The sequence below is a fragment of the Paenibacillus borealis genome (genome assembly GCF_000758665.1).
Classification (GTDB): Bacteria; Bacillota; Bacilli; order Paenibacillales; family Paenibacillaceae; genus Paenibacillus_AQ; species Paenibacillus_AQ borealis.
Genome location: NZ_CP009285.1, coordinates 7,260,181 through 7,375,523, shown reverse-complemented (window position 1 = coordinate 7,375,523; position 115,343 = coordinate 7,260,181). Strand labels below are relative to the sequence as shown.

113 protein-coding genes, 14 tRNA genes, 4 rRNA genes and 1 other annotated feature (1 of these 132 running past the window's edge) are annotated in these 115,343 nt (G+C 51.2%); of the genes, 110 read left to right on the top strand and 21 right to left on the bottom strand.

Translation table 11 applies throughout. From position 1 onward, the window contains the following. The 16 genes from PBOR_RS31315 to PBOR_RS31245 all read left to right on the top strand — a co-directional run. Positions 1–265 carry the 3' portion of a phage baseplate assembly protein V gene (locus PBOR_RS31315; RefSeq protein ID WP_425415510.1) on the top strand. It extends 164 nt beyond the left edge of the window, so the window shows 265 of its 429 coding nt (coding positions 165–429); its start codon lies beyond the left edge, outside the window; it ends in the stop codon at positions 263–265. Positions 266–290: 25 nt separating this feature from the next. After that, entirely contained in the window at positions 291–689 is a 399-nt protein-coding gene (locus PBOR_RS31310) for a phage tail protein (protein ID WP_042220130.1), read from the top strand. Continuing rightward, positions 686–1,015 (top strand): GPW/gp25 family protein, encoded by a 330-nt coding sequence (locus PBOR_RS31305; protein ID WP_042217874.1) that lies wholly within the window; start codon positions 686–688, stop codon positions 1,013–1,015. The genes PBOR_RS31310 and PBOR_RS31305 overlap by 4 nt, the downstream gene beginning before the upstream one ends. Before the next feature lie 3 nt (positions 1,016–1,018). After that, positions 1,019–2,146, top strand: a complete 1,128-nt coding sequence (locus tag PBOR_RS31300; protein ID WP_042217872.1) for a baseplate assembly protein — start codon at positions 1,019–1,021, stop codon at positions 2,144–2,146. Then, a complete protein-coding gene (locus PBOR_RS31295) occupies positions 2,139–2,690 on the top strand; it encodes a phage tail protein I (RefSeq protein ID WP_042217870.1) in 552 nt (183 codons plus the stop codon). Before PBOR_RS31300 ends, PBOR_RS31295 begins: the two co-directional genes overlap by 8 nt. A 12-nt stretch (positions 2,691–2,702) precedes the next feature. Continuing rightward, on the top strand, positions 2,703–5,492 hold the full coding sequence (locus tag PBOR_RS35845; RefSeq protein ID WP_052429718.1) for a hypothetical protein: 2,790 nt from the start codon (positions 2,703–2,705) through the stop codon (positions 5,490–5,492). A gap of 22 nt (positions 5,493–5,514) precedes the next feature. Next, positions 5,515–6,027 (top strand): XkdW family protein, encoded by a 513-nt coding sequence (locus PBOR_RS31285; protein WP_042217868.1) that lies wholly within the window; start codon positions 5,515–5,517, stop codon positions 6,025–6,027. Next, a complete protein-coding gene (locus PBOR_RS37865; protein ID WP_216626823.1) occupies positions 6,027–6,134 on the top strand; it encodes a CD1375 family protein in 108 nt (35 codons plus the stop codon). Before PBOR_RS31285 ends, PBOR_RS37865 begins: the two co-directional genes overlap by 1 nt. A gap of 147 nt (positions 6,135–6,281) precedes the next feature. After that, the gene (locus PBOR_RS31280; protein WP_042217866.1) at positions 6,282–6,587 is read left to right on the top strand and encodes a hypothetical protein; all 306 of its coding nucleotides are present in this window, start codon (positions 6,282–6,284) and stop codon (positions 6,585–6,587) included. Between the two features lie 312 nt (positions 6,588–6,899). Next, entirely contained in the window at positions 6,900–7,151 is a 252-nt protein-coding gene (locus PBOR_RS31270) for a hypothetical protein (protein WP_157764178.1), read from the top strand. Beyond that, positions 7,138–7,269, top strand: a complete 132-nt coding sequence (locus PBOR_RS38415; protein ID WP_281192013.1) for a hypothetical protein — start codon at positions 7,138–7,140, stop codon at positions 7,267–7,269. The genes PBOR_RS31270 and PBOR_RS38415 overlap by 14 nt, the downstream gene beginning before the upstream one ends. Positions 7,270–7,399: 130 nt before the next feature. Continuing rightward, the gene (locus tag PBOR_RS31265) at positions 7,400–7,924 is read left to right on the top strand and encodes a hypothetical protein (RefSeq protein ID WP_042217861.1); all 525 of its coding nucleotides are present in this window, start codon (positions 7,400–7,402) and stop codon (positions 7,922–7,924) included. A 230-nt stretch (positions 7,925–8,154) separates the two neighbouring features. Next, positions 8,155–8,847, top strand: a complete 693-nt coding sequence (locus tag PBOR_RS31260; protein WP_042217860.1) for a phosphoadenylyl-sulfate reductase — start codon at positions 8,155–8,157, stop codon at positions 8,845–8,847. Positions 8,848–8,882: 35 nt separating this feature from the next. Continuing rightward, complete coding sequence (sat, locus tag PBOR_RS31255; RefSeq protein ID WP_042217858.1) at positions 8,883–10,058, top strand: sulfate adenylyltransferase; 1,176 nt, start codon at positions 8,883–8,885, stop codon at positions 10,056–10,058. Positions 10,059–10,130: 72 nt separating this feature from the next. After that, positions 10,131–10,877: an N-acetylmuramoyl-L-alanine amidase CwlD gene (gene cwlD / locus PBOR_RS31250; RefSeq protein WP_042217856.1), complete on the top strand. Its 747-nt coding sequence runs from the start codon at positions 10,131–10,133 to the stop codon at positions 10,875–10,877. A gap of 89 nt (positions 10,878–10,966) precedes the next feature. Beyond that, a complete protein-coding gene (locus PBOR_RS31245) occupies positions 10,967–12,076 on the top strand; it encodes an Mrp/NBP35 family ATP-binding protein (RefSeq protein WP_042217854.1) in 1,110 nt (369 codons plus the stop codon). Positions 12,077–12,155: 79 nt separating this feature from the next. On the opposite strand, the gene gerD is transcribed toward PBOR_RS31245, so the two are convergent. Beyond that, positions 12,156–12,848 (bottom strand): spore germination lipoprotein GerD, encoded by a 693-nt coding sequence (gene gerD, locus PBOR_RS31240; RefSeq protein WP_042217853.1) that lies wholly within the window; start codon positions 12,846–12,848, stop codon positions 12,156–12,158. A 127-nt stretch (positions 12,849–12,975) separates the two neighbouring features. Here gerD and PBOR_RS31235 point away from each other — a divergent pair, with 127 nt between their 5' ends. After that, a complete protein-coding gene (locus PBOR_RS31235) occupies positions 12,976–13,566 on the top strand; it encodes a KinB-signaling pathway activation protein (RefSeq protein ID WP_042220127.1) in 591 nt (196 codons plus the stop codon). A 131-nt stretch (positions 13,567–13,697) separates the two neighbouring features. Further along, positions 13,698–14,519, top strand: a complete 822-nt coding sequence (locus PBOR_RS31230; protein WP_042217852.1) for a PPK2 family polyphosphate kinase — start codon at positions 13,698–13,700, stop codon at positions 14,517–14,519. A 48-nt stretch (positions 14,520–14,567) separates the two neighbouring features. Here the strand turns inward: PBOR_RS31230 and pdaB are convergent, their stop codons facing one another. Continuing rightward, positions 14,568–15,371: a polysaccharide deacetylase family sporulation protein PdaB gene (gene pdaB / locus PBOR_RS31225; RefSeq protein WP_042140121.1), complete on the bottom strand. Its 804-nt coding sequence runs from the start codon at positions 15,369–15,371 to the stop codon at positions 14,568–14,570. 131 nt (positions 15,372–15,502) lie between these two features. Between pdaB and PBOR_RS31220 the strand changes: the two genes are divergently transcribed. From PBOR_RS31220 to PBOR_RS31125, 20 genes are all read left to right on the top strand, one after another. After that, complete coding sequence (locus tag PBOR_RS31220; protein WP_042217851.1) at positions 15,503–16,114, top strand: stage II sporulation protein M; 612 nt, start codon at positions 15,503–15,505, stop codon at positions 16,112–16,114. Between the two features lie 242 nt (positions 16,115–16,356). Beyond that, a complete protein-coding gene (locus PBOR_RS31215; RefSeq protein WP_025336637.1) occupies positions 16,357–16,587 on the top strand; it encodes a hypothetical protein in 231 nt (76 codons plus the stop codon). A gap of 345 nt (positions 16,588–16,932) precedes the next feature. Beyond that, a 16S ribosomal RNA gene (locus tag PBOR_RS31210) occupies positions 16,933–18,490 on the top strand. 125 nt (positions 18,491–18,615) lie between these two features. Beyond that, positions 18,616–18,732: ribosomal RNA gene (gene rrf / locus PBOR_RS31205) — 5S ribosomal RNA — on the top strand. Between the two features lie 44 nt (positions 18,733–18,776). Then, a tRNA-Ile gene (locus PBOR_RS31200) sits at positions 18,777–18,853 on the top strand. Between the two features lie 32 nt (positions 18,854–18,885). Beyond that, positions 18,886–18,961, top strand: a tRNA-Ala gene (locus PBOR_RS31195). Positions 18,962–19,200: 239 nt separating this feature from the next. Beyond that, positions 19,201–22,127: ribosomal RNA gene (locus tag PBOR_RS31190) — 23S ribosomal RNA — on the top strand. Between the two features lie 135 nt (positions 22,128–22,262). Next, a 5S ribosomal RNA gene (rrf, locus tag PBOR_RS31185) occupies positions 22,263–22,379 on the top strand. Together the 16S, 23S and 5S rRNA genes with 14 tRNA genes alongside form the textbook arrangement of a ribosomal RNA operon. A gap of 9 nt (positions 22,380–22,388) precedes the next feature. Continuing rightward, a tRNA-Asn gene (locus PBOR_RS31180) sits at positions 22,389–22,464 on the top strand. 1 nt (position 22,465) lies between these two features. Continuing rightward, positions 22,466–22,541: transfer RNA gene (locus PBOR_RS31175), tRNA-Thr, on the top strand. A 12-nt stretch (positions 22,542–22,553) separates the two neighbouring features. After that, positions 22,554–22,628: transfer RNA gene (locus tag PBOR_RS31170), tRNA-Glu, on the top strand. 32 nt (positions 22,629–22,660) lie between these two features. After that, positions 22,661–22,736, top strand: a tRNA-Val gene (locus PBOR_RS31165). A gap of 53 nt (positions 22,737–22,789) precedes the next feature. Beyond that, a tRNA-Gln gene (locus PBOR_RS31160) sits at positions 22,790–22,863 on the top strand. 5 nt (positions 22,864–22,868) lie between these two features. Continuing rightward, positions 22,869–22,941: transfer RNA gene (locus tag PBOR_RS31155), tRNA-Lys, on the top strand. Between the two features lie 16 nt (positions 22,942–22,957). After that, a tRNA-Leu gene (locus PBOR_RS31150) sits at positions 22,958–23,041 on the top strand. A 7-nt stretch (positions 23,042–23,048) separates the two neighbouring features. Continuing rightward, positions 23,049–23,123, top strand: a tRNA-Gly gene (locus PBOR_RS31145). An 8-nt stretch (positions 23,124–23,131) separates the two neighbouring features. Beyond that, positions 23,132–23,208, top strand: a tRNA-Arg gene (locus PBOR_RS31140). A 200-nt stretch (positions 23,209–23,408) separates the two neighbouring features. Further along, positions 23,409–23,482: transfer RNA gene (locus PBOR_RS31135), tRNA-Pro, on the top strand. 12 nt (positions 23,483–23,494) lie between these two features. Beyond that, a tRNA-Gly gene (locus tag PBOR_RS31130) sits at positions 23,495–23,568 on the top strand. A gap of 18 nt (positions 23,569–23,586) precedes the next feature. Further along, positions 23,587–23,660, top strand: a tRNA-Pro gene (locus PBOR_RS31125). Between the two features lie 79 nt (positions 23,661–23,739). On the opposite strand, the gene PBOR_RS31120 is transcribed toward PBOR_RS31125, so the two are convergent. Both PBOR_RS31120 and PBOR_RS31115 read right to left on the bottom strand, forming a co-directional pair. After that, entirely contained in the window at positions 23,740–24,153 is a 414-nt protein-coding gene (locus PBOR_RS31120; RefSeq protein WP_042220125.1) for an ImmA/IrrE family metallo-endopeptidase, read from the bottom strand. Positions 24,154–24,195: 42 nt separating this feature from the next. Next, on the bottom strand, positions 24,196–24,642 hold the full coding sequence (locus tag PBOR_RS31115) for a helix-turn-helix domain-containing protein (protein WP_425415509.1): 447 nt from the start codon (positions 24,640–24,642) through the stop codon (positions 24,196–24,198). A gap of 288 nt (positions 24,643–24,930) precedes the next feature. Here PBOR_RS31115 and PBOR_RS31110 point away from each other — a divergent pair, with 288 nt between their 5' ends. The 34 genes from PBOR_RS31110 (at position 24,931) to PBOR_RS30945 (ending at position 55,027) form a co-directional block, all read left to right on the top strand. Continuing rightward, positions 24,931–25,413, top strand: a complete 483-nt coding sequence (locus PBOR_RS31110) for an ArpU family phage packaging/lysis transcriptional regulator (protein ID WP_042220124.1) — start codon at positions 24,931–24,933, stop codon at positions 25,411–25,413. Between the two features lie 426 nt (positions 25,414–25,839). Beyond that, on the top strand, positions 25,840–26,262 hold the full coding sequence (locus tag PBOR_RS31105) for a phage tail terminator family protein (protein WP_042217846.1): 423 nt from the start codon (positions 25,840–25,842) through the stop codon (positions 26,260–26,262). Then, a complete protein-coding gene (locus tag PBOR_RS31100; RefSeq protein WP_052429717.1) occupies positions 26,259–26,465 on the top strand; it encodes a hypothetical protein in 207 nt (68 codons plus the stop codon). Before PBOR_RS31105 ends, PBOR_RS31100 begins: the two co-directional genes overlap by 4 nt. Then, positions 26,465–27,787, top strand: a complete 1,323-nt coding sequence (locus tag PBOR_RS31095) for a phage tail sheath family protein (RefSeq protein ID WP_042217845.1) — start codon at positions 26,465–26,467, stop codon at positions 27,785–27,787. Before PBOR_RS31100 ends, PBOR_RS31095 begins: the two co-directional genes overlap by 1 nt. 1 nt (position 27,788) lies before the next feature. Next, entirely contained in the window at positions 27,789–28,259 is a 471-nt protein-coding gene (locus tag PBOR_RS31090) for a phage tail tube protein (RefSeq protein WP_039294168.1), read from the top strand. A gap of 107 nt (positions 28,260–28,366) precedes the next feature. Beyond that, on the top strand, positions 28,367–28,789 hold the full coding sequence (locus PBOR_RS31085; RefSeq protein ID WP_042217843.1) for a phage tail assembly chaperone: 423 nt from the start codon (positions 28,367–28,369) through the stop codon (positions 28,787–28,789). A gap of 192 nt (positions 28,790–28,981) precedes the next feature. Then, complete coding sequence (locus PBOR_RS31080) at positions 28,982–30,814, top strand: phage tail tape measure protein (protein WP_042217841.1); 1,833 nt, start codon at positions 28,982–28,984, stop codon at positions 30,812–30,814. A 1-nt stretch (position 30,815) separates the two neighbouring features. Further along, positions 30,816–31,562 (top strand): LysM peptidoglycan-binding domain-containing protein, encoded by a 747-nt coding sequence (locus tag PBOR_RS31075; RefSeq protein ID WP_042217839.1) that lies wholly within the window; start codon positions 30,816–30,818, stop codon positions 31,560–31,562. 12 nt (positions 31,563–31,574) lie between these two features. After that, the gene (locus PBOR_RS31070; protein ID WP_042217837.1) at positions 31,575–32,537 is read left to right on the top strand and encodes an XkdQ/YqbQ family protein; all 963 of its coding nucleotides are present in this window, start codon (positions 31,575–31,577) and stop codon (positions 32,535–32,537) included. Between the two features lie 6 nt (positions 32,538–32,543). Continuing rightward, a complete protein-coding gene (locus tag PBOR_RS31065; protein WP_042217834.1) occupies positions 32,544–32,837 on the top strand; it encodes a DUF2577 domain-containing protein in 294 nt (97 codons plus the stop codon). Next, a complete protein-coding gene (locus tag PBOR_RS31060) occupies positions 32,834–33,262 on the top strand; it encodes a DUF2634 domain-containing protein (protein ID WP_042217833.1) in 429 nt (142 codons plus the stop codon). Before PBOR_RS31065 ends, PBOR_RS31060 begins: the two co-directional genes overlap by 4 nt. After that, positions 33,255–34,313, top strand: coding sequence for a baseplate J/gp47 family protein (locus PBOR_RS31055; RefSeq protein WP_042217832.1), 1,059 nt, complete (start codon positions 33,255–33,257; stop codon positions 34,311–34,313). The genes PBOR_RS31060 and PBOR_RS31055 overlap by 8 nt, the downstream gene beginning before the upstream one ends. A gap of 2 nt (positions 34,314–34,315) precedes the next feature. Beyond that, positions 34,316–34,729, top strand: coding sequence for a hypothetical protein (locus PBOR_RS31050; protein WP_042217830.1), 414 nt, complete (start codon positions 34,316–34,318; stop codon positions 34,727–34,729). Between the two features lies 1 nt (position 34,730). Further along, entirely contained in the window at positions 34,731–35,753 is a 1,023-nt protein-coding gene (locus PBOR_RS31045; protein WP_042217828.1) for a DUF2793 domain-containing protein, read from the top strand. A 12-nt stretch (positions 35,754–35,765) separates the two neighbouring features. Continuing rightward, on the top strand, positions 35,766–36,101 hold the full coding sequence (locus PBOR_RS31040; protein WP_081970300.1) for a hyaluronate lyase N-terminal domain-containing protein: 336 nt from the start codon (positions 35,766–35,768) through the stop codon (positions 36,099–36,101). 2 nt (positions 36,102–36,103) lie between these two features. Further along, entirely contained in the window at positions 36,104–36,715 is a 612-nt protein-coding gene (locus tag PBOR_RS31035; protein ID WP_042217827.1) for a putative phage tail protein, read from the top strand. Between the two features lie 11 nt (positions 36,716–36,726). Continuing rightward, positions 36,727–38,592 (top strand): hypothetical protein, encoded by a 1,866-nt coding sequence (locus PBOR_RS31030; RefSeq protein ID WP_042217825.1) that lies wholly within the window; start codon positions 36,727–36,729, stop codon positions 38,590–38,592. 12 nt (positions 38,593–38,604) lie between these two features. Next, positions 38,605–39,042, top strand: coding sequence for a hypothetical protein (locus tag PBOR_RS31025; protein WP_042217823.1), 438 nt, complete (start codon positions 38,605–38,607; stop codon positions 39,040–39,042). Continuing rightward, positions 39,035–39,136, top strand: a complete 102-nt coding sequence (locus PBOR_RS37860; protein WP_218918869.1) for a CD1375 family protein — start codon at positions 39,035–39,037, stop codon at positions 39,134–39,136. Before PBOR_RS31025 ends, PBOR_RS37860 begins: the two co-directional genes overlap by 8 nt. 61 nt (positions 39,137–39,197) lie before the next feature. After that, on the top strand, positions 39,198–39,539 hold the full coding sequence (locus tag PBOR_RS31020; protein WP_157764177.1) for a hypothetical protein: 342 nt from the start codon (positions 39,198–39,200) through the stop codon (positions 39,537–39,539). Continuing rightward, entirely contained in the window at positions 39,517–39,738 is a 222-nt protein-coding gene (locus PBOR_RS31015; RefSeq protein ID WP_216626581.1) for a hypothetical protein, read from the top strand. Before PBOR_RS31020 ends, PBOR_RS31015 begins: the two co-directional genes overlap by 23 nt. After that, positions 39,725–40,114 carry a hypothetical protein gene (locus PBOR_RS31010; RefSeq protein ID WP_042217820.1) on the top strand — a complete coding sequence of 130 codons (390 nt, stop codon included), beginning with the start codon at positions 39,725–39,727 and terminating at the stop codon, positions 40,112–40,114. The genes PBOR_RS31015 and PBOR_RS31010 overlap by 14 nt, the downstream gene beginning before the upstream one ends. Then, positions 40,086–40,796 carry a M15 family metallopeptidase gene (locus PBOR_RS31005; RefSeq protein ID WP_042217818.1) on the top strand — a complete coding sequence of 237 codons (711 nt, stop codon included), beginning with the start codon at positions 40,086–40,088 and terminating at the stop codon, positions 40,794–40,796. Before PBOR_RS31010 ends, PBOR_RS31005 begins: the two co-directional genes overlap by 29 nt. Further along, a complete protein-coding gene (locus tag PBOR_RS31000) occupies positions 40,793–41,056 on the top strand; it encodes a holin (protein ID WP_042217817.1) in 264 nt (87 codons plus the stop codon). Before PBOR_RS31005 ends, PBOR_RS31000 begins: the two co-directional genes overlap by 4 nt. Before the next feature lie 307 nt (positions 41,057–41,363). Then, the gene (gene ppc / locus PBOR_RS30995; RefSeq protein ID WP_042217816.1) at positions 41,364–44,156 is read left to right on the top strand and encodes a phosphoenolpyruvate carboxylase; all 2,793 of its coding nucleotides are present in this window, start codon (positions 41,364–41,366) and stop codon (positions 44,154–44,156) included. Between the two features lie 644 nt (positions 44,157–44,800). After that, a complete protein-coding gene (gene sigW / locus PBOR_RS30990; protein ID WP_042217815.1) occupies positions 44,801–45,367 on the top strand; it encodes an RNA polymerase sigma factor SigW in 567 nt (188 codons plus the stop codon). Between the two features lie 123 nt (positions 45,368–45,490). After that, on the top strand, positions 45,491–46,105 hold the full coding sequence (locus tag PBOR_RS30985) for a zf-HC2 domain-containing protein (protein ID WP_042217813.1): 615 nt from the start codon (positions 45,491–45,493) through the stop codon (positions 46,103–46,105). 211 nt (positions 46,106–46,316) lie between these two features. Beyond that, a complete protein-coding gene (gene cdaA / locus PBOR_RS30980; protein WP_039294234.1) occupies positions 46,317–47,147 on the top strand; it encodes a diadenylate cyclase CdaA in 831 nt (276 codons plus the stop codon). Continuing rightward, complete coding sequence (locus PBOR_RS30975; protein WP_042217811.1) at positions 47,140–48,588, top strand: CdaR family protein; 1,449 nt, start codon at positions 47,140–47,142, stop codon at positions 48,586–48,588. The genes cdaA and PBOR_RS30975 overlap by 8 nt, the downstream gene beginning before the upstream one ends. A 111-nt stretch (positions 48,589–48,699) precedes the next feature. Further along, on the top strand, positions 48,700–50,040 hold the full coding sequence (gene glmM, locus PBOR_RS30970) for a phosphoglucosamine mutase (RefSeq protein WP_039294242.1): 1,341 nt from the start codon (positions 48,700–48,702) through the stop codon (positions 50,038–50,040). A gap of 654 nt (positions 50,041–50,694) precedes the next feature. Next, entirely contained in the window at positions 50,695–52,527 is a 1,833-nt protein-coding gene (gene glmS / locus PBOR_RS30960) for a glutamine--fructose-6-phosphate transaminase (isomerizing) (protein WP_042217808.1), read from the top strand. Positions 52,528–52,966: 439 nt separating this feature from the next. Beyond that, positions 52,967–53,512 (top strand): hypothetical protein, encoded by a 546-nt coding sequence (locus PBOR_RS30955; RefSeq protein WP_245647953.1) that lies wholly within the window; start codon positions 52,967–52,969, stop codon positions 53,510–53,512. A gap of 200 nt (positions 53,513–53,712) precedes the next feature. Continuing rightward, on the top strand, positions 53,713–54,255 hold the full coding sequence (locus tag PBOR_RS30950) for an O-acetyl-ADP-ribose deacetylase (RefSeq protein ID WP_167549586.1): 543 nt from the start codon (positions 53,713–53,715) through the stop codon (positions 54,253–54,255). A 31-nt stretch (positions 54,256–54,286) separates the two neighbouring features. After that, positions 54,287–55,027 (top strand): DUF5071 domain-containing protein, encoded by a 741-nt coding sequence (locus tag PBOR_RS30945; RefSeq protein WP_042217805.1) that lies wholly within the window; start codon positions 54,287–54,289, stop codon positions 55,025–55,027. Between the two features lie 100 nt (positions 55,028–55,127). On the opposite strand, the gene PBOR_RS30940 is transcribed toward PBOR_RS30945, so the two are convergent. Next, the gene (locus PBOR_RS30940) at positions 55,128–55,949 is read right to left on the bottom strand and encodes a DUF2785 domain-containing protein (RefSeq protein WP_042217803.1); all 822 of its coding nucleotides are present in this window, start codon (positions 55,947–55,949) and stop codon (positions 55,128–55,130) included. 307 nt (positions 55,950–56,256) lie between these two features. On the opposite strand from PBOR_RS30940, the gene PBOR_RS30935 reads away from it, so the two are divergent. After that, entirely contained in the window at positions 56,257–58,083 is a 1,827-nt protein-coding gene (locus tag PBOR_RS30935; protein ID WP_042217801.1) for an APC family permease, read from the top strand. Positions 58,084–58,175: 92 nt separating this feature from the next. On the opposite strand, the gene PBOR_RS30930 is transcribed toward PBOR_RS30935, so the two are convergent. Continuing rightward, on the bottom strand, positions 58,176–60,830 hold the full coding sequence (locus tag PBOR_RS30930) for a cation-translocating P-type ATPase (RefSeq protein ID WP_042217799.1): 2,655 nt from the start codon (positions 60,828–60,830) through the stop codon (positions 58,176–58,178). Positions 60,831–61,115: 285 nt separating this feature from the next. On the opposite strand from PBOR_RS30930, the gene PBOR_RS30925 reads away from it, so the two are divergent. From PBOR_RS30925 to PBOR_RS30880, 10 genes are all read left to right on the top strand, one after another. Beyond that, positions 61,116–61,988, top strand: coding sequence for a DMT family transporter (locus PBOR_RS30925; protein WP_042217797.1), 873 nt, complete (start codon positions 61,116–61,118; stop codon positions 61,986–61,988). A 107-nt stretch (positions 61,989–62,095) separates the two neighbouring features. Next, entirely contained in the window at positions 62,096–62,938 is an 843-nt protein-coding gene (locus PBOR_RS30920) for a GNAT family N-acetyltransferase (protein WP_245647951.1), read from the top strand. 252 nt (positions 62,939–63,190) lie between these two features. After that, positions 63,191–63,466: a hypothetical protein gene (locus tag PBOR_RS30915; RefSeq protein WP_042217794.1), complete on the top strand. Its 276-nt coding sequence runs from the start codon at positions 63,191–63,193 to the stop codon at positions 63,464–63,466. A gap of 216 nt (positions 63,467–63,682) precedes the next feature. Then, the gene (locus tag PBOR_RS30910; RefSeq protein WP_081972261.1) at positions 63,683–65,101 is read left to right on the top strand and encodes an ABC transporter substrate-binding protein; all 1,419 of its coding nucleotides are present in this window, start codon (positions 63,683–63,685) and stop codon (positions 65,099–65,101) included. 62 nt (positions 65,102–65,163) lie between these two features. Further along, positions 65,164–66,144: a carbohydrate ABC transporter permease gene (locus PBOR_RS30905; protein WP_042217792.1), complete on the top strand. Its 981-nt coding sequence runs from the start codon at positions 65,164–65,166 to the stop codon at positions 66,142–66,144. Continuing rightward, positions 66,134–66,988, top strand: coding sequence for a carbohydrate ABC transporter permease (locus PBOR_RS30900; protein ID WP_042217790.1), 855 nt, complete (start codon positions 66,134–66,136; stop codon positions 66,986–66,988). The genes PBOR_RS30905 and PBOR_RS30900 overlap by 11 nt, the downstream gene beginning before the upstream one ends. Positions 66,989–67,217: 229 nt before the next feature. Beyond that, entirely contained in the window at positions 67,218–68,180 is a 963-nt protein-coding gene (locus PBOR_RS30895; protein ID WP_342671097.1) for an AraC family transcriptional regulator, read from the top strand. A gap of 223 nt (positions 68,181–68,403) precedes the next feature. Then, complete coding sequence (locus PBOR_RS30890) at positions 68,404–69,303, top strand: SDR family oxidoreductase (protein WP_042217789.1); 900 nt, start codon at positions 68,404–68,406, stop codon at positions 69,301–69,303. A gap of 424 nt (positions 69,304–69,727) precedes the next feature. After that, positions 69,728–70,213 carry a cysteine hydrolase family protein gene (locus PBOR_RS30885; protein ID WP_042217787.1) on the top strand — a complete coding sequence of 162 codons (486 nt, stop codon included), beginning with the start codon at positions 69,728–69,730 and terminating at the stop codon, positions 70,211–70,213. A 29-nt stretch (positions 70,214–70,242) separates the two neighbouring features. Beyond that, positions 70,243–71,028, top strand: coding sequence for an alpha/beta fold hydrolase (locus tag PBOR_RS30880; protein ID WP_042217785.1), 786 nt, complete (start codon positions 70,243–70,245; stop codon positions 71,026–71,028). Positions 71,029–71,117: 89 nt separating this feature from the next. Here the strand turns inward: PBOR_RS30880 and PBOR_RS30875 are convergent, their stop codons facing one another. After that, positions 71,118–72,167, bottom strand: coding sequence for an LLM class flavin-dependent oxidoreductase (locus tag PBOR_RS30875; RefSeq protein WP_081972428.1), 1,050 nt, complete (start codon positions 72,165–72,167; stop codon positions 71,118–71,120). 192 nt (positions 72,168–72,359) lie between these two features. Between PBOR_RS30875 and PBOR_RS30870 the strand changes: the two genes are divergently transcribed. Further along, a complete protein-coding gene (locus PBOR_RS30870; protein WP_052429716.1) occupies positions 72,360–74,063 on the top strand; it encodes a peptidase G2 autoproteolytic cleavage domain-containing protein in 1,704 nt (567 codons plus the stop codon). A gap of 79 nt (positions 74,064–74,142) precedes the next feature. Here the strand turns inward: PBOR_RS30870 and PBOR_RS37855 are convergent, their stop codons facing one another. The 4 genes from PBOR_RS37855 to PBOR_RS30855 are packed head-to-tail and all read right to left on the bottom strand — an operon-like array spanning position 74,143 to position 76,204. Beyond that, positions 74,143–74,304: a hypothetical protein gene (locus PBOR_RS37855; protein WP_218918868.1), complete on the bottom strand. Its 162-nt coding sequence runs from the start codon at positions 74,302–74,304 to the stop codon at positions 74,143–74,145. A gap of 55 nt (positions 74,305–74,359) precedes the next feature. Continuing rightward, entirely contained in the window at positions 74,360–74,860 is a 501-nt protein-coding gene (locus PBOR_RS30865) for an arsinothricin resistance N-acetyltransferase ArsN1 family A (RefSeq protein WP_042217783.1), read from the bottom strand. Positions 74,861–74,889: 29 nt separating this feature from the next. Then, entirely contained in the window at positions 74,890–75,702 is an 813-nt protein-coding gene (locus PBOR_RS30860; protein WP_174479836.1) for an arsenite methyltransferase, read from the bottom strand. 52 nt (positions 75,703–75,754) lie between these two features. Further along, positions 75,755–76,204 (bottom strand): MarR family winged helix-turn-helix transcriptional regulator, encoded by a 450-nt coding sequence (locus PBOR_RS30855; RefSeq protein ID WP_042217780.1) that lies wholly within the window; start codon positions 76,202–76,204, stop codon positions 75,755–75,757. Positions 76,205–76,344: 140 nt separating this feature from the next. Between PBOR_RS30855 and PBOR_RS30850 the strand changes: the two genes are divergently transcribed. The 3 genes from PBOR_RS30850 to arsC all read left to right on the top strand — a co-directional run bounded on the left by PBOR_RS30850 (position 76,345) and on the right by arsC (position 78,526). Next, on the top strand, positions 76,345–76,671 hold the full coding sequence (locus PBOR_RS30850; protein ID WP_042217779.1) for an ArsR/SmtB family transcription factor: 327 nt from the start codon (positions 76,345–76,347) through the stop codon (positions 76,669–76,671). A 120-nt stretch (positions 76,672–76,791) separates the two neighbouring features. Beyond that, on the top strand, positions 76,792–78,081 hold the full coding sequence (locus PBOR_RS30845; protein WP_042217777.1) for an arsenic transporter: 1,290 nt from the start codon (positions 76,792–76,794) through the stop codon (positions 78,079–78,081). A gap of 25 nt (positions 78,082–78,106) precedes the next feature. Further along, the gene (arsC, locus tag PBOR_RS30840; RefSeq protein WP_042217776.1) at positions 78,107–78,526 is read left to right on the top strand and encodes an arsenate reductase (thioredoxin); all 420 of its coding nucleotides are present in this window, start codon (positions 78,107–78,109) and stop codon (positions 78,524–78,526) included. Between the two features lie 444 nt (positions 78,527–78,970). Here the strand turns inward: arsC and PBOR_RS30835 are convergent, their stop codons facing one another. After that, positions 78,971–80,218 (bottom strand): oxalate decarboxylase family bicupin, encoded by a 1,248-nt coding sequence (locus tag PBOR_RS30835; protein ID WP_042217774.1) that lies wholly within the window; start codon positions 80,216–80,218, stop codon positions 78,971–78,973. 150 nt (positions 80,219–80,368) lie between these two features. On the opposite strand from PBOR_RS30835, the gene PBOR_RS30830 reads away from it, so the two are divergent. The 5 genes from PBOR_RS30830 (at position 80,369) to PBOR_RS37255 (ending at position 86,304) form a co-directional block, all read left to right on the top strand. Further along, positions 80,369–81,925: a class I SAM-dependent methyltransferase gene (locus PBOR_RS30830; RefSeq protein WP_042217772.1), complete on the top strand. Its 1,557-nt coding sequence runs from the start codon at positions 80,369–80,371 to the stop codon at positions 81,923–81,925. An 82-nt stretch (positions 81,926–82,007) separates the two neighbouring features. Continuing rightward, positions 82,008–82,270: a binding site (T-box leader), on the top strand. A gap of 158 nt (positions 82,271–82,428) precedes the next feature. Next, entirely contained in the window at positions 82,429–84,081 is a 1,653-nt protein-coding gene (locus tag PBOR_RS30825) for a glutamine--tRNA ligase/YqeY domain fusion protein (protein ID WP_042220118.1), read from the top strand. Between the two features lie 75 nt (positions 84,082–84,156). Continuing rightward, entirely contained in the window at positions 84,157–84,360 is a 204-nt protein-coding gene (locus PBOR_RS30820) for a DUF2933 domain-containing protein (protein WP_042217771.1), read from the top strand. 325 nt (positions 84,361–84,685) lie between these two features. Continuing rightward, positions 84,686–85,981: an Nramp family divalent metal transporter gene (locus tag PBOR_RS30815; protein ID WP_042220117.1), complete on the top strand. Its 1,296-nt coding sequence runs from the start codon at positions 84,686–84,688 to the stop codon at positions 85,979–85,981. 185 nt (positions 85,982–86,166) lie between these two features. Continuing rightward, positions 86,167–86,304, top strand: a complete 138-nt coding sequence (locus PBOR_RS37255) for a hypothetical protein (RefSeq protein WP_157764176.1) — start codon at positions 86,167–86,169, stop codon at positions 86,302–86,304. A 639-nt stretch (positions 86,305–86,943) separates the two neighbouring features. Here the strand turns inward: PBOR_RS37255 and PBOR_RS30810 are convergent. The 3 genes from PBOR_RS30810 to PBOR_RS30800 all read right to left on the bottom strand — a co-directional run bounded on the left by PBOR_RS30810 (position 86,944) and on the right by PBOR_RS30800 (position 90,102). After that, positions 86,944–88,260 carry an ABC transporter substrate-binding protein gene (locus PBOR_RS30810; protein WP_042217769.1) on the bottom strand — a complete coding sequence of 439 codons (1,317 nt, stop codon included), beginning with the start codon at positions 88,258–88,260 and terminating at the stop codon, positions 86,944–86,946. A gap of 115 nt (positions 88,261–88,375) precedes the next feature. Then, on the bottom strand, positions 88,376–89,212 hold the full coding sequence (locus tag PBOR_RS30805; protein WP_039300683.1) for a carbohydrate ABC transporter permease: 837 nt from the start codon (positions 89,210–89,212) through the stop codon (positions 88,376–88,378). Further along, a complete protein-coding gene (locus PBOR_RS30800) occupies positions 89,212–90,102 on the bottom strand; it encodes a carbohydrate ABC transporter permease (RefSeq protein ID WP_042217767.1) in 891 nt (296 codons plus the stop codon). Before PBOR_RS30800 ends, PBOR_RS30805 begins: the two co-directional genes overlap by 1 nt. 230 nt (positions 90,103–90,332) lie before the next feature. On the opposite strand from PBOR_RS30800, the gene PBOR_RS30795 reads away from it, so the two are divergent. The 3 genes from PBOR_RS30795 (at position 90,333) to PBOR_RS30785 (ending at position 94,954) form a co-directional block, all read left to right on the top strand. After that, complete coding sequence (locus tag PBOR_RS30795) at positions 90,333–92,156, top strand: sensor histidine kinase (protein ID WP_042217765.1); 1,824 nt, start codon at positions 90,333–90,335, stop codon at positions 92,154–92,156. A 113-nt stretch (positions 92,157–92,269) separates the two neighbouring features. Further along, positions 92,270–93,847, top strand: coding sequence for a response regulator (locus PBOR_RS30790; RefSeq protein ID WP_042217764.1), 1,578 nt, complete (start codon positions 92,270–92,272; stop codon positions 93,845–93,847). A 105-nt stretch (positions 93,848–93,952) separates the two neighbouring features. Further along, a complete protein-coding gene (locus PBOR_RS30785) occupies positions 93,953–94,954 on the top strand; it encodes an HD-GYP domain-containing protein (RefSeq protein WP_042217762.1) in 1,002 nt (333 codons plus the stop codon). Between the two features lie 17 nt (positions 94,955–94,971). Here the strand turns inward: PBOR_RS30785 and PBOR_RS30780 are convergent, their stop codons facing one another. Beyond that, positions 94,972–96,111 carry an N-acetylmuramoyl-L-alanine amidase family protein gene (locus tag PBOR_RS30780; protein WP_042217759.1) on the bottom strand — a complete coding sequence of 380 codons (1,140 nt, stop codon included), beginning with the start codon at positions 96,109–96,111 and terminating at the stop codon, positions 94,972–94,974. 224 nt (positions 96,112–96,335) lie between these two features. Here PBOR_RS30780 and PBOR_RS30775 point away from each other — a divergent pair, with 224 nt between their 5' ends. Further along, on the top strand, positions 96,336–97,337 hold the full coding sequence (locus tag PBOR_RS30775; RefSeq protein ID WP_042217758.1) for a TIR domain-containing protein: 1,002 nt from the start codon (positions 96,336–96,338) through the stop codon (positions 97,335–97,337). A 4-nt stretch (positions 97,338–97,341) separates the two neighbouring features. Then, entirely contained in the window at positions 97,342–97,569 is a 228-nt protein-coding gene (locus PBOR_RS30770; protein ID WP_039300702.1) for a hypothetical protein, read from the top strand. A 360-nt stretch (positions 97,570–97,929) separates the two neighbouring features. On the opposite strand, the gene PBOR_RS30760 is transcribed toward PBOR_RS30770, so the two are convergent. Then, positions 97,930–98,787 carry an IS3 family transposase gene (locus PBOR_RS30760; RefSeq protein WP_245648220.1) on the bottom strand — a complete coding sequence of 286 codons (858 nt, stop codon included), beginning with the start codon at positions 98,785–98,787 and terminating at the stop codon, positions 97,930–97,932. An 11-nt stretch (positions 98,788–98,798) separates the two neighbouring features. Beyond that, positions 98,799–99,095: a transposase gene (locus PBOR_RS30755; RefSeq protein ID WP_042210202.1), complete on the bottom strand. Its 297-nt coding sequence runs from the start codon at positions 99,093–99,095 to the stop codon at positions 98,799–98,801. 546 nt (positions 99,096–99,641) lie between these two features. Between PBOR_RS30755 and PBOR_RS30750 the strand changes: the two genes are divergently transcribed. After that, positions 99,642–100,277 (top strand): hypothetical protein, encoded by a 636-nt coding sequence (locus PBOR_RS30750; protein ID WP_157764174.1) that lies wholly within the window; start codon positions 99,642–99,644, stop codon positions 100,275–100,277. Here the strand turns inward: PBOR_RS30750 and PBOR_RS30745 are convergent. Next, the gene (locus PBOR_RS30745; RefSeq protein ID WP_157764173.1) at positions 100,262–101,503 is read right to left on the bottom strand and encodes an MFS transporter; all 1,242 of its coding nucleotides are present in this window, start codon (positions 101,501–101,503) and stop codon (positions 100,262–100,264) included. The genes PBOR_RS30750 and PBOR_RS30745 overlap by 16 nt on opposite strands. A 128-nt stretch (positions 101,504–101,631) precedes the next feature. On the opposite strand from PBOR_RS30745, the gene PBOR_RS30740 reads away from it, so the two are divergent. Further along, positions 101,632–102,498 (top strand): helix-turn-helix domain-containing protein, encoded by an 867-nt coding sequence (locus PBOR_RS30740; protein ID WP_042217746.1) that lies wholly within the window; start codon positions 101,632–101,634, stop codon positions 102,496–102,498. Positions 102,499–102,568: 70 nt separating this feature from the next. On the opposite strand, the gene PBOR_RS30735 is transcribed toward PBOR_RS30740, so the two are convergent. Continuing rightward, positions 102,569–103,708, bottom strand: a complete 1,140-nt coding sequence (locus PBOR_RS30735; RefSeq protein ID WP_081972258.1) for an LLM class flavin-dependent oxidoreductase — start codon at positions 103,706–103,708, stop codon at positions 102,569–102,571. A 436-nt stretch (positions 103,709–104,144) separates the two neighbouring features. On the opposite strand from PBOR_RS30735, the gene PBOR_RS30730 reads away from it, so the two are divergent. The 9 genes from PBOR_RS30730 (at position 104,145) to PBOR_RS30690 (ending at position 113,049) form a co-directional block, all read left to right on the top strand. Continuing rightward, positions 104,145–104,921, top strand: coding sequence for an ABC transporter ATP-binding protein (locus PBOR_RS30730; RefSeq protein ID WP_042217743.1), 777 nt, complete (start codon positions 104,145–104,147; stop codon positions 104,919–104,921). Positions 104,922–105,329: 408 nt separating this feature from the next. Further along, positions 105,330–106,151 (top strand): ABC transporter permease, encoded by an 822-nt coding sequence (locus tag PBOR_RS30725; RefSeq protein ID WP_042217742.1) that lies wholly within the window; start codon positions 105,330–105,332, stop codon positions 106,149–106,151. Positions 106,152–106,166: 15 nt separating this feature from the next. Then, on the top strand, positions 106,167–107,054 hold the full coding sequence (locus PBOR_RS30720; RefSeq protein ID WP_052429715.1) for an ABC transporter permease: 888 nt from the start codon (positions 106,167–106,169) through the stop codon (positions 107,052–107,054). A 54-nt stretch (positions 107,055–107,108) separates the two neighbouring features. Next, on the top strand, positions 107,109–108,716 hold the full coding sequence (locus PBOR_RS30715; protein ID WP_042217740.1) for an FAD-dependent oxidoreductase: 1,608 nt from the start codon (positions 107,109–107,111) through the stop codon (positions 108,714–108,716). Further along, a complete protein-coding gene (locus PBOR_RS30710) occupies positions 108,713–109,045 on the top strand; it encodes a 4Fe-4S dicluster domain-containing protein (RefSeq protein WP_042217738.1) in 333 nt (110 codons plus the stop codon). Before PBOR_RS30715 ends, PBOR_RS30710 begins: the two co-directional genes overlap by 4 nt. 101 nt (positions 109,046–109,146) lie before the next feature. Continuing rightward, positions 109,147–110,217, top strand: coding sequence for an ABC transporter substrate-binding protein (locus PBOR_RS30705; protein ID WP_042217736.1), 1,071 nt, complete (start codon positions 109,147–109,149; stop codon positions 110,215–110,217). Between the two features lie 35 nt (positions 110,218–110,252). After that, positions 110,253–111,053, top strand: a complete 801-nt coding sequence (locus tag PBOR_RS30700; RefSeq protein ID WP_052429714.1) for an alpha/beta hydrolase family protein — start codon at positions 110,253–110,255, stop codon at positions 111,051–111,053. 44 nt (positions 111,054–111,097) lie between these two features. After that, positions 111,098–112,708 (top strand): FAD-binding protein, encoded by a 1,611-nt coding sequence (locus tag PBOR_RS30695; RefSeq protein WP_042217734.1) that lies wholly within the window; start codon positions 111,098–111,100, stop codon positions 112,706–112,708. Next, positions 112,705–113,049 carry a 4Fe-4S dicluster domain-containing protein gene (locus tag PBOR_RS30690; RefSeq protein ID WP_042217732.1) on the top strand — a complete coding sequence of 115 codons (345 nt, stop codon included), beginning with the start codon at positions 112,705–112,707 and terminating at the stop codon, positions 113,047–113,049. The genes PBOR_RS30695 and PBOR_RS30690 overlap by 4 nt, the downstream gene beginning before the upstream one ends. Before the next feature lie 112 nt (positions 113,050–113,161). Here PBOR_RS30690 and PBOR_RS30685 read toward each other — a convergent pair whose 3' ends face one another. Next, the gene (locus PBOR_RS30685; protein ID WP_042217730.1) at positions 113,162–113,707 is read right to left on the bottom strand and encodes a glutathione peroxidase; all 546 of its coding nucleotides are present in this window, start codon (positions 113,705–113,707) and stop codon (positions 113,162–113,164) included. 290 nt (positions 113,708–113,997) lie between these two features. Between PBOR_RS30685 and PBOR_RS30680 the strand changes: the two genes are divergently transcribed. Together PBOR_RS30680 and PBOR_RS30675 are read left to right on the top strand one after the other, a co-directional pair. Further along, positions 113,998–114,672, top strand: a complete 675-nt coding sequence (locus tag PBOR_RS30680) for a Na-translocating system protein MpsC family protein (protein WP_042217728.1) — start codon at positions 113,998–114,000, stop codon at positions 114,670–114,672. 149 nt (positions 114,673–114,821) lie between these two features. Further along, positions 114,822–115,211 (top strand): response regulator, encoded by a 390-nt coding sequence (locus tag PBOR_RS30675; protein ID WP_042217726.1) that lies wholly within the window; start codon positions 114,822–114,824, stop codon positions 115,209–115,211. Positions 115,212–115,343 lie beyond the last annotated feature (132 nt).

The following is a 115,343-nucleotide window of genomic DNA, read 5'->3' as shown; positions in this document are numbered from 1 at the left end:
CGTTTTTCTGGATAACGGGCGTTCGGCAGGTTTTTGCTTGGGAACGTACTTTGCAGAAGACGATCAGCCTTCAGGCAGCAAGGATCAGCGGGGGGTATGGTTTGAGGATGGCAGTTATGTCTATTATGACCGTACGGCCAAAAGACTGAATGTTAAAGGTAGCGGCGGGGTGAGGATCGAGGGAGATTTAACAGTAACAGGCAAGGTGTCGGCCAGCGTATTTAATGATGGTGGGGTGGTGGAACAGGATGAGCAGTATAGCTAAGTCAGACCAAACACAAGAATATAAAATGAACAAGATTGGCAGTTTAGGGCCGGTCGTTTTTGTCGTTGCGGAAGGTGCAATTCGCACTATAGATGAATTCAAGCGGAGCAGCTCCAGCCGGTGGGCACAGCACGACATTATCGGTCAAAAGCCCAAAAAGGAATTTGTGGGACCCGGGGCAGATTCTGTTTCGTTTGCGGTCCATTTCTCCGCTGCGCTTGGCCTTAATCCGCGTAAAGAACTCGATAGGCTCACAGAACTCGATCGTGCCGGTAAAGCGATGCCGCTTGTCATAGGACGTAAGAATGTGGGAGTCGGACTGTGGGTGATCAGCGGGTTGTCCCAGGATTGGAGCAGGCTGGATAGCATCGGCAATGTTTTGGACGCACAGGTCACAATCTCACTTGAGGAGTATGTGAAATGATGTATACCGTGGATATGACACAGCCCACCCTGATCAATTTCAGTCCGTTAACGGTTGAGGAAGAAGTCTCTCAGAATATTCGGATGATCCTAGCTACTCCGTGGGGAAGCGCTCCGTTGGTCCGGGAGGTTGGCCTGGATTACACGATTATTGATGAGCCTGCATTCATTGCCGAAACCCGCCTGACCGCAGAAATCATCACAGCCATTACAGAACAGGAACCGCGCGCCTCGGTAGCCGATGTTTCTTTTCACAAAGATAAAGAAAACTCGCTTAACGGCCGTTTGGCAGTTGTAGTGAAATATACTCTGGCAGAGGAGGAATAGACGTTGGAATATGCTGAATTACCGGAAATTCTCTTCGTCGAAGAGGACGCAGCAGCCATACAGCAGAATGTGATCACTATATATGAAGGCCTTGCTGGACGCACTTTGCAGCCCGCCGATCCGGTGCGGCTTTTTTTGTCCTCGCTGGCAGCGGTCATTGTACAGCAGAAGGTGCTTATTAATCAGACGTCAAAAGCAAATCTGCTGCGCTACGCCTCCGGGACGCTCCTGGATCATATGGGCGTTTTTCAGGGTTCGAAGCGCTTGAAGGCGTCGGCGGCAATCGTCACTCTTCAGTTTGTTTTATCCATTCCGCTGGCTTCAGTGACTTCGATTCCTGCAGGAACCCGCGTTGGGGCGCAGGGCGGCAATGGTTCAATCTATTTTACAACTACGGAGTATTTGGAAATTCCGGCGGGAGAGACGGCGGGTATTGCAACGGCACAATGCTCCGACTCCGGAACGATAGGGAACGGATTCTTACCCGGGCAGATTAACGTTCAGATGGACCCGTTGCCCTTTGTCCAATCTGTAACCAATCTGACAACCAGCTCCGGTGGAGCCGCTGCAGAAACGGATGAAGCTTTCAAAGAACGTATCCGCAACGCACCGGAATCCTATTCGACGGCTGGTCCACAGGGAGCTTACGAATTCTGGGCCAAGTCCACATCCTCTGCGATCCTGGATGTTCATGCGTACTCTCCGGCAGCAGGCCGTGTTACGGTCGTCCCTTTACTTGCCGAGGGGCAGATACCCGGTGAAGATGTGCTGAGTTCCATTGCCGAGACCTTGGAAGACCGGGGGATCCGGCCACTGACAGACCTGGTAACCGTGAGTGCGCCACAACCAGTCAGCTTTAACACAGCAGTTACCTATTATATCAGCCGCAGCCGGGCTGCTGAGGTACCTGGTATCCAGGCAGCCGTATCGGCGGCAGTTGCTGCTTATCAGCTCTGGCAGCGTTCCAAGCTGGGACGGGATATTAACCCCTCGGAGTTGATAGCCCGAATCATGGCCGCCGGGGCGCTACGGGTGGTCGCGGCAGCGCCCGGGTACACGGTTTTGTCAGCAACCCAGATCGCTCAGACTGGCACAACGACAATTACTTATGGAGGGCTGGCAGATGATTAATATTCAGACCGTAAGTCTGTTTGATCTGCTGCCGCTTCCCATCCGTAATGATCCTGCTATGGCTGCGGCTGCTGTTGCACTGGATATACAGCTGCAAGAGACAAGCAGAATGATTGCTGGCCTGGAGCTGTTCGGGCGGTCAGCAGAGTGGACTAATGCAGAAGCAGATGAACTGGCCTGGCAGTTCAAGCCGCCCTATTATGATCCCGATCTGCCTTTGGATCAAAAGCGGCTGCTGATCCAAAATGCAATCCCATTTCACAGGCATAAAGGTACAGCCGGAGCGGTAGAGGACCTGATTGCGATCTTGTTTGGCCAAGGTGCAGTGGAAGAATGGTGGCAGTATGGCGGGGATCCGCATCATTTCCGGGTAGTCACCAACAATGCCGATGTGACTGCGGAGCGGGCACAGGAGTTCATTGCCGCTGTCGATGCAGTCAAACGTTTATCAGCTGTGCTGGACAGCGTCACAATTTCACAAGCTGAGCAGCTGCCCTTTTACTTCGGCGGCTTTTTACATTTCGGGGAACACATTACGATTTAGGGAGGGAAACATGTGGCAGTATTTGGAGGCATGACATTAACCAATAAAGGATTGGCACTGCAAGGAAAAGCACAGGCGGGAGCACAGCTCAACTATACCAGGATCGCCATTGGCGACGGATCGCTTAGCGGACAATCCGTACCAGCGCTAAATGCGCTGATATCCCTCAAGAAAAGTTTGCCTATTGCCCGTCTTCAGATGCAACCGCCTAACAAAGTGATTATCGGCACGACTCTGTCCAACGCCGATATCACCACAGGCTTTTATTTCCGGGAGGTTGGGGTATTTGCTCAAGATCCGGATGGCGGAGAGATCCTGTACGCCTATGCCAATGCCGGAGTGACAGCGGATTATATCGCGCCCGGCGGCGGAACGGATATCATTGAGAAGGCATTTGACTGCGTTGTTGTCGTTGGGACGGCGGCGAATATTAAGGCGGTGATTGATGAATCACTAGTATTCGCGAAAAAGTCCGAGTTGGACGCTGTTGACGCTGCTAAGGTAGATAAGGTATCTGGCAAGGGGCTGTCCGCCAATGACTACACCACGACCGAGAAGAACAAACTCTCGGGAATTACGGCGGGGGCTGGCGGAGCCGCGTCTGCATCAGACGCGGTTATAGGCAACCGGACAATATCAGATGCCACAGCCCCGACAGGAGATTCTGGCACTATTACAACCCTGCTGGGCTGGCTGGCCAATATGATCAAATCTATCACAGGCAAGTCTTCTTGGCGGACTGCGCCGGCCACAACGCTGGAAGCGGCTAAGGCGCATGCGGATGATGCCACGCGGCATCTTACGGCGGCGGAGCGGACGGCATGGAACGCTAAGGAGACACCGGCGGGAGCACAGGACAAGGCGGATGCTGCCAAGACCGCAGCGGCAGCTGACGCAACCACAAAAGCGGCCGCTGCTCAGGCAGCGGCTGCGACGGATGCTACGGCTAAGGCTAATGCCGTCCAGGCTAATTTAACCTCTCATATTGGTTCTGGAGGCGCGGCGCACGCAGTGGCTACAACAACAGTAGCCGGATTTCAATCGGCTGCCGATAAGGCGAAACTGGATGGAGTAGCAGCAGGAGCCAATAACTATACTCACCCAGCCACACATCCACCAGGCATCATTGTGCAAGATGCTTCGAATAGATTCGTCACCGATACTGAAAAATCAACCTGGAATGCTAAAGCCTCAACCGCTGTAGCAACTACGACAACTGCCGGACTGGAGTCGGCCGCAGATAAAGCCAAGCTGGACGGCATTGCAGCCGGGGCTACTGTTGTAGCCAATTCGGCCTCAAACGGAGTAATCACCATCAATGGCACGAATGCCACGGTATACACCCACCCTAATCATACAGGTGATGTAACCAGTACAGGGGACGGTGTGACTGCGATTGCAGCCGGTGTAATTGTGGATGCGGATGTAAATGCCGCTGCAGCCATTGCCTGGAGCAAGCTCAGCAAAACAGGGGCATCCTTGGCGGACTTGCCTACACGATCCGCTGCGGACTTGTCGAGCGGAACGCTTGCCGCCGCGCGTCTCCCGGCTATCTCCGGAGATATCACGATGGCTGCAGGAGCGGGGACGGCTACAATCACCGCAGGGGCGATTGTTAATGCTGACGTTAATACCGCAGCAGCTATTGATGCTACCAAGATCGGGACAGGTGTTGTGTCCAATGCAGAGTTTGGTTACCTGGACGGCGTGACAGCGGGGATTCAAGGGCAGCTGAATACTAAGGCCAATCTAACCGCTACACCGCAGCAGACCACGGCGGATATTACTTACTATGTGCGGACGGATGGTAATGATGGGAATACAGGGCTGGCTAATACTGCGGGTGGGGCGTTCAAGACGATCGGCAAAGCGATTAGCATGATTCCGCAGGTGGTTAATCACACGGTTGCTGTCAACGTTGCGGCTGGGACTTATGCAGAAGATGTGATTATATCCGGGACTAATGGTGCGGGTTATGTTGCGTTTAATGGCACTTCGGCGTCTATTCGATCATTCACCGCCGCGAGATGTATTCGTGTTGTAGTTAATGGTTTTACAGCAACCTCTACCACTCAGTCGCCATTTTATGCGTATGATGGTGGGAAGTGCGATTTTACTAGCTGTATAGTGAATGCTTCTAGCGCTAACACAGGAATTACCTTCTTTAATCAATGTGGATTAGTCGAAGGGTGTACAATATCTAATCGCAGTGTTGCAATTCATGTGGAGAAGGGGCAAGTAACCGTTATAAATTGCGCAGGAACCGGAAACACCACGGCTATTCTTCCAAGTGGCGGGGCGCTCGTTAACACTTCGGGAACTATAATGAGTGGTGCCCTTGATGGGGCAAATGGTGGAGTTATTAACCCATGGGGAGATAATACATGGTCGGCACGATCATTTATCTACGGCACTCATAATGCTCAACAAACCATAGCCACGAACGTTTGGACAAAGGTTATTTATGGATCGGAAGGTAACGACAATCTAGGAGAGTATGATCCGACAACGGGCGTCTTTACCGCTAAAATGGCGGGTGTGTACGCGATTACAGCCTCAATTCAGTTCACTAATGCCACGGGCGGGGCTGAATTGAAACTAGCAGTAGGTTCAAGCTCCGGGGTTACATCAGTTATTTCTCATACACGGCCCGGAAGTTCTGGCTATACTGCCGCTAGTGGAGCATTGATGTTGGGGGTGGCTGCAGGTGGCACGCTGGCTATTTGGATGACTAGCACTGCAGGTGCAACAACTAACCCGGATGGTGCTTACTCTTATGTCATGATTACGAGAATTGCCTAGAACATAGAAGGAGGTTTGAAAAATGAACATAGCACTGGCAATCATGTATCTATACCCGAACGCTGACCCAATGCGAGATTTTAGGGTGCAGAATAACGGCCCGGAACCCGTTCTGCGACCCGGTGCCGAAGAAAAAGGCCGGGTCCGCTATGAGATTAAGCCGCCTGAAGAGGGCGAGGAACCCATTGAGGGCATACATTACCGTTACGGCATCGACTATAACCTGCTGACCGAGGGCGAAGATTACGACCTGGTAGAGCGTGGCCCATATATCGCGCTCTGGAATTTAGACGAACCACAACCTACAAAAGCTGAGCTGCAAGCAGCCTGGGAAGCCTACCAGGAGGCCGAAGCCAATAAGCCACCGGAGCTAACGGAAATTGAGCAGGTACGCGAAGAGTTGGCACAAACTCGGATAGCATTGACGAAGACGTATGAGCAATTACAGTCTGCTCAAGATGAGGCCACAGGCGCACAGCTTGCCCTGGTTGAACTGTACGAGCTAGTATTACCGCTGATCGGGGGTGACGTATAATGCCGCAAGTATATGCAAGCCTGATCCGTAAGGGACTCAAAACAATTGAGCAGGTCCCCCTCGTGATCCGAGATGAGGTTCAGGCACTCCTGGCCGACAATGCTTAACTAGTGTTTAGCTGGGCCGCTTCTGAACTGGATGAGATCGGAACCCATTGCCTGTTGAATAGATATCGCTAGCGCCCATAATGGCGTTTTTATTTTGCCTCCGAAGCCCCTTCGGGGGCTTTTTATATCAGAGAGAGGAGCGGGGGAATGGATAACAACAATGTATTGAACTTGGAAAAGCTGCTGCCGCTCGCAGATAAATATGGACTTGCTTACATTTTGGCACTTGTATTGGTCTTCGTAGTATTTGGCTTTGTGAGAGACATCCGGCGCGGAAAATGGGTGCCGCGTGAGCTGCTGGATCGTGCCGAGGAGGACCGGGACCGGCTGCAAAGTATCCTCGACAAGGAGCGGTCAGACTTTATGGCACCGACACTCCAAGTACTTCAGGGGCTCAAAATAGATCATGCCGCAAGCAATAATGCCGGCAATGATGAGGACAGGGGAGGATAACCGTGTTTAGTCGATGGATAAAACGTTTATCGCCCCAGCATAAAGAGAGAGAGCAGGAGCTGGCGCGGGCATCCCGCAGGGTATCATTTGCGATTGCCAGGTACAAGGATACATCAAAGGACATACAAGAGGAGATCCGGAACAACGGTTTTGCTGAATTTCTAATATACGATCGGGGTGTTAATCATGGGGGGCATTGATATTTTGCTGTTGATTGCTTATTTTATATCATTTATCTGTGCGCTGCTGCTTATGGCCGCGCTTTTTTTGTACTTCCGGAAGAGATTCCGCGCCCGGGTGGTGAGCTTGTTCATGTTGGCTGCGTTCTTCTTCCTGGGGGCATATACGGTCAAGATGGCCGTGGCATTCTGGATTCGTTTCTCAATCACATCTGGGGATTCCGCTGTTTATGCCGCACTGAAATCACAAGGCTGGGCTATTGCGCAGACCGGTACCACGCTGGGGCTGGTAATCCTGACTGTCCTCATGTATACCCGGCGGCAGGATCTGTTTATGATCTTTCCGGCCGTTAAAGAGGAGGCGAAGCGCGATGCTGACGCTTGATCAGGTACAGCTTAAATCCTTGTCCCGGCTTAATGGGCTGCATCCGGTACTTGCAACAGCTACGGTGGCACTGATTGAGCGCAGCTATGCCCTGCCTGAACGTAAGAAACATGCCTAAGAGCGCTCGTCGTGCTCCACAGTTCTCGAAATGTTAAGAGTCATCTTACACTTTGTAAATAATGTAAAATAGTGGTATGTTATTGATATCTCACCTAAGGTCCTGCTATCTAATTAATGAAGGAGGAACCATGAAAACCGGAAAATTAATGCTGGTTATTTTATTACTGATTACGATCATAGGGTGTTCTTCAGATCAACAAAATTTCACCAAAACTAATGACACTATAAAAGAATATATAGATACTGCAAAAGTACCAGCCATTCCTGGATTGGAAGTAGAATCAATCTTTGTCAATCTTGATAAAGAGACGAAAGAAGGTCTCCGGAATACTGTCGTGATTACGTATACTGACGAGAAAGGAAAACTTATTAAAAATGTAAATACCGAATCTAATGTTTCAGTAATTTATGGTCCCTATGAGGGAAAGAAAGTTTTAACTTTATCTATAAGCAAAGCTGAAGTTGAATACGGTAATGAGATGCAGACAAAAAGCATATATAACCTTGAATTATTTTATACAAAGGTTCAAGATAACTTGTTGATATATACACGTCATGATGGACTTTCCTTTACCTCAGAGGGCCGCATAACAAATGAGTACACTGAAGAACAACATTTTGAAATGTTTACACAAGCAGTAACTAACAATTAAATAATATCTATTCCCTTGTTCTAAAGGAATTCATGCTCTCAGCCTTATGGCCGGGAGCTTTTTATATGTTTTTTATCACCCAAATATTAATTCCCCGCATACTTTATTCCAAAATGAACAAAACCCATTGACTTCGCCACTGAAACGGATATACTATACCATATAGAATTAGTCGGGATTAATCTCTCAGAGGATTCGATCTTGGCTATATCCGGATGGAGGAAGATTAGATGAATCTGCTCGAGAAAGAGGATTTAATCAAAGTTAAAGCTGAAGAATTGGAGAATGCCACTCCCCAAGAGATTATCCGCTGGGCGGTAGAGACTTTTCCTAATATAACGTTTGCCTGCAGTTTTGGTGCTGAGGATGTAGTACTGGTAGATATGATCCAGAAGGTCAGCCCATCGACAGATGTGTTCTATCTCGACACCGATTATCATTTCAAGGAAACCTATGAGACAAGAGATGTTATGGCTGGCAAGTACGGAATGGAATTCGTCCGTGTATCGCCGCAGATTACAGTGGAAGAGCAGGCACTGCAGTATGGTGAGGCACTATGGAACACTGACCCGAATCAATGCTGCGCCATCCGTAAGGTTGAGCCGCTCACGCGTATTCTTTCACAATACGACGCTTGGATTACCGGGATCCGCCGTGATCAGGCGCCTACCCGGGCTAACGCCAAGAAGGTAGAGTATGATAATAAATTCGGACTCGTGAAGTTTAATCCGATTGCTAACTGGACGACAGAGGATGTATGGAATTATATCCGCGAGAATGATGTGGTATATAATCCGCTTCATGACCGTAACTTCCCTAGTATCGGCTGTGAACAATGCACCCGGGCGGTTATGCCTGGTGAAGATCCGCGTGCCGGAAGATGGGCTGGATCAGACAAAACAGAATGCGGACTGCATAAATAACACACTAGCATTGCACACAGGAGGAGAGAACAGGAATGACTTCAATACTTCCTCATGGAGGAACACTGATCCAGCGCTACGCCGCCGGAGAACAGAGAGAAGAACTGCTGCAGCAGGCCTCAGCCAATAAATCAATTGCTCTTAATACATGGACATTATCTGATTTGGATTTGATTGGTGTTGGGGCATTTTCGCCGCTCACTGGTTTCTTGAATGAAGCGGACTACCAATCTGTGGTCACAAGCATGCGTCTGGCAGATGGAACCGTATGGAGCATTCCTATCACACTTGCTGTAGATGACAAGCAGGCGGCATCCCTTGCAGTAGGTGATAGAGTGTCGCTGATTGGTGAAGATGACGGCATTGTCTACGGACTGCTTGATATTGAAAGCATCTACGAAGTGGATCAGCAGCTTGAAGCGCAGAATGTCTTTAAGACAACCGATCCTGAGCATCCTGGCGTAAGTAAACTGCTCGGCCGTCCGGCAACTTATGTAGGCGGTCCTATAACTGTATTGAACCGGCCGCAGCCTGAGAAATTCGCTGAGTTCTATTTCGATCCTGCCGAGACCCGTCAGATCTTCGCGGATAAAGGCTGGAGAACCGTCGTGGGCTTCCAGACACGCAATCCGGTACACCGTGCTCATGAGTACATCCAGAAGTGCGCTATGGAGGTTGTAGACGCTCTGTTCCTGAATCCGCTTGTGGGTGAAACCAAGTCTGACGATGTGCCGGCCAATGTGCGGATGAAGAGTTATCTTGCGCTGCTGGAGAATTATTATCCGGAGAACCGCACGTTCCTTGGTGTATTCCCGGCGGCAATGCGTTATGCCGGACCACGTGAGGCGATATTCCATGCGATGGTGCGCAAGAATTACGGCTGTACACATTTCATTGTCGGCCGTGATCATGCCGGTGTGGGTGACTACTACGGCACTTACGAAGCGCAGGAGATCTTCGCGAACTTTACCGCCGAGGAGCTTGGCATTACGCCATTATTCTTCGAGCACAGCTTCTTCTGTGTGAAATGCGGCAATATGGCCTCGAGCAAAACCTGCCCGCATCCGGGCGATCAGCATTTGACGCTCTCCGGTACCAAGGTACGGGCACTTCTTCGCGACGGACAATGTCCTCCTCCTGAATTCACGCGTCCTGAAGTGGCGCAGATTCTAATCGAGGGAATGTCTCCGGAAGTCTCTGTAAAGTCCTAAACAGCCAGTACTATTTGGCCCTCTTGTCCCATATAGATGAGTAGAATCTATCGGGACGAGGGGGTCTTTGTTATGTCTGGCCGACAGCAGCATAAAGTCTCGGTCTGGATCTCTTGGAACAGCATCAAAAAAAGCATCCTGGGCGCTGTACTACTCGCTGTGATGATCGGTATCATTGCTTATGATATGCCGACTGCCAAGACGATCAATTATTGGAGTCTGCCGCTTTCAGGCAAGGTTATTGCCATTGATGCGGGCCACGGGGGGCCCGATGGCGGTGCAGTCAGCCGTGAGGGCCTGATTGAGAAGGATATTAACCTCTCGGTGTCCCTTTATTTGCGCGACTATCTGCAGCAGGCGGGAGCGATCGTAGTGATGACCCGGGAAGGCGACTATGATCTGGCCCAGGACAGCACCAAAGGGTATGCCAAGCGCAAGACGGAGGATCTGAAGCAGCGGGTCAGAAGCATCGAGGAGAAGGGCGCCGATCTGTTTATCAGCGTACATATGAACAGTATTCCTTCGAACCGCTGGAGCGGAGCACAAACCTTCTATTATCCAAGCAATGAGGGCAACAAGGCGTTGGCCGGATTGGTACAGGATGAGCTGAGGGCTACACTTGAGAATACAGACCGTGTGGCCAAGACCGTGAATACCGTATATTTGCTAAAAGCATTAAAAATGCCGGCGGCGTTGGTTGAAGTAGGTTTCTTATCCCATCCTGAAGAATCAGCCCTGCTCGGAGATGATGTGTATCAGCGGAAGGTGGCTACCAGTATCTACCGGGGGATCCTGCGGTATACCTCTGAGCAGCCATAGGGTGGGACTACTCTTCCGCCGGAGGGTAATGCTATAATAGACGAAAATACCGGAGCTTACCCGCCGGAGAGGAAACAGAGGTGCTTTCCATGCTGACTAGGGAACAAATTCAGGAACTTTTGCAGCCGCTCACAGACCCGGAATCCGGAAAAAGCCTTGTCGAATTACAGTTAATCCGCGATATCATGATTAAAGAGGACCGGATATCACTATCCATCGTATGTCTCGATACCGATGAGAAGAAGCGCATGGAGCTGGAGCAGCAGGTCCGTGATTTGCTTGCAGCGGCTCATGCAGGGAATGTGCATATCCGTCTGCGTGATGCCACCGATTATGAACGGGCTATACTCCGCGGAGAGAGTGCAGAGGACGAGCAGGAACCAGAACAAGGCGAGAAGCTGAAAGGTCATGCAGCGGGCCTTGAGGGGCATGAGCTGATCAATGAGAACTCAGGAGTGAACTTCATCGCTATCGCCAGCGGCAAGGGCGGAGTGGGGAAGTCAACGGTGACGGTGAACCTGGCCGTAGCACTAGCCAGAAAGGGCAAAAAGGTCGGTCTGATCGATGCTGACATCTACGGTTTCAGTATCCCGGATATGATGGGCATTGAAGAAGGGCCAATTGTGGAAGAAGGCGTCATTATTCCGGTGGAGCGATTCGGAGTGAAAGTCATGTCGATGGGCTTCTTCATCCGGGAGAATAGTCCGGTGATCTGGAGAGGGCCGATGCTTGGCAAAATGCTGCGCCAGTTCTTCAGCGATGTAGGCTGGGGTGAGCTGGATTATCTGCTGCTGGACCTGCCTCCGGGAACGGGCGATGTGGCGCTTGACGTGCATCAGATGCTGCCGCACAGCAAGGAGATCATTGTAACTACCCCTCATGCTACGGCGGCCTTTGTGGCAGCAAGAGCGGGCTCTATGGCTCTGCAGACTGAGCATGAGATTCTTGGGGTTATCGAGAATATGGCCTATTACGAATGTTCCTCCTGCGGGAAGAAGGATTATATCTTCGGACGCGGCGGAGGGGCCCGTCTGGCCGAAACGCTGCATACGGAGCTGCTGGCCCAGGTGCCGCTTGGAGCACCGGACAACCATATTTCTGAGCCTGATTTCTCACCGTCGGTGTATAAGGCGGATACGCCAACCGGAGGGTTGTTTGCAGAAATTGCAGACAAGTTAATCGCCAAGTACGAACAGTAAGTAATGCCGGCGTGTCTCATACAAAAAGGCCTGTCCCATATGGGGCAAGGCCTTTTTTGAAAAGAATATATATGTTATTTTAAGAGCCGGAATCATCTCCGCCTTCCTGCTTCTGACTGTCGCCTCCGCTTCCCTGTCCCTCTCCGCCGCTTTTCTCCGCATCCTTTTTCTGTACCTTAGGCTGCAGCTCTTCCTGGACTACAGATTTGAGCAGGTCGAGCACCTCCATCCGGAAGAGCGGATTCTGCATGGCCTCCTGCATAATGGTCATGGACTGTTTGCGGTAATCGGAAGTCTTAGTAAGGTCGAGGAACATCTTCATCATTTCAGGCGACTTCATGATTTCTTCGACGGACTTTTGATAAGTGGGATCCTTGATTAATTGAAGATGCAATTCCTTGCTCTGCGTATTAATCGCTTTGGCGAACTCCCCGGCAAATTGCGGGTCCGTCATGATCTTTTCGATTTCCTTCTGGTACTCCGGAGCTGTGATCGTATCCTTAACCGCGATCCGGATCTGCTCGGTGGTTTGCATGGGCATCATTTTCATGCTCAGCCCGCTTGTGCTGCTTTCACCCGAGCTGGGGGTAGAAAGGGCTTCTTCAACCGCCTTTTTTCCCTCATCACTTTTCAATATATCTACAACCATCGTCTTCATTTCCTTATATCCGCCCTGTCCGGAAGAAGAACTGCTCTGTTCGCCTCCGCAGGCCGTTAAGGCCATAACCAAGCCGAGTGCCAAGCCTCCAGACCACAAAGTCCTCCATTTCATTGGCGCTGCCCTCCTTTATAGAGTTACTGACTGTAGTATGCCGCGGGGACACACATTTATGTTGGAGTGTAATGGTTTTTTGACGGTAACCTTGGTAAAATAAATCTGACACGGGGAGGTGAAAGCGCTGAACTTAAGAAAATGGTTTTATTTATTCTGGACCACGCTTTTGATCGGAGCAGGAGGGGCTGTAATTGCCGGTCTTGCCCTGCAGACAGTGAATGGCGGAATCGATTTCAAGAGCACCGCCGACCTTTTACTTTACGCCCTGATCCTTTTTGGCTATGGAGTGCTCGTCAGTGTATATGCCCAGCTTGGGTTCTTCGCTTATCTGATTCTTAACTACATGGGCATTGGCGTATTCCCGCGCAAGGCCTGGCGGTACATACAACTGGTGCTGGCCGTGCTCGCGCTGCTTGAACTGGTTTTCTTGCGTACCTTTGTAAGCGGAGACCGCAGTGTTGCATCTGATTTGATTCTGGGAGTGGGAATTCTGCTTACAGCAATTGTTGTTTCCGGGTTCAAAATGCGGGGGACTAACGCTTCGGCCTGGATTCCAACTTTTTTCTTTATGACCGCCATCACCATTGTGGAAATTATCGGCGTCCTCCGGATCGGTGTAGACAGCGCCACCATTTTTATTCTTGTTCCGCTGGTCGCTTGCAATGCGTTCCAAATTTTGATGCTGCACCGTGTTTTGAAACCGGCCTCAATTTAAAATATCCATAAACCAAAACCCCGTCCCTCTGAATACAATCAGAGAGGCGGGGTTTTGGCATTGCTTGAGCGGAACGGTTAAAATCAACTTCAAGAGGTTAATCTTAAAGAACAGAGTGGAGGAGGGAATATATGAACATCAAGCGTTATATGATAAAAGACACAAGTGAAACACGCCTGAAGGACCTCGATCCAAATGAACGCGGTGAATTCAAATCCAAGGAAGAAGCGGAAGCCAAAATGGAGAAGCTGAAGAAACGGCTGGCTGAGCTTCAGGATATCCTTTTTGCACAGAAGAAGCATTCCCTGCTGGTTATTCTTCAAGGAATGGATTCGAGCGGGAAGGATGGAACCGTTAAGCATATTTTCTCCGGCATTAATCCGCAGGGGTTCATCGTCACCAGCTTCAAGAAGCCCTCTCTTGAGGAGGAGGCTCACGATTTCCTGTGGAGAGTCCATATGAAGACACCACCCAAAGGCTATATCGCTGCATTCAACCGTTCGCATTATGAAGATGTACTGGTACCGCGTGTGCATGGCAGTCTGAAGAAAGAGGATGCCAAGCGGCGTTTCCGCTACATCCGCCAGTTTGAGGAAATGCTGGCGGAAGAGGGGACAACGGTCATCAAGCTCTTTCTGCATATCTCCAAGGAGAAACAGCTGGAGAAGATTCAGGAGCGGCTTCATGATCCGGCGAAGCATTGGAAGTTCGATGCCAGTGATCTGCAGGAGCGCGAATACTGGGACGATTATCAAAAGGCCTATGAAGATGTTTTTGAGCAAAGCAGCATAGAGAAAGCCCCTTGGTACTGGATTCCCGCGAATCACCGATGGTACCGCAATTATCTGGCGCTGGCCATTGTGGTGAAGACGCTGGAGGGGCTTGACCTGAGTTACCCGAAACTAAATACACCTACTCCGGATATTTCCGAGCTTATTTCTCCGCGCCACTAATTCATTGCATCATACACTATAACGGCGCGATATAGAACTGGCCTAAGCTTACATCCCGGCAGCGTCTTCTAACCCATTATCCAGCCAAGCGGAGTCGCGGACTTCCTTGCCGTCGGCGCTGCTTTGGCTGATTAGTTCAGAGACAGTAACGAATTCATATCCCTGGCTGCGCAGCTTATCAATGATTTGCGGCAATGCCTCATGAGTCTGCTTACAGGAGTCGCTGGCATGCAGCAGAACGATATCTCCGGGATGGGCCTTGCTCGTCACACGGTTCACGATATTATCCACACCGATGTTCTTCCAGTCCAGCGAATCCGTATCCCATTGAATGACCTTATAACCAAGATCAGAGGCAACCTGAAGCACTCTTTTGTCAAAATCGCCATTGGGCATTCTAATCAGATTAGGCTGTGTTCCCGTCAGTTCGGTCAATACCGTATGGGCAGTAGTAATTTGCGTACGGATTTCTTCATTGCTCAGCGTGCTGTAGTTCACATGCTTGTGGCCGTGGCTGCCAATCTCATATCCGGCGTCTTTGATGCTGGTGACGATCTCAGGATGGGTCTTGCTCCAAGGGGAGGACAGGAAGAAGGTAGCCTTATCCACCTTTTTATCTTCCAGCACCTTCAGAATTGGTTCGGGTCTCTTTTCCCCCCAGCTAATATCAAAGGTTAAGGCGATCAGCTTCTTTTCCGTCGGCACACTGTAAATGGCGGAAGGGGCTGCTTCCGAGAAAACAGTAATATTACCCCTCTCGACATAGACGACGCCGGCGGTAAGAAGCGCAGCAGCAAAGATGTAAATGAACCGTTTTATCTTTTTGCCGCTGAATACATAAAAAGAATTCATAATGTCAGCGCTCCTCTCCCATGCGAAATGCTTGTTTGTTCTAAATGTATGCTCGTACAGGGCGCTTATGACCGCAGATATGAAACCGCAGTAAATGCTTTTGAAGCGCGATATCATTTCAGGAGGTACACATGTTATCCTTTAATACTTTTATCAGAGACTTGGGGACGATCCGCAAAGCATTGCTGACCGCAGCCCTGTTATTCATAGCCGGCGGTGTAATAGGCTGGATCGGTACAGGAAGTCTGCAGCAGCTGCTGAACGAGCAATTGAAAGGAATCAGCGAAATCAGCGGGGACCTTAGAGAGTCCTCCAATCCGCAGTGGAGCTTTTTTGTATTCATATTCTTGAACAATAGCATCAAAAGCGTGGTCATTATATTTCTTGGGGCGCTGTTTGGAATATTGCCGGTGCTCTTCCTGCTGATTAATGGTGCGGTCATTGGTTATCTGATTCATTTGTCCGCAATACAGGGACAGGACCTGTTCACCCTGATTGTAAAAGGATTGCTGCCGCACGGGATTATCGAGATTCCGGCAATCATTATTGCCTGTGCCTTTGGTCTGAGATTCGGAGGCAAAGCGTTATCTGCCCTGCTTCGGGCGGGAAAGAGGAATGAGAGGGAAGCAGACCATTGGCAGGCGTTCATGCGGCAGACTTTTACCGCTTCGGTATGGATTGTTATTCTGCTGTTCATCGCGGCAATCATTGAGAGTACAATTACATTTTCACTTTTATCATAAAATTTATGGGAATTGAGCATAACATTAAAAGCCAAATAGATTGGCCCCATAGTCGGAATTTGGATATAACGAAACCATAATGGAATTTTATATAATTATGGTTATAGATCCTATGCTCCGGTTAATCTAGTGTAAGCAGTACAATAGGAGCTTCCCACATCGAATGGTCTATTTTCTACAGTAGAGGACATGGCATTTGATGGTTGTTGATAGCTATGAATTTCATGAAGGAGGCCAAGCATATGCTCGGGATGTTGTTCAATGAGAAGGAATGCAAAGAGCTGGACTATGTTTTGCGCAAAGAGCTGGATGAAATGCTTCTGGATTTGAGCGATCAGCGTTTAGATCAGAATATCAGACACGCTATTGCCAATCGATATAAAACCGTATTCCGTATGTATGCACGTTTTGCACCACAGAAGGAGTTGTCAAAGTACGCATGGGGAGGACGTTCTTCTCAATTCAAACATTGAATTCTAAAGTGGTATAAGATCAGAGTAAATAAAATTAACCTAATAGCTTGACTAAAAGGGAGCCGGCATGATACATTATATCTCGCGCTCCTTTTGAATGTTTAAAGGGATGCTGCAGGCAGGGAATAATGAAAAATAACTTTTTCAAAAAAAGCTTGCCAAACAACGAAACACTATGATATATTATAAAGGTCGCCGCTGAGATGCGGTGAAGAGCTAAAATGAGACATTGATCTTTGAAAACTGAACAACGAGTGAGTGGGAAATCGCTTCGGCGAGATCCAAAATAGAGAATGTAAGTTCTCGTCAGATGTTTCAAAATGAGCAATCGCTCTTTCTAAATACAATTTGGAGAGTTTGATCCTGGCTCAGGACGAACGCTGGCGGCGTGCCTAATACATGCAAGTCGAGCGGAGTTTGAATGGAAGCTTGCTTCCATTCTTGCTTAGCGGCGGACGGGTGAGTAACACGTAGGCAACCTGCCCTCAAGACTGGGATAACTACCGGAAACGGTAGCTAATACCGGATAATTTCTTTCCTCTCCTGAAGAGAGAATGAAAGGCGGAGCAATCTGCCACTTGGGGATGGGCCTGCGGCGCATTAGCTAGTTGGTGGGGTAACGGCTCACCAAGGCGACGATGCGTAGCCGACCTGAGAGGGTGAACGGCCACACTGGGACTGAGACACGGCCCAGACTCCTACGGGAGGCAGCAGTAGGGAATCTTCCGCAATGGGCGAAAGCCTGACGGAGCAACGCCGCGTGAGTGATGAAGGTTTTCGGATCGTAAAGCTCTGTTGCCAGGGAAGAACGTCCGGTAGAGTAACTGCTACCGGAGTGACGGTACCTGAGAAGAAAGCCCCGGCTAACTACGTGCCAGCAGCCGCGGTAATACGTAGGGGGCAAGCGTTGTCCGGAATTATTGGGCGTAAAGCGCGCGCAGGCGGTCATTTAAGTCTGGTGTTTAAACCTTGGGCTCAACCTGAGGTCGCACTGGAAACTGGGTGACTTGAGTACAGAAGAGGAAAGTGGAATTCCACGTGTAGCGGTGAAATGCGTAGATATGTGGAGGAACACCAGTGGCGAAGGCGACTTTCTGGGCTGTAACTGACGCTGAGGCGCGAAAGCGTGGGGAGCAAACAGGATTAGATACCCTGGTAGTCCACGCCGTAAACGATGAGTGCTAGGTGTTAGGGGTTTCGATACCCTTGGTGCCGAAGTTAACACAGTAAGCACTCCGCCTGGGGAGTACGGTCGCAAGACTGAAACTCAAAGGAATTGACGGGGACCCGCACAAGCAGTGGAGTATGTGGTTTAATTCGAAGCAACGCGAAGAACCTTACCAGGTCTTGACATCCCTCTGAATCCGCTAGAGATAGCGGCGGCCTTCGGGACAGAGGAGACAGGTGGTGCATGGTTGTCGTCAGCTCGTGTCGTGAGATGTTGGGTTAAGTCCCGCAACGAGCGCAACCCTTGACTTTAGTTGCCAGCAGGTAAGGCTGGGCACTCTAGAGTGACTGCCGGTGACAAACCGGAGGAAGGTGGGGATGACGTCAAATCATCATGCCCCTTATGACCTGGGCTACACACGTACTACAATGGCCGGTACAACGGGAAGCGAAGCCGCGAGGCGGAGCCAATCCCAGCAAAGCCGGTCTCAGTTCGGATTGCAGGCTGCAACTCGCCTGCATGAAGTCGGAATTGCTAGTAATCGCGGATCAGCATGCCGCGGTGAATACGTTCCCGGGTCTTGTACACACCGCCCGTCACACCACGAGAGTTTACAACACCCGAAGTCGGTGGGGTAACCCGCAAGGGAGCCAGCCGCCGAAGGTGGGGTAGATGATTGGGGTGAAGTCGTAACAAGGTAGCCGTATCGGAAGGTGCGGCTGGATCACCTCCTTTCTATGGAGAATCGTCACCTGCAACGGTGACATTCAAATCGGAAGCTAAAGCTTCCACAATAGAACCTTCGGGTTCGGACACTCACTCGTGTTCAGTTTTGAAAGAGCAAGTCTCTTTCGTATGCGTTTGGTGGCGATAGCGGAGGGGTTCCACACGTACCCATCCCGAACACGACCGTTAAGCCCTCCAGCGCCGATGGTACTTGGACCGAAGGGTCCTGGGAGAGTAGGACGCCGCCAAGCGAACAATCAATTTATTGGTTGCTTCAACATGTTATTTGTTATATGGGCTTTTAGCTCAGTTGGTTAGAGCGCACCTCTGATAAGGGTGAGGTCGGTGGTTCGAGTCCACCAAGGCCCACCATATAACATTTTAGATTTGAATAACACCTTTATGGGGCCATAGCTCAGCTGGGAGAGCGCCTGCCTTGCAAGCAGGAGGTCAGCGGTTCGATCCCGCTTGGCTCCACCAATTATCTTTACAAGAGTATATGCAAGAACTTGATCCTTGAAAACTGGATACCGAAACGAATTTGCGTTTTAGAACATCTTTTAGCTGAAACTTGTGAAAGCAAGTTGGAATAGTTATTAGTGCAGAACGAAGGTTTTCGATTGTGCAGCGACCTTTGGCTTTGAATGTGTTGGTGAATGGAGCAATCCATGAGCAGCATTCAAAACAAGATGAGCAAACAAGCGAAACACCGGAGTGACGGTTAAGCTAATAAGAGCACACGGAGGATGCCTAGGCGCCAGGAGCCGACGAAGGACGTGGCGAACAACGAAACTGCCTCGGGGAGCTGTAAGCAAGCTTTGATCCGGGGGTGTCCGAATGGGGAAACCCAGCTGTGGTAATTCGCAGTTACTCGTATCTGAATACATAGGATACGCAGAGGCAGACCAGGGGAACTGAAACATCTAAGTACCCTGAGGAAGAGAAAACAATAGTGATTCCGTCAGTAGCGGCGAGCGAACGCGGAACAGCCTAAACCAAGGGGCTTGCCCCTTGGGGTTGTGGGACGTCTCACATGGAGTTACAAAGGAATATGGTAGGCGAAGAGGTCTGGAAAGGCCCGCGATAGAGGTAAAAGCCCTGTAGCCTAAACTGTGTTCTCTCCGAGACGGATCCCGAGTAGTGCGGGGCACGTGAAACCCCGTATGAATCCAGCAGGACCATCTGCTAAGGCTAAATACTACCTGGCGACCGATAGTGAAACAGTACCGTGAGGGAAAGGTGAAAAGCACCCCGGAAGGGGAGTGAAATAGAACCTGAAACCGTGTGCTTACAAAAAGTCAGAGCCCTCTTTATGGGTGATGGCGTGCCTTTTGTAGAATGAACCGGCGAGTTACGTTTAACATGCAAGGTTAAGGTGAGAAGCCGGAGCCGCAGCGAAAGCGAGTCTGAATAGGGCGACTGAGTATGTGGACGTAGACCCGAAACCGTGTGATCTACCCCTGTCCAGGGTGAAGGTGCGGTAACACGCACTGGAGGCCCGAACCCACGCATGTTGAAAAATGCGGGGATGAGGTGGGGGTAGCGGAGAAATTCCAATCGAACTCGGAGATAGCTGGTTCTCCCCGAAATAGCTTTAGGGCTAGCCTCGGTGAATGGAGTGGTGGAGGTAGAGCACTGATTGGGTGCGGGGCCCGCAAGGGTTACCAAGCTCAGTCAAACTCCGAATGCCATTAACTTCTTGCCGGGAGTCAGACAGTGAGTGCTAAGATCCATTGTCAAAAGGGAAACAGCCCAGACCATCAGCTAAGGTCCCCAAGTGTGTGTTAAGTGGGAAAGGATGTGGAGTTGCACAGACAACCAGGATGTTGGCTTAGAAGCAGCCACCATTGAAAGAGTGCGTAATAGCTCACTGGTCGAGTGACTCTGCGCCGAAAATGTAACGGGGCTAAACACACCACCGAAGCTATGGCTAGATGCTTTGCATCTGGGGTAGGGGAGCGTTGTATGTGGGTTGAAGGTGTACCGTAAGGAGCGCTGGACAGCATACAAGTGAGAATGCCGGTATGAGTAACGAAAAGATCAGTGAGAATCTGATCCGCCGAAAGCCCAAGGTTTCCTGAGGAAGGCTCGTCCGCTCAGGGTAAGTCGGGACCTAAGGCGAGGCCGAAAGGCGTAGTCGAAGGACAACAGTTTGAAATTACTGTACCACCGTAATCCGCTATGAGCGATGGGGTGACGCAGGAGGGTAGTGACGCGGACTGATGGATGTCCGTCTAAGCAGTGAGGCTGGTGTGTAGGCAAATCCGCACACCGTTAAGGCTGGGCTGTGATGGGGAGCGAAAATTGTAGTAGCGAAGGTCATGATCTCACACTGCCAAGAAAAGCCTCTAGCCAGGAGAAGGTGCCCGTACCGCAAACCGACACAGGTAGGCGAGAAGAGAATTCTAAGGCGCGCGGAAGAACTCTCGTTAAGGAACTCGGCAAAATGACCTCGTAACTTCGGGAGAAGAGGTGCCTCGGTAGGGTGAATAGCCCGAGGGGGCCGCAGTGAAAAGGCCCAAGCGACTGTTTAGCAAAAACACAGGTCTGTGCGAAGCCGCAAGGCGAAGTATACGGGCTGACGCCTGCCCGGTGCTGGAAGGTTAAGGGGAGTGGTTAGGAGCAATCCGAAGCTGTGAACCGAAGCCCCAGTAAACGGCGGCCGTAACTATAACGGTCCTAAGGTAGCGAAATTCCTTGTCAGGTAAATTCTGACCCGCACGAATGGCGTAACGACTTGGGCGCTGTCTCAACGAGAGATCCGGTGAAATTTTAATACCTGTGAAGATGCAGGTTACCCGCGACAAGACGGAAAGACCCCATGGAGCTTTACTGCAGCTTGATATTGAATTTGGGTACGATCTGTACAGGATAGGTGGGAGCCGGTGAGAGCGGAGCGCAAGCTTCGCTGGAGGCGCCGTTGGGATACCACCCTGATCGTATCTAGGTTCTAACCTAGTGCCCTAATCGGGTACGGGGACCGTGTCAGGCGGGCAGTTTGACTGGGGCGGTCGCCTCCTAAAGAGTAACGGAGGCGTTCAAAGGTTCCCTCAGAATGGTTGGAAATCATTCGCAGAGTGCAAAGGCATAAGGGAGCTTGACTGCGAGACCTACAAGTCGAGCAGGGACGAAAGTCGGACTTAGTGATCCGGTGGTACCGCATGGAAGGGCCATCGCTCAACGGATAAAAGCTACCCTGGGGATAACAGGCTTATCTCCCCCAAGAGTCCACATCGACGGGGAGGTTTGGCACCTCGATGTCGGCTCATCGCATCCTGGGGCTGAAGTAGGTCCCAAGGGTTGGGCTGTTCGCCCATTAAAGCGGTACGCGAGCTGGGTTCAGAACGTCGTGAGACAGTTCGGTCCCTATCTGTCGTGGGCGCAGGAAATTTGAGAGGAGCTGTCCTTAGTACGAGAGGACCGGGATGGACGTACCGCTGGTGCATCAGTTGTTCCGCCAGGAGCATGGCTGAGTAGCTACGTACGGACGGGATAAGCGCTGAAAGCATCTAAGCGTGAAGCCCCCCTCAAGATGAGATTTCCCAATTAGTAAGACCCCTTGAAGACGACGAGGTAGATAGGTTGGAGGTGGAAGTGCAGCAATGCATGGAGCTGACCAATACTAATCGGTCGAGGGCTTATCCAAAAATCTACAACGCAGATTCGTTTCGGATTCAGTTTTCAGGCGATCAAGCCTGGTACACCTTAAGCTGCATGTCCTTTCTGGGGACTGATCTTTTCTTGCAGCGATTTCGAGAAGCGGAAGCTTCGAAAAATCATGTTTGGTGGCGATAGCGGAGGGGTTCCACGCGTACCCATCCCGAACACGACCGTTAAGCCCTCCAGCGCCGATGGTACTTGGACCGAAGGGTCCTGGGAGAGTAGGACGCCGCCAAGCGGATAATATTCCCTGATAGCTCAGTTGGTAGAGCACTCGACTGTTAATCGAGTTGTCACAGGTTCGAGTCCTGTTCGGGGAGCCATGCTCTCATAGCTCAGCAGGTAGAGTGCTTCCATGGTAAGGAAGAGGTCACCGGTTCGAATCCGGTTGAGAGCTCCACAGATTTACTAAGGCCCGTTGGTCAAGGGGTTAAGACACCTCCCTTTCACGGAGGTAACATGGGTTCGAATCCCATACGGGTCACCAATTTTTATGCCCCTTTGGAGCGCCATACATATGGAGGCTTAGCTCAGCTGGGAGAGCATCTGCCTTACAAGCAGAGGGTCGGGGGTTCGAACCCCTCAGCCTCCACCATAATTTTCTTGATATTTGTGGGAGATTGTGGGCATTATATAGGTATCTATTGTAGGGGATTCGCCAAGCGGTAAGGCAACGGACTCTGACTCCGTCATCATAGGTTCGAATCCTATATCCCCTGCCAATTGCGAGCCATTAGCTCAGTTGGTAGAGCACCTGACTTTTAATCAGGGTGTCGAAGGTTCGAGTCCTTCATGGCTCACTTTTATCAGTTTTATGCGCGTGTGGCGGAATGGCAGACGCACCAGACTTAGGATCTGGCGTCGTAAGACGTGGGGGTTCAAGTCCCTTCACGCGCACCACTTATTTGCGGACGTGGCTCAGCGGTAGAGCATCGCCTTGCCAAGGCGAGGGTCGCGGGTTCGATTCCCGTCGTCCGCTCCATAATTTTTGCGCCCTTAGCTCAGCTGGATAGAGCGTTTGACTACGAATCAAAAGGTCGGGAGTTCGAATCTCTCAGGGCGCGCCATTTATAACTTCATTGAATTATCAAAGTGTCCTCAAGATTCGAACGAGTTCGTTGGAGCATAAGCTTCGATAGCATCTTCTTCGCAATCGGATGCGCAGCATCCGTATCTCTCAGGGCGCGCCATTTATAACTTCATTGAATCATCAAAGTGTCCTCTCAGGATGCGCCATTATTATTTTGTATTATAGCCCTAATATTAACGGGATGTAGCTCAGCTTGGTAGAGCACCTGGTTTGGGACCAGGGGGTCGCATGTTCAAATCGTGTCATCCCGATATTTCACCTTTGCGGGTGTAGTTCAATGGTAGAACTTCAGCCTTCCAAGCTGATAGCGTGGGTTCGATTCCCATCACCCGCTCCATATTAAATTTCATAGTTTCGGGATGTAGCTCAGCTTGGTAGAGCACCTGGTTTGGGACCAGGGGGTCGCATGTTCAAATCGTGTCATCCCGATAATTCAGCTTATAGCTGGCAATGAACTCTTACTTCGGTAAGAGTTTTTTGTTGCGTTATTAAAGGAACGTATGTTCCTTTAATCATCTAAAAAAAAGACAACCTCTGCCGGGATGCCAATCCTTGCATAATAGCTCTGTAAAGATTCCTCCTGCTCGATAGAAGTGCCGGCGGATAGCAGCTTCACTGCGAATAAGTTTGCCTGACGCTCCAGCTTCCCCGAAGAGAAATAAGAATTTTCCTCCAGAAAAAACCGGTTGACCCCTTTATGCAGACGGTCATGAGCCAATTCATGCGCACATACAAACCGCTGCCACTCCAGAGGCAGCTCATTATGAATGACAATAAACCTTCTTTTTAGCTTACGGTAATACAAGCCCTTGGTGCCTTCGCCCAGATTCATGAACCTGATGTGAATGCCGAGGGCCCCAGCCAGCTCGAAGGGGCTGTTGGTTTTATATTTTTTGACCAGACGCTTAATTAGCTCATCCATATTCTTCACCCGCAGCATGTTAATAGTTGTATGATTGCCTGGCTATTCCTTCGTACCTGAATCGTGCTTGGGCTTGGTTCTTTTGTTCATCTGCTTGGCCTCCCAGAATAGACCTGTTAATACATCCTTGATCCGCTGCTTATCTTCCTTGTTCAGAGGGATTCCGTCAAACATCAGCTCACCGTCATCCTCGAGCATTTGGCGGAAATCCCGTTTATCCTTACTCGTAGCCCATGCGGGCACTGCACCTTCTGTACTGCTCTCAGATTCCGTTAAATGACCGGCATGGCCCATAAGCTCCTCATAAGAGACATCGGTCGCATCAGCAATCTTACGCAATGTGGCCGGCTTAGGGACACCCCGTAATCCATTCTCTATCCGCGAAATTTGTGCTCCGCTGATTCCGGCAAGGGATGCCAACTGATTGATTGTCAGCCCCTTGTCTTCCCGAAGCTGTTTCAGATAGTTCCCAAATTCCTCTGCCATCATTAACCACTCCTTATCACCTAATAAGCTGTTGCTATTAATATAAGCTATTTTTGCCAATAGGTAAACAATAAAGCAGCCATTGTTGCCAAAAGGTAAGAGAAGTGATGAATATAGCTTGTTTATGCACTAAAACGGGCTTAAATGGGATTTTACGGAATTGGCAGATAAGTGGTATATTATTGAAAAAGGCGAACAATATACGAACAAGTAAAATTCTACCACATTTCGCTGCAAAGGTCCGCAATAAAGTTCTCAAATCTGTTCAACATCAAAGGAGTGGTTCACATGATGATTCTAGCTTCGCTGCCCGAGCTTGACCGCCGTCTTACTCAGGTCACTATAGAGAATATGCTGGAGAAATACCGTATTTTTAAGACTGTAACTTTCGAGGCTAAAGAGGCCGGGATTACGTACTCTTATATGGAGAGATTCCATGGCGCGACAAATTCGGTTACGGATCAGACGGCGGCCATAGCAACTCATAACGTGGATGTGCCTGCTGCAAGAAGAGCATATTGTGCAATGATAGATTCCGTAGTAGAGAGGCTTACACTTAGAGAACAGCAGCTTGTACGGGAGCGCTATATGCGCAGAGAGGAGAGCTATGACTACACGATCTATAATCATGTGTTCGATCCCCCGGTGAGTAAGGACACTTATGTGAAAATAAGGTCGAAGGCGTTCTATAAGATGGCGCTCGCGCTCGCAGATCTGCAGCTGTTATCATTAGCTACGCTAGAGAAAACAACAGGGGCCAGCAGGGAGAAATAGCAGACAGCCTTCTGTAGCTTAACCGTTCCACAGTAATAGCCTGGAGATTCGGTTATTTTAGATAATAAGAAATACAGCAAGCCGTGTTGCCCAATGGGTGATGCGGCTTTTTTGCGGGATCGCAGGTACATCCTTTTGTCATCCCAAGGGTCTCCGGAAGTTAGTCCTTTCTCCTCTGTAATAGCGTCTGCGCAAGGATTCAAAGGGTCTATATTTATAACATGGCAAATGGAGCAGAAGGACACCGCAGGAGCATGAATGCTCTACAAGATACAGCCCCTTGGAGGGCTAGGCACAAGCGTGGTGAAAGTTCCTTCAGCAGTTGCCTAATACAAGGCGGATATTATTCTTGTCAGGATTCTATCCGTTTGTGATTTCCAGAAGGGGGGAGGGATTATCACAACTAATCTTGAGAGGAATGAAATTATGGCTGTACAACAATTGCGGGAGAACATCACAGATGCGCTGGCACAGTTTTATCCGGATATTCCTGTCTATGTGGAAGGGGACAAGCCGCAGTCAGCCTACTTCAAACCGGGGCTAATCTCGGCAACGTACGACCGGCAGCGGGAAGGCCGATATATGGCGGTGTACCGTTTCGGTATCCGCTATGAGCAGGGAAGCCTGCTGGAAGCAGAGAGTATGGCGGACGGTTTGTGTGAAGCGTTGGCGGTCAGGGAAAGCGGGAATTCTTCTTTTCGGGTGATTCGCCAGTCGTGGGAGGCAGGAACAGAGGGACATGGGCCGCTGTTCACAGTGGACTATATGCTCTATCTCCAGAAGCAGAAACAACCGCAGGATGAGGCAGAACTGATGGGTCACTTCACAGAAGGAGCATGGCTGAAATGAGTTCAAATGAAATGAAGGCAAGCGAGCTGAAGCGGAGCGGAGAAGGCCGGAATGCTTTTGGTAAAAAGCAGATTATGGGTTCTGTCGTATTCACGCCGAAGGAAAAAGATGTACTGGAAGTAGTTCTGCAAGAGAGCGGGAGCTACACCCTGGAAGAGGCTAAGCAATTAATCGAGCTTTATCTAACTAAGGAGGTTATCTAATGGCTGGAGGAACATGGACAACACAAAACAAGGTGCGTCCGGGAGTATACGTAAATGTGGCTTCAAACGGAAGCGTCGCAGGTAAAATGGGGGAACGCGGTACGGCGGCCTTGGCGCTTACGCTGCCTTGGGGACAAGCTGGAGTCATTCTTAAGCTTACTGCCCAGGAAGATTTCAAGCAGAAGCTAGGGTTTGATCTGACGGATGCGCAGCTGCTGCCGGTAAGAGAGGTGCTGAAACGGGCAGGTACGCTGCTGCTCTACCGCTTGAATCAGGGAGTTAAGGCTGCTGTCACTAATAACGGGGTGCAGGCTACGGCGCTGTATGGCGGAGAACGCGGTAATGCACTCAAGATTGTTATCGAAAAAAATATCGACGACAACGCTCAGTTCGATGTGCGGACTTTGCTTGAGAATACAGAGGTGGACAAGCAGACAGTAGCCACGGCTGCCGGACTGGCTGCAAACGACTATGTAGAATTTAAACCGAATGGACCTGGTGCGCTGACGGTAACGGCTGGGATGCCGCTTGTAAGCGGTGCGAATGGTACGGTAACCAATACGGAACACAGCGACTTCCTGTCGGCGCTGGAGGTTCAGGACTTCCAGACTGTGGGTCTGGTATCCGAGGATAACACGCTCAAGGCACTATATAGTGCTTATGTGAAGCGTCTGCGCAATACGGAAGGCAAGAAGGTGCAGGCGGTATTGTCCGATTATGCTACAGCTGATCATGAGGGCATTATCAGCGTGGCAAACGGTGTGGTGCTGAGTGACGGGACTGTGGTGGATAAAGCGCATGCCGTGACTTGGGTAGCCGGTGCTACTGCCGCCGCTGCAGTGAACGAATCCCTGACTTATCAGGCCTACGATGACGCTGTTGATGCGGATGTGCGCTTCAGCCATTCCGAGACCGTAGCCGCGCTTACAGACGGTGAACTGCTCTTTACGTATAATGGCGGCCGTGCTGTGGTAGAGCAGGATATCAACACCTTTACTTCATTTTCACCAGATAAGGGTAAGGCATTCTCCAAAAACCGTGTGCTGCGCGTGCTGGATGGAATCGCCGGGGATTTGAAGCGTATTTTTGAGAATTACTTCATTGGCAAATTGCCAAATAATGAAGACGGGCGTGCGCTGTTCTGGTCGCAGTGCGTTACCTATATGAATGATCTGCAGAACCTAGGGGCAATTGAGAACTTCAACGCACAGAGCGATATTGTAGTTACCCCCGGAGCGGACAGTGACAGTGTTGTGCTGGATGTGGCTGTGAAGCCGGTGGATTCCGTAGAAAAAGTATATATGAAAGTGAAGGTGGTTTAAGATGACATTCTTGAAAGCCAGCGATACGCTATCCGGCCAGGAGGGCCGGGCCTATGCCACAATTAACGGACAGACGGAAGAAATGTTCTATGTAAAAACGCTGGAAGCCACGGTGGAGAAGCAGAAGGCGGAAGTGAAAACGCTTGGTCGCCGCGGGGTGCAGCATAAGGCAACCGGATGGTCAGGCAGCGGTACGATGACGATTTTCTACATGACGAGCCGTTTCCGTCAGATGATGCTGGAATATATGAAGACAGGGATTGACCAGTATTTCAGTATTATTGTTACGAATGAAGACCCGTCTTCTACAGTTGGCGCGCAGCGCATTATGCTGAAGGATGTCAATCTGGACAGTGTCATTATGGCCTCGCTGGATACGGAGTCGGATGCGCTAGAGGAAGAGGTCAGCTTTACATTTGAGGATGTGGAATTGGTACAGCCCTTCAGTGCCCCGGCAAATTCCGGCCAATAAAGATTAAGCAGGCATATCCATAGACAAGAGCTGGAAAGACCCGGGCGTATTATATGGCGGCGGGTCTCTTCTTTTGTCAATACAAATAAGAATCCGGGAGGAACAACATGAGTGAATTAAGTTTGTTTTTTGCACAAAATGCGGCATGCGATACAACAGAGGAGTTTGTGGTCTCGCTTCGTTTCAAGGATAAGGAAGGTAAAGCTGCCGTGTGGAAGCTGCGCAGCATGAATGAGGATGAGAACCAGGAATGCCGCAAAGCTGCTACCCGCAAGGTCAAAGGAAAGAACGGTACCTACTCTACAGAGATTGATCCCAATGAGTATATGGCGAAGCTGATGACGGCTAGCGTAGTGCATCCGGATCTTAAGAACACCGAGCTGCAGCGTTCTTATGGGGTGATGGGGGCCGAATCACTGCTGCGCAAAATGCTGCTGCCCGGTGAATTTGCGGCGCTTGGTGAGCGGGTACAGGCACTTAACGGCTTCGCCACAGATATGAACGAGCTGGTAGATGACGTAAAAAACTAATCAACGAGGGTGATGGTGAGGCCAATCTGGCCTACTACGCCCTCCACGAGCTGCACATTCTGCCGCATGAGCTGATGAAGCTCTCCGTCCGCGAACGTGCGGCGATCTATGCCATGATTGCTGTGCGCGTGGACAAGGAGAAGCGGGAGCGTGCCCGGAGCAAGGGGAAGAAGAGATGAAGGGGGTGAATGAATGGAAATTACGAGTACAGCATTGGTTCCCGTAACAGCATTAACCGTCTGGCAAAATGTGAATTCACAGTGGGACCGGCTGAACCAGAATTTTAACCGGGCCAGCCACTCGCTGGGTGATCTGCAGCAGATACTGGAGCGGATATACGAGGAGAAAAATAAGTCTTTTATGGAAGGGTTCATGCAGTCTCAGGAAGCAGCCAGACGGCTGGCGGATGAAGGGGACTCTTCCAGATCCCAACGCTCCGCGGGCAGTTCTAACGATGACGATCCGGATAATAACGATGTCCGGAATGCCAAGAGCGGATTTATGGGTGAGGTCCAAAAAATAATGAAGGCACTGGACGTAGGCGGATTCGAACTAATCACTTACGTTGGGGAAAAAGCCATAGGATATATGCAGAACAAGAAGAAAGAAGCTGCAGCAGAAAAGGAACAAAAAGCAGCAGAAAAGGCGCGGAAAGCAGCAGAGCCGGGATTCCTCTCCAAGACGAAGGATTCCTTGGGTTCACTGGACCTTGGCGGTGTGTTCGATAAGGTTAAGTCACTGGGTACGAAAGCGATAGCTGCGAACGCAACGGAAGAAGATAAGGGGAAATGGAACAAGCTGCAGGGCAACATGGATAGCGCAGTTGAAATGATGGGTCAAAAAGCCATCGTTGCGTTGCGTCCGATTCTGGATACCTTGAATAATGCATTTCAATCTGAAGGAATGTCTACTGCACTAAATCTGATCGCGAATGCATTCTTGGTAATAGCTACTGTGATTGGAGAAGTTGTAAATGGCATCTTGTATATGTTTACAGCGTTCCAGGAGAACTGGGATGTTGTAGGGCCGATACTTGCGGCCATTGCCATTGTCTTCATAGCTGCAATGATTGTGCAGTTATATAATCTTGCTGCCGCGTGGCTTGTAGGCATGTGGCCGATCCTTTTAATTGTTGCGGCTGTAGCGCTGCTTATCTACATTCTTCAACAAGCAGGTGTGTCCGTAAACGAGGTAGTGGCTTTTATCGGGGGAGCTTTTGGCTGGCTACGGGCAACGATAGAAAATTTTGTTATCGGTCTGTATAATAACTTCGTTTCATTTGCAGACTTCTTCCGTAACTTGTTCATTGATCCGACATATGCTGTGCAAAAGCTATTTTATGACCTGGCCACGAACTTCCTGGGCTTCATTTACCAAATGGCGTTAGGTGTTGAAAGCTTTGCAGGCGGGTTCGTAAAGGCTATAGCAGAAGGCATCAATTTTGTACTTAAGGGAATTCAAGTTATGGCAGGGTGGTTAAGCAAATTTCCCGGTTTTGAATTTCTGGCCGATTTCAAACCCAACTTTCTTGAAGCAGAGAATCCGCATGTCTTCAGTGATATGGTTAAGAATGCTCAAGGTACCCTGGTAGAGCCTACATCAACTAAGGATGTGTACAATACCAAAAAGAAAGAATTTGTGGATACCGCCAAAACAGTAAAGGAGTATGGGGACAAGGCATCAGCTCTCCCCGCAAAATTCAATACCAAGCTGGATCGGGTCAAGCCAAAAGATGATAAATCCCAGAATCCTGCTCAAGCCGCTGCAGCGAACATCAACAGCGTCAACAAAGTGGGCGAAGTAGGTTCCATTAATGAAAAGGTGGATATCTCCAGCGATGATCTGGATATGCTGCGGGAGCTAGCGGAGATTCAGTCGATACAGAATTTTGTCGAGCTGACGCCAACTGTGCAGGTAACAACCGGTAATATTAATAACTCCGGCGATATTGACTCCATCATTACAAAGATCGGGCAAAAGCTGAAAGAGGAATTTGTCTCTACGGCCCAGGGGGTGTATACGTAACGTGGAAGAGTATGGGTTCTATCTTAGCTTCAACAACTATGAAGAGGTGATCCGGCTTCCGGTTAACCCTGAGACCCTTGAGATCAAAGAGAACGGTGACAGCAAGAGCTATACGGTCGTTGATTTTGGCGAGATCAATGCTATTGCTTATCCGAAGCTGACGGAGATCACCATTGAGAGTATTTTTCCGGCACAGTATTATCCGTTCGTGGTGTATTCCGGCGAGAATGCCGGCAAGCTGCTGAAGCCTTATGAATATGTGGAGCTGATCCGCAAATGGATGCTGAGCCGCCGGCCGGTCCGGTTTGTTTTCTCAGGGCTGAAGGCAGTGAACGTACAGGACACGCAGACTCCGGACTGGCTGAAGCAGGCAAGTACGCAGGCGCAGCAGACTTTTACCGGGGACATTGGCATCAATATGGCTGTTAGTATTGAAAGCTTCTCATGGAAGCTTAGTGCGGGCTCTTCCGGAGATATCGAGTATACGATCGGCTTGAAAAAATATGTGTTCTATCAGGCCTTAGCCATGAAGGTCGACAGCAAGGGTGAAGTGAAGACGCAGCAGAAGCGGGCAAGCGAGAAGACAGCCCCCTCCACTTATACCATCAAAGCCGGGGATACCCTCTGGTCCATTGCTCAAAAGCACCTGGGTGACGGCAGCAAAAGCAAAACTCTGCAAAAGCTTAACAGTATCCCGGACAGTGAACTGAAGAAGCTCAAACCCGGCAGAGTGATTAAGCTGTCGTAGGAGGCCATGGCGATGGAATTAATAGTAATCAATAAAGAAGGCACGATCTGGGATGTTTCCGGGATTGCCACTGATATCTCATGGAAAACCACACGTACCGGAAAGCCTGCCACACTCGAGCTTACGCTGGCGGACAGCGGGATTTATCAGCATGCGAAGTTCGGCATCAGTAACGGGGATATTGTGCAGTTCAGGAAAGACGGGATTGATGTGTTCTACGGATTCGTCTTCAGCATCGATACGGGAGCGAATCAGGAAATTAAGCTGACGGCTTATGACCAGATCCGTTATCTGCTGGGCAACGGCAGCTATGTGCTGCAGAATATTACTGCAAGTGAACTGATCCGCAAAGTCGCCGCAGACTATGGCCTTCGGCTCGGAGTGCTGGACCCGGCGAAGTATACGATCCCCTCCCTGATCGAGGACAATAAAAAATTGCTCGATATTATTATGGGCGCAGTCGGCAGCGAACTGCAGTATATGGGCCAGCTGATGGCTTTTTATGATGATTTCGGAAAGCTGACCCTGCGTGCGCCTCAGGCAATGCTGCTGAATGTGATCCTTGGTGCCGGTCATTATCTGTATGATTATTCGCTTAAAAGAAGCATTGACGATGATACGTACAATACGATCCTGCTCTATCAAGACAATGAGGAAACCGGCAAACGTGAGTTTTTCCCGGCAACGGATAAGGAAAATGTGGAACGCTGGGGAATTCTTCATCTGTACCAGAAGGCGGACGACAAGGCGAATGCTGCGCAAATCCAGGAGAAGGCAGGCAATCTGCTGAAGCTGCATAACCGCGAGAAGCTTAGTCTCTCTGTACAGGCGATTGGTGATATGCGGGTCCGGGCCGGGAATTTCATCTATGTCTTACTTGATGAGTTTGAGACCCAGCTGTTTCTGGTGGACCAATGCAGCCATAAGATTTCAGGAGGGGAGCATACGATGTCCCTAGACATTAAGGTGGTGTAGACAAACATGCTTGATATTATTAAACAAGCAAGCCTCGGAGCCGTATCGAATACGAATCCGGTGGCTTTTTCTTATGGAACGGTAGTCGGGGCACAGCCGTTGCAGATCCAGGTAGAGCAGCGGTTTATTCTGACCGGACCGGCGCTGGTTGTTCCAGAGTCCATGATGGAGAGCAGGACATTGTTTGAGGGCAGAGAGATCTTGCTCCGCCGGGGCTTGGCAGCGGGAGACCGCGTGCTGCTCGTGCGTATGCAGGGCGGACAGAGCTACATTGTCCTGGATCGGCTGGTGGACCTATGATCCCGGCAATTGGCAGATCGGGTCCGGTTACGGCAGCTCTTGAAGGGAGTACAGCAGCTTCGGGTACCAGCCCCAGCTTAACGTACCGGATGGACTTTGAGCATAAGCGGATAGCCGGACGTATTGATGGGCTCGAGGCAGTGAAACAGGCAGCGGTCAAAGTGCTGCAGACTGCCCGCTTCGAGCATTTGATCTATAGTCCAAACTACGGAACGGAATGGAGTCTCGTACTGGGACAGGACAGGCTGCTGGCCCGGCCGGAGCTGCGCAGAATTGTAAGTGAGGCGCTGCTCCAGGATGAGCGGATTCAGCAGCTTGAGGATGTGGATATTCTTTTTAATGGTGATACGGTGAGCTTCAGCTGCACAGCTGTCACGTATTACGGCAATTTTGAACTGAGAAAGGAGGAGATTGCCGGTGTATGAAGATCAGACCTATGAGGCCCTGCTTGAACGTATGCTGGACCGGGTTCCGGAAGGGATGGATAAGCGCGAGGGAAGCATTATTTATGATGCGCTCGCTCCGGCGGCGGCCGAAATGGCCCAGATGTATATTGAGCTTGAGGTCAGCAATAATCTGTATTTCCCCGATACAGCGGGTGGTGAGTATCTGGAACGCAGCATTGCCTGGACGGGGATTACCCGCCATCCCGCAGGGAAAGCGCAGCTGAGCGGCAAGTTCTATACCAGCGGAGGGGAACTGCTGGATATTCCTCTTGGCAGCCGGTTTTCCCTGGGCTTGCTCCACTATAGCGCAGCGGAGAAGCTGTCACCCGGAATGTATCGTCTCGAAAGTGAGACCGCCGGCTCAGAGGGAAATCAGTACTCGGGTACGCTGCTGCCCATCGATTATATCCCGGGGCTGGCCCGGGGGGAGATTACGGCACTGCTCGTTCCCGGTACGGATGCGGAGTCAGATGGAGCGCTGCGCCAGCGGTACTTCGATTCGGCTAGACGGCCTTCGACGAGCGGCAATAAATATCATTATATGGAATGGGCACAGGACATCCAGGGCGTAGGGGGAGCGCGGGTTTTTCCGCTGTGGGCCGGGCCGAAGACGGTAAAAGTGGTCATTGTGAACGCGGAGCACAAGCCTGCTTCCGCGCTTCTGGTCTCTCAAGTGCAGCAGTATATCGATCCTGCTCCGGGTCTTGGCGAAGGACAAGCTCCGGTCGGAGCCGTAGTGACGGTAGAATCCGCCACAGGCAAAACCATTAACGTCACAGCCAAGGTTACACTGGCAGCGGGTTATGCGCTGCAGCCGGTTATTAATGCTTTTACAGCGATTCTGGAGAAATACCGCAAAGAGAAAGCTTTTGCCGCCACCTATATCAGTCAATCTGTAGTTGGATCGCTGCTGCTGGATACCGACGGCGTTGTGGATTATAGCGGACTCAAGCTGAACGGCGGGACGGGAAATGTGACTCTAACCGAAACTGAAGTGCCGCTATTCGGCAGTGTCGTACTGGAGGTGTAGCGATGGGATATCCGGAGCAGATTGACGTCTTTCAGGATAGGCTGAACAAAAAAGCAAACGGCAGCAGCTATGTCGTCGAGGAGAAGCTTCTTCTTGCAGGCGGTGTGTACAGCGGGCTTCTTGCCCACGATAACATTAATAATCAGACCCTATCCGTCTATACAGGTTCACGCTATAGCGGGACTGAGGTGCGGAATTACTCAGTGTCTTTTCCTGATGAGGCGCCTTGGCGGCGGATGATTAAGATCTATGCCGATGTGCCCGAAGTGTACGTGACCTACGAAACGCCGGGAGATACGGTAGAAGCGGATGATGTGAATCAGCTGCAGTCGGGGCTGACCGCTACACAAAGCGAGCTTGAACGTTACAAAAAAGCCGGGCTGATTGACGGCGGATCTTTCAAAAGAGAGGTGTAAAATGGCACAAACAATTCAGGTGAAACGCGGTACGCGGGCGGAGCTGTCCACTTACGGGACGCTGAAGGCCGGTGAAATGGGCTTTTGTACAGACACGAAGGAGATTTACATCGGAGACGGTACCTCCAATTCCATGGTCGGGCGGGCGTTGTCCGGTCCGGAAGCTTCCCGTCCTGCGGCAGCGTCTGTGGGCCGGCTGTATTATGTGAGCAGCGGAAGTAACAGCGGTTATTTGTACTTCGATGACGGGGCGGCCTGGCGCCGGGTGAATGCGCAGAAATTAACAGATCTGACCGGAACCGTGGATGATATCGCAGATGGCACTACCTATGCCAAAGTGCTCAAGGCGGATATCACGGCGGGGCATCCCAATAAGGTGTCGGACGGCACCAATACGAAGACCGCAGCAGAGATCAAAACCCATATCGACGATGCCACTAAGCACCGGTTGATCAATGATACGGGGACGGCAATTACGGATCTGTGGTCTGCGCAAAAAATCAAAAATGAGATTGAGCTGGCCAAGCATAATATCGAGCCTCAGGCCTCGGTCAAGGATCAGAATCTGACCGCTCCGCCGGCCAGCCCGGTTGAAGGTGAAAGGTACATCATCCCGGCCGGAGCTACGGGTGTATGGGCAGGGAAAACCAATCAGGTTGCCGAGTACCAGTCTGCTGTCTGGGTGTATTATGTTCCGGTTGTTGGCTGGACGGCATATGTGGATGATGAACAGAAAATATACAGCTGGAACGGGACCGCCTGGGTGCGGACGGGTGGAGCACTGCAGACCATTACAGCGGGTAACGGGCTCACCGGCGGCGGACAGGCCGATGCGGTAACGCTGAATGTCGGAGCAGGCAACGGCATTACGGTAAGTGCAGATGCGATTGCCGTAACCGCCGGCAAAGGCATTACTGTAGATGCGGCAGGGGTTGCGGCCAATGTGGATGGCAGCAGTATTGTGTATGATGCGGGCAACGGCAACCGGCTGACGGTGGGCAGTATAGATGGCGGAACATTCTAGGGGGCGGTGACCATGGCACTGAAGACATTGATTCAAATCCGCCGCGGCCTGGAAAGTGCACTGGGTACGCTTGCCGCAGGCGAATTGGGCTACTGCACCGATACAGGCAAGCTCTACATTGGGAATGGCAGCAGCAATTTGCTGCTGGTTGCCGCCCAAAGCACCGGCGACATGCTGAAGAGCATCTATGATACCAATAACAACGGTAAGGTCGATTACGCGCAGGCTGCGGATAGTGTGCCTTGGTCCGGTGTGGACGGCAAGCCATCCGTATTCCCGCCGGCGGCGCACACGCATGAGTATATGCCCAAAGGTCCGCTAACCTGGAATCAGCTTAAGGGGGTGTAGCCGTGGCCTATGGAGACAGTATATATGGCCTTCTGGAATATTCAACAGATGGTGTGACGGGGGAGGGGCCGGAGGTTATTGTCCCGGATCTGATGAAGTACCTGCCGGAGTATTACCAGGGCGTGCCTGAGATGGAGCAGCTGCAGGCGAGTGCCGGTGCGCAGTGCGGTGAGCTTGCCTATGCGATGGCTGACAGCGATGCGCAGAAGACTCTGGAGTCTGCAACCTGGAGTCTGTCCCGCTGGGAGCGGATGCTGGCACTGACTTCGGATACGGACAAGTCTTATGCTACCCGCCGGGAGATGATCAAGGCCAAGCTGCGGGGAAGCGGAACGACCACTCCGGAGATGATCCGGCGGACGGCATCCGCTTTTTCCGGCGGGGATGTTGAGGTGGTGGAGGTGCCCGGAGCGTACAGCTTCGAGGTGCGTTTCGTGGGCACGCTGGGTATTCCGGCCAATATGGCGGGTCTAATCCAGATCTTGGAGGAGATTAAACCGGCACATCTGGATTATAGCTTCGTGTACAGCTACACCTGGTGGGACTCTGTTAAGACGCTTACCTGGAATAGTGCGCATGCCAGAACCTGGAACGAATTAAGAGTATACGAATAGGAGTGTGAGCGATGAAAACAACGGGGAATTTGGGGCTGAAAAAGCCGGATGGTACAGACATTGTAGATATAACCGATTTGAACGGCAATATGGATATTCTGGACACAGCCGTCAAGGCTGTGCAGGATCATGCCGCAGATGCAGTTAAGCATATCACGGCTGCTGAACGCACCGGCTGGAATGCCAAGGCATCCACCGCCGCCGCCACAGCGTCCGCAGCAGGTCTGATGGCTGCAGCGGATAAGGCAAAGCTGGATGGCGTGGCTGCCGGGGCGAATAATTATGTGCATCCCAATCATACCGGGGATGTAACCAGCACGGGGGATGGCGTAACGGCGATTGCTCCAGGGGTAATTGTGAATGCGGACGTTAATGCAACTGCAGCGATTGATGCTACGAAGATCGGGACGGGGATTGTGTCTAATGCGGAGTTCGGGTATTTGGATGGGGTGACCTCGGGGATTCAGGGGCAGTTAAATGGGAAGTCCCCTACTGTGGACTATGTGCGGCAGCCTGCTTATTCAGTAACGGCAGGTACTGGTGCAGCTTATACTGTAAATTTGACCCCTGCACCAGCGAGTTTGCCAGAAGGATTCGGTATTACAATTGTGCCGAATCTAGTGAATACAGCAGGCGCGACACTCAATGTGAACGGTCTTGGAGCTATTCCATTAAAAGATCAAAAAGGTATCGCATACGCCGCCGGGAAGCTGCTTGCAGGCAAACCCTATATGTTCCGCAAGGTAGGAACGGATTTTTTGGCAGATAGCGCGGGTGGCTCCGGTAACGCAGTGGCCGGGGATATTCGCGCGGGAAAAACAGCGGCAACGGATGCGGGTGATGTAACCGGTACGCTGGCGGTGCAAACGGGAGGGACAGTGACGCCGGGAGCTTCGGCTGTTGTGAAGCCTGCAGGAATTTATGATACAGCGATTACTGTTGCCGGTGTTTCGGTTCCAGCTGCATCTGTACTAACTGGAACAACTATCGCGGGTACAGCAGGAATGATGCCGAACAGAGCAAATGACCAAGTGGCAGCAAGAGTTAATTATGAACGAGTAGGGCGCGTGGCGGTTGGTTTCCCCACCGGTGGTTACCTAACGAACAGTGGTTTTGGTGCTGGTATTGCTTCAGTGGCAGTCGAAGATTCCGGGCTTAATCCTGCTTATGTTAGATCCGATGTTTCTATTCTAGGTATGCAGGGATCTATGCCGGTAATCTCCACAGGCGCGGACGTAGCTCTTTCCGTAGGTAAGTGGGGAGACGGAGCGCTTGCTGTATACCCACGAGAAGGATACCGGAAAGGTGGAGCCGGGGCCGGGGAGATCAAGGTTAGCGTTGATCAGCTTAAAAGTGTGAATGCACATTTACAGCCATGGTACATTGCACAAGGTGCTGAGATCTTCGGTGTATATGGAACCGTGGCTCCAGCGCTATCCGGCCGTATTGATATCAGCTTTAGTTCCGGCTGGGTGGCGGGGGATGGCCGTGCTTATTTGATATGTTCGATGCCAGCGGGAACGAAACGGTTTACCTGGTCTGGTTCATCGACAGTTTACTATGACTATGGACGCTTTTCCTTATTTGTGCAGGATGGTTGGACGGGTGCTGAAGTTGGTTGGATAAACATGGAACGGGGAGGAAACCTTTATCTTTACCCAACTGGAATGATGTATGACGCTGCAAAACGAACGCTTACGATATGGAGCGCGTCAACATATAACGGCGGGAATATGATAAGCACTGCGCCCTCAACCTATAACCTCCCCGCTAATTTTAACACTGACGCCCCTTTGAACCTATATTTCAGAGCGGATTGGGCGTATAGTTACAGCCCAACAATGAGTTTGTCCGGAAGCATCACCTATTCTAATTAAGGAGGGAAATACATGTCTTATTTTTGTGCATATGATATAAGGGACGGAGTGGGGTACGTTTATGCTACGTACCACGATACGGAATCCCTGGAAGGTGTGGATGGGGTTACAGTCGATGTGTTGCCTGAGCCTATAGATAACGGGAAAGATCCGGTGCTGAAGGTGAATCTAACGGATGCCCGTCTCTATTATGATTATGAAGAACCGAAGACAGCCGATCCTTACACACCGAAAGTCATAGAGCTGGAACAACGAATAACAAATACCGAATTGGATCTGGCGATGACTCAGCTCGCGCTCACTGAAACTTTCGAAGAATTGCAGGTAACTCGGCAAGAAGCAGCTGACTCCCAATTAGCCCTCACAGAGCTGTACGAGCTTATGCTAGCCGGACAAACTGGCCTGGAGGCAGAACAGACCACTAAAGGAGGTGACGAAGACAATGGCTGAAGTATATGCAAGCTTGATTCGTAAGGGCCTCAAGACGTTAAAGCAGGTACCGGAGATTATCCGCGCCGATGTGTCTAAACTGCTAGAAGAATAGATAACCAGAGGCGCCGACCAAGGCGTTTTTATTTTGCCCCCGGACCCATCCGGGGGCATCAATGACCAACATAGAAGGGAGTGAAGCAATGGACAGCAATGATGTTGCGAATTTGGAGAAGCTGCTGCCTCTGGCGGATAAGTATGGACTAGCCTATATTGTTGCCTTGATTCTGCTGATGATTTTTCTTGTGCTTTTGCGGTCGATTGTGAAGGGGAATCTGGTGCCGCGTGAACTGCTGGAGCGTGCCGAGGAAGACAGGGACAGGCTGCAGAACATCCTCGATAAAGAGAGGTCTGACTTCATGGCACCGACACTTGAAGTACTGCAGCGATTGAAGATTGATCATTCAGCGGGCGACAAGAATTCAGGCAGTATTAATGAAGAAGACAGGAGGGGATAACGTGCTGAGTGAGTGGATCAAACGGTTATCCCCCCTGCACCGGGACAGAGAGCGGAAGCTGACGCAAGCGGGAATGAGAGTATCGCTCTCTATCCGAAGGTACAAGAATGTCTCCAAAGAAATTCAGGAGGAAATCAGGAACAACGGGTTCGCCGAGTTCTTAATCTATGATCGGGGGGCAGAAGATGAGCATCATTGATATTGTGTTATTAATAGCTTATTCCATATCCTTTATCTGTGCGCTGCTGCTGATAGCTGCGCTTTTTTTGTATTTCCGCAAAAGGCTCCGGGCGCGCGTGGTCAGTCTGTTTATGCTGGCAGCATTCTTTTTTCTGGGGGCATACACGGTTAAGATGGCAGTTGCCTTCTGGATCAGATTCAGCACTTCCGGCTCGGACGCTGTGCTGAGCTCACTGCAATCGGAAGCCTGGGCCATCGCCCAGACGGGTACCACATTAGGGCTGGTCATCCTCACCCTGTTAATGTATACCAAACGGCAGGATCTGTTCGTGGTGCTGTCCGGGATCAGGAAAGGGAGGAATCCGCATGCTGACTCTAATTCAGGTTCTAAATAAATCCGCTGCCCGTCTCTCCGGGCTTCATCCCGCAGTACTCGCCGCAGCCACAACGCTGATTGAACGCTGTTATGCTTGCGGTGTTCCCATCCTGATTACTCAAGGACTGCGGACGATCGCCGAACAGGATGCACTCTACGCTCAGGGGCGAACCAAGCCGGGAGCGATTGTCACTAATGCACGCGGCGGATACAGCTATCACAATTATGGACTGGCGGTGGATTTTGCGCTGCTGCTTCCGAATGGTTCAAGTGTTTCCTGGGATATGAACAGGGATGGGGACAGTGACTGTACCGCTGATTGGCTGGAAGTGGTGCAGCAGGCCAAGGCGATCGGATTCGAATGGGGCGGGGACTGGACCAGCTTCAAGGATTACCCGCATTTTCAGCTGAGCTTCGGATTGACGCTGGCTGCACTCCGGACAGGGAAGAAGCCTGCTGCTGCGGCAGTAGAGGCGGTATATGAACGTATCAAGCTTAAGGAGGAACAAACTGTGAAAAGTGAAATTACAGCAGCGGTAAAAGTGAACGGTGTGAAGATTGCAGAAGGAATGATGGTAAATGGCATTACTTATGCTCCCGTTCGCGTTATTGCCGAAGCATTGGGGGCACAGGTCGGCTATAATTCGGCAACAAAAACAGTGGATATCATAAGCAGCGGGCTGAAGGGGGCGGGCTCATGATTAACAGTGAACTGTTTGATAATGTGTTAGCCTTTGCCTCAATTCTGGCCGTAGTAATTTTGGCGTTGGTGCAGCTTATCAAAAATAACACCCGTCTTTCGCGCAACGTTATCCCGTTTGTAGGACTAGGAATTGGACTGCTGGTTGGAGCTGCAGCGTATCCTTTTACTGACCTCGATATTACCCTACGTCTCTGGGCAGGTGGACTTGCCGGATTGTCTGCTACAGGATTATTTGAATTGGCTTTCAACAACCGATGAAGAAACATCATGAAATAAAACGTGACTTCTAATAGACAGCTGGCTCTGCGGAGCCGGCTTTTTTTGTGTTTTGCGTCATATAATATTACATATCTACTACATAAAACAGACAATATAAAATAGGAAGAGATACAAAAATAATTCGGACTTTATAAATAGCCCGATTGGTGTATAATCTTAATTGCTGTATCGCTTTACCGCGCAATAAAGTTGAAGATTTCCGGGCGGTTTTATTGTATGATATGAGGAAAGCTTTCAAATAGACAATGTTAAGAGCATTGATCCGGAAGAGGATGGGGGGAGCAGCATGACCGAACTTACGACTACCGTTAGCAAAAGCAACTCCAACAATCTGCTGCGGCGGGACGTACGGTTCCTGGGGAATATTCTGGGCGAAGTCTTGGTACACCAAGGCGGCAACGAACTGCTGGATATCGTGGAGAAGATCCGTGAAACCAGTAAATCGCTGCGCTCATTGTTTTTGCCTGAACTGCACAATGAATTTAAAGAGCTGATTAGTTCACTGGATCCGGAGAACCGCCATCAGGTGATACGGGCCTTCGCCATTTATTTTCAACTGGTGAATATAGCCGAGCAGAATCACCGCATTCGCCGTAAGCGCGATTATGAACGTTCTGCCGGGGAGACGGTACAGCCGGGATCGATCGAAAGTGCGATTCAGGAGCTCCGCGAGCGGGATTTCTCTCACGAGGATGTTCATGAGATCATGAACGGCCTGTCTCTGGAACTAGTTATGACCGCCCATCCTACGGAAGCCATGCGCCGTGCGATCCTCGATATTCACAAACGGATCTCCGACGATGTCATGGGGCTGGATAATCCGACTCTGACTTTCCGCGAACGTGAACAGCTCCGTGAGAAGCTGCTGAATGAAGTAATTACCCTGTGGCAGACGGATGAGTTACGTGACCGCAAACCTACTGTGCTTGATGAAGTGCGCAATGGTATGTACTATTTCCATGAGACGATTTTTGAAGTGCTGCCGGATGTATACCAAGAACTTGAGCGATGTCTAAGCAAATATTACCCGGGCCAGAACTGGCATGTGCCAACCTATCTGCGTTTCGGTTCTTGGATTGGCGGAGACCGTGACGGTAACCCTTCGGTGACTGCGGCCGTAACTTTGCAGACGCTGCGTCTGCAGCGCAAGCTGGCTATTCGTGAATATCAGCGGATTATGCGCGAATTGATGCAATACCTGAGCTTTAGTACAAGCATCGTCAATGTGACGCCGGAGCTGCTGGAGTCCATTGAGCAGGACCGTAACATTATCAATCTTAACCGGGTCGATGCCTGGCGCAATGATAATGAACCTTACCGGATTAAGCTCAGCTATATGATCTCTAAGACACAGAATGTTCTGGACGATGAGAAAAAAGGCACGCCTGTGCGCTACGCTTCACCAGAGCAATTTATAGATGATTTGAATGTGATTGACCGCAGCTTGCGGCATCACTATGCCGACTATGTAGCAGACACCTACATTAAGAAGCTGATCCGCCAAGTGGAGCTGTTCGGCTTCCATACGTCCACACTGGACGTCCGCCAGCACAGCCAGGAGCATGAGAATGCAATGACGGAGATTCTGGCCAAGATGAATGTTACGCCGGACTACTCCAAGCTTGAGGAGAAAGAGAAGATTGAGCTGCTCGAGAAGCTGCTGAATGATCCGCGCCCGCTGACATCCCCATACCAGTCTTATAGTGAAGGTACGGAGGAATGCCTTGCGGTATACCGGACGATCTTCCAGGCACAAGAGGAGTACGGCAAGCAGTGTATCACCAGCTATCTGATCAGTATGGCGGAAGCGGCAAGTGATATTCTTGAGGTGATGGTTTTCTCCAAAGAAGTAGGCTTGTTCCGCAAAGATAACGACGGTACAGTTGTTTGTACTTTGCAGGCGGTGCCGCTGTTTGAAACGATCGACGACCTTCACGATGCGCCGCAGATTATGCGTACACTGCTCAGCATGCCGATCTACCGTGACGGGGTTAGAGCAATGAATGATCTGCAGGAGATCATGCTGGGTTATTCGGACAGCAATAAAGACGGCGGTGTGGTTACTGCGAACTGGGAGCTGCGTGTTGCCCTGAAGCAGATTACAGCGACTGCCGATGAATTCGGCATTAGGCTGAAGTTCTTCCACGGACGCGGCGGAGCACTCGGACGCGGCGGTATGCCGCTGAACCGGAGTATTCTGGCCCAGCCGGCTTCCACTATTGGCGGCGGCATCAAGATTACCGAGCAGGGTGAGGTGATCTCTTCCCGGTATTCGATGAAGGGGATTGCTTACCGCAGTCTGGAGCAGGCGACATCCGCTTTGGTTACGGCAGCGATTCACGCCAGATCGCCACAGGCGGATCTGTATGAAGCCAAGTGGGATGAGATTATTGCCCGCATCTCTGAAGTCTCCCTGAACAAATATCAGGATCTGATCTTCCGTGATCCGGATTTCCTGACGTACTTCAAAGAATCAACCCCGCTGCCGGAGGTAGGGGAACTGAATATCGGTTCACGTCCTTCGAAGCGCAAGAACAGTGAACGCTTCGAGGATCTGCGTGCCATCCCTTGGGTATTCGCCTGGACGCAGAGCCGTTATTTGCTGCCTGCATGGTATGCGGCCGGAACAGGACTGCAGAGCTTCTATGAGGATAAAGAAGAAAATCTGAAGATCATGCAGCATATGTATGCCAACTTCTCTTTCTTCACTACTTTGATCGATACCCTGCAGATGGCTATTGCCAAGGCGGATCTTGTAATCGCCAAGGAATACGCCAGTATGGGCAAAAATGAGGAGGCACGTGTGCGGATCTTCGGCCAGATTGAAGCCGAGTTCAAGCTGACCTCCGAGCTGATCCTGAAGATCACTGGCCAGCAGGACATTCTGGATAATGTTCCAGTTATTCAGGAGTCGATCCGCCTGCGCAACCCGTATGTTGACCCGCTCAGCTACCTGCAGGTTCAGCTCCTTGCTGAGCTTCGTGCCCTGCGTGATGCCGAGGGCGATGACGCCGAGCTGCTGCGTGAGGTGCTGCTTACGATCAACGGTATAGCCGCCGGTCTCCGGAATACCGGCTGATGCCCTTGCTCTCCGATCTTGATCTTCAAAGTCGGCGAAGCCGCTTTGCTCTAAAGGGTTTGATCTTTTGATCTTGATCGATCTTTCGATCTTGCTCTTTCGATGATCTTGCTATTGATCTTCAAAGTCGGCGAAGCCGCTTTAAAAGGTTTTGATGCGAAGCTGGCCCAGCCGCTTCAGGAAACCCCGTCCGCCTCTTACCCAGAGGATGGGCGGGGTTTTTGTCTTTCTGAGTGAGGCCGGGGGTCATAGATCCAGCCGAACCCATGCCCCACCCCATTGTTGCCTGAGATATACTTTGGGCAACAAAAAGAGGTTCAGCCTGGCTGATGGAGACGGCGGAGCGGAAATTTGGAACTGGAGGAGCGGCAGCGTTCGCCTTTATTGGCAGATTTCGACCGAAGACTGCGGTTCCAATCAGGAAATCTGCCAATAACAGCGGCCGGAAGTCCAAATGTTTCGCGCAGTCCGCGACTAATCAGCCGCCCAGCCCTCTTTTCCAATAGCAAAAAAGCCCAATATATATAGAAGGTAACAATACAAACCTTGATTTTTGCAAGAACTTGAATTACGATTTAAATGCTTGTACCGTGGATGATCAAGAGCTGATAGACCAAGGGCGGCAAGTCTGGGGGAGTTAACAGGTGGAGAATCTGGAAGGCAGATTGACAAAGCTCGCCTTGAAGGGCGACCAAAGGGCATTTGCCGAGCTTGTAGAACTATATAAAGACAAAATATATCATTTGGCTTATCGTATGCTGAATAACCGCCATGAGGCGGAGGATGTTGTTCAGGAAACTTTTTTGCGCGTGTACCGGAATTTGGACCGTTATGATGATAAACAGAAGTTCTCAACGTGGATCTACCGTATTGGCACGAACCTGTGCATTGACCGTCTGCGCAAGCGGCGCCCGACGTATTCACTGGATGCCGAGATGAATGATCAAGAGGGAATTGACGGGTATTCGATGATTCCGAGCGACAATGTGACACCGGAGACGGAGCTGCTGCTCTCGGAGACACAGAGCCTCATCTATGAAGCCATCGACAGCCTGCCCGTGAAATACAGGTCGGTGATGATACTGCGCTATCTGCAGGATTTATCGCTTCAGGAGATCAGTGATGTGCTGGATATGCCCGTAACGACGATCAAGACCCGTGTGCATCGCGGACGTGAGTTTTTACGTAAGAAATTAGGCCCTAAATTGTAAAAATAGATTATTTTTTATGAAACTCCTGCATGGCAGTGACGTATGTAAGTTAAGCAAGTCTTATGCGTCCTGCTCCTATGTCTTGAAATAATTAAATAAGCACTCATGAAAGGATTGGCTCCTATGGAATGCAAACTGGCCGTCTCTATGATGCACGACTACCTGGATGACGACTTGCCCGAACTGCAGCAGAGGGAATTGAAGGAGCATCTTCTATCCTGTACGGGTTGCCGTGCGAAGTTCAAGGAACTGGAACAGACCGATATGCTGATGTTTTCCCTGATGCACCAGACCCCTGTTGCCTCGGAGGATCTTGTAGGCCGGATTATGAATTCATTACCGAAACCCAAGAAGGAAAGAGCTTTTATCACCTGGATCAAACGACATCCGGCGCTTACTGCAGCCTCTGTGTTTATCTTCGTGATGCTGATGAGTTCTGTAACTTTTTGGAATCAGGATAGACAGCTTGTAGTCAGAGGAACTGACCTTGATCAGGTTGTTATCAAAGGGGATACGGTTATCGTACCCTCCGGCAAAATCATTTCCGGGGATCTGACGGTGGAGAACGGTAAAACTCAAGTATACGGGGAAGTCAACGGCAATGTAACGGTGATCGACGGCTCGCTGTACCAGGCTTCAACCGCCCATATTTCCGGGCAAGTCAAAAGCATAGACCAAGCGGTAAGTTGGCTCTGGTATAAAGTGACGAACATGTTCTCTGAAGTTGCCTACCGATAGCAATTGTTGGTCGCTTATAGCAGAAAACTCATTTGCGCCTCTTTTTCCGGAAAGATGGCGCTTTTTTGTTGCCTGAAAACACCAGTTTTGCAATTTGCTTCAGCCCTAAACTTGCAACCGGAGGCTGAACGTTATAACCTAGATATGATAAAGTGCTAACAGACAATTTACATAAACCCAGCTAATTTTGAAATGACGGGGGTTTTCGGCAATGAGCTATTTTACCGACCTTACATGGAAAGAGTCCATTAAAGATATAATCGATATTCTGATTGTCAGCTACATCATCTACAAGGTACTGAATATGGTGCGCGGTACGCGGGCCGTTCAGCTGCTGAAGGGGATTCTGGTCCTGGTCGTAATCTGGGGGGGCAGTACCCTGCTGGATTTATACACGCTCAAATGGCTGATGAACCAAATGTTTACGTTTGGGGTATTTGCGATCTTTATTATTTTTCAGCCGGAACTGCGCAGGGGGCTGGAACAGCTTGGCCGGGGGAAATTCTTCGGGCGGACTGCGGAGAATGATGAAGAGATCAGTAAATTAATCGGTGAAGTTATTAAAGCGGTGAATTATTTAGCCGTGCGCAAAATCGGGGCGTTAATCGTCTTCGAACGGTCTACGGGACTCAACGAATATACCGAATCCGGTATAGCGATGCGCTCTGAGGTCAGCTCTGAGCTGCTGATTAATATCTTTATACCGAATACACCGCTGCACGACGGGGCGCTGATTATGCAGGGGAGCCAGATTGCTGCGGCTGCCTGTTACCTGCCGTTGTCAGAGAATCCCTTCATCAGCAAAGAGCTTGGCACAAGGCACCGCGCCGCAATCGGCATCAGTGAAGTGGCAGACTCCGTATCTGTAGTCGTCTCCGAGGAGACCGGACAGATCTCTCTGGCCATTAACGGACAAATTGTCCGGGATATCAAGGAAGAGTCGCTGATCTCAAAGCTGCATCAAGAACTGAGTGCAAGCTCACTCCTGAAGGATAAAAGTTCCGCTTTCTGGAAATGGAGGGGGACTAAGAACAATGGATAAATGGATGAAGAATAATAACTTCAACAAAATTCTTGCGCTTGCCCTCAGTATTATTCTCTGGACCATTGTGCATGTAGATACTGCACCGGCGAATCAGACTACGGTTAATACCGAATCGAAGACGATCGAGAATGTCAAAGTGGAGATTGAAGGCTTCGATAGTGACACCTATGTGCTGACGAAGGATGTTGATAGCGTCAGGATGGAGGTAAGGGGCAAGAAGTCCGATCTTACCTACAAGTTCTCCGATGCCTACCGGGTATGGCTGGATCTTAGTGATGTGAAACCCGGCGATAACACGCTTCCCTTAATGTATTCGACGCCGAGCGGTGTAACCTTGGATGATATGGTGCCGAATCAGGTGAATGTGCATATTGAGCTGCGGACGACCAAGTCTTTTCCGGTTACCGTGAATATCACGGGAGAGCCGGCAGCAGGCTATAAAGTGGGGACTCCGGTGGTTGATCCGGTATCCGCAGAGGTAACCCTTCCGGCCAGTGATCTTGGACGAGTTGCTAAGGTGCAGGGGAATATTGAGCTGGATGGCGAGAATGAACCTTTCAGTGAGAAGAAGCTGAAGCTCTATGCCTATGACAGTGAAGGGAACGAGCTGAAGGATGCTGTGATTGAACCTTCAACAGTGGGTGTAGAGCTGCCTATTACGCTTCCGTCCAAAACACTGCCGCTGGATATCAGCTTTACCGGCAGTCTGCCCGGTTCACTGGTCCTGTCCAGGGTTACGCCTGAACAGGATATGGTGACCGTATATGGTAGTACGGAGACGTTGCAGAACCTATCCTCCTATGAGGCGGTGCTTAATCTAAGCTCCATAACTGCTGCCGGTACAGAACAGCTGAAGCTGGAGCTGAAGCCGCCGGAGGGGGCCGGGAAGATCGAACCTGCGGCCATGAATGTATCGGTCTCGACAGCGGAGATCGCCCAGAGGACGATCTCCGCTGTGCCTATTAAGCTGGAAGGTATAGGCAGCGGGCTGACAGCTCTTATAATAGATCCTGTGAGCACTTCCATGGATCTGACGGTATCGGGAGCTCCAACCCTGCTGGATCAGCTGGATCAGGATAATATCAGCGTGGTTGCTGATGTGGGCGGACTTACGGCTGGAATTCATGATATTCCGCTGCAGGTTTCACTTCCCCGGTTCATAACGCTGCAGAATGACAGTCCGCAGCTTACTGTAAAGGTGGAACTGCTGGCTCCAGTTACACCGGAACCTTCAGCGGAAGCTGATAACAGCACCGCTGTTCCTACTACGGAGCCCAGTGCTGAGCCTGCTTCCGGTGAGGAGACGCCCTTAGAGCCTTCTCCTACCCATGCTGGCGAGTCAATAGAGCCCACCCCGACTCCGACACACATTCCTGCTGAGAACGCCCCTACACCGGCAGCAGGCGGGAATAACGCCGGCAGTACGGGTGGAACGTAACTTTTCGATCAGGAACACGTCTATTTATTAGGCATCTCACATACACGGAATAAAGAATCAATCATACTATAATTTATTAAGCTGAAGCAGCGTATTAAAAGGAGAAAAAAGATGGGTAAGTATTTCGGAACAGATGGCGTACGCGGAGTCGCAAACCGTGAGTTAACAGCAGAAATGGCCTACAGCATTGGACGCTGCGGGGGATATGTACTGGCAGGAAATGTGGAAAAGCCTAAAGTCGTAATTGGAATGGATACACGGATTTCCGGTCCGCTCCTGGAATCGGCACTGATTGCCGGCTTGTTGTCCATTGGCGCGGATGTGATCCGTCTGGGTGTGGTATCTACACCTGCTGTTGCTTATATTACAAGATTGCTCAAGGCGGATGCAGGCGTCATGATTTCAGCTTCGCATAATCCGGTTGAGGATAACGGGATTAAGTTTTTTGGCGGAGACGGCTTCAAATTGACAGATGAAACAGAGCTGCGGATTGAAGAGCTGATGGATGCCGAGCAGGATGAGCTGCCGCGTCCGGTTGGGTCGGGTCTCGGTACGCTACGGGTAGATAATGATGCGAAATATCTCTATCTGGAATATCTGAAGACGACGATCGACCAGAACTTCAAGGGCATTAAGGTAGTACTGGATTGCGCGCACGGCGCGGCCTATGAGCTGGCACCACGGCTGTTCAGAGAGCTGGGAGCAGAAGTAATCTCCATCGGTGCAGAGCCGGACGGGCTTAATATTAATGACGGATTCGGTTCAACACATCCGGAGACACTGCGTGCGGAAGTACTGCGGCACGGGGCGGATTTGGGACTTGCTTTTGACGGGGATGCTGACCGCCTGATTGCTATCGATGAGAACGGCGATGAGGTTGACGGCGACTTTATCCTCTGTATCTGCGGGGATGCCATGAACCGTGCGGGTAAGCTGAAAGACGGTACGATTGTATCCACTGTTATGAGCAATATCGGATTCTACAAAGCTACAGAGAAATTATCGCTGAATACAGCGAAGACTGCAGTCGGCGACCGTTATGTCATGGAAGAAATGCGCCGTGGCGGCTATAATCTGGGCGGAGAACAATCCGGTCATGTAATCTTCCTGGACTACAATACGACAGGTGACGGTATTCTGACAGCGATTCAACTGGTCAATACGATGAAGACCTCCGGCAAGAAGCTTAGCACGCTGAAGTCCATGATGACCAAATATCCGCAGGTGCTGGTAAATGTGCGTGTGCAGGACAAAACCAATTACCCGAACAATCCGGCGATTGAAGCCGCAATCATAGAAGTTGAAGGCAAGCTGGGCGACAACGGGCGTGTACTGGTGCGTCCTTCGGGAACCGAGCCGCTGATCCGTGTAATGGCGGAAGGCCCGGATAAGGCCGAGCTTGATCTTTTTGTAGGACAGATTGTTGAAGTGGTTCAGCGCGAGCTGGTGTAATTCTTTACAGTGCTTGAAATGGGCAGCCGGTGGACGGATCAGGACGATTCGTTCACCGGCTGAATGATTATAGTAGGCGCGATTATTGTGAGGACATTTTGAAATGGATGAAAAAGGTTTTCTTTGCCGCATCATTGCCAAAACGATGTAAGGTGCATATAATAGACTAAGTGTCATTCCAGAAGGAAAGCGGGGATAGTAAGGTTGAAGCAATGCAAGCGCCAGAGCTTGATCTTGCGCGGGGGAGAAGGGAAGACCGGAAGCTGCCATTAAGGCAGAACGGCCTGAACGGATCACGGCAGATGTAAGCTGACGAGGTGGAGGTGTTCGAAATGTTCGGCGGGGACCTCCCGGTGATGCACCAGAGCCGTAAATGGAAGCGGAAAATGCGAGGGCGACCTCTCACACAACGCTCCTGTGGGTGCCAATTGAAATGTACAAATCATGGGTATGCGCATATGCAGGAAACGCAGATGGTTCTGCCACGGCAGAGGAGAAGACTGTGCATTTTCATGAATATAATGCAAGTGACAGGTTATTTTGTTGAGCTGTAACGGACAACAACATATTTGCTTTTCTTCAAAACATGCCGCACGGCACGTTTCTTTCCTCATGGCCGCCCTTACTACGAAAAATTGGACGGAGGAAAATATAATGTGTGGTATTGTAGGATATATTGGTAATCAGAATTCGCAGGGGATCTTGGTCGAGGGTTTGAAGAAGCTGGAGTATCGCGGGTATGATTCCGCAGGTATTGCTGTATTCACCAAGGAAGGTCTGCAGGTTGTAAAAGCACAGGGCCGTATGGCGAACCTGGAATCCCGTCTCGAAGCAACTCCGCTGACAGGCAGCGCAGGAATTGGCCACACCCGCTGGGCTACACACGGCAAACCATCCGATGAGAACTCTCATCCGCACACAGATAACACCCACAAATTCTCAGTAGTTCATAACGGGATTGTTGAGAACTATCTGGATCTCAAGGAAGAACTGATTGCCGGAGGAGCTAATTTCTCTTCCGAAACAGATACCGAAGTTATCTCTCATCTGATTGCGCGTGAATACAATGGGGATATCGTGAAGGCTGTGCAAAAAGCGATCACTTACATGCGCGGAGCGTTCGCACTGGGTGTTCTGACTGAATATGAACCGGATAAACTGGTAGCTGTACGTCAAGCCAGCCCGCTGATTATCGGTATTGGAGAAGGCGAAAACTTTATCGGGTCTGATATTCCTGCACTGCTGGAATACACCCGCAACGTATATATTCTGAACGACGGCGAAATGGCTGTATTGACACGGGATGCTGTCGAATTGATGACGATTGAGGGCAACTATATTTCTCGGGAAATGATTACTGTCGATTGGGATGCTGTTACCGCAGAAAAAGGCGGTTATGAGCACTTCATGCTGAAAGAAATCCACGAGCAGCCAAAGGCTTACCGCGATACCATGCGCGGACGCATGAATGCTGCAGGCAACAAAGTCATTCTGCCTGAGCTTAACCTGACAGAAGAACAAATCAAGAACATCCGCAACATTCAGATCGTCGCTTGCGGTACTGCTTATAATGCTGGTCTCGTAGGACGTAACCTGATTGAGTCCCTGGTACGTATTCCGGTAGAGAATGACATTGCTTCCGAATACCGTTACCGTGCGCCAATCGTGACTCCGGAAACACTGGTTATCGTAGTCAGCCAATCCGGTGAAACTGCAGATACACTGGCTGCTCTTCGCGAAGGTCAAGCCAACGGAGCGCATGTTCTGGCGATCACTAACGTAGTAGGCAGCTCCATTGCCCGGGAAGCCAACAGTGTACTTGTAACTCTGGCTGGTCCGGAAATCGCTGTAGCATCAACCAAAGCATACACTTCCCAGCTGATCGCATTCACTTTGCTGGGTCTGTACCTGGCTGAAGTACGCGGCACGCAGTCTGAACCTGAAGTGGCTAAGATTCTCGCAGCTATGCAGTCCCTGCCTGAGCAAGTAGAAGTAATCCTGGCTCAGAAAGAAGCGATCAAAGCCTATGCTGAACAAATCGCTGAGCATAAGCACCTCTTCTTCATCGGCCGCGGCGTAGATTACGCAGTAGCCCAAGAAGGATCGCTGAAGCTGAAGGAGATCTCTTATATTCACTCAGAAGCTTATGCTGCGGGTGAACTGAAGCATGGTACACTGGCGCTGATCGAAGAAGGCGTTCCTGTTATTGCCCTGGCAACCCAGGAATCCGTGCTTGAGAAGACCGTCAGCAACATCAAAGAAGTGAAAGCCCGCGGCGCACATGTCCTGGCGATCACTCATGAAGAGCACAAAGACGATCTGCTCAGATCCGTTGACCAGGTGTTCGTGATTCCTCAGACTCTGCCGCTGCTGACCGCTACTTTGTCCGTAGTTTCGCTGCAGTTGCTGGCCTACTACGCGTCATTGGCTCTGGGTCATGATGTTGATAAGCCAAGAAACTTGGCTAAGAGTGTAACTGTGGAGTAAGGTTTATCAAAATAGTTGGTCCTAGAAGTTGAATAGGCCCATTTAATATTGACATAAAAGTCCCGATGATGTCTTAACTCATCGGGACTTTTTGCGATTGCTTGAGCAATAAAAGCAAACCAGCAGCGTAGTTGTAATATGAAGTGAAATGGGTTGGCGCAGTAAGGTATGTTTCGCGAATAGATTACAGATAGAAATTTTGCAGATTTCGTGAGTAGAGGGAATTTAAAAATAAAAATGTTATAATAAACCAAGTAAAAATCTGGAAGTAAGATTTCTGGATAACTTAGTAAAATAGCTAAAAATTTGAAGTGCAGCAAGACAAATAGGCTTCTATAATTGAAGACTATTTCACTCTGATCTCATACAGGGGGGCTGGATTATTAAAGCAAGCAAAGCCATCCGTCTAAGACGGCTGTTCATCTGTTCAGGTCTTGGATTGTTACTGATTGTTGCCGGGTGCGCACTGAAGACCAAAGAAGAAGCAAAGCCAAAGTCTGTAAGCGTACCTGCGGATGAAATGATCTCCATGCCCTGGAATGAAGGTTGGTCACTCGCGATCAGTATCACCCCGGGCATTCCAGTTGAACTCCGAGGCAGCGATGAAGTTATGTATGAAATTTCTGGCGATACGGGTTACTTATGCGTAAAGTCTGAGGGGAAACTCGAAAGGATGAGCAAGGGAGGGAACAGCAAGAAAGCGGGAGAGCGTTTCTACTGGAACCCATTCTTCGGGGATTCTCAGGTGCAACCCGCAGACATCGGAGCCTCTTGGATCCGCATTGTCCGGAAGCAGGAAGGATATACAACAGGATTGGTTCTGATCAAGATATTGCCATCGCCGATCACGGCAGCAGACGGTGGCGGAGGTGTGACATTCAAGGCCGATATCATTGCAAGCCTGGAATTCCCCCGGCAAGAAGGGGCTTACCAGACCATCTCCGACGAGAATTTGAAGGAGATAGAAGCTGCTTACACAAAATGAAAGTAAACGTCTAGCATGGACCCTGAAAGTTAAATCTAGTGGTATCATAAGCCGTCCTTAAAACATTAAGGGCGGCTTTATGCATTTAGACAAGTAAATGACAGGCTGTCTTTGGTATTAACTAACTGGCAGGATAGCTCAATAATACCGCGAATACTCTACATATGGTGTTATTTACGAAGTACTAGTGGAGGTTATTCATGGAAGTTATGATGAAAGACTCAATCGTTCAGTTGATCCGGGGAGATATAACTAAAACTGAAGCAGATGCGATAGTCAATGCTGCCAACACTAGTCTGATGGGTGGAGGCGGCGTAGACGGTGCTATCCATAGAGCCGGGGGAAAAGCAATATTAGAAGAGTGCATGAAGATCCGCAATCAACAGGGTGGCTGTGCAGTTGGAGAAGCAGTAGTCACAACAGGAGGGAATTTGAGGAGCCGTTTGGTTATCCATACCGTGGGTCCCGTTTGGCATGGCGGAATGAACAATGAGGAACAAAGGCTAAAAGATTGTTACAGGAATTCATTAACACAAGCTGACTTAAACGAAGCTACAAGTATTGCTTTTCCAAATATAAGTACAGGTATATATAAATATCCGAAAAGCTTAGCCTCCTACATAGCCGTAGAGGAAGTGTCTAAGTATTTATTAAATAAGGAAACAAAAATTAAGAAAGTAGTATTTGTATGTTTTGACGAAGAAAATTTAGAATTATACAAGAATGAACTAAAGAAATATTGAAATATGACAAATGCAAAGTAGGCGATATTACTTGGACGATATAAATACGCTAATTCAAAAGTTAGAATGGGACACACCTGTAGAAGAAAAAGAGAATGCAATAAAAAAGCTGCAGTTTGTTAATGATGATGAGCTTCCCTTATTGTTGCAACCTCTCACGAAAGGGCATTGGGATGGAGCCGCTGAAGTAATTATAAATTTAGGATATCCCCGTGTGGAAAGTATATTGCCGGGATTACTTATTTGGATTCAGGATTTGAATTGGCCGGGTGCGCATCAGATTTCTGATTTGTTAAGAGAAATTGGCGATCCGCTAATTCCATATATAAAAGATGCATTTATACAATATAGTGACGATCAAGAATGGATCGGGTGGATATTTGAACTTATAGTGGATCAATGGAATACGAAACAGATCACTCAAATTCAGAATGAATTAATTCAACTTTCTAAAGGAAGAGCCAATGATTTGAAGGCCTTGCGAACATTATTGGTTCATCGAATATGCCCGAAAGAAGCAATTAAACTTATAATACAGGAAAAGAAGAAGAAAATAAGCTTAGAGATTCTTGAACTTGAGCAATCAAATCCCGGAATGGATTGTGAAGAGCTTCAAAGGGAATTTAGTGAAGTGATCTTTAAGCCTGAATGTTCCAGAGTTTATTATAAGCAAAACGAGGGGAGATTTTCATTATGTAATCATAAATCTAACTTACAGCATTATTTAAGTGGAATTGAGGATTTAGCCCGTGAAGTGTCAGATTTCGTCTAGCACAATATATTATCACCTACTTATTCAGAATTCACTAAAAAATAAAGCAAATGGCTCCGCCCTTATTATCAGAGGGCGGAGCCATTTGTGATTTTTTTAATCAGCAATAATACACTTTCTCCACTTTATATAAAGTATCCTCGATGACCGGACAGAGACTGGCATCTGCTTTGTAGAATTTAACCCGGAAGTACAGGCTTTTCAGGAAATTCTTAATATTATTTTTTTGCCTGAAGGAAGGCAGGAATCCGGGACTTTTCTCTACATCACCGAAACGTTGAATCCATTGCGCTACATCAGTCTGACTGAGCAGTTTTCTGTTAAAAACACTGATTACGGGTCTGACCATCCGCTCATCCTCACCATCGGAGTAAACCCGTTCGGTTATGGTCATCTTGTCGTAAACCAGATCGAGGATGGTGAAGAGGTCAGCTTGATCCAGTTCGGAACATTGGGCTAAATCGTCTAATGCATCTGCCCCATGAGCTATGGCATGAGCCCAGCCCTTATCTTCGTCATACCCGCGGTAATCCCGCTCTTCTTGTACACTGTAGAATACCTTCTCTTTGATCTGGTGAACTTGCTCTCTTGAGAGGAAGGGGGATTCCCTATGCCTCATGATGAGAAGCGGGATGACCAGCATAGAGAAAGACCGGGTGAACACAGAGTCTGTGTTAGCTTCACCAAGCTTATAATGCAAATAGTCGGTGCCCAATAGGGCGGGCAAAAGTTGCTCCAGCTCGTCTTCGGAAAGCGAGTTACCGGGAATCCAATGGGATAAGGTTGTATAGATTAGATCATCACGCAGCTCGGCATCCAGGGAGCCGATGTTATGTATCATTTCTTGTACCAGCTGGAAGGGTTCCGCAGGTGTCTGGTAGTCATTTTCTTTGATTAGGATCAACTGTTCTTTTAAATTCATTGTATACGCTCCTACTGGGTATTTTCCGGACTCTTCTCTTACTATAAGATACAGGCTCGATTGGATACAACTTCATAATATCTTAATGCAATCTTAATGTCTTTGAGGAATCCTTAACGCTATATTAATGCCGGAAATGATAGGCTGAACTTGGAAGTAAATGATTGTTTACTCCGCAGAATTCGAACAGTTCCTTGCCTCTATAATCACGGAATCTTCTTCTGTGGTCTTTTTGTTGTGTCTGAGTGAGGGTACAGAGGCTGCACTATCAAGAATTTTACAAAATAACAAGCGAGTGGTGAAACCCGTGATCTCATTTTTAAAACGATTTCTGATCGGCAGGCCCTTAAAGTCTACTGAATTAGGGGAGCAAAAGTTAAATAAAAAGAAAGCGCTGGCCATACTGTCTTCAGATGCCTTGTCTTCCGTTGCGTACGGGCCGGAACAAATCTTAATTGTTCTCGTTACGATTGGAGCCGCTGCCTTCTGGTATTCCATTCCGATTGCGATTGGCGTATTGGTATTGTTGACCGCACTCATTTTGTCCTACCGGCAGATTATTTTTGCTTACTCCCATGGTGGCGGAGCCTATGTGGTATCCAAGGAAAACCTGGGGAAGTACCCCGGATTGATTGCCGGCGGTTCGCTGTTGGTCGACTATATTTTGACGGTGGCTGTAAGTATATCGGCCGGTGCAGATGCGATCACCTCAGCTTTTCCGAGCCTGCATGAGCATAAAGTGGTTATCGCTATTGTCTTCGTGATCCTGATTACAATTCTGAACTTAAGAGGGGTAACAGAATCCGCTTCTGTACTCGCTTATCCGGTTTATTTATTCGTGCTGGCTTTATTCATTCTGATTGGTACAGGCCTGTATAACATCTTAACCGGTAACGTTCCGGCAGAGCTGCATACCTCTCTTGGCACACCGGTAGCCGGGATCAGTCTATTCCTGCTGCTGCGCGCATTTTCTTCCGGAAGCTCTGCGTTAACGGGGGTTGAAGCGATATCCAATGCCATTCCGAATTTCAAAAGTCCAGAGGCTTCTAACGCCGCCAAAACCTTAATAGCCATGGGGGCCTTACTTGCTGTTATGTTCTCTGGAATTGTCGTTCTGGCCTATTATTATGGTATAGCTCCCCGTGCTGATGTGACGGTCGTGTCGCAAATTGCCGAGCAAACCTTCGGCCGGAATGCGATGTATTTCTTTATCCAGGGAACGACTGCATTAATACTGATTCTGGCCGCCAACACCGGGTATTCCGCATTCCCTTTACTGGCCGTGAATCTTGCCAAGGATAAGTTTATTCCACGGATGTTTACCATGCGGGGGGACAGACTGGGTTATTCTAACGGTATCATCATCCTGGGTGTTCTTTCTATGGTCCTGATCTATGTATTTGAGGGGAAGACAGAGCAGCTGATCCCTTTATATGCAGTAGGTGTGTTCATTCCCTTTACGCTGTCACAGACAGGGATGATGGTTAAGTGGCTCCGGGAAAAGCCGGCGGGCTGGATGCAAAAGTTCATCATCAACACAGTTGGTGCTCTAATCAGCTTCATTGTTACGATGATGTTCTTCTTGACCAAGTTCACTCAGGTCTGGCCTGTATTTGTATTTCTGCCGATTCTCCTCCTGGTGTTCCACCGGATTCATAAGCATTACGAGGCAGTCGCTGACCAGCTCAGGATAACCACCTGTGAGGAAACGATTAAGATTGAAGGCAATGTTATCATCGTGCCGGTTGCCGGAATCACTCATGTGGTGATGAACTCCCTGGAATATGCCAAATCGCTGAATCCGCAGCAGATTATTGCCGTGTATGTACCTTTCGAAAGAGAAGAGGAAGCCATATTCGAGGAGAAATGGAGAAAGTGGCAGCCGGATATAAGATTAGTGACCTTGTATACTCCGTATAGAAGTATTGTACAACCACTGACCAAATTCATTGATACGATCAATTGGAAGGCCGCAGAGTTGAACCATAGGGTAACGGTGATCATTCCGCAGTTCATTCCGAAGAAAGGCTGGCATAACATCCTTCATAACCAATCGAGTCTGCTGATACGTGCCCGGTTACTGTTCCGCAGCGATGTTATTGTCACTACTGTGCCTTATCATTTGAAGAAGTGATCGGTCTCATTCATTATGCCGGTATCCATAAAAAAAGCCTGCACCCCATACAGGGCGTGCAGGCTTCTTGCTATTATCCAGAGCCGCTAAGCTTAAGCGGCCTGCCTAGACGGCAATGCGCGGCGGACAAGCTTCGCCAGCTCCATCACGATGACCGAGCCAAGGGCAAGGCCTGTGGCTGTCAGCCAGTGGTCCATCCCGAAGGAAGCGGGGATGGAGAAAATGTCTCTGACGCCGGGCAGGACAGCAATGCCGTAGAAGGCAAAGCAGACCAGGACGGCTCCGATTACATATTTGTTGCTGAAGAAGCCGGCTTCCACAGAGGTCTGGCTGTTGGAACGGGCCGCGAACGTCTGGAGGGTACGCGCCAGAATCAGCGTTGTGAAGGCCATCGCAATGCCCATTTCATCGGAATGCTGCAGCCCGATATACTGGGAGACGATCACGGCAATCCCGATCAGCAGACCGCGGGTGATGACAGCCTGCATCATGCCTCCGGCGAAGATGCCTTCGCCAATGTCCCGCGGCTTGCGGCTCATCACATCCGGCTCGGCTTTCTCCATGCCCAGGGCAATGGCCGGCAGGGAATCGTTCGCCAGGTTAATGAACAGCAGCTGGATGGCGGTGAACGGGTTGATCCAGTCGAAGATCAGTGCGAACAGGATGGCAATGATTGCCCCAAGATTGCCGGCGAACAGATAGGCAATGGCTTTCTTGATGTTGTCGAACACCGTCCGGCCGACAGCGACTGCATTGACGATGGATACGAAGTTATCGTCGGTCAGGATCATGGCTGCGGAATCCTTGGCTACATCAGTTCCGCTGCCCATGGCTACACCGATATCGGCCTGCTTCAGGGCCGGGGCATCATTGACGCCATCGCCGGTCATGGCGGTGATTTTGCCTTTGCGCTGCCAGGCACGGACAATTCTGATTTTATTCTCCGGAGAGACTCGGGCATAGACGCCAATCTGCTCCAGCCTGCTGTCCAGCTCCTCCTCGGACATGGCATCCAGCTCCTGGCCGGTGACTGCGATCTCATGCTCAGCCATCAGTCCGATATCGCGGCCGATAGCCTGCGCCGTGGTCTTATGGTCCCCGGTAATCATAATTGTGCGGATACCCGCTTTGTTGGATTCGGCAATGGAGCCATATACCGCCTCGCGCGGCGGGTCAATCATCGCTGAGAGGCCAACCAGCACCAGGTTCTGTTCATCTTCAAGGCCTACTTCGGTGACGGTATTCGGCACGGTCTTATAGGCATAAGCAAGCACCCGCAAGGCTCTGCTGGAGAACTGCTCGTTAGCTTCGGTGAAGCGTTCCAGAACCTCCGGTGTCAGCGGGACCTCCTGGCCGCTCAGCAGCACGTGGGTACATCTGCTGAACAGGACATCCGGGCCGCCCTTGGTGAGCATGGCTTTCTGGCCGTCGAAGGTATGGAGCGTCGTCATCAGCTTGCGTTCTGAGTCAAACGGCAGCTCGGCTTCGCGCGGGAAGTTATCGCGGATCTCGCGGTAATCCCTATTCTTGCTGTTACTGAAAGCAATCAGCGCAACCTCTGTAGGGTCACCCAGCTCTTTACCTTCCTCGTTGATGTTGGAATCGTTGCAGAGTACGGCGATATGCAGCAGTCGGCGGGCTTCTTCCGACCATTCATCGGCCTGCAGGCTGAACTGCTCCTGCGATCCTTCCGGCAGGAAGTAGTCAACAACTGTCATTTTATTCTGTGTCAGCGTACCGGTCTTATCCGTACAGATTACACTGGTTGATCCCAGAGCTTCAACAGCGGGCAGCTTGCGGATAATAGCGTTCTGCCGGGCCATCTTGTTGGTACCTACGGAGAGCACGATGGTTACGATCGAGGACAACGCCTCAGGGATTGCGGCGACGGCTACAGCCACGGCGAACATCAGGGCATTCAGAATCGCTTCGGTCGTGTCGACCGTATCGTTCGAGAGCCAGACGCGTGCAGCCTGGATGGAGAATATGAGGATGGATAAGCCCAGAACGGCGAGACCTAGCTTCTTGCCGAAGCTCTCCAGCTTGCGCTGAAGCGGGGTCTGCTTCGCTTCTGCACTCTCGATCAGACCGGCAATCTTCCCAAGCTCGGTGCCGAGTGCAGTCCCTGTAATGACCAGCGTTCCCCGGCCATAGACAACGAGCGAGCCGCTGAAAGCCATATTGCGCCGGTCTCCTAGCGGAGCCTCATGATCAATTGGCTGAATATGCTTCTCCACGGCTTCGGATTCTCCGGTCAGCATTCCTTCGTCAATTCTCAGGCTCCCGGAATCAATAATCCGTCCGTCCGCAGGTACGTAATCGCCAGCCTCCAGGAAGACGATATCGCCGCGGACAAGTTCCCTCGCCGGAATCGACAGCAAGGCTCCGTCCCGGATGACCTTGGCTTCAGGCGCGGACATTTTGCGCAGTGCGTCAAGTGAGCTCTCGGCCTTACGGGTCTGAACCACGCTGATCACAGCATTGAGAATCAGTACTACAAAGATGATGACGGATTCCATCACATGTCCCATCACAATTTGAACAGTGGCTGCTATGAGCAGCACAATGACCATCGGATCTTTGAAATTCTCCAGAAACAGCTTCCAGAGCGGGTCTTTCTGTTTGCCTTTTAACTCATTGTAGCCTTCCTTGGTGAGCCGGTTGTCAACTTCAGCAGATGTAAGCCCATTGGCTGAGCTCTGCACTTCTTCCAGGGTGTCTGTCACACTGCGGCGGTAATACTCCATCAGGTACAAGCTCCTCTCCAGTTTTTCATTCTCTGTATGGTCCAAATCTACGTTAGAAAATATGACAAGTTTCAACATTTCCCGTTCAGCCTGTTAAAAACATATACCCAGATGGACGATATTCGTATAAAATAATATGAAAATCTCTTCTGAAAGTGAGCTGAGAACTAATGCTGCGGTCTCCTCTATTCGAGAATGATGTACCTGTAGTTCTTCTTCCTTAACGGCAGAAAACTACAACTCCGTTAAGGACAAGGAATGTCTGGAACAACGGAGGGTACACAAATGAAAAACACTTTATTAGGTTCTTTGTATTTATCGCTCGCTGCCAGCATCTGGGGCGGGATGTATGTTGTTGTCAAACATGTGGTGGACGTTGTACCGCCGCTTGAATTAGTATGGATCCGCTATGTGATAGCGGTTATTGCCTTGCTGCTTATTGGTATTATTACCAGACAATCGTGGCGTATTGAGAAACGCGATATCCTGCTCATAGTCCTGATTGGCGTGATTGGAAATACCATTTCGATCGTAACCCAAGAGATAGGCACGATGCTCTCTACAGCACAAATGGGTGCGATTATTACTGGGGCGACACCGGCATTTATGGTGCTGTTTGCGCGGATTCTTTTGAACGAGAAGATAACCTTTAAAAAGGCCTTTTCCGTGATTTTAGCAACGCTCGGTGTCGGTATTATTGTCGGAAATGCGGGCATTGATCCATCGCTTCAGCTCGGCGGGATATCCCTGCTCGTTGCGGCGCTTACCTGGGCGCTTATGTCAGTGCTTATTAAACGGGTGCCGGGGCACTATTCGCAGATTGTGGTAACGTTCTATGCTGCCCTGGTAGCCGTTGTCTTACTCACTCCTGTTACGATTAGCCGTTTGCCTGAGCTGGATGTTAGCGCGATGATGCATCCGTCAATTTGGGGCGGTCTTGTATACCTGGGGGTAATCTCTACAGCCTGCGGTTTTCTGCTGTGGAATCGTGGACTGCAAATGCTAAATGCTTCAAGCGGGGGATTGTTTTTCTTCCTGCAGCCGGTAGTGGGCACTTTTCTGGGATGGTTATTACTCGGGGAGCAGATTGGCTTGTCCTTTTGGGCAGGGACTGCTCTGATTTTTATAGGGGTTCTGTTGATTATTAAGCAAAAGTGAATGTGAAGCATTGGGTCGTTCTCAGCTGAGGACGGCCTGATTTTCGTTCTGCAGAGAGGATAGACCGGGGTTACTCACGAATACAGAGGAATGGGAAGAACATAAGCGTGAAGAAAGGACCGGAGGATCTGACAATGATTACAGAGCTTAATAAACAGGACTTTTATAAGATACGGCATCTCACAGATCCATGTAAAAATATTGAGGCCAGGGCTATAGTTAATGGGATGAACCCGGGCAGGGTCTACGCAGATCATCCGGCAGAACCGACAGCAGCGTTAATCTGGATTCAAGGGCAGCAGGGGTATCAGGTTGTTGGGGATGCGCGGAGTGCAGTGTTTGCAGAGAAACTGGGCGAATACATGAGAACCCGTATAGAACCGGAGCTACAGAAACAAGGGATCAATGGGGTCGAGATCGGCGCCGAGATGGATACCTGGGATGAAACGCTAAGTGCCATCTTCGGGGACCGCTATATTTCGGCGGATAATCAGCATGTGTTCTGTTTAGGGGAGCAGGCGGGAGCGATAGAATTTCACGCTGATGCTGTAACGATCCGGCCAATCGACAGGGAGCTGCTTACGTCAAGTCGATTAGGGAACCATTCCTTTGTAGAGGAGAAAATACTGCATTACTGGGAGTCGGCAGACGTGTTCCTTCAGCAGGGGCTAGGGTATTATGCCGAGCATAGTAATCATGCCGTGAGTTTGTGTTTCTCGGCATTTGTTGCAGAAGAGACGCATGCGATTGATATCGAAACCCTGGAAGGGTACAGAAAAAATAACTATGGTACCATAGTGGCTGCCGCACTGATACAAGAATTTAGACGAAAGGGAATCCGGCCTTACTGGGACTGCACTCCTGAGAACACCGGCTCTATTCGCATCGCCCAAGCAATCGGGATGAAGCCGGATTTTGACTATCGGATATTCTGGTATAGGTTCTCGTGAGGGCAATTATGCTGATGTTGTACGTTGTACAACTTTGATTCCTCGATACCTGTGTGCGCGGGAGAATTGTTGTACGAAATACAGGAATTGTCCCGTTAGGGCGCTTGGAGCAGGAAGAATATTGCCTTTTGTACAACAATTTTGGATTTGGGCCGATATATTGAGGGAAATGTTGTATTATGTGCAGGATTTCCGAATAAATACCGGATCTCTGCCAGCAAAAGCGGATGAATTCGAGGAGAGGATCATAGCATGGCGTTCTGCATTGAATTTGAGCTGATTGAGATTGAGAATACGATTGCCAGATACCGGTATGGTGATTGCTTGAGAGAGCTGAATGGTATGTTTGAAACGGATTTATACAGATTTACAAGTGGAGAATTACCCGGTGACACCTCGATGGCAGACGTAGTGGTGTTATTAAATAATCATCAGAGTCAATGGAGTGCTATCAAGGCATTCACTAAAATATACCGGCACTTTCAGGAGCATGGAGAATATCCGGCTAAAGGCGGGTACTACGCGTAGCATACCTTCCAAAAATTTTCGGAATGAAATTTCATAGACCCTAGAGACGCTAAGGCAAAGTGCCCTGGCGTCTTTTTTATACCTCCTTTGGAGCAGGAACCAAAAATAGTGGTATTTTTCCCAATGAGGGGTTCCTTATGTCTGATAGAGTCTGGAACTATAATATGAATGCGGTTACATAAAACCGAGGCATGAATATAAAAGGGGAGGCAAAGTATGAAAAGTATGAAGCGTGTTCTAGCTGGGATCTCTACACTGGTCTTGATGTCATCTGCTCTGGCAGCGTGTGGAGGCAACAATAATTCAAGCTCATCCGGCGCAAACGCCACAACAGCTCCGGCAGCCACAACGGCCGCAGCGGCTACAACTGCTCCAGCAGCAGGATCCGGCGAGAAAGTCACTATTAATCTCTGGAGCTTCACGGACGAGATTCCGAACATGACTAAAAAGTATATCGAAACCCATCCAGATGCGAATGTAGAGTTCAAAACTACGATTGTCGCAACTACAGATGGAGCCTATCAGCCGGCTCTTGACCAGGCGCTGGCCGCTGGCGGAAAAGATGCACCGGATGTGTTTGCAGCTGAAGCGGCGTTCGTACTCAAATATACACAAGGCGATGCATCCACTTTTGCCGCCAACTATGCTGACCTGGGTCTTGATGACCAAATGGTTAAGGACGCAGGGATCGCTCAATATTCAGTTGATATCGGCAGCAAAGACGGACAATTGAAAGGTCTCGGCTATCAGGCAACAGGTGGAGCCTTTATCTATCGCCGCTCGATTGCCAAGGATGTATTTGGAACAGATGACCCGGCTGCAATCAAGGCTGAAATTGGTCCGGGCTGGGATAAATTCTTCGAAGCGGCTGCGAAGCTGAAGGCCAAAGGATACGGCGCAGTTTCTGGTGACGGCGATATATGGCACGCGATCGAAAACAGTTCCGAGAAGGGTTGGATTGTTGACGGCAAGCTTCATATCGATCCTAAGCGCGAAGAGTTCCTGGATCTCTCCAAGAAGCTGAAAGACAATGGATACCACAATGATACGACAGATTGGACAGAAGCCTGGTTCGCCGATATGTCCGGCACTGGCGCTCAACCGGTCTTCGGGTTCTTCGGTCCTGCTTGGCTCGTTAACTATACTCTAAGCGACAATGTAAAGGATACAAGTGGTGACTGGGCAGTAACCGAGCCGCCAACAGGCTTCTTCTGGGGAGGCACATGGCTGCTCGCCAACAAAGACGTAACCAAGGACGATGCCAAGAAACAGGCTGTTGCAGACTTCATCAAATGGGTAACACTCGATACCTCCGAAACAGGTCTCCAGTATTACTGGGCTAACGGAACGATGAAAGAAGGCGAGCAAGGCACGAAGGACAGTGTTGCTTCCTCCGTTGTAATGGATAAGTCTAACGGGGAACTACCTTTGCTTGGCGGACAGAACATGTTCGACGTCTTTGTTCCGGCCAATGCCAACGCTTCAGGTAAGAACTTGACCCAGTTCGACGAAACGATCAACAAGCTCTGGCGTGATCAGGTACGCGAATATACTGCGGGCAACAAAGACCGTGCCAAAGCAATCGAAACCTTCAAGCAGCAAGTCAAAGATCAACTTAATATCGATAGCGAATAAGAAGCAATCGAAGGGGCGGGGGAGTCATCCCGCCCCTTCATATCAACTAAAGGGGTGAGAGCATGCGCCGCAAAGGTGTGAACTACTCTAGATTCGGCTATATCTTTACATTTCCGTTTGTTTTGGCATTTCTGATTTTCTCGCTGTATCCCATTTTATATACCGCATTCATCGGTTTTACCGATTTACAGGGATTAATACCAAAACCACTACATATTTTGGATAATCCTTTTCAGAATTTCAAAGATCTCCTCTTTGATAACCCCTCCTTCAGAAAATCTCTAATTAACACGGGGCTGCTCTGGATTGTGAACTTCGTTCCTCAGATCGTTCTTGCGCTCTTGCTCACGGCTTGGTTCACGAACCAGCGTCTGAAAATAAAGGGGCAGGGTATTTTCAAGGTTCTGCTCTATATGCCTAATATTATTACTGCAGGTACAATTGCCGTGCTTTTCAGCACTCTATTTGCCTATCCGATGAGTCCGGTAAACAGTTTCTTTGAAATGATGGGATGGTCCGACGCTCCGATCAACTTCCTTCAGGATAAGACGATAGCGCGGGGCATTGTGGCGTTCATCCAGTTCTGGATGTGGTACGGCAACACCATGATCATACTGATCGCAGGCGTTATGGGGATTAATCCTGCGCTCTTCGAATCTGCGGCGATTGACGGCGCCAACGGAATTCAAACCTTCTTCCGTATCACGCTGCCAAGTTTACGTACGATTCTGCTATTCACACTGATTACATCGATGGTCGGCGGTTTGACCATGTTTGATATTCCGCAGCTCTTCCTTGCGGGCGGACCGGATGACTCTACGCTTACCACGTCCATGTTTATTTATGGGCAAGCCTTTAAGGGAAGCTACTTGTACAACCGTGCTGCAGCGGCGAGCATGATCATGTTCGTGATTTCAGCAGTACTGTCTGCATTTGTGTTCTATTTGATGCGTGACCGCGACGCGGCGAAACTTAAAAAAATCGAAAAAATGCACCGGAAATCCGCCAAGAGCAACCAGGGAGGCGTAACACATGGACAATAATCAAAAAGGCGGAACCGTCACCCGGAAGATAAACAAGACGATTGTCTATATCGTCTGCATCTGTCTGGCGGTGCTCAGTATCCTCCCGTTTTGGATCATGTTTGTAAACGCCACCCGCTCTACAACGGAAATTCAAAGCGGCCTCTCGCTGATTCCTTCGACGCATATGATGAGCAACCTGCGGGTACTGCTCGAAAAGAGCTTCGATCCGATTCAAGGGTTCATGAATTCATTTATTATCTCAGCTTCAGCAACTCTCTTAACAGTCTATTTCTCGTCCCTGGCGGCATATGGGCTGGTAACCTATAGCTGGAAGCTGCGCGGGGCGTTCTTTACCTTTATCCTGTGCGTGATGATGATTCCTGCCCAGGCCAGTGCGATCGGATTCTATCAGTTCATGTATAAAATACATTGGACCAACAGCTTTCTTCCGCTGATTCTGCCTGCGATTGCCGCACCGGCGGTGGTGTTCTTTATGCGCCAATACCTGCTCGCAACGCTGTCGATTGAGATCGTGGAAGCAGCGCGTGTAGACGGGTCCGGTGAATTCAAAACCTTTAACCGGATTATCCTGCCGCTCATGGTACCGGCAGTGGCAACACAGGCGATCTTTGCCTTCGTGGGCAACTGGAACAACCTGTTCATGCCGATGATTCTGCTTACACAGAAAGAGAAATATACGATGCCGATCATGGTCAGCCTGCTGCGCGGGGATATCTACAAGACGGAGTTCGGCTCGATCTATATGGGGCTGGCACTGACGGCTTTACCGCTGTTCGTGGTCTACTTCCTGTTATCCCGGTATATTATTGCGGGTGTGGCACTGGGCGGCGTTAAGGAGTAATTCTGTTCAGGTTCATTTAAAGGCCAAGTCTGTTGATTAGCTAAATTATAGTTATGGTAACGACAGAATGAGCGGTTTCCCTATTACATTTTTTGGCTAATCAACAGGCGTACTCCTGATAATGGATAACATTATCGGGAGTTTTTTATTATTAATGTGTATAATAAACGTTACTTATTCATAAGGATGAAGTTTCATAGATGTCTGAATACCAGGGAGCGGTGGCTAAATGATGAGAATACAAGATGAATATGCGGTGACAACGCTGTCTGGTGCGGCTGAGGGTTCGCTTGATGCAGAAACAGCCAGGCTGGCACGTCTGATATCGTCCCATACTCCTCATGATGGAACTTTTATCCAGCGTATACCCGGTCTGTATATCAGCCGCTATTCACGGATAGATACGGATACTGTCAAAACCTTCTACTCCACCTCTCTGATCATCGTGGCCCAGGGGGCAAAGAATATTACGATCGGGCAGGAGGTTTATCATTTCAACAAGCTGCGGATGATCCTGCTGCCTGTCGCCCTGCCGGTAGCGATGCAGCTCACGGAAGCCAGTTCAGCTGAGCCTTATCTTGCCGTGAGGCTGGAGCTTGATCCGCAGAGGATCAGTGAATGGGTCCTGAAGCTGTACCCCCAGGGCCTGCCTCCCGTACGCCAGATGAGCACAGGTTATATTGCTGATGCCAATCTGAGTCTTGTTAATGCAGTAACGAGACTGGTGGAGTGCCTGCAGCAGCCCGCTGATGCGGAACTTCTGGCTCCGCTTGTGCTGGATGAAATTCTGCTGCGGGTCCTGCGCAGCCCGATTGGTGCCCAGGTTGTTGAAATGGGCTTTGCCGAGTCAGATGTACAGCGGGTCGCGAAGGGGATCGCCTGGCTGCGTGAACACTTCTCCGAGCAGATGAAGGTTGCTGAGCTGGCAGAACTCGTACATATGAGCGCATCCGCCTTTCATGTGCATTTCAAGTCCGTCACCTCCATGAGTCCGCTGCAGTATCAAAAGGCGCTGCGCCTTCACGAAGCCAGACGTCTGATGTTAACCGGCCCCATGGATGCGACCACGGCCTGCCGGCTTGTCGGCTATGTGAGCGATTCCCAGTTCAGCCGGGATTACCGCCGCTTCTTCGGAAGTCCGCCAAGCAGAGACATTGCCAGATTACGTCAGCAGCCTACAAGATCGGAATGAGCTAATCTTTAGGAAACCCGCAGCCCTATGGCTTGCGGGTTTTTGGGCGGTCACGGGCCGGGTTATCGTTTCTTGTAGGATCGGGCAAAAAGGGAAAGGGAACAGGCAAAGGTTCCGGTGAACCGAAGACTATAATGAGTATAACCTTGGAACAGCGGTGCAATGGATAGCCCAAGGTGAGTCAGGAATTCTATTACTCATTAGTTATTAGGAGGAATTATTTATGCGTGTTTTTGTTACGGGTGCAACTGGTTTCGTCGGCTCTGCCATTGTACGTGAACTGATAGATGCGGGACATGAGGTACTGGGCCTCGCCCGTTCGGATGAGGCCGCAGCAACGCTCACTGCTGCCGGGGCCGCTGTACACCGCGGCTCTTTGGATGATCTGGACAGCCTGCGGCGGGGTGCAGCTGCAGCGGATGGCGTGATCCACGCTGCCTTCATTCACAACTACGCCGATCTTACGGCAGCAGGCGTGACAGACAAGCTTGCGGTCGAGGCGATGGGTGCCGAGCTAGCGCATTCGGGCCGGCCGTTAGTCGTAACCTCCGTGATCGGGCATCTCACACCCGGCCAGCTGGGTACTGAAGCATCTGTGCCCAATTCCAGCTCCCCCGGGAAGCATCGCGCGGCTACGGAGGAAGCGGCGCTTGCGCTGGCTTCGCAGGGCGTACGCGTATCAGTGGTGCGGCTTCCGCTGTCCGTTCATGGCGATGGCGATACCGGTTTTGTTCCGGGGCTGATCCAGATCGCCCGCACCAAGGGCGTCTCGGCATATGTGGGAGATGGCGCGAACCGCTGGCCCGCTGTGCACCGGCTTGATGCAGCACAGCTCTACCGGCTGGCGCTGGAGGCGGCTCCAGCCGGAACCACGCTGCATGCGATCAGCGATGAGGGCGTTCCGATTCGTGATATGGCTGGCGTAATCGGCCGCCGGCTTGGACTTCCGGTGGTCAGTGTTCCTCCCGAAGAGGCAGCGGAGCATTTCGGCTGGCTGACGCATTTTGTGTCAATGGATATCCCGGCTTCGGGCACCTGGACTCAAGAGCAGCTTGGCTGGCGTCCTGTGCATCCTGCGCTCCTTCCTGATCTTGACCGGGAGCAGTATTTCACACGGAGGTAGAGATGAATTACAAGATAAGACCTGCGAACGGCAGTGATTTGAATAGTTTATTGAGGATCAGAAATCACGAGGGCCTGTTTCTGGGGTATCTGGAACAACATAACCAAGGGGATGTATGCTTAATAGTAGCTGAGAACAACGAAACGATCATTGGCTTGAGGTTCTGAAGTTAAGCGGGAGTCCGGGCCCTAAATTAAGTGACCTCTATGTACAAGAGGCCTTCCGTGGGAACGAAACAACCTATACGAGAATTGATCTGAAAAAAATGCTGAATTAAATTTCAGTAGAGTTTCAAAGAGGCTGCCGAGGGCAGCCTTTTTGTATTGAAAGCTGCTTCTATTGATGCAGCTGATCGGAGCCTGTTGTACAATTGGAGAGGATTATGTGAAGTTCCTTTTATTTAGCTAATAGGGAGGAAGAATGGATGAAGATCGGTTTGTTAATTATTGACGTGCAAGAGGTTCATTTGAGCAAGGTGGAGCAGAAGGCAATAGATCAAGCCTGCGAGTTCATTAATTATGTCTCGGAGCTGCTGCGCTCCAAAGATCATACTGTGATTCATATCCAGGACATCGAGGGGATGCAGCCTTCCGATGAGGAGAAATTCAAGATTATTCCGGGCATTGATGTTAAGGAGACAGATCTAAGAGTGACGAAGGAATATTCGAATGCTTTTTGGAAGACGGATCTGGAAAAGATTGTGCTGGAGCAAGGCATCGATCTGCTGATTCTCTCGGGATATGCCGCTGAGCACTGCGTACTGTTCACCTATAACGGGGCTATGGAAAGAGGGTTCAAGGCTGTACTTCTGCAGGATGGGATTCTAAGCTCGAAGATTGACGTGATTCCTGCAACCTACAGGGACCGCAAACTGATCTCGTATCCTGTGATTGAAGCGTTAGTGCAGTAAGGGAGTCCTGCAAGGCTGGAGGAAAAACAATGGAACGGTATATTGTCTACAATGCCGGACACGGCAGTGAAGTGCTGGTTGCGCTTCCGGCGCTTGGTGAACGAAAAGAAATATACGCTCCTCTAGCTGCTGAGATGGAGGAGTATAAGATCATCGCCGTAGACCTGCCAGGGCATAACCAGGACGATCAGGCAGATGTGTCTATTGGAGCTTTTGTACGGGAGATTAAGCGGATTCTGAATGATCTGCAGGTTCCGGCAGCGCATTTCGCAGGGAATTCCATTGGCGCTTGGATATGTGAGGCCTTTTATGCAGAGTATCCTGCTTATGTGAAGTCACTTACTTTGCTCGATGGCGGATATTATTTCCTTGCAGACAGGGAAGAGGATGAGGGGGAGATTACGTTACCCGTCATTGATAGTCTGAAGGAGCTTGAACAGGCAGTGGATGAAACCGTCCTGGCGATGGACAAGCTTGCTGAACCCGAACAACAATTATTCAAGGACTATTTGATGAATAACTTCTATCCGCTGGATGATTCCTATATTCATCATAGCCGTGAACAGGCCTTAAATAGTCTGAGCAGGGAAGTAACAGACAACGATTATTGCCTGAAACAAGCTACAGATATCCCTATGTTATTGCTGTTGGCCGAAATGAGCCTGGATGAATTCGGTCTGGAGAAAATGCAGCATTTCAGGGACACCCATCCTGAGGCGGATGTACGAATAATCGGGAGCGGCTACCATTTCCTGCCGATTACCAATCCGGCAGATGTGGCGGCGGCGATGCAGGGGTTGCTGAGACCGCTGTAACACCGCCTTTTAATAAGAATACACCAAAAACACTTCAAGAGCCGATAAGCGCCTGAAGTGTTTTTGGTGTATTAGGGTCAAAATATCATTTATTTAGCCTCGATACGGGCTAATTCCTGATGCACGATTGGGGCAACCTTGGTGCCCAATAGCTCAATGGCGCGCAGCACCTCGCGATGCGGCATGGTGCCGACATTCACATGCAGGAAGAAGCGGGTCACGCCAAGATTCTTGCGCAGCAGGATGATCTTCTCGGCTACATATTCAGCGTCGCCGACATAGAGGGCGCCGCGCAGGCTGCGGGCATCGTCAAAGGCCGCACGGTTGTAGGTTCCGCCCCAGCCCCGTTCGCGTCCGATGACATTCATCTGGGCTGCGGTGGACGGGTAGAACAAGGCGGCTGCCTGTTCGTTAGTTTCACCTACGAAGCCGTGGGAGTGCGTGGCAATCTGCAGCTTGTCAGGATTATGTCCCGCGCGTACAGCGGCTTCCTTGTATAAGGCGACGAGCGGAGCGAACCGCTCCGGCATGCCGCCAATGATCGCGAAGGCGATCGGAAGGCCGAGCGTTCCGGCCCGCACGGCGGATTCGGGATTGCCGCCGCTCGCCACCCAGACGGGAAGCGGCTCCTGGACGGCGCGGGGATAGACCGCAAGGTTATGAATCGCCGGGCGATGGCCGCCGCGCCAGGTGACCTTCTCGGAAGCGCGGATCGCCAGCAGCAGCTCCAGGTTCTCTTCGAACAATTCATCATAATCATCCAGGCTGTAGCCAAACAGCGGGAAAGACTCGATGAATGATCCGCGGCCCGCCATAATCTCCGCCCGGCCATTCGACAGCCCATCCAGAGTAGCGAAATCCTGGTATACCCGAACCGGGTCATCCGAAGACAAGACGCTGACAGCACTGGTCAATCTGATCCGTTTGGTCGTAGCTGCTGCTGCGGCAAGAACTACAGCCGGAGCGCTGCCTGCATAGTCCGCCCGGTGATGTTCACCTATTCCATATACGTCCAGGCCCGCCTGATCAGCGAGCACAATTTCTTCTACAGCTTCGCGCAGTCTCTCCGCATGGCTGATCGTTTTGCCCGTTACCGGATCAGGCGTAGTCTCCAAAAACGTGCTTATTCCTATTTCCATCAATTGTTTCTCCTCGGCCATATCAATCCGCCCCCTTCTTCATATAATCATTCTACTATACTTTTTAATGTTTCTCAACTTTAGTAAGTGGAATCCGAAATGAAAAGCGCCCTATAACTTGGCCATACCGCCGTTACCGCCGCTCGTCCGCAGACATAAATATATTGTAATACGACGAAAGCGGTGATCAGGATGGGAAGCGGAGTAGGGAATACGGCGAGCGGCTTTGCTGCGCATGCCGAGGGGCTGAATACAACGGCGAGCGGTGCAGCCGCTCATTCTGAAGGATTCTCCACACTTGCCAGCGGAGATACCTCGCATGCCGAAGGTAATACTACTATTGCCAGCGGAAGCGCATCGCATGCGGAAGGGTATCTCTCCCAGGCAACGAATGATACGGCACATGCAGAAGGGTCTTCTACCATCGCCAGCGGAGTGGCGGCGCATGCAGAAGGTTATTTAACCAACGCGCTGGGCGAAGGCTCACACGCGGAGGGCTCGACGACGCTGGCTGCCGGCCTCGAGGCCCACTCCGAGGGATTCGGTACACAGGCGTGGGGTGCCCGTTCACATACAGAAGGCTTCAATACATCAACGCAGACGACAGCGATCAATGCCCATGCGGAGGGAGAGGGGAATTCAGCCAGCGGCCGGGCATCTCACGTTGAGGGCGGCGGTGTGGACGCTCAGGGTAATCCGGCCCCCAACTTCGCCAGTGGTTCCGGTTCACATGCCGAAGGGGTGGGGACCACCTCCATGGGCTTCGCTTCCCATGCGGAAGGCGGTACAGCGGATATCATGTTAGGTGCAGGACCTTCTGCCCTTGGCGATTATTCACATGCTGAGGGGCAGAACACTGTAGCCAGCGGAACCTCATCCCATGCCGAAGGATTAGCAACAACAGCCAGCGGCAATGTTGGTTCGCATGCCGAAGGGCAGAGCACAACAGCCAGCGGAACAGCTTCGCACGCCGAGGGCTTCCAGACTACAGCCAGCGGAGCTTCCGGCCATGCCGAAGGGGCCAACACACAAGCTAGTGGTTCCTTTTCCCACGCCGAGGGGGTCGGTACACTGGCGAATGCTCCTTATGCGCATGCCGAAGGAGCGGATACCACGGCTTCCGGCCAGGCTTCCCATGCGGAAGGGTTCCAGACCCAGGCATTTGCTCCGAACTCACATGCAGAGGGAGAAGCGACAGTTGTACTTGCGGAGCATACAGGCGCCCATATCATGGGCCAGAACGGCTCAACGCGGTTTCCGTACTCGTGGCATCTGGCCAACGGGATGGCAGTCGGTCCGACTTTTAACTCGGCAGTGATTGAAGGGCTTACGGGTAATATTTATCTGGATGGTACGCTGATGTCTCCAGGTGCAGCGGATTATGCAGAAATGTTCGAGACCGCGGACGGGCGCACCATTGACGCAGGTTATTTCGTTACATTTGATGAAGCCAGTGACAGAATCCGTAAAGCCAAGGCAGCGGATGAATATATTCTTGGTGTTATCAGTGCCAGGCCAGCTATTGTTGCCGATTCGAGTGATCTGCGCTGGAACGGCATGTTCGTGACTGATGAATGGGACCGGATTCTGTATCATGAGGTAGAGGTCGCTGAGGTTAGAAATGAATACGGCGATATTGTCCGTGAGGCGGGTACGAAATCAGAACCGGTACTTAACCCTGAATGGGATGGTTCCCTTGAATATGTTTCCCGCCAGGATAGAGAAGAATGGGTAGCTGTAGGGATCGTCGGCAAGCTGCTTGTCCGTGATGACGGCACCTGCATAGCCGGGGGCTACTGCCGCCCGGATGACAACGGAATGGCAACGGCAGCGGATAGCGGGTACCGGGTAATGAAGCGTACGGGTGAACGTCAGATTCGCATTTTTGTGAAATAACCGGCCGGAACCGAAGCCCAGCCAAACAAAGCCAAGCAAACCGGGGTGACCCCCGGATTCGCTTGGCTGTTTGCTGTCCTCAGGATTTATCCTTTTTGACAGCAAGCTGTACGATCATAATGATAAGAACGAGCAATGCGATGAGCTGATCTGTACTCATGGTGGTCCGGCCTCCAATCCACTGGCAAGGATGGCTCTTCGGACCTGCATCTCCTCTCCAAGAAGCTGCTGCGTTCCCCATAATCTAGCCTATGAAGAGATAGATGCGGTTAGTACTTAGGCGTATAAAATATTCATTAAAGCAGCAGCTTCTCCATAATCATCACATCAGTCATGCGGCCGTCCAGTTTTCCCTGTTTCTCGAAGACGCCAACCTCACGGTAACCGCCTTTGCGGTATAAGCCCTGAGCCATCGGGTTAAATGGAAAAGTGAACAGCACAATTTTATAGAAATCAGCTGCTACAGCCTTTTCCTCGAGGGCATGCAGTAATAGACTGCCAATGCCACGGCCGCGGGAGGCCCGTTCAATATAAATGGAGAGATCGGCGACACCGTCATAAGCGCAGCGGTGGGAATAACGATTGAGTGAAGCCCAGCCCAGAACACTGCCTTCGGCTTCAGCAACGAGTATAATAAAGCGTCCTTGATGTTCCTGGAACCAGTCAGACATCGCATTCAAATCTTTAGCTGAGCTTTCCAGTGTAGCAATCCGGTCTTCAATCCCCTGATTATAGATATGCTGGATGCTGGTAAGATCTTGGAATGTGGCGGGACGAATCATTAATGTCGAAAGCATATTATCGGCCTCCTAAGGTACCTTGCGAATTATGGCTTCACAGCAGTAATTACTGCTGAGGCAATATACTGGTCAATGTCTGCACCGGGAACCCAGTCTTTAATGAAGGTGCGGGATTCATCCTTAGGCTCGACTGATATCCGGATGAAACCGCTGTTCGCCAGCATGGTATGCAGGGCAGGCATGGAGGAGGCTCCTGAGATACAGCCGGAATAAAGGTTGCCCAAATCCTGTGCGATTTCTGGAGGCAGCTCGGCAGTGGTGACGATGTCGGAAATCGCCAGCCTTCCGCCGGGTAACAGTACGCGGAACGCTTCATTGAATACTTGCTGCTTATCAGGAGAGAGGTTGATTACGCAGTTGGAGATAATGACGTCTATGCTGGCATCGGCGACAGGCAGATGTTCGATCTCTCCCAGCCGGAAGCTGGTATTGGCGTAATGTCCCCGGGTGGCATTATCACGTGCCCGGCTGATCATTTCAGGGGTCATGTCGACGCCTATGACAGAACCGGATGCCCCCACCTGGCGGGAAGCCAGGAAACAGTCAAAGCCGCCGCCGCTGCCAAGATCCAGAACGGTTTCTCCAGGCTGCAGTCCGGCAATTGCCTGCGGATTGCCGCAGCCAAGTCCAAGATTCGCGCCTTCCGGCACAGCGTTCAATTCTTCGCCGGAATAACCAAGACTTGCGGAAATACTGTTGAAATCGGCTGGTGCCGAACAGCAGCCAGAGGAAGTCTCCTCCGGGGAACAAACGGAGGGAGCGGATCGCCCAGTAACAGCGATTTGCTGATAACGGGTTCGTACATTTTGGCGGATTCCATCATGAGTTGGTTGGTTCAAGTTCATCACTCCTTCGTATTAATTGCAAATTGCAACTATGTAATGAGAGAAATCAGCCTGAGACAGGCGCGCAGCATTTGCTTGATTTCCCCATAGCTTCATTGAAGATCTTCACCGACCGCAGCACGGTTTCCTGTTCAAACTCAGACATGTAGGAGAAGACTTCCTCCAGATATTCATTCATTTGCCGGTCGATGGTAGCGGCTACAGATGAGCCTTGCTCCGTTAAAGACAAGACAAATACCCTGCCGTCGGAGGGATCGGGAGTTTTGCGGACCAGTCCCATTTTGGCCAGTGTCTGGACCTGGCGGCTGAAGGTTGTAACATCTGTTCCCAGCACTTCCGCAATCTGCTGCATGGAGGGATTATGCCTCCGCTGCACTTCGTAGAGCAGATGGCTCTGGGCCAGGGAGATGTCATGGCCGCCTACGGTGCAGCAGTTTTTGTTAAGCAGGCCGAAGCGCCGGGTCATGATCTGAAAGAGCTCGCGTGCATTTTCCATTAAAGTTCACCTCGTATTTCAGTTATAGCGTATATATTTGTAAAGTGCAACTAAAGAATCGGAATATTACCTCTTGTCCTTTTGATAAGGCTGTTTTAGTATATAAGCATTGGCTTATATACTAAGGAGGCTGAACCGCGATGGATAAGCTTAACGAGGTGGCTGATGACCTGAAGCTTCTGGGCGACAAGACCCGCCTGATGATGCTTGGACTGCTGCAGGAGCGGGAGTGGTGCGTCTGTGAGTTCGTCGAACTCTTCGAGATCTCACAGCCGGCCATCAGCCAGCATCTGCGCAAACTGAAGGACAAGGGAATAGTGAAGGAGAGCAAACGCGGGCAGTGGGTGCATTACTCCCTGAATGTGGAGGGCAAGCCGCATATCACAGCTGTCCTGCATGAACTGCCGGATTCACATGCTCTGCTGTCCTCATTGAATAAGATAGGAGTTACTGCCTGCTGCGACTGACACAAGATTAGATCGATGAGAACGTCTGGAGGACAGGCTGGCGTTACTCTTATATATAAATTAATCGGATTGGGGAGTGCTGCGGGAAATGTTGCTGCGGGTCAAACGGGAGGCTGGACTATGGTTGCTCTAGCCTGCCTGATTTTTGTCATTACTTTGGTTTTTGTGATCTGGCAGCCGCGGAATTTATCCATTGGCTGGTCAGCCTGCGGCGGGGCGCTGCTGGCGCTGGCAGCAGGCGTGGTCAGCTTCGGGGATGTCCGCGATGTGACGCTGATTGTGTGGAATGCCACGCTTGCATTTGTAGCTATTATTCTGATTTCTTTGATCCTCGATCGTATCGGATTCTTCGAATGGGCGGCCCTGCATATGGCGGCGGCAGCACGCGGCAATGGTTCGCTGATGTTCATCTATGTTATCCTGCTGGGCGCAGTCGTGGCGGCATTGTTTGCCAATGACGGGGCGGCGCTGATCCTGACGCCGATTGTGCTGGCGATGGTCCGGGCGCTGAATTTTGATGAGAGGAAAGTATTTCCCTTCATTATCGCCAGCGGCTTCATCGCCGACACCACTTCGCTGCCGCTGATCGTCAGCAATCTTGTCAATATTGTATCCGTGGATTTCTTCGGCATCAGCTTCACGGAGTATGCAGGACGTATGCTGCTGCCTACGCTGTTCTCGCTAGCCGCCAGTATTCTGGTCTTATACCTGTTCTTCCGCAGAAGTATACCCAAAGTATATGACACTGCCGGAATGAAGCGTCCGGAGGAAGCGATTAAGGATAAGCGGATGTTCCGGTTATCCTGGGGCGTGCTGGCGCTTCTGCTGGCCGGGTATTTTGTCAGTGAATTTCTGAACATTCCGGTCTCTGTCGTGGCAGGTGTAATCGCGGTTTGTTTCCTGGTCATGGCCCGCCGCAGTCCCTACGTCAAGACGATGGAAGTGGTCAAAGGAGCGCCGTGGGCGATTGTCTTTTTCTCCATTGGCATGTATGTCGTGGTGTATGGCTTGCGCAATGCCGGACTGACCGATGTGCTTGCAGAGATGATCAGTGAGGTGGCGGAACGCGGTTTGTTCGCAGCAACGATGGGGATGGGCTTCCTCGCCGCGATCCTCTCCTCGGTCATGAATAATCTGCCGACGGTGCTGATCGGGGCGCTGGCTATCGATAACGCCCAGGCCGCAGGTCTTATTAAGGAAGCTCTGATCTATGCTAATGTCATCGGCTCTGATCTGGGTCCGAAGATTACGCCGATCGGCTCACTTGCCACTCTGCTGTGGCTGCATGTGCTGTCGGGCAAGGGTGTAAAGATCTCTTGGGGTACCTATTTCAAAACAGGAATTATCTTAACGATTCCGACGTTATTTATCACATTGTTAGGTTTGTATCTGGAACTGAAGCTGTTCTAATCTAATTCCGAAGGAGAAATCAGACATGAGCAAGAAGACGATCTATTTCCTGTGTACGGGCAATTCCTGCCGGAGCCAAATGGCGGAGGGCTGGGGGAAACAATTTCTCGGGGACACCTGGAATGTGTACAGTGCAGGAATTGAAGCCCATGGCTTGAATCCCAAGGCAGTACAGGCAATGAACGAGGTGGGGATAGATATTTCTGCCCAGACCTCGGATATTATTGATCCGCAGCTGCTCAGCAGTGCAGATCTTGTGGTTACATTATGCGGGGACGCCGCTGATAAATGTCCGGTAACCCCTCCGCAGGTTCGGCGGGAGCACTGGGGGTTCGATGATCCGGCCAAGGCGCAGGGCAGCGAGGAAGAGAAGTGGGCAGTGTTCCAGCGGGTCCGGGATGCAGTCGGCGAGCGGATCAAGCGGTTTGCTGAGACCGGAGAATAGAGGTTTCCTATACGGGAACGAAACACAAACTAATGATTAAGAATAAAAAGCGGTGCAGACGGGGTGTCTGACCGCTTTTTATGTTTTTTGGAAAGAATACAGATCGAACAATTGGAGTTACCCATTAATTATAGGGCGATCATTAAAATCTTGCAGAAAATACAACAATTTTCTCCGGATATTCCTTCTTAAGCAAGAGTGTTGTATGAAATACAACATTTTTAATGTTTAAGCTTCTTAATGGAGGATATTATTGTATTTTGTGCAACAATTCCCCAAACAGCCGGATATTCAGATGTTCAAGTTGCAGAATGTACAACATTAAGGCCGGTCTATACAGCTGACCTTAAGGATTTTCACTTCAGCCGCTTGGTTGTGTTAAAGACAAGGCTATAGGGCAGACTGACCTTCCCAATCCAGTCTCAAACTGAGCAAAACAACGCGCTATTCCTTCTGCTTCCCATGCCCATGCTTATGCTCATGCCCGTACTCCTGCCCGTACTCATGCCCGGGTCCCTGATCCGGGTATTTCACGACTGGCCATTTCACTTTGCGCAGGGCATCCATCAGCTCCGGCCCCACATTCAGATTGCTGCTGACCAGTTCATGGGGAGTGAGCGCCATCCACTGGTTCAGGGAGACATCGGCGAACCGGTCGCTCCGGAACATTTCCAGGAACCAGAGCGTATCTGTCCCGGTATTCTGAATATAATGCCCCTGGGCAAAAGGCACATAGCCGACATCTCCGGCTCTGACATTAAATGTACGCGCCGCGCCGTTCCCGCTGAAGACCGTCATCCGGCCTTGCCCGGTCAGATAATACTGCCACTCGTCATTATTCGGATGCCAGTGGAGCTCACGCATGGCGCCGGGCTCAATCTCTACCAGCGCCGCGGCAATGTTCCGGGAGATGGGGAAATTGCCGGAGTCGACAATTCGCACACTTCCTCCGGGTGTCCGAAGCGGCGGCTGGGCCAGCAGCTGATGCTTGAAGCTCAGCGGAATCTCCCCGTAGGGTGATTCTACCTGCTGGCTCTGGAGGGGGCCGGGCACCTGGTCCTGATAAATATACACTTGTTCCTTCGGAATACACTCAAATGCAGATTCAGGTACGCCGAAGTTGGCGGACAGGACCTCGGGCGGCGTATGGGCGAACCAGTCGGAGATCGACAGGGTGTTCAGATCCGAGAAGCTTCCATCGTCAAAAACAAGCAGGAACTCGCAGCCGTTCTCCAGCCCCTGGATCGAATGCGGGATTCCCGGCGGGAAATACCACAGATCGCCCGGGCCGACGTCGGCGATGAAGTTCCGTCCGTTCTGGTCCACGGCGGTAATCCGGGCGCTGCCGAGCAGCATATAGGACCACTCCGCCTGCTGATGCCAGTGCAGCTCGCGTACTCCGCCCGGCGTCAGGCTCATATTCACCCCGGCAAGGGTGGTGGCAATTGGCAGCTCTCTGACGGTAACCTCCCGGGACCATCCGCCGAAGTTCAGCTGCATATGGGCATCGGAGAAAGAGAATTTAAGATTGGGAATCAGCCCGTTATCCGTAGGGGGCGGGACGAACATATCGGGATTCTCCCGGTCGCGCAGAACATCACGGGGGCCGAGGTCGACATTGCCTGCACCGTCGCTGCGTATAGGCTGGGGGATGCTTGGCTTGCTTGAAGAACCGGATTCGGCAGGGTTCATTGCAAAAGCTCCTTTCTGGATCGCACAGCACTCCAAGAAATATATGCGCCAGTATGCCACTTATGAGTTATGAAGGGCTGAGCGAAATGTGATAATATTTGACTACCGGACAAATTTCCGTACGATAATCAGAGAGCAGGGTTTGGACTAATGACAATAGACGGACAAGAACGCTACCGCTTCAGTGAAGCGCCAATATGGGAACTGCAGCGCAGGTATTATGAGCAGCTGGGGCTGCAGGCTTGGGCGAATGACCAGGTCCCGCAGTACATTACAAGCAATCCGATGATCGGAACAGCGTATGCGGAGATGATCTTCGGGTTTCTGCAGGACCGTGCAGAGAAGGGGCATACTACGGAACCGGTTATTATTCTGGAGCTTGGTGCAGGTGTGGGACGTCTGGCGTTCCATGTGCTGCAGCAGCTGTGTGAGCTGATCCAGTATGCAGGCGTGCTGCTGCCTCCTTTCCGCTACGTCATGAGCGATCTGCCCTGGAAGAATATTGAGGGCTGGCAGAAGCATGAAGGCTTGAAGCCTTTTGTGGAGCAGGGTATTCTTGATTTCGCCCGCTTTGATGCTGTGCAGGATACGGAGCTGTCCTTAACGCAGAGCGGATTGGTGATTAAGCCTGGCGGGCTGCAGCAGCCGCTGATGGTGATCGCCAACTACTTCTTCGATAGTATTCAGCAGGAGCTGCTCTATATTGATGAAGGCAAGATTTATGAATGTGAGGTTTCTTTAAAATATCCCGAGCAGTCCGGCTCGATGAGCACGTCCGAAGTACTGAGGGATCTGGTGCCGGAATATCATTACAAGCGGGCCGAAGGCTATGAGGACCCTTCATACAAGTACCATGAAGTGATTTCGTTCTATCTGGACAAGCTGGAGGATTCGCATATCCTGTTCCCGGCCGCAGCACTCTCCTGTATGGAGCGGCTGGGGGCGCTCTCGCAGGGCAGCTTCCTGCTGCTTACTGCAGACAAAGGAGACCACCGGCTGGAGAACTGGGAATTCGCCGAGCCGCCGAAGCTGATTCACCACGGCAGCATATCACTCACGGCGAATTACCATGCGCTGGTGCATTATTTTGAACGGAAGGGCGCACAGTCCCGGTTCACGCAGCATCACTATAAGAATCTGAATGTCGGCTGCATTCTGATGCTTGAAGAGCCGATGCTCCATCCCCATACCCGCTTGGCCTACCGGCGGTTTGTGGAGCGGTTCGGACCGGATGATTTCTTCAGCCTGAAGGTATGGATCGACAAGAATTACGGTACGATCGGCATGCAGCAGATCCTGGCCTTCTGGCGGCTGGGCGGATATGATGCCGAGCTGTTCATCCAGAGTGCGGAGCGTATCTCTGCTCTGCTGCCGGATGCCAGCGACGAAGAGCTGCTGGATCTCCAGCGGGGCATTGATCTGATGTGGAAAGGCTTCTATCCGATGCCGCAGAAATATGATCTGGCTCTGGACTGCGGTCTGCTGCTGTTCGAAATGGAGCAGTACGGGGAGTCCCGCCGCTTCCTGGAGCATTCACTTGCGTCCAGTGATGAGGAGCCGGTAATTACTGTATTGTACTGCCTGGCTATATGCAGCTACGAGCAGGAGGATGACGAAGCGGCGCTGGATTACACGCGCAGATCGCTTCTGATTGAACCGGAGCATGAGGAAGCCCTGGAGCTTTTGGCGGCGCTGAGCCAGGGGTAACGATGCTGCGCAGCCTGCTGATACAGGCGGCTGCTCCGGCACTTTACACCCGGCCTGTGATTTGTTATTCTGGATCAAATGATGAAACGCGATGACGAGAAGAGTAGGTCCATTCACTCCCTTACAGAGAGCTCCGGCTGGTGCGAAGGAGCAGGGAAGGCTGGACCGAAACAAGCCTCTGAGCGGTGTATCGGAACCGGCTATGGGCCGGGGATGGTACAACAGGAGCTCCTGTTACAGAGCTAGAGTATAAGCCCTGCCTGACGGCGGCGCCGTACTTGATGAGATTAATATGGCGACATATTAATAAACCTGGGGTGGTACTGCGAGAATCTCGTCCCCAAGACTACAGTCTTGGAGGTGAGGTTCTTTTTTGTTGCCCCGTAAGGGCAGGTATTACCAATATACAGGAGGAGATCATGATGACTCTCGGTAATGTTAATGCTGTTAATGCTGTTAATGATGTTAATGCTGCTAACGAGCCGGCCCTGCCGGAGAATTATATGGATAAGATCATCAGGGAGGATGTGGAGAGCGGAGTCTACAGCAGGGAGATCTGCACGAGGTTCCCGCCGGAGCCCAATGGCTATCTGCATATCGGGAGTGCTTTTGCCATCCACACGAACTATGAGGTTGCGCGTAAGAACGGCGGCAGATTCCATCTGCGCTTCGATGATACCAATCCGCTGAAAGAGGATATGGAGTATGTGAATGCCATCATCGAAGATATCGAATGGCTGGGCTGTAGCCCTGGAGATCATATCTATTACGGCTCTGATTATTCGGAGGAAATCTTCCGCAGCGCAGAAGAGCTGATTCTTAAGGGGAAGGCTTATGTCTGCGACCTGACTCCGGAGGAAGTGACCTCTTATCGGGGAACATTAACCGAACCGGGGAAGGATAGCCCGTTCCGGGACCGCTCTCCGGAAGAGAATCTGCGGTTGTTCAGAGGGATGCGCGATGGAAATTATCCAAACGGTTCAAAGGTGCTGCGGGCCAGAATCGACATGTCTTCACCGAACATCAATCTGCGCGACCCGGTACTCTACCGGATCATTCATGCGGAGCACTACCGCACGGGGGATGCCTGGTGCATCTACCCGATGTATGACTTCGCTCATCCGATTCAGGATGCCATCGAAGGCGTGACACATTCGCTGTGCTCCATTGAGTTCAAGGATCACCGGCCGCTGTATGAGTGGGTGCTGAACGAGCTGAGCATCCCAGAACCGCCCAAGCAAAGGGAATTCGGCCGGGTGAATCTGACGGGAGTGGTTACAAGCAAACGTTATCTCCGGGCGCTGGTTGCCGGGAATTACGTGGACGGCTGGGATGATCCGCGTCTGCCTACTCTCCGTGGACTGCGCAGACGCGGTTTCACGCCGGAGAGCATCAAGGCTTTTGTCCGGGAGATTGGCATGGTACGCAATACGACGATGGTGGATTTCTCACTGCTGGAGCATTGTGTAAGACAGGATCTTAAGGCGGAGGCGCCGGCCATTATGGCCGTGCTGAATCCGCTGAAGGTCGTGCTTACCAATTACGAAGCCGGGGCTTCTGAATTTCTTAACATTGAGTACAACAGCGAGAATGCTGAGCTCGGCACAAGGAATGTTCCGTTCTCCGGCACGCTCTATATCGAGCGCGATGACTTCATGGAAGAACCCGTCAAAGGGTTCCGCAGACTGACTCCAGGCGGAGAGGTGCGGCTTAAGGGCGGGTATTTTATCAAGTGTAATGAAGTTATTAAGAACGAGGCTACAGGTGAGATCAGTGAGCTGCGCTGCACCTATGACCCGGATACAAAGAGCGGAAATGGCTTTGACGGGCGGAAGGTAAAAGGAACCATTCACTGGGTGTCAGCTGCCCATGCGGTCAAAAGCGACGTGTACCTTTATGAAAAGCTGCTTACAGATAACGACGGGCCGAAGGAAGAAGGGGAGACCTGGGAGGAATACATCAACCCGGATTCTGTAACCCTGCTTAAAGATTGCCTGCTGGAGCCGCTTGCGGATAAACCACAGCCCGGAGATAAATTTCAATTCCTGCGCCACGGCTATTTCTGTGTGGACAACAAGCTTAACAGTGAGGAACGTCTGGTATTCAACCGGATCGTCCCGCTGAAGGACACCTGGAAAGGGAAAGCGGAAAAATAAGCTTCAACATTCTTTCTCCACAAACGGCCGTTATACTAATGGCAGCACCTTGAATCTTTATGAGGAGGAGAAGCCATGAACTGGTCCTGGTTAATCACACTGATCTGTCCGCTGATGATGATCCTTATGATGTTCGGAATGCCCGGCATGCGCGGTATGCACGGACATGGAGGCCATTCGCGTAAGAAGCCGGATGTGGAGGAATTGCAGCAAGAGCTGAATGAGCTGAAGCTGCAGAATGAACAGATGCGTGCAGATATCCACAGTATTACCTCTTAAGCAGTGTGGATCACACTGGAAGGCCCGTCGGGCGAGAGTCAGGATTACCTCCTGAAGCTCGCCCGTTTTTTTATGCGGCAGTGCCTGTTGAAATAAGTTTGTGAAGTTTCGGGCGGGGTAATGACTTCTTAGGCTGGAGCATCACTTTACAGGGGGTTTGCACATAATATAATTCGGGGCAGCCCAGCCCGTATGAAAAAACCAATGAAAATACATTTACATTTCTTACTTAGCGGATTATAATAAAAATAAATCAAATGTTGCATCAGGGAAACTTTCGTGTATATAGACAACTTTTTCCGGGCAAGAGGAGGGACAGACAATGATGGAGCAGAATACAGCAGTTGAATCATCCCCTATACTAAAAGGACATACTAATAAACATTCGGCACAATCGGTGCTTAATGGAGATGTCAAAGGACTGAAGAGACTCCTTCCTTTCCTGGGCCCGGCTTTTATCGCTTCCGTAGCGTACCTGGACCCCGGCAATTTCGCCACTAATATTACAGCAGGCTCGAAATACGGGTATCTGCTGTTATGGGTTATTTTTGCCTCGAATCTGATGGCCGTCCTTATACAATCCTTATCCGCCAAGCTCGGTATTGCTACCGGCAAGAATCTGCCTGAGGTAGCCCGGGAGAAATTCCCGAAGGGCGTGTCGATCTTCCTGTGGATTCAGAGTGAACTGGTCATTATTGCTACCGATCTGGCCGAGTTTATCGGAGCCGCCCTTGGATTATACTTACTGTTCGGCATACCGATGCTGCCAGCCGCATTAATTACCGCCGTCGGGTCATTCGCTATTCTGGAGCTCCAGCGGCGCGGCTACCGTACCCTTGAGGCTGGAATTGCCGGTATGGTGATGATTGTCGTTCTGGCTTTTGCGTTCCAGGTCATTATGGCGAAGCCGGATGCGGGCAGTGTGGTTGCTGGAATGTTTACCCCAAGATTCGAGGGTGTGGATAGCATTCTGCTGGCTGCCGGAATTCTCGGCGCAACCGTTATGCCGCATGCAATTTACCTGCATTCCTCGCTGACCCAGAGCCGGGTCGTCGGGATTGATGAGCGGGAGAAGAAACAGATTTTCCGGCTGGAATTCATCGATATTCTGATTGCCATGCTGATTGCCGGTGCGGTGAATATGGCCATGGTGGTTGTAGCTGCAGCGCTGTTCTTCAAGAATGGTCTGGTCGTTGAGGATTTGGATATTGCCTTCGAGCAGTTCCGCAATTTGGCAGGACCGGTTACAGCCATCTCCTTCGGCCTCGGCCTCCTGATTGCAGGTCTGTCGAGCTCGTCAGTCGGCACGATGGCCGGTGATGTGGTCATGCAGGGCTTCATTAATAAAAAGATCAATCTCTACCTCCGGCGGGCGATTACGATCATCCCACCCCTGACCATCATCGCCTTCGGTATTAACGCGACCAGCGCACTGGTGATGAGCCAGGTCGTCCTGTCCTTCGGGATTGCCTTCGCCCTGATTCCACTGGTCATCTTCACCAGCGACCGCAAGATCATGAAGGGCCTCGTGAACCACCGTATCACCACCTTCCTCGGCTGGATTATCTCCGCTCTGGTTGTGTCGCTGAACCTGTTCCTGGTTGTGGAGATGTTTGTGTAATACCTGTAGCGACAATAATGTTTTACGCTATGAATTATTCATCTATAAGGCCGTTCCAACGCCATGAAATGGTGGTTTGGGATGGTCTTTTGTTGTTTGGTACAGGGAGTAACTTTGAGTTTGCGGAAGCAGGCTGCGCGGGGAGTAAGGGATAGAAGCGCCCTTGATTGGCGGTAAATGAGCGTATGGATGGAATGAGGGGAGAGGCGCTTGATTTGGCGATGGACGAGCGTATGGATAGAAGGAGGGGGAGAGGTGCTTTTGATTCCGCCGGAAGCGGCAAGATGGGGATGGTGGATGAATGCAACAGGGGCTCTTTCTAACCCATGCAGACCGTACAGCCCTTATTTGCTTGAAAATCCGCATTTATCCGGGCTAACGGACTGAGGTGCACTTATTACCTCTCAAATAAGCTAGAATCAGGTGGAAATCATGCATTAAGTGCACTGGTGTCCGTTAGCTTGCGAAAATGGGATTTCCGTCAGAGATAAGGGCTCCTGAGTCCGTTAAAAGCTGGGGTTACTTGGCGTTCAGGTGAGGAGGCGGCTAGGATTCGGCTATGGGAGGGGAATGCTGCTATGTTCTGCGAATTGAATGGAGAAAACCTGCCCAAGTCCGAGAGAATTACCGGAATAAATGAGTCAGGAGCAGGAGGAGGCAGAGATGTATTGTATAGTGATGCACAAATGCAGACAGGCCGCCTATTTTCTACGGGGTCTTGAAGATTATGGTTGGTCTTTGAGCATTGTGATGGGTTTGTAGATTGTGATTGGTCTTGAAGATTGCAGTTGGTCTTCAAGGTTTTAGAAGCTCCCCCTCTTAAACAGCGGAGCGGACGGAATGATTGTGGAAAAGCGTGCTCTAAAGTGCCCGACGTAAATCCTGCTCAAAAACAAAAACAAAAACAAAAAAGAGGTGCCCAAGCCATTTTGGCTTTGAGGCACCTCTTGCTTTTTATTAAACTATTGCTTCACAATATCCTGCACAGCCTTATCCAGCTTCTCCAGCAGCTTATCACGGTCAAGCTGTCCGCCGAGATATTCCTGCATCGCAGCGCCGAAGCCCTGGGTTACGCCGTCAGGGAACATATCCCAGTTCCAGCCGAGGGCGGTAGCGGATTTCTCCTGCACGGCAACGGCAACCTGGCCGATGTCTGCCGCGTCAGCGGTAACGTTAGTTTCAGCCGGAATGAATTTGAATTCCTTGGTCAGATACTTCTGGCCGGTCTCCGAGCTTACGAGCCAATTCAGGAAGGCTTTGGCTTCTTCCGGATGCTCGGATTTGCTGTTCACCACATAGTTGTTAGGTACGCCTACCAGGATGGTGCCTTCTTCGTCGCTGATCGGAAGCGGGAGGAGGCCCAGATTCAGGGCAGGATCGATTTTGTCGATATCGCCTTGCGTCCAGTTACCCTGCAGCATCATTGCAGCTTTGCCGGATGCGAACTCAGCAACCTGGGTAGCATAGTCGGTAGTCATCTTGTTATCCTGGGCGTTGTCGAAGATCACGTCTACCAGATCCAGCCACTGCTCGAATACGGCGTTGCCCTTGATCGTCTGCGTGCCGGCTTTGACATCATCAATGAACTGCTTCGGATCAGGCTGGTGGGCCAGGCCTACGTTGACAAGGTGAATCCCCATCGACCACCACTCATTAGTGGCTTCAAACGGTGTGATGCCGGCGGCTTTCAGCTTGGCTGCCGTATCTTTTAGCTGCGAGAGGGTCTTAGGCTCTTCCGTAATGCCGGCTTTGGCGAACAGATCCTTGTTATAGATCAGTCCATAGCCTTCAACGTTCATTGGCATACCATAGAGCTTGCCGTCCACGGTTGCCGGAGTTTTGGAGGTTGGGATCAGATTCGCTGCCCAAGGCTCATTGCTCAAATCAGTGGCACGGTCCATATAAGGTACGAGGGCAGTATAACCGCCGTTATTGAAAATTTCAGGTTCAGAGCCGGAAGCAATTTCCGCTTTGAGCAACGCGCCGTAGTCTTCACCGCCGCCATGCGTTTCCACTTCGACCTTCACACCGGTTTCTTTCTCATATTCTTCGGCGAGTGCATTCAGCTGCTCGGCAATTTCAACCTTGAACTGGAACATTTTGATCGTAACATCCTTGGCAGGTGCCTTGGTTGCTTCCGGTGCTGTGGTTTCGGTTGACGCGTTAGGAGCACCCGTTGCATTTCCATTGCCTGCGGAATTCGTATTGCCGCTATTCCCGCAACCTGCGATAATCAGTGTGCAAACGGTTGCGATAACGAACGCGAACTTTCTTTTCATAGAATAACCTCCCTGGTCTGTGGTTCCTGCAACTAAATCGTAAAGCAAATGAGAGTGGGATTACACTTAATATTTTGCTCGAAAAAGTGGATATTGTTGCAAGGGGATCTCACAATCATCCCTTAATGGAGCCTGTGGTTACACCTTCGACAATATAACGCTGCAGGGACAGAAAGAATATGAGGATAGGCGTAATCGCCATCACGAGACCCGCAAGGGCCAGATCCCACTTCTTGGTGTACTGCCCGAAGAACTTGGTCACGGCAACCGGCAGGGTCGTCAGATCCTTATTTCCCCCGATGACGAGCACCGGCAGCAGATAGTCATTCCAGATCCACAGCGTATTAAGGATGATGACCGTTACAATAATCGGCATGAGCAGGGGGAACACAATTTTGAAGAATACGCCGTATGGATTGGAGCCGTCCACCCGCGCTGCTTCCTCCAGCTCAAAAGGCACTGTCTTGATGAACCCGTGGAACAGAAACACCGACAGCGGCATTCCGAAGCCGAGATAGCAGGCCACGATTCCGTATAATTCTCCGCGGAGCTCCAGAATACTGGTCACACGGACTAATTGCAACATCAGCGACTGGAACGGAATAATCATCGCCGAGACCAGCAGCAGGAAGACGAAGGAATTGAAGCGCGTCGGCTTCCGTACAATCTGATAAGCGGCCATCGAGCTGAACAGGACAATGAAGATTACGCTTAAGACAGTGATTTGCAGGGAACTGAAGAAGGCTTGCGGGAAGTCAATGGCATCCCAGACCTTGGAGTAATTATCCCAGTGAAACACCTGAGGCCAGGAAGCGGCATCAATCAGGATGTCTTTAAGCCCCTTAACCGAATTGCTCAGTACCAGGTAGAAGGGGGATAAGAAAATAATGGCCAGAAGTATGGCGGCTATCTCCAGAATGAAGTTTCTGGGCCGGTATCTGCTGCTGTTCATTACGCCGACACCTCTTTTCTTTTGGTAAGCCAGACCTGTGTGACCGTGATCAGTGAAACGGCGGCGAAGAAGAGCAGCGCTTTGGCCGTGCCGAGGCCGTAACGGTTGTTGATCAGCGCTTCCGCATAAATGTTATAGGCCAGCGACTGGGTCGAGGTGCCCGGTCCGCCTTTGGTCAGCGACAGGTTGAGATCGAACATTTTGAACGCATTAGAGGTTGTAAGGAACAGGCAGATGGTGATTGCCGGCATAATCAGCGGTACATAGACACTCTTGAACAGCTGCGGGGCACGGGCGCCGTCAATCTTGGCCGCTTCAACCAGATCCTTCGGAATACCGGCCAGCGCCGCGATATAAATGACCATCATATACCCGGCAGTCTGCCAGACGAACACAATGACCAGACCCCAGAATCCTGTGCTGGGCGTACCCAGCCAAGGGAGCTTGAAGAAGGAAATACCGGTGAGCTCGCCGATCGTGGCGAAGCCTTTGGTGAAGATGAACTGCCAGATGTAGCCGAGCAGAATGCCGCCGATTACATTGGGCATAAAGAAGATGGTGCGGAGCAGCTTCTTCGTCTTCAGCGTCGTCATCAGAATGAAGGCAAGCAGCAGCGCCAGTACGTTGGCGGCCACTACGGAGATTACGGTGAAGCGGAGCGTAAAGAGCAGAGACTCCCAGAACTTATCGTCGTTCGTAAAAATCCGTCTCCAGTTGGCCGCGCCGGTCCAGACCGCTTTGTCCAGATCGAGCCCGTTCCAGTCGGTGGAAGAGTAATAGAAGCCGAGGAAGAAGGGGGTGACCACAATGGTCAGGAAAAAGAGCAGACAGGGACCGAGAAATACGATTTGCTGTCCCCAGCCTCGTTGCAAGCGCAGATCTTTTCTCATATGGAATCTCCTTTGTATAATATTTCTACGTGTTGATAGCTTCATTATAGAAAGCCCGGGCCATCGCCAACACTCAATTTGATGATGAGAAAAGTGGATTATATTGCAGCCGGATTAGCTATTGCGCCCGGAGCGGATTTTCTGCAGAATAGGCATAGGCTTGCAGGGCGGGTTGTGCCCGCAGCAGATCCATTATTGTAAACGCTCGCAGAATCTCAGGAGGGTTCCCTATGTTCAGAAACAGCATCCGGACGCGGCTGATGGCCTTAGTGCTGCTGGCGTCAGTGATTCCGTCAGGTATATCCGTTACCTTCTCCTATCTCTATACCAAGCAGTCGGTTACGGAGCAGTCCGTGAAGCAGAATACGAAGCTGCTTACGCTGGGGGAAGCGAATCTCAGCAGTTATTTCAGCGGTATGAATCAGCAGGCCATGTCGCTATACAGCGGAATCAATGTTCCGAGCTCCTTCTACACCACGCTGCTTACGGTCAAAAGCAACAGGCAGGTTCCAGAGGGCACGGTCGTGCCGGATACCCGCGCAATCATCTCTACCCAGCTGTACAATCTGTTCCTCTCGGACCGGAATACCTTCCAGATCCATTTGTATGTCAGAGCGGCGAAGCAGTCCAATCTGCTGCTGGGCGGATTGTTCCGCCGGGAGGAGAATGCGGATTATGCCAAGGCGATGCATCCCGAAGAGACCTACCGGCCATACATCGAAGTGACGCACCTGGATCATCAATACGGCGTGAAGTCCGGCTTCCCGAATCTGAAGCCGGGGAGCGTTCCGGTCTTCACTGCGCATTTTCCCATCTACCGCACGCCCAGCGACAGTGTACTGGCCGATCTGTCGATTGATTACAGCCTTGAGGAGCTGGAAGGCATCGTCAAATCGATGTACAATTCGGACACGGAGCGTCTATATGTGCTGAATGAGCAGGGACAGGCCTTGTTCGCTTCTGATCCGGACTGGGTGGGTAAAACGGTTGAGACGGGCTGGAGCCGTCTTCCCGAAGACAGTGACAGCGGCCATTTCACCTGGAAAAAGGACGGCTTCCAAGGCATTGTCATGTACAAGCATATCAAGGACCCGCTATTTCGCGGCAGCATCATCAAGCTGGTGCCTTATGAGGACCTGTATGGCGACGCAAGGGTTATCACCCGCTTCAATATGGGAATCGGGCTGCTGTTCCTGTTGATCGGCGGAATCAGTGCCGTGCTGATCTCCATCGGGTTCACCCGGCCGATCAAGAAGCTGATCAACTTCACCCAGAAGGTGCAGATCGGCCAGCTGGATGCGCATATGGATGCTGAGCGCGAGGATGAGTTCGGCCTGCTGACCCGCAAAATCACCGGCATGACCCGGACCATCAATGACCTGATCGTCAAGGAATACCGGCTGGAGCTGGCGAATAAGACGAATCAGCTGAAGGCGCTGCAGGCCCAGGTCAATCCGCATTTTCTCTACAATGCCCTGCAGTCCATCGCCAGCCTATCCTTGCGCTATAATGCGCCGAAGGTGTATGATCTCATCTATTCCCTGGGCAGCATGATGCGTTATTCCATGAATACGGAACGGACGCAGGTGCCGCTGCGCGATGAAATCGAGCATGTGCAGAATTATGTAATTCTGCAGACGGAGCGGTTCGGCGAAGAGAATCTGCGCCTGGAGATCCATGCGGCGGAAGCCGCGCAGGAAATCATTGTACCGAAGATGATCCTGCAGCCGATCGTCGAGAATATCTTCAAGCATGCCTTCGCGGACGGAATCCGCGAAGGCGTCATCCGGATAGACTGCACGCTGGAGGGGCAGTCTCGGCTGGTGCTTGCCGTCAAGGATAACGGCAAGGGCATTAGCCCGGAACGGCTGGAGGAGATCACAGCCGGACTTAGAAGCAGCGGCCAATCAGAGAATGAAGAGATCGGCCTGTATAATGTGCTGGCCCGCCTGCGGCTGCAGTTCGGCAGCGAAGCGGAGATGCAGCTGCACAATGAAGAGGGCCAAGGGGTTACGGTTACCCTCATCATTCCGCTGGACGCGCCGGGCGGATAATGCCGGCTTCCCCGGAGAGGCAGTAACAGTATTAATGTTTAACGCGATGAATTATTGATTTTAGAGTGATGAATGAAGAAGGGTGCAGACATAACCTAAAGGAGCGGCTATACATGAAGGTGCTGATTGTAGATGATGAGAAGCATGTGCGGGAGGCGATCCGTTATTTTGTTGCGTGGGACAAATATAATATCTCCGATATATATGAGGCTACCAACGGCCAGGAAGCGACCCTGATTATGCAGGAGCATCAGCCGGCAATTGTCTTCACGGATATGCGGATGCCGCTGATGGACGGGGCGGAGCTGCTGGAATGGCTGCATTTGCATTTTCCGAACACGAAGACCATTGTCATCAGCGGGTATCAGGATTTCAATTACGTGAAGCCGGCCATTGTCTATGGCGGGACCGATTATCTGCTGAAGCCGCTGAACAGCAAGCAGCTGATTGCCTCGGCGGAGCATGCCTTCAAGCTGTGGATGGAGGAGGAGGCGGAGCGGAAGCAGTCGCAGCGCCAGAACATGCAGCTGAATGTGCTGCGTCCGCTCTACTGGGACAAGATGCTGTCCGATCTGGTCTACGGGCATGCCTCTTTTCAGGAGCTGAAGCTGGCGCTCTGCGAGGAGCTGGGGCTGCCGATTGCGGCAGCCTCCTGCAGAGTTGCCGTCATCTCAATGCAGGGCGCAGACTGCCGTCTGCTGCAGAGATTTCACGGCGATGTGGCGCTGACGGCTTTCGTGCTGGCCAACGTCTGCAATGAAGTCATGGCACCGCACTACAGCGGTTATGCCTTCCGCAGCTGGCAGAGCGGGGGAGAGCTTGTGATTCTGCTGTGGAATGCTGTTCAACAGGCGGAGACGGTACTGAACGGCATTAATGAATCGATCCGCCAGGCGTATGGCGTGCAGGTGGATATCGGGCTCAGCCTGCTTAACCCTTTGCCGGAAGGGCTGCAGCAGGCCTATACCCAGGCGCGCCAAGGGCTGGAGGAACGGAATCTCCTTCAGCGTGACGGACGGATACACCTCTGCAGAGCGGCCGGGGATGAGAGTAGGCCTAAAGGAGACTACGCTCCGGATATGCAGCTGGACAAGCTTAGAATCGCGGTATTGTCGGGCGATCTGGAACGGATGCAGCGGGTTGTGGAGGAGTGGGCGAGGGAGCTTGCCGGGTTGCCGCTGCTTCCGGAGAGCAGCTTTCTCCACCAGCAGGAGGAGATCCGTGCGGTTCTGAAGCGCTGGCGGCCGGAGGAGGAGATTAGCCTGGAGCTTTGTTATGACTCACAGGGGCTGTTCTCGGTGGAGAACTGGGAGAGTCAGCTTAAATCTCTGCTGCAGCACCTCTCCAAAGGTATCGCTCAGGCTCCGGATAGCAGACTTGTGCTGGAAATCAGGGAATACCTGAACCAGAACTATGCACAGGAGATGACGCTGCAGCATATTGCGGAACGCTTTTTCATCAGCAGAGAGAATGTCTCCCGCAAATTCAAGCAGATCACCGGGGAGAATCTGTCGGATTATTTAACGAGCCTCCGGGTGGATAAGGCGAAGACACTGCTGCAGAATACGCATTTGCGGCTGTCACAGATCGCGGAGCTGGTAGGGTATGAGGACGAGAAATATTTCAGCCGTGTTTTCAAAAAGTCCACTGGAGTGACGCCGCGGGAGTATCGCAAGCAAGAGGAGGAATAAGAACAACCGGCTTTAATTACCTTTCAACATTTTCCAGCGTTAAACCGATAATATCTGTATGGGCAATTTATATATTGTTTCGGTTATCTGGGAGGGCTGGAAGGTATGGACAACTATCTGGGAAGAACGATTAAGAATGATCTGATCAATGCATACGGAGTTACAGTTATTCCTGCCAAGAGCAAATTGAATGCAGAACATCTCGAACTCATCCGCAAACAAAGAATTGATGTGCTTGATATCATTTTTGTGGATGAACAGCAGGCTCCCTCTTATCGTCAAATGGCAAACAGTGTAGTAGATAGCTCCAAAGAATTGTTCGAATCCTACAGAATATCCCGGAAAATCCCGCTGGCCGATATCAGGAAGGATGTCGTTCCGGTCATACAGGAGATCTCGCGTAATCCTGATATTTTTGCTTTGTTCAGTTCGGTCCAGGGCAAAGATGATTATACATACCAGCACAACGTTGGAGTTGGTGTACTGTCCACCCTAATCGGCAGATGGTTAAATATGAGTGAAGCAGAGCTGTCGGTGCTCTCCCTGGCTGCAACCCTGCATGACATCGGCAAGCTGAAGATTCCTGTCGAAATTCTGAACAAGCCCGGCAAGCTGACGGACGAAGAGTTCAGCCTGGTGAAGAAGCATACGATATACGGCTATGAGATGCTGAAAGAAACCACCGGGGCCAATTCGCGCATTACACTGGCGGCTCTGCAGCATCATGAGAGGAACGACGGCAAAGGATATCCGTTGGGACTTAAGGATGAACAGATTGATTCTTACAGCAAAATTATTGCGGTTGCCGATATTTTTCATGCCATGTCCAGCAAACGCCCCTATCATGAAGCTATGCCGTTCCACGTGATTGTCGATCAGATGAGAAGAGGCAGCTTTGGCGCGCTGGACCCGCATATTGTTTCCGTTTTTCTGGAGAATATTGTGAAGCGGACCGTTGGCCGTGAGGTGGTCTTAACCGATGGCCGGGTCGGCGAGATTGTCTATTTGAACCCGCATGATATCGAAACACCGCTCATCCGCATTAATGATGAATATATCGACCTCAGTAAAATCAAAGAACTCAATATCCGCGAAATCAGCATATAGCTCTAACCGTCTTCAGTTCAGTTATTAAAATAATCAGCCAGACCTTCAGCGACAGCCTGAGCTGCCTTCCGCTGATAAGCGGCTTTGCGGACAATCGACTCGTCGTACGGATTGCTGAGGAACCCAAGCTCTATAAGGGCTGCGGGGAGCGGATTTTCCCTCAGAATGTGATAATTGCCGAAGGAGAGACCGTTGCTCCGGAGGCCGGTTCCCGCGCCAAGCCGGGTTTCAATCGCCCGGGCCAGCCGCAGATCGTTCAGCTCCGAGTAGAAGAAGGTTAGCGTGCCGGAGACATTCTTCGGAGAGGAATTATAATGGATGCTGACAAAAGCATCCGCGCCGAGCTGCGTCCCGATCTGCACCCGCCGCGAGAGCGCCGGCTTCTGGTCTCCTCGGGTGCGGGTCAGCTCTACCCTGGCCCCCTTGGCGGTGAGGTAATCCCGCAGATATAGAGAGGTCTGCAGTGTCAGATCCTTCTCCATCGTGTCATAGGTGGTGCCGAGCATACCGGGATCACTGCCGCCATGGCCGGGATCGACGACAATCAGCTTGCCGCGGATGGTGCCGGATTTCCGCACTACACTTCCGCTTTGGGCGTTTGAACTGGCAGTGCTTATATTTGGGACGCTTCCCCCGGCAAGGTACTGGGTGGATACCCAGCCGACAGTCCCTCCGGCTGTACGGATCCGCGACCATCCGTTCTGGCGGAGCAGAATTGTAACCGCATTCCCGGACTGCAGCGAACCCACTACCTCATAACTGGTTCCCGGACCTCCCCGGATACGCAGGGAAGAGGCGGTGACAACAGCTGTTCCGCTGGAGGCTGAGGATGTCTTAACTGTTGTATTGGCTGATGATGTGGTTCCTGCGGAAGCGGCTCCGCTGGTCCGCTTAAGATAGTACCCTGCGACCCATCCCGATACAGATCCGGCCCGTACTTTAAGCCAGCCATGCTGCTCATCGGTGACGGTAACCACAGCTCCGCCCGCCAGAGAACCGGTGATGGCTGCGCTTGCAGCGGGCTCACTGCGGACATTCAGGGAGTTCGCGTATACTTTGGCTGTGTAGGTATCTGCAGCATGGGCAGCAGAAGACGGCAGCGCATATGAAGTCAACAGACAGGCTGCCAGCACGGCGGTATGTAATATTCTGTTCATATAAAGCCTCTTTTCCCGGATAGATAAATTTCTATTACCCGTTTCATCGGCCGGAGAACAATGATTTGTTAAAATTGAAGATAGTTATCCTTCGTTTATTCGGATAACAACGATAATTCAGACCATTGGATCTCGTTGCTTAATATAACTGGCGACCCTATTCCTAAGGGGGAAATGTCTGTATAATTATTACATATTGGGGAAGCAGATAAAGGAGTGCCGCCGTGATCAGACCTAGATTATTCATTGGATCCTCCAGAGAATCTATCCGCTATGCCAGGGCCATCCACGAACAGCTGAAGCGGACCGCCGAGGTTCATCCTTGGTATGCCGCTGCTTTCCGGGCTAATGAATACACGATGGAGGCACTGGAGCGGAATCTGGATATCAGTGATTTTGCCGTCTTCGTGTTCTCGCCTGATGATGTGGCCCGGATTAGGGGTAAATATTATTATGTAACCCGGGATAACACCCAGTTTGAAATGGGCTTGTTCTGGTCCAGATTAAGGCGCGGCCGGGTCTTCTGCCTGCTGCCGGATCAGGTGCCCTCCCGCAGTGATCTGATTCCGGGTGAGAATGTGGAAGAGTATCACCTGCTGTCCGACCTGTCGGGGCTGACGCCGCTGGAATACGAGTGGCAGCATGAGAATATCACAGCGGCAGTAGATGTCAGCTGCGGTAAGATCATAGACATCATTCAGGAGCATGGGATGTATCATGACCCGGCTGTTGAACTTAAGCAGCTTAGATTAGAGCTTAGGCGAAAAGAAAGTATCCTTCACTTCTTTTGGCAATATAATAATAATGTGACGCCTCCCCAGCCGGGCGAGAAATATCAGGCGCTCAGCGAAGCAGTCCGTAATTCATTTGTAGCTCCGGAGGATTGCCGGGTGATCGGAGCCGCCATGTGGCGGGCCGAAGAGGGGGTAGGCCTTAAACAGGTGGGCGGCAATGTAGGCCGCGGGCATATCTATCCGTTCTCGACCTCGGAAGAGGGAGCCGGAAAACCGGGTGTGCTGGATGCTTTTTTGGCCAAGGAATGGACTTTTTTACAGCGTACGGAAGTTGCGGAGGTATATATCCTATGCTATCCTTTAGGGGAGAACCACGTTATTTCTGTACATTTCTCCGGAAGCGGGGGATTATCGGCAGAGGATCTTACCGCAGTAGTTGCCTATAACCGGGATTTGTTCCGTACCGTCAATCATTTAGTGGAAGGGGACTGACAGGATGAAGAACATGAAGAATGCAGTAAGTATATCCAGTAGCGTCCGCCGGTCTGCAGGCGGTAACGGCAACAGTGCGGGAGGCAAAGGCCGTTCCAGACGCAAATCCGGCACCAAGCTCTCTCCGTCCGCGCTCAATGTATATTTAGCGCCTTCGCTGGAGGGCGGAGACGACGAGTACAAGAAGCTGGTCAGCGGCAAAGTTGATAATAACAAGCCATCATTCGCATAACATTCGCTAACATATGTATATGAATATTAAGCAGGTCTCCGGCATTGCCGGGGGCTTTTTTTTGGCATTCAGGAAATTCTTACACTCATTTGTTGTGGATAAGGTATGCCCAAATTGGGGGGGAGTATCTTAATGTGTTGAATCGCCCGAAGGACGTAAAGAGTTCTTATATCGTAAATCCCTCTGATTCGGCCGAAAGTGGGCAGAATGAGGAAATTAAAGGGATAAATCCCTTTGATCCCGCCGGAAGTGGGCAGAATGAGGAAATTAAAGGGATAAATCCCTCTGATCCCGCCGGACGTGGGCAATATGAGGAAATTAAAGGGATAATGGACCTCTGTCAAGAAAGTAGACGTGAACCTAAGCGGTTTTCCGCTTAAATGTTGCTGCAAACTGAACCGGAGATACGTAACCCAGTGCCCCATGGATTCGTTTACAGTTGTAGAAAAATTCAATGTATTGGTAGATGGAATCATAGGCCTGCTTCTTTGTTTTAAATCGAGTCCAGTACACAAACTCTTTTTTCAAGAGGCTGTGAAAAGATTCGATACAGGCGTTATCATAACAGTTCCCTTTGCGGCTCATACTTGCAGTCATCTGGTACTTCTCCAGGCGTCCCCGGTAGTCTGCAGAGGCATACTGCGAGCCTCGATCCGAATGGTGAATCAAGCCCTTCCCGGGGCGTTTCGCTTGGTAGGCATCGTCTAGAGCGCCCTGTACGAGGTCTGTGGTCATCCGGTCGCCCAGCCGCCAGCCTACGATCTCCCGGGTGCATAGGTCCAGCACGCTCGCCAAGTACATCCGCCCTTCCCGACAGGGAATGTAAGTAATATCTGCGACCCACGCCTGGTTTGGCTTTTCGGTTTGGAATTGCTGGTTCAGCAAGTTAGGGGCAATGGGCAAAGGATGGTTAGAGTCGGTCGTGTGTACGCGAAACCTCTTCGCGACACAGGAGCGCAGGCCCAGTTCTCTCATGTACTTTCCTACTGTGCGTTCGCTTACCTTGTACCCCTCACGCTTCAAGAGAACCGTAATTTTGGGGCTACCGTAACGACCATGCGAGTCGTGAAAATGATAGGTAATCCGCTTAAGCAGTAACGCTTTGCGGGTGGCTTGGGGGCTGGGCTTCGCTGTTCTCCATTTGTAATAACCGCTCCGTGATACCTGAAAGACGTTGCACATCTTCTCCACTGGGAACTCGGAGCGATGATCTTCTATAAACTGGAATCTCAGTTCTTTGGGTTGCTGAAGATGTGCACTGCTTTTTTTAGGATGGCCATTTCCTCCGTCAGGTCTGCCACCTGTTGGTCGCGTTCCTTCAGTTGACGTTCCAACTCTCTGACTTTGTCTGGGGTGGCTATGGGCTCACTCTGAAACGACCGGTACTTCCCCAGCCATTGGTGCAGGGTTTTGGCGGGGATGTCCAGTTCCAGGGCGAGTTCTGCCACCGTCTTGGTTTGCTCCTGGATATACTTTACGGTCTGTTTTTTATATTCTTCATTGTAGCTTCTCCGTGTTCCACTCATGTGGGCACCTCCTCGTTAATCTCATTATCCCTATTCTCTTAACGGGTGTCCACGATTAATACTAACAGCATAAATCCCTCTGATCCCGCCGGAAGTGGGCGATATGAGGAAATTAAAGGGATAATGGACCTCTGTCAAGAAAATAGACGTCACACAACGGTTTTTCGAGTGAATAGCTTATCGTTACGGACAGCAGAGACGTTAAGCCTGTGAAAAGCACTTGAGTGCCGGTCCTTACGGACACCAGCGCATTTATTCCGCTCGAAAAGTGGAGCTGGTATATGAAAAGTGGTGGATAAGGGCTGTGGTGTCTGCAAACCCGTCAAAAGGGCCTATTATGAGTAGATAAGGGCTGTGGTGTCCGTAAGGGTCAGATTTGGCTTGTATTTGGACCCGGAGAGACAGCATCCCTCTATTTCCGCCGAAAGTGGCTCACAGCACCAAATTAAAAGTATAAATCCCTCTGATTCCGCCGGCTACGGGCCAAAGGAGGAAATGAGGAGCACAAGTGCCCTTGATTTCACGGAATGTCGGCCAAATGAGGAAATGAAGGGCACTAGTGCCCCTGAATTCACCAGCTACGGGCCAAGTGAGGAAATGAGGGGCACTAGTGCCCCTGAATTCACCAGCTACGGGCCAAATGAGGAATTCAGGGGCATTAATGCCCCTGAATTCACCGGGTACGGGCAAAATGAGGAAATGAAGGGCATAAGTGCCCCTGAATTCGCCGGCTACGGGCCAAACGAGGAAATGAGGGGCACTAGTGCCCCTGAATTCACCAGCTACGGGCCAAACGAGGAAATGAGGGGCACTAGTGCCCCTGAATTCACCGGCTACGGGCCAAATGAGGAAATGAAGGGCATTAGTGCCCCTGAATTCACCAGCTACGGACCAAACGAGGAAATGAGGGGCACTAGTGCCCCTGAATTCACCGGGTACGGGCAAAATGAGGAAATGAAGGGCATAAGTGCCCCTGAATTCGCCGGCTACGGGCCAAACGAGGAAATGAGGGGCACTAGTGCCCCTGAATTCACCAGCTACGGGCCAAATGAGGAAATGAAGGGCATTAGTGCCCCTGAATTCACCGGGTACGGGCCAAATGAGGAAATGAGGAGCGCAATTCCTCTTGATTTTACCGGATGCTACTCCAGAAGTAGTTTGTTCTTTTACGCGCCTTCCTGATGCACTCCCGTATATTTAGCATCCGCCGGCTGCCGGATTTTCCGCAGATACCGGAATTTGGCCAGTCCGATCAGAGCAGCCCCCGCAGCAGTAATCCCGCCGATCAGTCCGAACACCGGAACAGGAGATTCTGCTCCGTACAGCCCCAGCAGACCTGCCCCAAGCATGGGGCCGAAAGTGGTTCCGATCTTAACAAACTCAGAGCAGCCGAAATATAACCCTTTATTACTCTCCGGGGACAGCTCATCCACCAAGGCATCGAACCTTGCGCCAATCAGCAGCTCCCCCAGACTGAACACGGTAATGAACAGGAGCGGCATCACCGGGGAGACGGGCAGGACAAAGAACAGGAAGCTTGCGGCAATGAGCAGATTGCTGGCAAGCACCACGTTGAAAGGGTTCCACTTCGAGATCCAGCGCAGTATGGCAAATTGCGCAGCCAGAATAACGACCGCATTGAGCGACAGAATCAGAGAATACATCCGGGCACCATCTGCCAAGGCAGAAGTGGCGCTTAAATATTGAGATACGGTTCCGTTCAGCTGTGAGTATCCGAAGAATGAGAAGCTCATTCCGGCCAGCAGGAAGATGAATACATAATCCTTGCGGATTACGCCAAGATTTTTGAGGCTGCCAATACCCCGGGATGCAACAGAAGCGTGGATACGGCCCCCGTGCCGGAAGAAGAACTGCGTAGAGACACCATACAGAATATATAGACTGCCCAGGATGATATAAGGAAAGAGCGTCAGCTTCATATTGAACAACAGGCTTAACAGCGGGCCGAGAAAACAGCCAAGGTTAATTGCCGTATACCGCAGATTGAAGACGAGCAGCCGGTTCTCGGGGAGTGTTTCTGCGGAGAGCACTTTTTTGCTGGCAGGCTCGAAGATGGAGTAGCATAATCCGTTAAGGCCGTTAAGCAGCAGGAAGGCCGGGAAGCTGTCTGCATAATAGAAGAGAATGAATATGACTCCCCAGACGATGGGGACAACGGCGATGATTCTGTGCAGGGGAAGCCGGTCCGCAAGCGCCCCGCCGAAGCCGCTGAAGACTACATTGACAAGCGGATTGATACTGAGAACACAGCCGGCCAGGAAGATGGAAATATGCTTTTGACCCGTCAGAAAGATGGCTAAATAAGGGACGCTCATAAAAAGCGCAGTTCTCGTGAAAAAAGTTCCGGCCAGAATATTCCATACCCTGCTGTTTAGCTTCCGTGACATTTGATAACCCATGGTAAATCTTCCTCCGCAATTTGTGATTTTATTTGTGGCGAGTGTAGCATACAATGAAAATTAGATTTGGACATTGTGCTGTATACTCACATGGCAGAGCGGAGTGGTAAAGAGTTATGTTTCTGGGACCTGCAATTAAGCAAATCCGTTCCTCCAAAGGAATCAGCCAGTCGATTCTGGCGGATGGGATTATGAGCCGTTCCAACTTGTCACGTTTTGAGGGCGGGAAATATTATCCCGGATATGACAAGCTGATTCTGCTGCTGGACAAGCTGGAAATGTCCCTTGAGGAGCTGCTGTTCCTGCATAATGGTTATGCACAGCCGGAGAAACGGACGCTTCACTTAAGTCTGGTAGAGGTGGCGAACCGCTATGAATTCGGTAAGGTGCGGACAATTAGCTATGAATGCCGCTCCTTGTATGAAGTGACCCGCACGGAGGCTTATTATCATTTGTATCTGCTGGGCCAGGGTTTTCTGATTCAGTATCAGCGGGAGGATGAGATCCGGCAATTAAGCGAATTAGCGGAGGAGATCAAGCCTTATCTGATGGGGGCAGATATATGGTATCTGTATGAGTTCAAGCTGCTGAATAATTTCCTGTTCACTTTGAGCAGCGGCGATGCGATCTTTTTTGGACGAAGGGCTGCAGATGAGTTTGATAAATACCATGACTTCGCCGAGAGCCGGACCATTCAGCAGCATCTGATGCAGAACATCGCGAAAATTTGCCTGAAAGAGCAGAACTATGAACAAAGCCTGTTCTTTCTTATGAAGGCGCTGCCCTTGGCGGATAAGACGAATCTGCTGTACGATAAAATTGTCACATTGGTGTACTATGAGATCACGCTGCTTTGTCTGAAGCATAAAGTCGATACGGACCAGTTATTGAGTTACCTTGATATTCTCCGGCAGCTTGAGTTCACGGGCAGTTATGACGCGCTGCAGCAGGTGTGCCGGCTCCATCTGCCGGATATATTCTGATACATATGCTATTTATTTTGCGCAAAAAAAATTGCTGCCCGGTTATAGGGCGGCAACTTTTTGGTCTTGTTTATGATTGCGGAGCGGAGATTCCGCTGCGCTTCTTGGCGAGCTCACGCCGCACAACCGGAGCTACTTCTGTTGCCAGCAGCTCGATGGCTTCTGCGACCTTGGCATAGGGAAGGCCGCCGATATCCAGCTGGGTCATGAAGCGGTGATGGCCGAACAGCTCATGCTGATAGAGGATTTTCTCAACAATCTGCTGCGGGCTGCCCACTGCCAGGGTATTGTCCGGAGAGGTGAACCGGCCGAATTCCTTGCGTGAGACACGGTATTCCTGGCCGGGTTTCGGGCTGATCGCATTGCGGTAGCTATAGTAATAAGGATAATACTCATCCAGTGCCTGCTGGGATGTCTTGGCGATGTAACCGTGGCTCGTAATGGCGATCTTCAAGTCTTCCGGCCCGTGCCCTGCTGCGGCGCCAGAGCGGCGGTAGGTGTCGGCCAGATTCTGGAAAGGCTCCGGACTGCCGCTCAGAATGGCGATAGCCATACCTACACCCAGCGCGCCGGCTTTCTGGGCACTTTCGGCCGAACCGCCGATGCCGACCCAGAGCGGGAGCTTCTGCTGCAGCGGACGCGGAGCAATCTCAGCGTTATGCAGCGGGGAGCGGAACTTGCCTTCCCAGTTCATGACCTCATGCTGGTTCAGCGTGAGCAGCAGGTCGAGATTCTCGCTGAACAGCTGCTTGTAATCCTCCAGCTCATAGCCGAACAGCGGGAAGGATTCCAGGAAAGCGCCGCGTCCGGCGATAATCTCTGCCCGGCCGTCTGACAGCAGATCCAGTGTAGCGAAATCCTCGAAGACACGAACCGGATCAATCGTACTCAGTACGGTGGTTGCACTGGTGAGCTTAATCCGCTCTGTAACCTGGGCAATAGCTGCCAGCACAACCGGCACTGACGAGATGACGAAATCCAGCCGGTGATGTTCGCCCACGCCGAATACGTCCAGACCTGCTTCATCGGCAAGCTTCGCTGCAGCAATCACTTCATGCAGCCGCTGGCGGGGACTGATCCGCTGCCCCGTTTGGCAATCGGCTACGATATCTCCGAGTGTATAAATACCGAACTCGAACTCCGGTTCAGCCGCTTGTTTCGCTTGATCATTCCCTTGATTGTTCCCTTGATTGTTCCCTTGATTGTTCATTGGTACAGACCCCTTATTATCCAGAATATTTATGATGTTTAAAGTTAAGCTTGTCCGTTACAGCAAGGATATAGTCTACTATATCATAATTACTTACAAAATGTAAGTATATGAGTGTAAGTTTGTGAAATGGGGAGGGGATCATACAGCAAGTATCACCAAAAGAGCAATGCCGTTTTTTTTTGCGTATACACCTGAAGGGATATGGAGATTTCCGCAATGTCTATATCAAAAATAATTAATCCGGGCGGAATTTGTGTATTTTCATTGACAGATTTACAGATAGGTGATATTTTAAATTTACAAATTCCAATTGATTTACTTAGGAATAAACACAGCCGACTGTACAGACAGAGGTGCCGCGCGAGTCCGATCGCGAGGTTCCTCTGTTTTTTTGTATTCATACATGATAGTTCAACCAGAAGGAGGAGCAGATATGGGAGAGGCTTTATTGTCCATCACACAGCTGAATAAGCGCTTTGATACCGCCGGAGGACATGTACAGGCATTGCAGGATGTGGAGCTGCATGTAGAGGAAGGGGAATTCATCACGGTGATTGGTCCCAGCGGCTGCGGCAAAAGCACCCTGCTGCGCATCGTTGCCGGTCTGGATACCGGCTATACCGGTAAAGTTACGCTGGAAGGTGCAGAGATAGGCGGGCCGGGAATCGACAAGGGGTTTATTTTTCAGGAGCACCGCTTGTTCCCGTGGCTTACGGTAGAGAAGAACATTGCCTCTGATCTGCCGCTGGGCAGGCCGGATATCCGGAAGAGGGTAGATGAGCTGATTGATCTCGTGAAGCTGGGCGGCTTCGAGAAATCCTACCCCCGCGAGCTGTCGGGCGGGATGGCTCAGCGTGTGGCAATTGCCCGTGCGCTGCTGCGGAATCCGAAGATTCTGCTGCTTGACGAACCCTTTGGTGCGCTGGATGCCTTCACCCGGGCGCATATGCAGACGGTGCTGCTCGATATTTGGCGGCGGAACCGGACTACGATGATTTTTGTAACCCATGATATTGATGAAGCAGTATTCCTCGGCAACCGGGTCGTCATCCTTGAACCCCGCCCGGGTAAAATCCGCAAGATCGTTCCTGTCGACCTCCCCTATCCGCGCAAAAAAACAACAACCTCCTTTCAAGAGCTGCGCCTGAAGGTATTGAACTACTTTGAGAAGGTCGACGAGCTTGAGCTGAAGGATGGGGCGGGAATATAAGTGACTCCTTATTCGTGGTTCGTAGTTCGTTGTTGTCTGAATGGAGACTCTTGGGTAGACACGGTAAACGCATATTGTTGTACGTAATACAACTTTGATCAACGATACCAGGCGAGTTCGAAGGGATGTTGTACAGAATACAAGAATTATCCCGCTGAGAGGCTTGGAGAGGAACAATTGATGCCTTTTGTACAACAATTTTGAGTTATGAACGATATGATGAGGGAAATGATGTATTTTGTGCAGGATTTCAGAATGTGATCGTAAAGGAGGAGCTACAGCGGTCTTAACGGTTATGCAGGAAGACGGTGCAGGAGGGCTGTATTGTGAAAAAGAGAGAGCAAGTGCCGGCTTATATCCGACTTAATCCATGCGAATATATTAATTAATTCAGAAGGAGGGACAGCCATGGCTGAACGCGCTATAGCTGCAGGGAATGCCGGAAGAACCGGCAGGCCTGAAGGACCCGGAAAAGCGGCAATTGCCGGTCTGGGGTTGCTGCTTCCGGCAGGGGTGTTGATCCTGTGGCAGATCCTGAGCCATTACGGAATGATCTCGGAGATGCTGTTCCCGGCTCCTTATACGATTGTCCAGTCGTTCATTACGCTGGCGTCTACCGGGGATTTATGGAGCAACCTCAGAATCAGTGTTGTGCGGGCATTGTCAGGATTTCTGCTTGGCGGCGGGCTGGGTCTGCTGTTCGGCATTCTGGTCGGATTATTCCGCAGATCGGAGAAGCTGCTGGATCCTTCGCTGCAAATGATCCGGATGATACCCAGTCTGGCCGTAGTGCCGCTGTTCATTCTCTGGTTCGGCATCGGCGAGGAATCCAAGGTGCTGCTGATTGCTAAAGGGGCTTTTTTCCCGATTTATATTAATACCTTCATGGGCATACGCGGAACGGATAACAAGCTGTTCGAAGTTGCCCGGGTGCTTGGCTTCAGCAGAGGGAAACAGATTGTACGGCTGGTGCTCCCGGCAGCAGTGCCGAATATTATGCTCGGTGTGCGCTTGTCGCTGGGCCTCTCATGGCTGGGTCTGGTGGTGGCGGAGCTGATTGCTTCCACCTCTGGGATCGGCTACATGATGTCGGATGCCCGCCAGTTTGCCGATACGCCTGTAGTGTTTGTCGGGATTATTGTATTTGCCGCTGCCGGATTGCTGAGTGACACGATTGTCCGCCTGATCGAGCAGCGGCTGCTGCGGTGGCGGGACAGCTATCAAGGATAGGAGGGGAAGAACCGCATGAGTGAAGGGATAGAAGCAATAATCAAGACCGCCAAGGGGGTAAGGGAAGCCCGTGATTATAGCGGAACGGCTTCAATTACTACGCATAACAACAAGAGAAGATTAACTGTTGCTTCCTGGAAAGCTCTCTTGTCCGACTGGGGCACCGGGGCGCTAATTCCCGTAGCCGTAATCGCCTTATGGCAGCTTGCCGGGAGTGCAGGCTGGATCTCGCCGGAATTTCTTCCGGCACCGCTGAGCATTCTCTCCGCATTTGCGGATCTGGCGGTTAGCGGGGAGCTTATTCATCATCTGGGCGTCAGTATCGGACGGGCTGGCATCGGGTTCCTGATTGGAGGAATTCTCGGCCTGCTGCTGGGGACACTGACCGGCCTCTTCCGCAGCGCAGCCTATCTGCTGGACCCGAGCGTGCAGATTCTGCGGCTGGTTCCCCATCTGGCTATTGCCCCGCTGATCATTCTATGGTTCGGCTTCGGGGAGATTTCGAAGGTGGTTATTATTATGAGCGGCTCTTTCTTCCCGCTCTATATTAATACTTTTATGGGCATCCGGGGAGTGGACAACAAGCTGTTTGAAGTAGCCCGGGTGCTCGGATTCAGCCCGCTGCAGAAGCTGCGGCGGCTGATCCTGCCGGCGGCGCTGCCGGGCATTCTGCTGGGACTGCGCCTGTCGATGGCTGTGGCCTGGATCGGTCTGGTGGTTGCCGAACTGATCGGATCACAGTCCGGTGTTGGATTCCTAATTAATGAGGCGAAGCAGAATTCCAATACGGCAGTTATTTTTGTCGGAATTATTATTTTTGCAGTGGTCGGCAAGCTGATTGATTCTCTATTCCGCGTCATCGAACGCAAATTCCTGTACTGGCGTGACAGCTATCAAGGCTAATGACAAGTTGCTGAAACGCTTCTGAAATGCTAATGAAACCAAGGGGGCAACAACATGAACCAACCGGCACTGAAGGAAACATTGAAACTGACGGCGGATGTATTGGTAATCGGCGGTGGTCCGGCAGGAACATGGGCGGCACTTACAGCCGCAGCTAAGGGAGCAAAGGTGATCCTGGCTGATAAGGGATACTGCGGCTCCAGCGGTGCGACTGCCCCGTCGGGCACAGGAGTGTGGTACGTGAAGCCGGAGGAGGAGCTGCGTGAAGCAGCGAAGGCCAGCCGCTACACGATGGGCGGCAAGCTGGCTGAGCACCGCTGGATGGACAGGGTGCTGGACCGGACCTATGAGAACATGAATAGACTGGGCGTTGCCGGCTATCCGTTCCCGGTGGATGAGGAAGGCAATCAATACCGCCGGAGCCTGCAAGGACCTGAATATATGCGCCTGATGCGCAAGCTGGTGAAGAAGGCGGGGGTGAAGATTCTGGACCACAGCCCGGTGCTGGAGCTGCTCGCCGATGAGCACGGGGTAGCCGGAGCCGCCGGAGTGCAGACCCAGAGCGGAGAGGCCTGGAGTGTGCATGCCGGGGCGGTAGTTATCGCTACCGGGGGCTGCGCTTTCCTCAGCAAGGCGCTGGGCTGCAACGTATTGACGGGTGACGGGTACTTATTCGCCGCTGAAGCAGGGGCGAGCTTGTCGGGTATGGAGTTCTCCAATGCCTACGCGATCTGCCCGACCTTCTCCTCCGTAACGAAGACCGCTTATTACAGCTACGCCAGCTTCTACTATGAGGACGGCAGTGTGGTGGAAGGAGCGGGTTCCAAGAAGGGCCGCTCTGTAATTGCCAGAAATCTGCTGGCGGGCCGCCAGGTATTTGCGAAGCTTGACGGAGCCGATGAGGCATTGCAGCCGCTGCTGCGGGTGGCGCAGACGAATTTCTTCCTGCCGTTTGACCGGCGGGGCATTAATCCCTTCAAGGATGTCTTCCCGGTGACGCTGCGGCTGGAAGGCACGGTCCGCGGAACAGGCGGCATCCGGATTACAGACGAGAATTGCGGCACTGGCGTTCCAGGGTTATATGCCGCAGGGGATGCGGCCACCCGTGAGCTGATCTGCGGAGGGTTCACCGGAGGCGGTAGCCATAACGCCGCTTGGGCGATGTCTTCCGGCTCCTTCGCAGGAGAAGGGGCGGCAGCCTATGCAGCCGGACTCGGCCGGCATTCGGATCACCGCGCACCCGTCGGGTTATCCTCTTCACCGCTGGTTCACCAGGAAGTGAAGGCGGGAGCCGCTGCCAGAACCGCAGAATACGTGGAGGCGGTACAGGCAGAAGTCAAACCGTACGATATTAATCTGTTCCGTACAGAGCAGGGACTGGCATCTTCGCTGGAACGTCTGGACGGACTATGGAAAGAGCAGCGCAGCCGGGAAATCCAGCGCACTCCGGAAGGTGTGAAGGCACGCGAAGCCGAAGCGATGACGGCAACGGCACGCTGGATGTACAGCTCCGCTCTGGCCCGCACCGAAACCCGGGGAATGCACAAGCGGGAGGATTTCAAGGGAAGCGACGACAGCCAGCATCACCGCCTGATCAGCGGCGGACTGGATCAGGTATGGGTGAAGACAGAAGAGGTAGCGAAGGAGAGTGTATTGTTGTGATTGAAGTCATCAGCGCTGACCGGTGTGTAGAATGCAATCAATGTGTATCTGTCTGCCCGACCAATGTATTCGACCGGGTGGAGGACGGAATTCCGGTCATCGCCCGGCAGAGTGACTGCCAGACCTGCTTCATGTGTGAGCTGTATTGTCCGGTGGATGCCCTGTATGTGGCTCCGGATTCCGAGGGGATTACCGGGATTACAGAGGCGGAGCTGGAACAGCAGGGGCTGCTCGGCGGTTACCGCGAGAAGGTAGGCTGGGGCAAGGGCAGACAGCCGGTGGCAAGTCATGACTTTATGTATAAGCTGGCGGCCCGGGCTGGATTCTGAATGATGCATCGTTATAGAACCTAATTAGAATACAGGCAAGTGTCCTTATACAACCATCCAATATCAAACATCGAGCAGACGACTGAGGGGAGAATAAAGCAATGAGCAAATTGTACAGAGAGATTAAAGGTGTATGGAGCAAAGGGGGACGCCTCACGCTGATAACAGGTGTGGTGATGATCATGCTGGTGCTGCAGGCTTGCGGTAATAATACCGGCTCCGGGAACAGCGGGACAGCAGCGAACGGCGCAGGAACGAATACGGCTGAAGCGGCGGGCAGTGAGACGGCAAGCAATGTTCCGGCTGTGCTGAATTTCGGCTACATCGGTTCCAATAAGCTGAATGTGCCGGGCGGCGCGGAAGGCTGGGGCCTCTATAAAGGCATTATCCAGGAAGAGCTGAAGAAATACGGAATTACCGAAGTGAAGCTGACCGGCTTCCCGAACGGACCGGATCAGACGGAATCCTTAATCAGCGGAAGACTAGATTTCGGCAGCCTCGGGGATACCCCGGCAATTATCGCCTACGCCTCAGGAGCCAAGACCCGGCTGATCGCCCAGACTTCAGCGCATACGGTCGGTTATCTAATCGGCAAGAAGGATGGACCGAAGACGGTGCAGGACCTGAAGGGCAAGACAATTGCGATCCAAAAAGGTTCGTTTATGCACCGTTACGTAGTCGGCCTGCTGAAGCAGGAGGGCGTAACTGACTATAAGCTGGTTCATATGCTGATTCCGGATGCAACCGCAGCACTGGCCCGCGGAGATGTAGACGCAACCACCAATAACGGTGTAGCGGCACTTAAGCAGATCGAGCAGGGGTACACCCATTTGGATGATGCTTCGACCCATCCGGATCTGCTCGGAAGCAGTGCTACCGTAGTGTCAGAGGAATACCTTGCGAAATTCCCGGATTTCCCGAAGGTCTGGAATGCGGCACGGGAGAAGGCGCTGGCTGACCTGAAGCAGCATGAAGATGAGTATTATGAGTTCCTGGCCGAGATCGGGGATACAACCCCGGAACTTGCGAAGCAGGTGAATCCGATCAGCGATATCAAGGATACCGCCTTCACGGAAGACGGCACGAAGCTGCTGGAGGGCACCAAGAATTTCCTTGTTGAAGAGAAGCTGGCCAAGAAGGATTTCAATATCAGCGACTGGCAGCTCCAGTAAATAAATATAAATACAGGTGAACGGAGGGAATGCGGATGTCCGAAGAAACCTTAACCATTGAACATTTCAAGCTGCCGCTGGAGAACGGGCTGAATCTGGAGGGTGAGGTGCGGGTTCCTGCGGGGACTGCACCGAAGCCCGTCATCCTGATCAGCCATGGCTTCAGAGGACATAAGGACTGGGCATTCTGGCCGGAGGTCTCCGGCAGACTTGCCGGAAGCGGGTTCTACACCGTAAGCTTCAACTTCTCGCGTATCGCTGCCCGTAATATTGACGGGATTAACCCGGAGGAAGCTGCCGAAGCGGCTACGCTGAGCCGGGAGCTGCTCGATCTGGAGCAGGTACTGAATAGTCTCAAGGAAGGCAGTCTGCCGCTTGCCGGATTGGCTGACACGGAGCGGATAGCGGTTCTGGGGCACAGCCGTGCAGGCGGAAGCAACATTCTGTTCGCGGCAGAGCATCCTGAGGTGAAGGCGCTGGTGGTCTGGAACGGCGGTTCTGCGCCGCAGCCGCAGCAGGATGAAGGTGCTCCGGCGCTTACGCCGCAGGAGCGGGCGATCCGCGAGGATCAGCAGCGAAACAAGGAGCGCTTCAATCTGGAGGACGCGCTGGGCAGAGTATCGGCCGCGGCGCTGCTGATACAGGGTGATCAGGACCGTGAAGCCCTGCTGCTGCAGCATGCAGGCTTCAGGGAACAGGCGCCGCAGCACCGGTACCTGAGCATCCGGGGTGCAGATCACACTTTCGGCACGGTGGACCCGTACGAAGGCTCCACGTCTGCGCTGAATGAGGCTGTTGCCTCGACGATAGCATTTTTGCAGGAGAAGCTGGTCTGATCTTATTTCTACATTTCAGAGGACCATGAAGAGGAGGAAGCGGAATGCCGCAGCAGCATCAGCAGGCAACAACAGATGTTCTAGTGCTGGGCGGAGGCCCGGCCGGAGCATGGGCGGCATGGAGTGCAGCTTCTCAGGGAGCGAAGGTAATTCTGGCCGATAAGGGATATCTCGGAACAAGCGGGGCTACCGCGCCGGGAGGAACAACGCTGCTGGTGATTCCGCCGGTAGCAGAGCTGCGGGAGCAGGCTGTGCAGGCCAGACTTAAGGCAGGCGGCTATCTGTCGGAGAATGCCTGGATTCACCGTGTGCTGGATCAGGTCGAACAGAATCTGGAGCTGGTAGAGGCGTGGGGATACCCCTTTCCGAAGGATGAGGATGGCAGGCCGCTGCGGACGCATCTGCATGGCCCGGAATACATGAAGATTATGCGCAGAGTGGTGCGCAAGGCGGGAGTGCGCATCTGGGATCAATCGCCGGCACTGGAGCTGCTTCATGATCAGCACGGCGTGGGCGGAGCGCGCGGAATTAACCGCCTGACCGGAGAGAGCTGGGAAGTGAAGGCGAATGCGGTGATTATGGCTACCGGAGGCTGCGCCTTCCTTAGCAAGGGGCTGGGCTGTAATGTGCTCACAGGCGAAGGGCTGCTGATGTCAGCCGAAGCCGGTGCCGAGCTGTCGGGCATGGAATTCACCCGGCAGTATGCTCCGAGCTTCGCGGATGGAACGGTGACGCGCGGGCGGATGCTGGCCTGGGCCACGCTGTATGATGAAGCGGGAAGGCCGCTGCACCAGGGCGACCGCACCTTCGGCAGCATCCCCGAGCTGATGCTGAAGGGACCGGTCTACGCCTCGCTGGATCTGGCTGATACGAAGGAGAAGCAGGATTTCCTCCGCAATGCCCATCCGATCTTCTTCATGCCGCTGGAGCGGGCGGGGATCGATCCGTTCAAGGATAAATTCCCGCTCACGCTGCGCTATGAAGGCACGATGCGCGGCACGGGCGGCCTGCGCCTGACCGGCACCGATTGTGCCACCTCGGTGCCGGGGCTGTATGCGGCCGGGGATGCCGCATCCCGCGAGAAAGTCACCGGCGCCATCTCCGGCGGCGGCGCCTACAATGCATCCTGGGCCATCTGCAGCGGCAGCTGGGCAGGACAAGGCGCGGCGCGGCACGCTCTGCAGGAGCCGCGTCCGGCGGACAGCCGGCTGCTCCGCGCGGCGGGCCGCTACGGGATGCCGGCTGGCGCCGGCACTGCAAGGACGCTGGACGCGAAGCCGCTGATCGCGGCGGTCCAGCGGGAGATCCTGCCGCTGCGGATCAACTACTTCCGCAGCGAACCCGTAGTCGCTGCAGCCCTGCAGCGGCTGAACAGCCTGATGCCCGAGCTCAGCGGGCAGGTGCCCGCGACGGTTCAGGGCATCGTGCAATCGCGTGAAGCGGCCGCCATGCTGAATGTCGGCCGCTGGATCTACACCGCCGCGCTGGCCCGCAAGGAGAGCCGCGGGCTGCAGCGCCTGGCCGAGTATCCGGCGCTGGACCCGCGCCAGACCCACCGGCTGATCCTCTCCGGCATTGATACGATCGGCATCCGCACCGAAAGCGTGCCGCATGCCCATGAGCTGCGGATTCCGAGAGAGGAGCGGGCGATATGATTGAACTGGTCAGCCAGGACCGCTGCATCGGCTGCAAGCTGTGCGTGAAGGTGTGCCCGACGAATGTCTTCGAGATGCAGGGCAAGCTTGCCGTCATTGCCCGCCAGGAGGATTGCCAGACCTGTTTCATGTGCGAGGCATATTGTCCGGTGGATGCGCTGTATGTGGCGCCGCAGGCAGATCTGTCCATCGCCCAGGATGAGCAGGAGCTGATTGAATCAGGCCTGCTGGGCAGCTGGCGGGCAGAGATCGGCTGGAATCCGGGTGCGGAGGATACGATGGCGGAGCGGGACACGACCCCTTTCTTCGAGGTCTTCACCGAGACTTACCGCGGCAAGTAATCAGGGGAGAGGCAAGTAAGTACAAAAGGTGTTCTGCAGCCCTTGCCGGCAGCGGAACACCTTTTGTGTACATATAGTTTATAGGTTTCACAATGATGAACCGGTTTCCGCTTTACAGCAGCTTCAGAATAGCCGGCTCCATGTCCAGCGGATCCACCGGAGATTCGAAGCGTTCCACCACGTTGCCGTTACGGTCAATCAGGAACTTAGTGAAGTTCCATTTAATTTCATCGTTCGTGAGCGTTGCAGGATCACGTTCTTGCAGCATGGTGTGCAGCAGCCTGCTGTTGGAGTCTGTATCATCGAAGCCCCGGAAGCCGGCCTGTTCGGTCAGATAAGCGAACAGAGGATGACGGCCATCCCCCTTAACATCAATCTTCTCGAAGAGCGGGAAGGTCACGCCGTAATTGATCTGGCAGAACACATTGACCTCGTCATTGGTGCCGGGCTCCTGTTCGCCAAACTGATTGCTGGGGAAGCCGAGGATTTGCAGCCCCTGGTCCTGGTATTTTTCATAGAGCTTCTGAAGGTCGGAATATTGTGGAGTATATCCGCATTTGCTGGCAGTATTTACGATTAGCAGAACTTTATCCTTATACTGTTCAAGCCGGGTTTCTTTCCCCCGGATATTGCGGGCTTCATACTGATAGACGCTCATTGCTGCTTCATCCTCCCGGGATATGTAATAAATATTTATCATTATTTAATTGTACACAATTTAATTTGGAGTGTCAAATTATTAAGGAATAGTTGGGCAATACTATTACCATGCCCCTGCATATAGGTAAAGGTTAAGCACCGCGAGATCTTATGAACTTTTATATATTTATATATACGAAGCCCCCCAGTTAAGATTATACTAAAGCGAACGAGCCGTTTTTTCAGCAGGCGGAGCGTCTCCCCATACGTATAACACAGACACAAGACTATTATGCTGGAGGAAATTGAATGAGCACTACTGAACTTACTAGCCAACTTTCCAGTTTCACCGGAAGGTTACTGCGGGAACGCTTTGGGAAAGGGCCTGAGTCGGTACATGCCTCCATTGGGAAGCAATGTATTGCACTGCATATCCGTAATTTCATCGGGCCGGTAGAGAGATTTTTGTTAAATAAGGAAGAAGAACAGGCGTTTCGCTACACACGGGAGCTGCTGATGAAGTCCCTGCTTCCCGAGCTTGCGGTTTACCTGAAGGATACGATGGCTATTGAGGTCGGCGAGCTTTTTTATGATTGGGGTATACATAACGCGTCTGGAATGATCGTTGCGCTCATTAAGAATGACGCTGTGATTATTGACGATTATGCCGGGCGTCAAGAAGTCCATGCCCAGATTAATGAAGTGAGCAGAAAGGTACAGAAGGAACCGGTTCATACTGATTCCTGGTGGCTGGGCCCGCGCATTCTGATTATCAAGCGCGAGGGTATCCTGATCCCGCTGGAGAAGGAACTGATTGGCCTCGGTTACGAGAATACGCTTAAGACCACCAAACGCAAGATGGAAAAACGCTATTTGGAGGATACCACCACGATTGCCCCGATGCTCGCCAAGGAGCTGTCGGATATATATGTGGACTGGGATTTCGACAAAGATACCAGTGTAATAGCTTATACTTTTCAATAAGTTTAACTATAAATAAGGCGGAAATGAGTCGGACATGCGAATGAGCCGAACATGAGCCGGAGAAGGGGGAATGGTCCCTTTCTTCGGCTTTTTTATTTTCTGTCTGTTTATAGCCTATTGTGCTGGGACATTTTAGGAGGATATGCCGGATGGAGGAATACAAGCGGACAGTTTTATATGTGGAAGATAATCAACTCAACATGGCCCTAATGCATCATATCTTCAAAAAAAACCTGCCCTCCATATTGCTGCTGAAAGCTGAAACGGCAGAGCTCGGACTAAGTATAGCCCGGGAGACACTGCCGGATCTGATCATCCTGGATATCGGGCTGCCCGGCCTTAACGGATATGAAGCTCTGGATATCCTGCAGCAGGATGAGGCTACATGCCATATTCCGGTACTGGGAACCAGTGCGTTTGCTCAAGTATCGGATATCGAAAAAGCCAGGAATAAAGGTTTTGCCGCATATATTACCAAACCCTTTCAGGTCAAATTACTCACCGAAACGGTGGAAAGGCTGCTGGGCGGCGGGCTATAAATCAAGGATATAGTACTGCAGGAATGAATTGAACAAAGGTGGGGAACTGGGGAGAACTCTGTCTGAAGGCCGGTTCGCAGGCTGTTATATTCAGCTTTGCATTTTATAGTTTATTTTTCGACACAATCATTT

Bases quoted from the DNA above. Each gene is read 5' to 3' on its own strand.
- PBOR_RS31310 (WP_042220130.1), top strand. From the start codon at position 291: ATGAACAAGATTGGCAGTTTAGGGCCGGTCGTTTTTGTCGTTGCGGAA.
- PBOR_RS31305 (WP_042217874.1), top strand. From the start codon at position 686: ATGATGTATACCGTGGATATGACACAGCCCACCCTGATCAATTTCAGT.
- PBOR_RS31295 (WP_042217870.1), top strand. From the start codon at position 2,139: ATGATTAATATTCAGACCGTAAGTCTGTTTGATCTGCTGCCGCTTCCC.
- PBOR_RS31285 (WP_042217868.1), top strand. From the start codon at position 5,515: ATGAACATAGCACTGGCAATCATGTATCTATACCCGAACGCTGACCCA.
- PBOR_RS37865 (WP_216626823.1), top strand. From the start codon at position 6,027: ATGCCGCAAGTATATGCAAGCCTGATCCGTAAGGGACTCAAAACAATT.
- PBOR_RS31280 (WP_042217866.1), top strand. From the start codon at position 6,282: ATGGATAACAACAATGTATTGAACTTGGAAAAGCTGCTGCCGCTCGCA.
- PBOR_RS31270 (WP_157764178.1), top strand. From the start codon at position 6,900: ATGTTGGCTGCGTTCTTCTTCCTGGGGGCATATACGGTCAAGATGGCC.
- PBOR_RS38415 (WP_281192013.1), top strand. From the start codon at position 7,138: ATGCTGACGCTTGATCAGGTACAGCTTAAATCCTTGTCCCGGCTTAAT.
- PBOR_RS31265 (WP_042217861.1), top strand. From the start codon at position 7,400: ATGAAAACCGGAAAATTAATGCTGGTTATTTTATTACTGATTACGATC.
- PBOR_RS31260 (WP_042217860.1), top strand. From the start codon at position 8,155: ATGAATCTGCTCGAGAAAGAGGATTTAATCAAAGTTAAAGCTGAAGAA.
- sat (WP_042217858.1), top strand. From the start codon at position 8,883: ATGACTTCAATACTTCCTCATGGAGGAACACTGATCCAGCGCTACGCC.
- cwlD (WP_042217856.1), top strand. From the start codon at position 10,131: ATGTCTGGCCGACAGCAGCATAAAGTCTCGGTCTGGATCTCTTGGAAC.
- PBOR_RS31245 (WP_042217854.1), top strand. From the start codon at position 10,967: ATGCTGACTAGGGAACAAATTCAGGAACTTTTGCAGCCGCTCACAGAC.
- gerD (WP_042217853.1), bottom strand. From the start codon at position 12,848: ATGAAATGGAGGACTTTGTGGTCTGGAGGCTTGGCACTCGGCTTGGTT.
- PBOR_RS31230 (WP_042217852.1), top strand. From the start codon at position 13,698: ATGAACATCAAGCGTTATATGATAAAAGACACAAGTGAAACACGCCTG.
- pdaB (WP_042140121.1), bottom strand. From the start codon at position 15,371: ATGAATTCTTTTTATGTATTCAGCGGCAAAAAGATAAAACGGTTCATT.
- PBOR_RS31220 (WP_042217851.1), top strand. From the start codon at position 15,503: ATGTTATCCTTTAATACTTTTATCAGAGACTTGGGGACGATCCGCAAA.
- PBOR_RS31215 (WP_025336637.1), top strand. From the start codon at position 16,357: ATGCTCGGGATGTTGTTCAATGAGAAGGAATGCAAAGAGCTGGACTAT.
- PBOR_RS31120 (WP_042220125.1), bottom strand. From the start codon at position 24,153: ATGGATGAGCTAATTAAGCGTCTGGTCAAAAAATATAAAACCAACAGC.
- PBOR_RS31115 (WP_425415509.1), bottom strand. From the start codon at position 24,642: ATGATGGCAGAGGAATTTGGGAACTATCTGAAACAGCTTCGGGAAGAC.
- PBOR_RS31110 (WP_042220124.1), top strand. From the start codon at position 24,931: ATGATTCTAGCTTCGCTGCCCGAGCTTGACCGCCGTCTTACTCAGGTC.
- PBOR_RS31105 (WP_042217846.1), top strand. From the start codon at position 25,840: ATGGCTGTACAACAATTGCGGGAGAACATCACAGATGCGCTGGCACAG.
- PBOR_RS31100 (WP_052429717.1), top strand. From the start codon at position 26,259: ATGAGTTCAAATGAAATGAAGGCAAGCGAGCTGAAGCGGAGCGGAGAA.
- PBOR_RS31095 (WP_042217845.1), top strand. From the start codon at position 26,465: ATGGCTGGAGGAACATGGACAACACAAAACAAGGTGCGTCCGGGAGTA.
- PBOR_RS31090 (WP_039294168.1), top strand. From the start codon at position 27,789: ATGACATTCTTGAAAGCCAGCGATACGCTATCCGGCCAGGAGGGCCGG.
- PBOR_RS31085 (WP_042217843.1), top strand. From the start codon at position 28,367: ATGAGTGAATTAAGTTTGTTTTTTGCACAAAATGCGGCATGCGATACA.
- PBOR_RS31080 (WP_042217841.1), top strand. From the start codon at position 28,982: ATGGAAATTACGAGTACAGCATTGGTTCCCGTAACAGCATTAACCGTC.
- PBOR_RS31070 (WP_042217837.1), top strand. From the start codon at position 31,575: ATGGAATTAATAGTAATCAATAAAGAAGGCACGATCTGGGATGTTTCC.
- PBOR_RS31065 (WP_042217834.1), top strand. From the start codon at position 32,544: ATGCTTGATATTATTAAACAAGCAAGCCTCGGAGCCGTATCGAATACG.
- PBOR_RS31060 (WP_042217833.1), top strand. From the start codon at position 32,834: ATGATCCCGGCAATTGGCAGATCGGGTCCGGTTACGGCAGCTCTTGAA.
- PBOR_RS31050 (WP_042217830.1), top strand. From the start codon at position 34,316: ATGGGATATCCGGAGCAGATTGACGTCTTTCAGGATAGGCTGAACAAA.
- PBOR_RS31045 (WP_042217828.1), top strand. From the start codon at position 34,731: ATGGCACAAACAATTCAGGTGAAACGCGGTACGCGGGCGGAGCTGTCC.
- PBOR_RS31040 (WP_081970300.1), top strand. From the start codon at position 35,766: ATGGCACTGAAGACATTGATTCAAATCCGCCGCGGCCTGGAAAGTGCA.
- PBOR_RS31030 (WP_042217825.1), top strand. From the start codon at position 36,727: ATGAAAACAACGGGGAATTTGGGGCTGAAAAAGCCGGATGGTACAGAC.
- PBOR_RS31025 (WP_042217823.1), top strand. From the start codon at position 38,605: ATGTCTTATTTTTGTGCATATGATATAAGGGACGGAGTGGGGTACGTT.
- PBOR_RS37860 (WP_218918869.1), top strand. From the start codon at position 39,035: ATGGCTGAAGTATATGCAAGCTTGATTCGTAAGGGCCTCAAGACGTTA.
- PBOR_RS31020 (WP_157764177.1), top strand. From the start codon at position 39,198: ATGACCAACATAGAAGGGAGTGAAGCAATGGACAGCAATGATGTTGCG.
- PBOR_RS31015 (WP_216626581.1), top strand. From the start codon at position 39,517: ATGAAGAAGACAGGAGGGGATAACGTGCTGAGTGAGTGGATCAAACGG.
- PBOR_RS31010 (WP_042217820.1), top strand. From the start codon at position 39,725: ATGAGCATCATTGATATTGTGTTATTAATAGCTTATTCCATATCCTTT.
- PBOR_RS31005 (WP_042217818.1), top strand. From the start codon at position 40,086: ATGCTGACTCTAATTCAGGTTCTAAATAAATCCGCTGCCCGTCTCTCC.
- PBOR_RS31000 (WP_042217817.1), top strand. From the start codon at position 40,793: ATGATTAACAGTGAACTGTTTGATAATGTGTTAGCCTTTGCCTCAATT.
- ppc (WP_042217816.1), top strand. From the start codon at position 41,364: ATGACCGAACTTACGACTACCGTTAGCAAAAGCAACTCCAACAATCTG.
- PBOR_RS30985 (WP_042217813.1), top strand. From the start codon at position 45,491: ATGGAATGCAAACTGGCCGTCTCTATGATGCACGACTACCTGGATGAC.
- cdaA (WP_039294234.1), top strand. From the start codon at position 46,317: ATGAGCTATTTTACCGACCTTACATGGAAAGAGTCCATTAAAGATATA.
- PBOR_RS30975 (WP_042217811.1), top strand. From the start codon at position 47,140: ATGGATAAATGGATGAAGAATAATAACTTCAACAAAATTCTTGCGCTT.
- glmM (WP_039294242.1), top strand. From the start codon at position 48,700: ATGGGTAAGTATTTCGGAACAGATGGCGTACGCGGAGTCGCAAACCGT.
- glmS (WP_042217808.1), top strand. From the start codon at position 50,695: ATGTGTGGTATTGTAGGATATATTGGTAATCAGAATTCGCAGGGGATC.
- PBOR_RS30950 (WP_167549586.1), top strand. From the start codon at position 53,713: ATGGAAGTTATGATGAAAGACTCAATCGTTCAGTTGATCCGGGGAGAT.
- PBOR_RS30940 (WP_042217803.1), bottom strand. From the start codon at position 55,949: ATGAATTTAAAAGAACAGTTGATCCTAATCAAAGAAAATGACTACCAG.
- PBOR_RS30930 (WP_042217799.1), bottom strand. From the start codon at position 60,830: ATGGAGTATTACCGCCGCAGTGTGACAGACACCCTGGAAGAAGTGCAG.
- PBOR_RS30925 (WP_042217797.1), top strand. From the start codon at position 61,116: ATGAAAAACACTTTATTAGGTTCTTTGTATTTATCGCTCGCTGCCAGC.
- PBOR_RS30915 (WP_042217794.1), top strand. From the start codon at position 63,191: ATGGCGTTCTGCATTGAATTTGAGCTGATTGAGATTGAGAATACGATT.
- PBOR_RS30910 (WP_081972261.1), top strand. From the start codon at position 63,683: ATGAAAAGTATGAAGCGTGTTCTAGCTGGGATCTCTACACTGGTCTTG.
- PBOR_RS30905 (WP_042217792.1), top strand. From the start codon at position 65,164: ATGCGCCGCAAAGGTGTGAACTACTCTAGATTCGGCTATATCTTTACA.
- PBOR_RS30900 (WP_042217790.1), top strand. From the start codon at position 66,134: ATGGACAATAATCAAAAAGGCGGAACCGTCACCCGGAAGATAAACAAG.
- PBOR_RS30895 (WP_342671097.1), top strand. From the start codon at position 67,218: ATGATGAGAATACAAGATGAATATGCGGTGACAACGCTGTCTGGTGCG.
- PBOR_RS30890 (WP_042217789.1), top strand. From the start codon at position 68,404: ATGCGTGTTTTTGTTACGGGTGCAACTGGTTTCGTCGGCTCTGCCATT.
- PBOR_RS30885 (WP_042217787.1), top strand. From the start codon at position 69,728: ATGAAGATCGGTTTGTTAATTATTGACGTGCAAGAGGTTCATTTGAGC.
- PBOR_RS30880 (WP_042217785.1), top strand. From the start codon at position 70,243: ATGGAACGGTATATTGTCTACAATGCCGGACACGGCAGTGAAGTGCTG.
- PBOR_RS30875 (WP_081972428.1), bottom strand. From the start codon at position 72,167: ATGGAAATAGGAATAAGCACGTTTTTGGAGACTACGCCTGATCCGGTA.
- PBOR_RS30870 (WP_052429716.1), top strand. From the start codon at position 72,360: ATGGGAAGCGGAGTAGGGAATACGGCGAGCGGCTTTGCTGCGCATGCC.
- PBOR_RS37855 (WP_218918868.1), bottom strand. From the start codon at position 74,304: ATGGGGAACGCAGCAGCTTCTTGGAGAGGAGATGCAGGTCCGAAGAGC.
- PBOR_RS30865 (WP_042217783.1), bottom strand. From the start codon at position 74,860: ATGCTTTCGACATTAATGATTCGTCCCGCCACATTCCAAGATCTTACC.
- PBOR_RS30855 (WP_042217780.1), bottom strand. From the start codon at position 76,204: ATGGAAAATGCACGCGAGCTCTTTCAGATCATGACCCGGCGCTTCGGC.
- PBOR_RS30850 (WP_042217779.1), top strand. From the start codon at position 76,345: ATGGATAAGCTTAACGAGGTGGCTGATGACCTGAAGCTTCTGGGCGAC.
- PBOR_RS30845 (WP_042217777.1), top strand. From the start codon at position 76,792: ATGGTTGCTCTAGCCTGCCTGATTTTTGTCATTACTTTGGTTTTTGTG.
- arsC (WP_042217776.1), top strand. From the start codon at position 78,107: ATGAGCAAGAAGACGATCTATTTCCTGTGTACGGGCAATTCCTGCCGG.
- PBOR_RS30835 (WP_042217774.1), bottom strand. From the start codon at position 80,218: ATGAACCCTGCCGAATCCGGTTCTTCAAGCAAGCCAAGCATCCCCCAG.
- PBOR_RS30830 (WP_042217772.1), top strand. From the start codon at position 80,369: ATGACAATAGACGGACAAGAACGCTACCGCTTCAGTGAAGCGCCAATA.
- PBOR_RS30825 (WP_042220118.1), top strand. From the start codon at position 82,429: ATGGATAAGATCATCAGGGAGGATGTGGAGAGCGGAGTCTACAGCAGG.
- PBOR_RS30820 (WP_042217771.1), top strand. From the start codon at position 84,157: ATGAACTGGTCCTGGTTAATCACACTGATCTGTCCGCTGATGATGATC.
- PBOR_RS30815 (WP_042220117.1), top strand. From the start codon at position 84,686: ATGGAGCAGAATACAGCAGTTGAATCATCCCCTATACTAAAAGGACAT.
- PBOR_RS37255 (WP_157764176.1), top strand. From the start codon at position 86,167: ATGGATGGAATGAGGGGAGAGGCGCTTGATTTGGCGATGGACGAGCGT.
- PBOR_RS30810 (WP_042217769.1), bottom strand. From the start codon at position 88,260: ATGAAAAGAAAGTTCGCGTTCGTTATCGCAACCGTTTGCACACTGATT.
- PBOR_RS30805 (WP_039300683.1), bottom strand. From the start codon at position 89,212: ATGAACAGCAGCAGATACCGGCCCAGAAACTTCATTCTGGAGATAGCC.
- PBOR_RS30800 (WP_042217767.1), bottom strand. From the start codon at position 90,102: ATGAGAAAAGATCTGCGCTTGCAACGAGGCTGGGGACAGCAAATCGTA.
- PBOR_RS30795 (WP_042217765.1), top strand. From the start codon at position 90,333: ATGTTCAGAAACAGCATCCGGACGCGGCTGATGGCCTTAGTGCTGCTG.
- PBOR_RS30790 (WP_042217764.1), top strand. From the start codon at position 92,270: ATGAAGGTGCTGATTGTAGATGATGAGAAGCATGTGCGGGAGGCGATC.
- PBOR_RS30785 (WP_042217762.1), top strand. From the start codon at position 93,953: ATGGACAACTATCTGGGAAGAACGATTAAGAATGATCTGATCAATGCA.
- PBOR_RS30780 (WP_042217759.1), bottom strand. From the start codon at position 96,111: ATGAACAGAATATTACATACCGCCGTGCTGGCAGCCTGTCTGTTGACT.
- PBOR_RS30770 (WP_039300702.1), top strand. From the start codon at position 97,342: ATGAAGAACATGAAGAATGCAGTAAGTATATCCAGTAGCGTCCGCCGG.
- PBOR_RS30755 (WP_042210202.1), bottom strand. From the start codon at position 99,095: ATGAGTGGAACACGGAGAAGCTACAATGAAGAATATAAAAAACAGACC.
- PBOR_RS30750 (WP_157764174.1), top strand. From the start codon at position 99,642: ATGAAGGGCACTAGTGCCCCTGAATTCACCAGCTACGGGCCAAGTGAG.
- PBOR_RS30745 (WP_157764173.1), bottom strand. From the start codon at position 101,503: ATGTCACGGAAGCTAAACAGCAGGGTATGGAATATTCTGGCCGGAACT.
- PBOR_RS30740 (WP_042217746.1), top strand. From the start codon at position 101,632: ATGTTTCTGGGACCTGCAATTAAGCAAATCCGTTCCTCCAAAGGAATC.
- PBOR_RS30735 (WP_081972258.1), bottom strand. From the start codon at position 103,708: ATGAACAATCAAGGGAACAATCAAGGGAACAATCAAGGGAATGATCAA.
- PBOR_RS30730 (WP_042217743.1), top strand. From the start codon at position 104,145: ATGGGAGAGGCTTTATTGTCCATCACACAGCTGAATAAGCGCTTTGAT.
- PBOR_RS30725 (WP_042217742.1), top strand. From the start codon at position 105,330: ATGGCTGAACGCGCTATAGCTGCAGGGAATGCCGGAAGAACCGGCAGG.
- PBOR_RS30720 (WP_052429715.1), top strand. From the start codon at position 106,167: ATGAGTGAAGGGATAGAAGCAATAATCAAGACCGCCAAGGGGGTAAGG.
- PBOR_RS30715 (WP_042217740.1), top strand. From the start codon at position 107,109: ATGAACCAACCGGCACTGAAGGAAACATTGAAACTGACGGCGGATGTA.
- PBOR_RS30705 (WP_042217736.1), top strand. From the start codon at position 109,147: ATGAGCAAATTGTACAGAGAGATTAAAGGTGTATGGAGCAAAGGGGGA.
- PBOR_RS30700 (WP_052429714.1), top strand. From the start codon at position 110,253: ATGTCCGAAGAAACCTTAACCATTGAACATTTCAAGCTGCCGCTGGAG.
- PBOR_RS30695 (WP_042217734.1), top strand. From the start codon at position 111,098: ATGCCGCAGCAGCATCAGCAGGCAACAACAGATGTTCTAGTGCTGGGC.
- PBOR_RS30690 (WP_042217732.1), top strand. From the start codon at position 112,705: ATGATTGAACTGGTCAGCCAGGACCGCTGCATCGGCTGCAAGCTGTGC.
- PBOR_RS30685 (WP_042217730.1), bottom strand. From the start codon at position 113,707: ATGAGCGTCTATCAGTATGAAGCCCGCAATATCCGGGGGAAAGAAACC.
- PBOR_RS30680 (WP_042217728.1), top strand. From the start codon at position 113,998: ATGAGCACTACTGAACTTACTAGCCAACTTTCCAGTTTCACCGGAAGG.
- PBOR_RS30675 (WP_042217726.1), top strand. From the start codon at position 114,822: ATGGAGGAATACAAGCGGACAGTTTTATATGTGGAAGATAATCAACTC.